The 113,680-nt window shown below is 59.5% G+C and carries 108 protein-coding genes, 2 pseudogenes and 1 other annotated feature (1 of these 111 cut by a window edge); of the genes and pseudogenes, 43 read left to right on the top strand and 67 right to left on the bottom strand.

Annotated features, from left to right (window positions below; genetic code table 11):
- Positions 1–168: 168 nt before the first annotated feature.
- From ACS5Q1_RS01015 to dctP, 5 genes are all read right to left on the bottom strand, one after another.
- Positions 169–1,017: a shikimate dehydrogenase gene (locus ACS5Q1_RS01015; RefSeq protein ID WP_473096632.1), complete on the bottom strand. Its 849-nt coding sequence runs from the start codon at positions 1,015–1,017 to the stop codon at positions 169–171.
- Between the two features lie 57 nt (positions 1,018–1,074).
- Positions 1,075–1,521 (bottom strand): type II 3-dehydroquinate dehydratase, encoded by a 447-nt coding sequence (locus ACS5Q1_RS01020; RefSeq protein ID WP_473096448.1) that lies wholly within the window; start codon positions 1,519–1,521, stop codon positions 1,075–1,077.
- Positions 1,522–1,549: 28 nt separating this feature from the next.
- Entirely contained in the window at positions 1,550–2,851 is a 1,302-nt protein-coding gene (locus ACS5Q1_RS01025; protein ID WP_473096449.1) for a TRAP transporter large permease, read from the bottom strand.
- Entirely contained in the window at positions 2,848–3,366 is a 519-nt protein-coding gene (locus ACS5Q1_RS01030; RefSeq protein ID WP_473096450.1) for a TRAP transporter small permease, read from the bottom strand. Before ACS5Q1_RS01030 ends, ACS5Q1_RS01025 begins: the two co-directional genes overlap by 4 nt.
- Positions 3,367–3,449: 83 nt before the next feature.
- A complete protein-coding gene (gene dctP / locus ACS5Q1_RS01035) occupies positions 3,450–4,442 on the bottom strand; it encodes a TRAP transporter substrate-binding protein DctP (protein ID WP_473096451.1) in 993 nt (330 codons plus the stop codon).
- Positions 4,443–4,640: 198 nt separating this feature from the next.
- On the opposite strand from dctP, the gene ACS5Q1_RS01040 reads away from it, so the two are divergent.
- The 3 genes from ACS5Q1_RS01040 to ACS5Q1_RS01050 are packed head-to-tail and all read left to right on the top strand — an operon-like array spanning position 4,641 to position 7,933.
- Positions 4,641–5,309: a GntR family transcriptional regulator gene (locus ACS5Q1_RS01040; protein ID WP_473096452.1), complete on the top strand. Its 669-nt coding sequence runs from the start codon at positions 4,641–4,643 to the stop codon at positions 5,307–5,309.
- On the top strand, positions 5,306–5,986 hold the full coding sequence (locus tag ACS5Q1_RS01045; RefSeq protein ID WP_473096453.1) for a GntR family transcriptional regulator: 681 nt from the start codon (positions 5,306–5,308) through the stop codon (positions 5,984–5,986). Before ACS5Q1_RS01040 ends, ACS5Q1_RS01045 begins: the two co-directional genes overlap by 4 nt.
- Positions 5,987–6,046: 60 nt before the next feature.
- Positions 6,047–7,933 carry a bifunctional sugar phosphate isomerase/epimerase/4-hydroxyphenylpyruvate dioxygenase family protein gene (locus ACS5Q1_RS01050; RefSeq protein ID WP_473096454.1) on the top strand — a complete coding sequence of 629 codons (1,887 nt, stop codon included), beginning with the start codon at positions 6,047–6,049 and terminating at the stop codon, positions 7,931–7,933.
- Positions 7,934–7,959: 26 nt separating this feature from the next.
- Here ACS5Q1_RS01050 and ACS5Q1_RS01055 read toward each other — a convergent pair whose 3' ends face one another.
- The 6 genes from ACS5Q1_RS01055 to ACS5Q1_RS01080 form a co-directional block, all read right to left on the bottom strand.
- On the bottom strand, positions 7,960–8,739 hold the full coding sequence (locus tag ACS5Q1_RS01055) for an HpcH/HpaI aldolase family protein (RefSeq protein WP_473096455.1): 780 nt from the start codon (positions 8,737–8,739) through the stop codon (positions 7,960–7,962).
- A gap of 109 nt (positions 8,740–8,848) precedes the next feature.
- On the bottom strand, positions 8,849–9,568 hold the full coding sequence (locus tag ACS5Q1_RS01060; protein ID WP_473096456.1) for a ribonuclease activity regulator RraA: 720 nt from the start codon (positions 9,566–9,568) through the stop codon (positions 8,849–8,851).
- A gap of 15 nt (positions 9,569–9,583) precedes the next feature.
- The gene (araD, locus tag ACS5Q1_RS01065) at positions 9,584–11,320 is read right to left on the bottom strand and encodes an L-arabinonate dehydratase (protein ID WP_473096457.1); all 1,737 of its coding nucleotides are present in this window, start codon (positions 11,318–11,320) and stop codon (positions 9,584–9,586) included.
- A gap of 52 nt (positions 11,321–11,372) precedes the next feature.
- Positions 11,373–12,236 (bottom strand): ABC transporter permease, encoded by an 864-nt coding sequence (locus tag ACS5Q1_RS01070; protein ID WP_473096458.1) that lies wholly within the window; start codon positions 12,234–12,236, stop codon positions 11,373–11,375.
- Between the two features lie 11 nt (positions 12,237–12,247).
- A complete protein-coding gene (locus ACS5Q1_RS01075; RefSeq protein WP_473096459.1) occupies positions 12,248–13,009 on the bottom strand; it encodes an ABC transporter ATP-binding protein in 762 nt (253 codons plus the stop codon).
- 65 nt (positions 13,010–13,074) lie between these two features.
- Positions 13,075–14,082 (bottom strand): ABC transporter substrate-binding protein, encoded by a 1,008-nt coding sequence (locus ACS5Q1_RS01080; RefSeq protein ID WP_473096633.1) that lies wholly within the window; start codon positions 14,080–14,082, stop codon positions 13,075–13,077.
- Between the two features lie 158 nt (positions 14,083–14,240).
- Between ACS5Q1_RS01080 and ACS5Q1_RS01085 the strand changes: the two genes are divergently transcribed.
- The gene (locus ACS5Q1_RS01085) at positions 14,241–14,963 is read left to right on the top strand and encodes a GntR family transcriptional regulator (RefSeq protein WP_473096460.1); all 723 of its coding nucleotides are present in this window, start codon (positions 14,241–14,243) and stop codon (positions 14,961–14,963) included.
- A 128-nt stretch (positions 14,964–15,091) separates the two neighbouring features.
- Here the strand turns inward: ACS5Q1_RS01085 and ACS5Q1_RS01090 are convergent, their stop codons facing one another.
- The 5 genes from ACS5Q1_RS01090 to ACS5Q1_RS01110 all read right to left on the bottom strand — a co-directional run bounded on the left by ACS5Q1_RS01090 (position 15,092) and on the right by ACS5Q1_RS01110 (position 18,255).
- Positions 15,092–15,829 carry a LuxR C-terminal-related transcriptional regulator gene (locus ACS5Q1_RS01090; RefSeq protein ID WP_473096461.1) on the bottom strand — a complete coding sequence of 246 codons (738 nt, stop codon included), beginning with the start codon at positions 15,827–15,829 and terminating at the stop codon, positions 15,092–15,094.
- Positions 15,830–15,889: 60 nt separating this feature from the next.
- On the bottom strand, positions 15,890–16,243 hold the full coding sequence (locus ACS5Q1_RS01095) for a DUF1236 domain-containing protein (protein WP_473096462.1): 354 nt from the start codon (positions 16,241–16,243) through the stop codon (positions 15,890–15,892).
- A gap of 124 nt (positions 16,244–16,367) precedes the next feature.
- The gene (locus tag ACS5Q1_RS01100; RefSeq protein ID WP_473096463.1) at positions 16,368–17,123 is read right to left on the bottom strand and encodes a hypothetical protein; all 756 of its coding nucleotides are present in this window, start codon (positions 17,121–17,123) and stop codon (positions 16,368–16,370) included.
- 34 nt (positions 17,124–17,157) lie between these two features.
- Entirely contained in the window at positions 17,158–17,649 is a 492-nt protein-coding gene (locus ACS5Q1_RS01105) for an RNA polymerase sigma factor (protein ID WP_473096464.1), read from the bottom strand.
- A gap of 198 nt (positions 17,650–17,847) precedes the next feature.
- Positions 17,848–18,255, bottom strand: coding sequence for a DUF1236 domain-containing protein (locus ACS5Q1_RS01110; RefSeq protein ID WP_473096465.1), 408 nt, complete (start codon positions 18,253–18,255; stop codon positions 17,848–17,850).
- Between the two features lie 572 nt (positions 18,256–18,827).
- Between ACS5Q1_RS01110 and ACS5Q1_RS01115 the strand changes: the two genes are divergently transcribed.
- From ACS5Q1_RS01115 to ACS5Q1_RS01125, 3 genes are all read left to right on the top strand, one after another.
- The gene (locus tag ACS5Q1_RS01115; RefSeq protein WP_473096466.1) at positions 18,828–19,232 is read left to right on the top strand and encodes a hypothetical protein; all 405 of its coding nucleotides are present in this window, start codon (positions 18,828–18,830) and stop codon (positions 19,230–19,232) included.
- Between the two features lie 389 nt (positions 19,233–19,621).
- Positions 19,622–20,665, top strand: a complete 1,044-nt coding sequence (locus tag ACS5Q1_RS01120) for a S8 family serine peptidase (protein ID WP_473096467.1) — start codon at positions 19,622–19,624, stop codon at positions 20,663–20,665.
- A gap of 121 nt (positions 20,666–20,786) precedes the next feature.
- The gene (locus ACS5Q1_RS01125) at positions 20,787–21,824 is read left to right on the top strand and encodes an NAD(P)-dependent alcohol dehydrogenase (protein WP_473096468.1); all 1,038 of its coding nucleotides are present in this window, start codon (positions 20,787–20,789) and stop codon (positions 21,822–21,824) included.
- Between the two features lie 6 nt (positions 21,825–21,830).
- Here ACS5Q1_RS01125 and ACS5Q1_RS01130 read toward each other — a convergent pair whose 3' ends face one another.
- The 6 genes from ACS5Q1_RS01130 to ACS5Q1_RS01155 form a co-directional block, all read right to left on the bottom strand.
- Positions 21,831–23,312 carry a mannitol dehydrogenase family protein gene (locus tag ACS5Q1_RS01130; RefSeq protein WP_473096469.1) on the bottom strand — a complete coding sequence of 494 codons (1,482 nt, stop codon included), beginning with the start codon at positions 23,310–23,312 and terminating at the stop codon, positions 21,831–21,833.
- Positions 23,309–24,991, bottom strand: a complete 1,683-nt coding sequence (locus ACS5Q1_RS01135) for a GMC family oxidoreductase (protein WP_473096470.1) — start codon at positions 24,989–24,991, stop codon at positions 23,309–23,311. Before ACS5Q1_RS01135 ends, ACS5Q1_RS01130 begins: the two co-directional genes overlap by 4 nt.
- A 20-nt stretch (positions 24,992–25,011) precedes the next feature.
- Positions 25,012–26,145 carry an ABC transporter ATP-binding protein gene (locus ACS5Q1_RS01140; protein WP_473096471.1) on the bottom strand — a complete coding sequence of 378 codons (1,134 nt, stop codon included), beginning with the start codon at positions 26,143–26,145 and terminating at the stop codon, positions 25,012–25,014.
- A 14-nt stretch (positions 26,146–26,159) separates the two neighbouring features.
- Complete coding sequence (locus tag ACS5Q1_RS01145; protein WP_473096472.1) at positions 26,160–26,981, bottom strand: carbohydrate ABC transporter permease; 822 nt, start codon at positions 26,979–26,981, stop codon at positions 26,160–26,162.
- A gap of 9 nt (positions 26,982–26,990) precedes the next feature.
- Positions 26,991–27,914, bottom strand: a complete 924-nt coding sequence (locus tag ACS5Q1_RS01150) for a carbohydrate ABC transporter permease (protein WP_473096473.1) — start codon at positions 27,912–27,914, stop codon at positions 26,991–26,993.
- Between the two features lie 67 nt (positions 27,915–27,981).
- Positions 27,982–29,298, bottom strand: coding sequence for an ABC transporter substrate-binding protein (locus ACS5Q1_RS01155; protein ID WP_203442458.1), 1,317 nt, complete (start codon positions 29,296–29,298; stop codon positions 27,982–27,984).
- A gap of 461 nt (positions 29,299–29,759) precedes the next feature.
- On the opposite strand from ACS5Q1_RS01155, the gene ACS5Q1_RS01160 reads away from it, so the two are divergent.
- The 6 genes from ACS5Q1_RS01160 (at position 29,760) to ACS5Q1_RS01185 (ending at position 37,891) form a co-directional block, all read left to right on the top strand.
- On the top strand, positions 29,760–30,860 hold the full coding sequence (locus tag ACS5Q1_RS01160) for a branched-chain amino acid ABC transporter substrate-binding protein (RefSeq protein WP_473096474.1): 1,101 nt from the start codon (positions 29,760–29,762) through the stop codon (positions 30,858–30,860).
- A gap of 24 nt (positions 30,861–30,884) precedes the next feature.
- Positions 30,885–34,073, top strand: coding sequence for a response regulator (locus ACS5Q1_RS01165; RefSeq protein WP_473096475.1), 3,189 nt, complete (start codon positions 30,885–30,887; stop codon positions 34,071–34,073).
- Positions 34,070–34,447 (top strand): response regulator, encoded by a 378-nt coding sequence (locus ACS5Q1_RS01170; RefSeq protein WP_473096476.1) that lies wholly within the window; start codon positions 34,070–34,072, stop codon positions 34,445–34,447. Before ACS5Q1_RS01165 ends, ACS5Q1_RS01170 begins: the two co-directional genes overlap by 4 nt.
- Entirely contained in the window at positions 34,444–35,490 is a 1,047-nt protein-coding gene (locus ACS5Q1_RS01175; protein WP_473096477.1) for an adenylate/guanylate cyclase domain-containing protein, read from the top strand. Before ACS5Q1_RS01170 ends, ACS5Q1_RS01175 begins: the two co-directional genes overlap by 4 nt.
- A 206-nt stretch (positions 35,491–35,696) precedes the next feature.
- A complete protein-coding gene (locus tag ACS5Q1_RS01180) occupies positions 35,697–37,046 on the top strand; it encodes an NfeD family protein (RefSeq protein WP_473096634.1) in 1,350 nt (449 codons plus the stop codon).
- 2 nt (positions 37,047–37,048) lie between these two features.
- Complete coding sequence (locus tag ACS5Q1_RS01185; protein ID WP_473096478.1) at positions 37,049–37,891, top strand: slipin family protein; 843 nt, start codon at positions 37,049–37,051, stop codon at positions 37,889–37,891.
- A gap of 21 nt (positions 37,892–37,912) precedes the next feature.
- On the opposite strand, the gene lpdA is transcribed toward ACS5Q1_RS01185, so the two are convergent.
- The 7 genes from lpdA to ACS5Q1_RS01220 all read right to left on the bottom strand — a co-directional run bounded on the left by lpdA (position 37,913) and on the right by ACS5Q1_RS01220 (position 44,700).
- The gene (lpdA, locus tag ACS5Q1_RS01190) at positions 37,913–39,307 is read right to left on the bottom strand and encodes a dihydrolipoyl dehydrogenase (protein WP_473096479.1); all 1,395 of its coding nucleotides are present in this window, start codon (positions 39,305–39,307) and stop codon (positions 37,913–37,915) included.
- A 5-nt stretch (positions 39,308–39,312) separates the two neighbouring features.
- The gene (locus ACS5Q1_RS01195) at positions 39,313–40,638 is read right to left on the bottom strand and encodes a dihydrolipoamide acetyltransferase family protein (RefSeq protein WP_473096480.1); all 1,326 of its coding nucleotides are present in this window, start codon (positions 40,636–40,638) and stop codon (positions 39,313–39,315) included.
- A gap of 1 nt (position 40,639) precedes the next feature.
- Entirely contained in the window at positions 40,640–41,653 is a 1,014-nt protein-coding gene (locus tag ACS5Q1_RS01200) for an alpha-ketoacid dehydrogenase subunit beta (RefSeq protein WP_473096481.1), read from the bottom strand.
- A 3-nt stretch (positions 41,654–41,656) separates the two neighbouring features.
- Positions 41,657–42,889: a thiamine pyrophosphate-dependent enzyme gene (locus tag ACS5Q1_RS01205; protein ID WP_473096482.1), complete on the bottom strand. Its 1,233-nt coding sequence runs from the start codon at positions 42,887–42,889 to the stop codon at positions 41,657–41,659.
- A 119-nt stretch (positions 42,890–43,008) separates the two neighbouring features.
- The gene (locus ACS5Q1_RS01210; RefSeq protein WP_473096483.1) at positions 43,009–43,299 is read right to left on the bottom strand and encodes a hypothetical protein; all 291 of its coding nucleotides are present in this window, start codon (positions 43,297–43,299) and stop codon (positions 43,009–43,011) included.
- 124 nt (positions 43,300–43,423) lie between these two features.
- The gene (locus ACS5Q1_RS01215) at positions 43,424–43,801 is read right to left on the bottom strand and encodes an SPW repeat protein (RefSeq protein ID WP_473096484.1); all 378 of its coding nucleotides are present in this window, start codon (positions 43,799–43,801) and stop codon (positions 43,424–43,426) included.
- Between the two features lie 65 nt (positions 43,802–43,866).
- Positions 43,867–44,700, bottom strand: coding sequence for a universal stress protein (locus tag ACS5Q1_RS01220; RefSeq protein WP_473096485.1), 834 nt, complete (start codon positions 44,698–44,700; stop codon positions 43,867–43,869).
- A gap of 219 nt (positions 44,701–44,919) precedes the next feature.
- Between ACS5Q1_RS01220 and ACS5Q1_RS01225 the strand changes: the two genes are divergently transcribed.
- A complete protein-coding gene (locus ACS5Q1_RS01225; protein WP_203442445.1) occupies positions 44,920–45,246 on the top strand; it encodes a cytosolic protein in 327 nt (108 codons plus the stop codon).
- 20 nt (positions 45,247–45,266) lie between these two features.
- Here the strand turns inward: ACS5Q1_RS01225 and ACS5Q1_RS01230 are convergent, their stop codons facing one another.
- From ACS5Q1_RS01230 to ACS5Q1_RS01250, 5 genes are all read right to left on the bottom strand, one after another.
- Positions 45,267–45,992, bottom strand: a complete 726-nt coding sequence (locus tag ACS5Q1_RS01230) for a DUF2270 domain-containing protein (protein WP_473096486.1) — start codon at positions 45,990–45,992, stop codon at positions 45,267–45,269.
- A gap of 155 nt (positions 45,993–46,147) precedes the next feature.
- On the bottom strand, positions 46,148–47,179 hold the full coding sequence (locus tag ACS5Q1_RS01235) for a cysteine synthase A (protein WP_473096487.1): 1,032 nt from the start codon (positions 47,177–47,179) through the stop codon (positions 46,148–46,150).
- A 36-nt stretch (positions 47,180–47,215) separates the two neighbouring features.
- Positions 47,216–48,136, bottom strand: a complete 921-nt coding sequence (locus ACS5Q1_RS01240; RefSeq protein ID WP_473096488.1) for an MBL fold metallo-hydrolase — start codon at positions 48,134–48,136, stop codon at positions 47,216–47,218.
- Between the two features lie 104 nt (positions 48,137–48,240).
- Positions 48,241–48,903 carry a peroxiredoxin gene (locus ACS5Q1_RS01245; RefSeq protein ID WP_473096489.1) on the bottom strand — a complete coding sequence of 221 codons (663 nt, stop codon included), beginning with the start codon at positions 48,901–48,903 and terminating at the stop codon, positions 48,241–48,243.
- Between the two features lie 163 nt (positions 48,904–49,066).
- Positions 49,067–49,783 carry a GntR family transcriptional regulator gene (locus ACS5Q1_RS01250; protein WP_473096490.1) on the bottom strand — a complete coding sequence of 239 codons (717 nt, stop codon included), beginning with the start codon at positions 49,781–49,783 and terminating at the stop codon, positions 49,067–49,069.
- Between the two features lie 125 nt (positions 49,784–49,908).
- On the opposite strand from ACS5Q1_RS01250, the gene ACS5Q1_RS01255 reads away from it, so the two are divergent.
- From ACS5Q1_RS01255 to ACS5Q1_RS01285, 7 genes are all read left to right on the top strand, one after another.
- Entirely contained in the window at positions 49,909–50,904 is a 996-nt protein-coding gene (locus ACS5Q1_RS01255) for a sialic acid TRAP transporter substrate-binding protein SiaP (RefSeq protein WP_473096491.1), read from the top strand.
- 126 nt (positions 50,905–51,030) lie between these two features.
- Positions 51,031–51,615 carry a TRAP transporter small permease gene (locus tag ACS5Q1_RS01260; protein WP_203442438.1) on the top strand — a complete coding sequence of 195 codons (585 nt, stop codon included), beginning with the start codon at positions 51,031–51,033 and terminating at the stop codon, positions 51,613–51,615.
- Positions 51,615–53,021, top strand: coding sequence for a TRAP transporter large permease (locus tag ACS5Q1_RS01265; RefSeq protein ID WP_473096492.1), 1,407 nt, complete (start codon positions 51,615–51,617; stop codon positions 53,019–53,021). The genes ACS5Q1_RS01260 and ACS5Q1_RS01265 overlap by 1 nt, the downstream gene beginning before the upstream one ends.
- Positions 53,022–53,061: 40 nt before the next feature.
- The gene (locus ACS5Q1_RS01270; RefSeq protein WP_473096493.1) at positions 53,062–54,579 is read left to right on the top strand and encodes a UxaA family hydrolase; all 1,518 of its coding nucleotides are present in this window, start codon (positions 53,062–53,064) and stop codon (positions 54,577–54,579) included.
- Positions 54,580–55,170: 591 nt separating this feature from the next.
- Positions 55,171–55,356: a hypothetical protein gene (locus ACS5Q1_RS01275; RefSeq protein ID WP_473096494.1), complete on the top strand. Its 186-nt coding sequence runs from the start codon at positions 55,171–55,173 to the stop codon at positions 55,354–55,356.
- A gap of 24 nt (positions 55,357–55,380) precedes the next feature.
- A complete protein-coding gene (folE, locus tag ACS5Q1_RS01280) occupies positions 55,381–56,058 on the top strand; it encodes a GTP cyclohydrolase I (RefSeq protein WP_473096495.1) in 678 nt (225 codons plus the stop codon).
- Between the two features lie 54 nt (positions 56,059–56,112).
- Entirely contained in the window at positions 56,113–56,610 is a 498-nt protein-coding gene (locus tag ACS5Q1_RS01285) for a PACE efflux transporter (protein WP_473096496.1), read from the top strand.
- Positions 56,611–56,656: 46 nt separating this feature from the next.
- Here ACS5Q1_RS01285 and ACS5Q1_RS01290 read toward each other — a convergent pair whose 3' ends face one another.
- The 3 genes from ACS5Q1_RS01290 to ACS5Q1_RS01300 form a co-directional block, all read right to left on the bottom strand.
- The gene (locus ACS5Q1_RS01290; RefSeq protein ID WP_473096497.1) at positions 56,657–57,043 is read right to left on the bottom strand and encodes a 6-carboxytetrahydropterin synthase; all 387 of its coding nucleotides are present in this window, start codon (positions 57,041–57,043) and stop codon (positions 56,657–56,659) included.
- A gap of 423 nt (positions 57,044–57,466) precedes the next feature.
- Complete coding sequence (locus ACS5Q1_RS01295) at positions 57,467–57,628, bottom strand: hypothetical protein (RefSeq protein ID WP_473096498.1); 162 nt, start codon at positions 57,626–57,628, stop codon at positions 57,467–57,469.
- Between the two features lie 77 nt (positions 57,629–57,705).
- Positions 57,706–57,885 (bottom strand): WGR domain-containing protein, encoded by a 180-nt coding sequence (locus ACS5Q1_RS01300; RefSeq protein WP_473096635.1) that lies wholly within the window; start codon positions 57,883–57,885, stop codon positions 57,706–57,708.
- Between the two features lie 932 nt (positions 57,886–58,817).
- On the opposite strand from ACS5Q1_RS01300, the gene ACS5Q1_RS01305 reads away from it, so the two are divergent.
- From ACS5Q1_RS01305 to ACS5Q1_RS01315, 3 genes are all read left to right on the top strand, one after another.
- Positions 58,818–59,222 (top strand): PilZ domain-containing protein, encoded by a 405-nt coding sequence (locus ACS5Q1_RS01305; RefSeq protein ID WP_473096499.1) that lies wholly within the window; start codon positions 58,818–58,820, stop codon positions 59,220–59,222.
- Between the two features lie 566 nt (positions 59,223–59,788).
- Entirely contained in the window at positions 59,789–60,013 is a 225-nt protein-coding gene (locus ACS5Q1_RS01310; RefSeq protein ID WP_473096500.1) for a DUF6429 family protein, read from the top strand.
- 807 nt (positions 60,014–60,820) lie between these two features.
- Positions 60,821–62,050: a glycosyltransferase gene (locus tag ACS5Q1_RS01315; RefSeq protein WP_473096501.1), complete on the top strand. Its 1,230-nt coding sequence runs from the start codon at positions 60,821–60,823 to the stop codon at positions 62,048–62,050.
- Between the two features lie 35 nt (positions 62,051–62,085).
- On the opposite strand, the gene ACS5Q1_RS01320 is transcribed toward ACS5Q1_RS01315, so the two are convergent.
- The 15 genes and pseudogenes from ACS5Q1_RS01320 to ACS5Q1_RS01390 all read right to left on the bottom strand — a co-directional run bounded on the left by ACS5Q1_RS01320 (position 62,086) and on the right by ACS5Q1_RS01390 (position 82,792).
- Positions 62,086–62,361 carry a hypothetical protein gene (locus ACS5Q1_RS01320; protein WP_203447695.1) on the bottom strand — a complete coding sequence of 92 codons (276 nt, stop codon included), beginning with the start codon at positions 62,359–62,361 and terminating at the stop codon, positions 62,086–62,088.
- A 9-nt stretch (positions 62,362–62,370) separates the two neighbouring features.
- Positions 62,371–63,696 carry an HlyD family type I secretion periplasmic adaptor subunit gene (locus ACS5Q1_RS01325; protein WP_473096502.1) on the bottom strand — a complete coding sequence of 442 codons (1,326 nt, stop codon included), beginning with the start codon at positions 63,694–63,696 and terminating at the stop codon, positions 62,371–62,373.
- The gene (locus ACS5Q1_RS01330; protein WP_473096503.1) at positions 63,689–65,410 is read right to left on the bottom strand and encodes a type I secretion system permease/ATPase; all 1,722 of its coding nucleotides are present in this window, start codon (positions 65,408–65,410) and stop codon (positions 63,689–63,691) included. The genes ACS5Q1_RS01325 and ACS5Q1_RS01330 overlap by 8 nt, the downstream gene beginning before the upstream one ends.
- Positions 65,411–65,450: 40 nt before the next feature.
- On the bottom strand, positions 65,451–67,451 hold the full coding sequence (locus tag ACS5Q1_RS01335) for a hypothetical protein (protein ID WP_473096504.1): 2,001 nt from the start codon (positions 67,449–67,451) through the stop codon (positions 65,451–65,453).
- Positions 67,451–68,458 carry a calcium-binding protein gene (locus ACS5Q1_RS01340; RefSeq protein WP_473096505.1) on the bottom strand — a complete coding sequence of 336 codons (1,008 nt, stop codon included), beginning with the start codon at positions 68,456–68,458 and terminating at the stop codon, positions 67,451–67,453. Before ACS5Q1_RS01340 ends, ACS5Q1_RS01335 begins: the two co-directional genes overlap by 1 nt.
- Positions 68,459–68,794: 336 nt before the next feature.
- Positions 68,795–69,676: a glucose-1-phosphate thymidylyltransferase RfbA gene (rfbA, locus tag ACS5Q1_RS01345; protein WP_473096506.1), complete on the bottom strand. Its 882-nt coding sequence runs from the start codon at positions 69,674–69,676 to the stop codon at positions 68,795–68,797.
- 28 nt (positions 69,677–69,704) lie between these two features.
- Positions 69,705–70,592, bottom strand: a complete 888-nt coding sequence (gene rfbD / locus ACS5Q1_RS01350; protein ID WP_473096507.1) for a dTDP-4-dehydrorhamnose reductase — start codon at positions 70,590–70,592, stop codon at positions 69,705–69,707.
- Positions 70,589–71,665: a dTDP-glucose 4,6-dehydratase gene (rfbB, locus tag ACS5Q1_RS01355; RefSeq protein ID WP_473096508.1), complete on the bottom strand. Its 1,077-nt coding sequence runs from the start codon at positions 71,663–71,665 to the stop codon at positions 70,589–70,591. The genes rfbD and rfbB overlap by 4 nt, the downstream gene beginning before the upstream one ends.
- 20 nt (positions 71,666–71,685) lie before the next feature.
- Positions 71,686–72,276 carry a dTDP-4-dehydrorhamnose 3,5-epimerase gene (gene rfbC / locus ACS5Q1_RS01360; RefSeq protein ID WP_473096509.1) on the bottom strand — a complete coding sequence of 197 codons (591 nt, stop codon included), beginning with the start codon at positions 72,274–72,276 and terminating at the stop codon, positions 71,686–71,688.
- A gap of 30 nt (positions 72,277–72,306) precedes the next feature.
- Entirely contained in the window at positions 72,307–73,644 is a 1,338-nt protein-coding gene (locus ACS5Q1_RS01365; RefSeq protein ID WP_473096510.1) for a glycosyltransferase, read from the bottom strand.
- 9 nt (positions 73,645–73,653) lie between these two features.
- Positions 73,654–75,555 carry a glycosyltransferase family 2 protein gene (locus ACS5Q1_RS01370; protein WP_473096511.1) on the bottom strand — a complete coding sequence of 634 codons (1,902 nt, stop codon included), beginning with the start codon at positions 75,553–75,555 and terminating at the stop codon, positions 73,654–73,656.
- Positions 75,556–76,290: 735 nt separating this feature from the next.
- Entirely contained in the window at positions 76,291–79,419 is a 3,129-nt protein-coding gene (locus ACS5Q1_RS01375) for a glycosyltransferase (RefSeq protein ID WP_473096512.1), read from the bottom strand.
- 17 nt (positions 79,420–79,436) lie between these two features.
- Complete coding sequence (locus tag ACS5Q1_RS01380; RefSeq protein WP_473096513.1) at positions 79,437–79,898, bottom strand: hypothetical protein; 462 nt, start codon at positions 79,896–79,898, stop codon at positions 79,437–79,439.
- Positions 79,899–80,593: 695 nt separating this feature from the next.
- Positions 80,594–81,916, bottom strand: coding sequence for an alginate O-acetyltransferase AlgX-related protein (locus tag ACS5Q1_RS01385; RefSeq protein ID WP_473096514.1), 1,323 nt, complete (start codon positions 81,914–81,916; stop codon positions 80,594–80,596).
- Positions 81,917–82,040: 124 nt separating this feature from the next.
- Positions 82,041–82,792: pseudogene (locus ACS5Q1_RS01390) on the bottom strand (IS5 family transposase).
- A gap of 217 nt (positions 82,793–83,009) precedes the next feature.
- Here ACS5Q1_RS01390 and ACS5Q1_RS01395 point away from each other — a divergent pair.
- Entirely contained in the window at positions 83,010–85,193 is a 2,184-nt protein-coding gene (locus tag ACS5Q1_RS01395; protein ID WP_473096515.1) for a tetratricopeptide repeat protein, read from the top strand.
- Between the two features lie 239 nt (positions 85,194–85,432).
- A pseudogene (locus ACS5Q1_RS01400) lies at positions 85,433–86,349 on the top strand (IS3 family transposase); the annotation flags it as partial.
- Positions 85,714–85,830: a sequence feature (AL1L pseudoknot), on the top strand. It overlaps the preceding pseudogene by 117 nt.
- A 596-nt stretch (positions 86,350–86,945) precedes the next feature.
- Here the strand turns inward: ACS5Q1_RS01400 and ACS5Q1_RS01405 are convergent.
- The 3 genes from ACS5Q1_RS01405 to ACS5Q1_RS01415 all read right to left on the bottom strand — a co-directional run bounded on the left by ACS5Q1_RS01405 (position 86,946) and on the right by ACS5Q1_RS01415 (position 90,556).
- Positions 86,946–88,286 carry a flagellin N-terminal helical domain-containing protein gene (locus ACS5Q1_RS01405; protein WP_473096516.1) on the bottom strand — a complete coding sequence of 447 codons (1,341 nt, stop codon included), beginning with the start codon at positions 88,284–88,286 and terminating at the stop codon, positions 86,946–86,948.
- A gap of 713 nt (positions 88,287–88,999) precedes the next feature.
- Positions 89,000–89,866: a UTP--glucose-1-phosphate uridylyltransferase gene (locus ACS5Q1_RS01410; RefSeq protein ID WP_473096517.1), complete on the bottom strand. Its 867-nt coding sequence runs from the start codon at positions 89,864–89,866 to the stop codon at positions 89,000–89,002.
- Between the two features lie 315 nt (positions 89,867–90,181).
- Positions 90,182–90,556, bottom strand: a complete 375-nt coding sequence (locus tag ACS5Q1_RS01415) for an HNH endonuclease (protein ID WP_473096518.1) — start codon at positions 90,554–90,556, stop codon at positions 90,182–90,184.
- A gap of 796 nt (positions 90,557–91,352) precedes the next feature.
- Between ACS5Q1_RS01415 and ACS5Q1_RS01420 the strand changes: the two genes are divergently transcribed.
- Entirely contained in the window at positions 91,353–91,625 is a 273-nt protein-coding gene (locus ACS5Q1_RS01420; protein ID WP_473096519.1) for a helix-turn-helix domain-containing protein, read from the top strand.
- Positions 91,626–91,665: 40 nt separating this feature from the next.
- Here the strand turns inward: ACS5Q1_RS01420 and ACS5Q1_RS01425 are convergent, their stop codons facing one another.
- A complete protein-coding gene (locus tag ACS5Q1_RS01425; protein WP_473096520.1) occupies positions 91,666–93,018 on the bottom strand; it encodes an IS701 family transposase in 1,353 nt (450 codons plus the stop codon).
- Positions 93,019–94,026: 1,008 nt separating this feature from the next.
- On the opposite strand from ACS5Q1_RS01425, the gene ACS5Q1_RS01430 reads away from it, so the two are divergent.
- From ACS5Q1_RS01430 to ACS5Q1_RS01445, 4 genes are all read left to right on the top strand, one after another.
- Positions 94,027–94,644, top strand: coding sequence for a hypothetical protein (locus ACS5Q1_RS01430; RefSeq protein ID WP_473096521.1), 618 nt, complete (start codon positions 94,027–94,029; stop codon positions 94,642–94,644).
- Positions 94,625–95,311: a hypothetical protein gene (locus tag ACS5Q1_RS01435; protein ID WP_473096522.1), complete on the top strand. Its 687-nt coding sequence runs from the start codon at positions 94,625–94,627 to the stop codon at positions 95,309–95,311. The genes ACS5Q1_RS01430 and ACS5Q1_RS01435 overlap by 20 nt, the downstream gene beginning before the upstream one ends.
- Before the next feature lie 77 nt (positions 95,312–95,388).
- Entirely contained in the window at positions 95,389–95,682 is a 294-nt protein-coding gene (locus ACS5Q1_RS01440) for a BrnT family toxin (RefSeq protein WP_473096523.1), read from the top strand.
- A complete protein-coding gene (locus ACS5Q1_RS01445; RefSeq protein WP_473096524.1) occupies positions 95,657–95,923 on the top strand; it encodes a hypothetical protein in 267 nt (88 codons plus the stop codon). The genes ACS5Q1_RS01440 and ACS5Q1_RS01445 overlap by 26 nt, the downstream gene beginning before the upstream one ends.
- A 494-nt stretch (positions 95,924–96,417) precedes the next feature.
- Here the strand turns inward: ACS5Q1_RS01445 and ACS5Q1_RS01450 are convergent, their stop codons facing one another.
- From ACS5Q1_RS01450 to ACS5Q1_RS01465, 4 genes are all read right to left on the bottom strand, one after another.
- Positions 96,418–96,567, bottom strand: coding sequence for a hypothetical protein (locus tag ACS5Q1_RS01450; RefSeq protein WP_473096525.1), 150 nt, complete (start codon positions 96,565–96,567; stop codon positions 96,418–96,420).
- A gap of 382 nt (positions 96,568–96,949) precedes the next feature.
- Entirely contained in the window at positions 96,950–97,090 is a 141-nt protein-coding gene (locus ACS5Q1_RS01455) for a hypothetical protein (protein WP_473096526.1), read from the bottom strand.
- A gap of 273 nt (positions 97,091–97,363) precedes the next feature.
- Positions 97,364–97,759, bottom strand: coding sequence for a type II toxin-antitoxin system VapC family toxin (locus tag ACS5Q1_RS01460; protein ID WP_473096527.1), 396 nt, complete (start codon positions 97,757–97,759; stop codon positions 97,364–97,366).
- Positions 97,756–98,022, bottom strand: coding sequence for a type II toxin-antitoxin system Phd/YefM family antitoxin (locus ACS5Q1_RS01465; RefSeq protein ID WP_473096528.1), 267 nt, complete (start codon positions 98,020–98,022; stop codon positions 97,756–97,758). The genes ACS5Q1_RS01460 and ACS5Q1_RS01465 overlap by 4 nt, the downstream gene beginning before the upstream one ends.
- Before the next feature lie 847 nt (positions 98,023–98,869).
- Here ACS5Q1_RS01465 and ACS5Q1_RS01470 point away from each other — a divergent pair.
- Together ACS5Q1_RS01470 and ACS5Q1_RS01475 are read left to right on the top strand one after the other, a co-directional pair.
- On the top strand, positions 98,870–99,124 hold the full coding sequence (locus ACS5Q1_RS01470) for a ribbon-helix-helix domain-containing protein (protein WP_203447737.1): 255 nt from the start codon (positions 98,870–98,872) through the stop codon (positions 99,122–99,124).
- A 6-nt stretch (positions 99,125–99,130) separates the two neighbouring features.
- The gene (locus tag ACS5Q1_RS01475) at positions 99,131–99,445 is read left to right on the top strand and encodes a type II toxin-antitoxin system RelE/ParE family toxin (protein WP_473096529.1); all 315 of its coding nucleotides are present in this window, start codon (positions 99,131–99,133) and stop codon (positions 99,443–99,445) included.
- A 30-nt stretch (positions 99,446–99,475) separates the two neighbouring features.
- On the opposite strand, the gene ACS5Q1_RS01480 is transcribed toward ACS5Q1_RS01475, so the two are convergent.
- Together ACS5Q1_RS01480 and ACS5Q1_RS01485 are read right to left on the bottom strand one after the other, a co-directional pair.
- A complete protein-coding gene (locus ACS5Q1_RS01480; RefSeq protein WP_473096530.1) occupies positions 99,476–99,742 on the bottom strand; it encodes an HGGxSTG domain-containing protein in 267 nt (88 codons plus the stop codon).
- A complete protein-coding gene (locus tag ACS5Q1_RS01485) occupies positions 99,735–100,199 on the bottom strand; it encodes a hypothetical protein (RefSeq protein ID WP_473096531.1) in 465 nt (154 codons plus the stop codon). The genes ACS5Q1_RS01480 and ACS5Q1_RS01485 overlap by 8 nt, the downstream gene beginning before the upstream one ends.
- Before the next feature lie 594 nt (positions 100,200–100,793).
- On the opposite strand from ACS5Q1_RS01485, the gene ACS5Q1_RS01490 reads away from it, so the two are divergent.
- From ACS5Q1_RS01490 to ACS5Q1_RS01500, 3 genes are all read left to right on the top strand, one after another.
- Positions 100,794–100,919, top strand: coding sequence for a hypothetical protein (locus ACS5Q1_RS01490; RefSeq protein ID WP_473096639.1), 126 nt, complete (start codon positions 100,794–100,796; stop codon positions 100,917–100,919).
- Between the two features lie 454 nt (positions 100,920–101,373).
- Complete coding sequence (locus ACS5Q1_RS01495; protein ID WP_473096532.1) at positions 101,374–101,676, top strand: hypothetical protein; 303 nt, start codon at positions 101,374–101,376, stop codon at positions 101,674–101,676.
- Complete coding sequence (locus ACS5Q1_RS01500; RefSeq protein WP_473096533.1) at positions 101,666–102,223, top strand: type II toxin-antitoxin system VapC family toxin; 558 nt, start codon at positions 101,666–101,668, stop codon at positions 102,221–102,223. Before ACS5Q1_RS01495 ends, ACS5Q1_RS01500 begins: the two co-directional genes overlap by 11 nt.
- A gap of 184 nt (positions 102,224–102,407) precedes the next feature.
- Here the strand turns inward: ACS5Q1_RS01500 and ACS5Q1_RS01505 are convergent, their stop codons facing one another.
- From ACS5Q1_RS01505 to ACS5Q1_RS01515, 3 genes are all read right to left on the bottom strand, one after another.
- Positions 102,408–102,860: an HGGxSTG domain-containing protein gene (locus ACS5Q1_RS01505; RefSeq protein ID WP_473096534.1), complete on the bottom strand. Its 453-nt coding sequence runs from the start codon at positions 102,858–102,860 to the stop codon at positions 102,408–102,410.
- Positions 102,817–103,104: a hypothetical protein gene (locus ACS5Q1_RS01510; RefSeq protein WP_473096535.1), complete on the bottom strand. Its 288-nt coding sequence runs from the start codon at positions 103,102–103,104 to the stop codon at positions 102,817–102,819. Before ACS5Q1_RS01510 ends, ACS5Q1_RS01505 begins: the two co-directional genes overlap by 44 nt.
- A 179-nt stretch (positions 103,105–103,283) precedes the next feature.
- Complete coding sequence (locus tag ACS5Q1_RS01515) at positions 103,284–103,424, bottom strand: hypothetical protein (RefSeq protein ID WP_473096536.1); 141 nt, start codon at positions 103,422–103,424, stop codon at positions 103,284–103,286.
- An 83-nt stretch (positions 103,425–103,507) separates the two neighbouring features.
- Between ACS5Q1_RS01515 and ACS5Q1_RS01520 the strand changes: the two genes are divergently transcribed.
- Entirely contained in the window at positions 103,508–103,762 is a 255-nt protein-coding gene (locus ACS5Q1_RS01520; RefSeq protein ID WP_473096537.1) for a hypothetical protein, read from the top strand.
- A 107-nt stretch (positions 103,763–103,869) separates the two neighbouring features.
- Positions 103,870–104,577 (top strand): YecA/YgfB family protein, encoded by a 708-nt coding sequence (locus ACS5Q1_RS01525; protein ID WP_473096538.1) that lies wholly within the window; start codon positions 103,870–103,872, stop codon positions 104,575–104,577.
- A 633-nt stretch (positions 104,578–105,210) separates the two neighbouring features.
- Here ACS5Q1_RS01525 and ACS5Q1_RS01530 read toward each other — a convergent pair.
- On the bottom strand, positions 105,211–106,635 hold the full coding sequence (locus tag ACS5Q1_RS01530) for a M10 family metallopeptidase (RefSeq protein ID WP_473096539.1): 1,425 nt from the start codon (positions 106,633–106,635) through the stop codon (positions 105,211–105,213).
- A 748-nt stretch (positions 106,636–107,383) separates the two neighbouring features.
- On the opposite strand from ACS5Q1_RS01530, the gene ACS5Q1_RS01535 reads away from it, so the two are divergent.
- Both ACS5Q1_RS01535 and ACS5Q1_RS01540 read left to right on the top strand, forming a co-directional pair.
- Positions 107,384–107,977 (top strand): NUDIX domain-containing protein, encoded by a 594-nt coding sequence (locus ACS5Q1_RS01535; protein ID WP_473096540.1) that lies wholly within the window; start codon positions 107,384–107,386, stop codon positions 107,975–107,977.
- Positions 107,978–108,327: 350 nt separating this feature from the next.
- On the top strand, positions 108,328–109,074 hold the full coding sequence (locus tag ACS5Q1_RS01540; RefSeq protein ID WP_473096541.1) for a LuxR C-terminal-related transcriptional regulator: 747 nt from the start codon (positions 108,328–108,330) through the stop codon (positions 109,072–109,074).
- Positions 109,075–109,447: 373 nt separating this feature from the next.
- On the opposite strand, the gene ACS5Q1_RS01545 is transcribed toward ACS5Q1_RS01540, so the two are convergent.
- Positions 109,448–109,876, bottom strand: a complete 429-nt coding sequence (locus ACS5Q1_RS01545) for a hypothetical protein (RefSeq protein WP_473096542.1) — start codon at positions 109,874–109,876, stop codon at positions 109,448–109,450.
- 628 nt (positions 109,877–110,504) lie between these two features.
- Between ACS5Q1_RS01545 and ACS5Q1_RS01550 the strand changes: the two genes are divergently transcribed.
- From ACS5Q1_RS01550 to ACS5Q1_RS01560, 3 genes are all read left to right on the top strand, one after another.
- Positions 110,505–111,443, top strand: a complete 939-nt coding sequence (locus ACS5Q1_RS01550) for a Hint domain-containing protein (RefSeq protein ID WP_473096543.1) — start codon at positions 110,505–110,507, stop codon at positions 111,441–111,443.
- Positions 111,444–111,817: 374 nt separating this feature from the next.
- Positions 111,818–112,252, top strand: coding sequence for a hypothetical protein (locus tag ACS5Q1_RS01555; protein ID WP_473096545.1), 435 nt, complete (start codon positions 111,818–111,820; stop codon positions 112,250–112,252).
- 161 nt (positions 112,253–112,413) lie between these two features.
- A protein-coding gene (locus tag ACS5Q1_RS01560; protein WP_473096546.1) for a putative bifunctional diguanylate cyclase/phosphodiesterase crosses the window boundary here: on the top strand, positions 112,414–113,680 show its 5' portion. Its footprint extends 488 nt past the window's final position; only the first 1,267 of its 1,755 coding nucleotides appear in the window; it begins with the start codon at positions 112,414–112,416; its stop codon lies beyond the right edge, outside the window.

Genomic DNA, 113,680 nt, shown 5'->3' on the forward strand with positions numbered 1-113,680 from the left:
GTCAAGAACACGTTCGCGCAAATCGGGAGAATAGGGCTGGGGCATGGCTCGCCTCCCGGGCCATATCCCAATCAACGCACAGACCACCCGAAGGGATTCAAGCCCAGATCAAAAGCGCTTTAGTCAATCGGCCTCGTTGAGGATGAGAAGGCCGGAAGGATAGCAGGCTCACATCCCGTTGAAATGTTGCAGCATGCGGTCCGCGTTCGGTTCCAGTCCTGCGAAGAGATGAAAGGCACCAACGGCTTGGAAGACAGCCATGCCGCCGCCAGACATGGTTCGGCAGCCGTGCGCCCGTGCCTGACGCAACAGTTCCGTCTCCAGCGGAAAATAGACGATGTCGGCCACCCATAGATCGGGCCGCAGCAGATCGATGGAAACGACCATGCCAGGATATTTGGCCATACCGAGCGGAGTGGTATTGATCATGCCATCGGCTTTAGCCAATGCGTCCGCCGGCGAGGAACTGAAGCACGCACGGTCTTGACCGAACCGCTCACACAAGGAAGTGGCGAGTCTCTGGGCACGAGATTCATCGGTATCGATAACGATGATTCTGCTCGCCCCCAAAGTTAGAAGAGCATGGGCGACAGCGGTGCCAGCTCCGCCTGCACCGAACTGCACCACACAATCGCGGCGCACATCCGATAATTCCCGCCGGAAGCTCTCGGCAAACCCCCACCAATCGGTGTTATGCCCTACACGTCGGCCATCCTTTAGAACCACGGTATTCACCGCACCGAGGGCCGCGGCATCGGGTGCTAACTCATCCAGGAGCGGGATCACGGCCTGCTTGCAGGGATGCGTGATGTTGAGACCGGCAAAGCCGAGGCGCTGGGCGGCGGTCAAAAGCTCCGGAAGGTCGTTCACATCGAGCCCAAGCACCTCGAGGTCGATCAGCTTGTAGACATAACGCAAGCCCTGCTCGGCCCCTTCCCGCTCGTGCAAGGCAGGCGTCCGGGAGGCCTGGATGCCTGCCCCTACCAATCCAACGAGAACGGACGGATAAGGCCCTATCCCTACGGCTGCTTCTGTCCAAGTTCCCGGTTTAGACAGCTGGCCACTCGCCATGACTCACGCCCTTGCCGATTGGCGGATCATGTCGAGGATGGCGCGAACCGCAACCGGGTAGCCATTCGTGCCGAGACCCGCAATCACGGCTGTCGCCACGGGCGAAACGTACGACTTATGATAGATCGGCTCGCGTCGATGAATGTTCGAGATGTGCAGCTCGATGAGGGGACCTGGAAACATCTTCAAGGCATCCATGATCGCCATGGACGTGAACGTGAAGGCGGCCGGATTGATGATAATGCCGCTACCCTCATCAATCGCCTCATGCACCCAATCGATGATCTCGTATTCCCGGTTTGATTGCCGGAATACGATCGGATGATCGGACGCAACCTCCCGACAAAGAGCTTCGACCTCGGCCAGTGTCGTGCGGCCATAGATCTCCGGCTCGCGGGTTCCCAGATGGTTGAGATTGGGCCCATTGAGAATGTAGATCGGTTTGCTCATTGGCAGTCTTCTCTCGAATGGAATTGTTTCATCCCTGGTACCCGAACAGACGAGGCAACCAGAGCACGGTCTCGGGCACGAAGGTCATGATCGCGAGAGAAACGATCATGGCGAAGAGGAAAGGCAGAGAATCTCGCACGATGTCGCGCAGAGGCTCCCCTGAGATGTTCGCCATGATGAACAGGAGCAGCCCGTAGGGAGGCGTGATCAGGCCGATCATGATGTTGACGACCACCACGACGCCGAAATGCACGAGGTCGATGCCGAGTGCCTGCGCTGTAGGAATGAAGACCGGAACGACGATCAGCAGGATCGCCGTTCCTTCCAGCACGCAGCCGAGAAGCAGCAGCAGGACATTGACGAAGATCAGGAAGCCGATCGGCGTGAGGTCCCATCCCTCAAGCAGGACCGTCACGCCCTCCGGAATATTCTCGACGGTGATGACATAATTGAACACGAGAGCGCCTGCGATCAGCATGCCGATGGAGGCGGTCGTCCTCGCGCTGACGGCGAGAGCATTGTAGAAGTCGCGCCAGCTCACGCTGCGATAGAGACCGGCGGAGATGAGAAGCGCGTAGCCCGCTGCGACGGCGGCTGCCTCGGTCGGAGTCATTATGCCGCTATAGATGCCGCCGAGCAGGACGACCGGCATCATCAGAGATGGAAAGGCCTCCCAGGTGATGCGCGGCAGCTTGCGCAGAGGAACAGGCTTTTCGACGGGGAAGTTCTTGCGACGGGCCGTGATGGCCACGATGATCATCTGACTCAAGGCCATCAGCAGGCCCGGAATGACGCCCCCGAGAAAGAGAAAGCCGATGGAGGCGTCGGACACGAGGGCATAGAGCACCATCGGGATCGATGGCGGGATAATCGGGCCGATCACGGAGGAAACCGCCGTGAGAGCTGCCGCATAGCTTCCCGTGTAGCGTCCGTCGCGGGTCATCATGGCCTGCATCATACGCCCCGTGCCGGCAGCATCAGCGATGGCCGAGCCGGACATGCCGGCGAAGATGATGCTCTGCAGAATATTGACTTGCGCAAGGCCGCCGCGGAAGCGGCCCACCAGTGCATTGCAGAAATTCATGAGTCGGTCGGTCATGCTGCCGATGTTCATGAACTCCGCAGCCAGGATGAACAAAGGCACCGAGAGAATGACGTAGTTGGAATACATGCCATTGAGCAGCTGCTCGGCGGCCGTTCCCATGTCCAGCCCCGCCAAGAACAGATACAGGATCGAGCCTGCGATCATCGAATGGCCGATCGGCAGGCCAAGAAAGGCGAGGACCGTGATCGCAACGAGCGAGATGGAGAAGGGACTGGTCAGGTTCATACGCCGGAGCTCGCTTTCGTGGGATCGAATTCATCGGGCGCCACGCCCCGCAGAGCCTGCCAGGCAATCCAGATATAGCGAATGATGGTGGCGACCGCGAAGACGATATAGATCGAGAACAGCCAGTCGAACCTGATCTTGAGATAACTTGTCCGCTCCACCTTCATGAAGGTGACGTAGTCGACGACAGCCGGGAGCGAGATGGTGTAAAGCGCGATCAACGCAAACGCGCTGACGAGCGCCATCACACGGCGAGATCCAGGGCCGACGGCACCGTAGATGATGTCGAAGCGGATCTCCTCACGCTCGCTGACGACGAAGGCAGCACCCCACTGGACGAGCCAGAGCCAAAGCACGACGCTGATCTCGTGCGTCCATCCGATGGGAAGCCCTAAGACATACCGGAAGGCGATCTGCAGGAGGAAAGCTGCAAACATCGCAGCCAGCATGGCAGCGGCAATGTTCTCGGCGCGGCGTGCCAGCCAGGAGCCGATCGCCTGTAACGATGAGGTCATGAGGGCCGTTCCTTCCTGAGAAGGCACTGAGCGAAATAAAGGCAGCTGCCGGAGCGTGACGCTCCAGCGGCCGCAGGTTCGCCTCACATCGCGTTGATCTTGTCGATCATCCCCGCAGGCCAGCTCTTCGCCAGATCAGAAGCCAGATACTTCTTCTGAGCGAATTCGCGGAACGCCTTCAGATCGGGCGTATAGATATCGAGCCCCTTTTCCTTGAAGAAGGTCGCGAGCTGCGACTCCTGCTTCAGGTGTTCCTGCGTGCTCCACTCGATCGCCTTGTCGGCAGCGGCCTGGAACGCAGCTTTCTTCTCCGGCGACAGGGTGTCCCAGACCTTGTTGGACACGGCCAGAACGTCGAAGCCAACGAGGTGCGACGTGAGCGCGATCTGCGACATGACCTCGTAGAATTTCATGTTCTGAACATTCGGCAGCGGGTTATCCTGCCCATCGATGGCGCCTGTCTGGAGGCCGGTATACACCTCCGCATAGGCCATCGGCGTGGGGTTCGCGCCCAGTGACTGGCCGAGGAACTGCCAGGCATCGCCGCCGGGCATGCGCAGCTTGATGCCAGCAAGATCCTCGGGCTTGTTGATCTTCTTGTTGGGCTTCAGGCCCACATGCCGGGCACCGAAATAGGTCGGCCCGAGAATATGAATGCCGAGCTTTTCCGAGGCCATTTTCTTCAGCTGCTGGCCGACATCGCCGGCAAAGACCTTCTTCAGATGGTCGGCGTCGCGGAAGAGATAGGCTGACGTGACAATCGACCATTCCGGGATCTGGTTCGAGATGTCCTGCGGCGCGATATTGCCCATCTCGAGGTTGCCGCGCTGCATGGCGACAAGCTCAGTCCCCTGCTTGAACAGGGTGCCGCCGTAATAGGGCTGGAGGTTGAAGCCCTGAGCCTTCAGGTCCTCGCCGAGGCGCTTCATCATATTGGCCCGGATGTCCTGCTCCGAGAAGACCGCCGAGAATCTCAAGTTTGTAGGCGCCTGAGCGCTGGCCGCTCCGCTCACGCCCCACGCCAGAAGGGCTGCACCCGCAGCCACTAGAAAGCGACGATTGATCCCGAATGCCATGGTTTCCCTCTCCTTCATATTGCCGCGCATTACTCTGCATCTTGGTCGACACTATCCGCTCTGAGAATTTCAGAATCAATAGTGATTTTTAAAAATATCTGATATTTTGGATTTCAGCCGGCATTCCAAATGCCGTGCCGTTGGGGACAGGATGGTCAGGAGTTTATTCGTAGTCAGACGTAGGTTAGTGAGGGCCGGATGAGCGTCGAGCTGCTGGCGACGTCCATTGCCGATCGGGCTTATGACCGGATCCGGGCCGATATCGTCTTCGGCCGCCTCTCCCCTGGGGCAAGGCTGCGGCTGGATCGGCTGGCGAGCCAGTATGGGGCGGGTGTCAGCACCTTACGGGAGATCCTGAGCCGCCTCTCGTCGGAAGGATTGGTCATCGCGGAAGGGCAGCGCGGTTTCGGGGTTGCCCCGGTTTCTCCTGCTGGCTTCGAGGATGTCGCGGCGATGCGGCTGCTCCTCGAAACCTATGCGCTGCCATTGTCCTTTGCGGCCGGTGACCTGGAATGGGAAAGCCGCGTCGTCGCCGCCCATCACAAGCTCGCCTTCATGGAACGGCGGATGTTGGCCGGGGACCAAGAGGGAACCGAGACCTGGAAACGCTACGACCGGGAGTTTCACCAGACCCTCATCGAGGCTTGCGGCTCCCAGACGCTACTCGATCTCTATGGTGGCGTCTTCGACCAGTATCTGCGGTATCAGATGGTGGCAGTCGTGTTCCGGGGCGGGATCGCAGCGAACGAACATCGGGAGTTGTTGAACTGTGCCCTCACGCGCAATGCCGACAAAGCATGCGCGGTGCTGACTCAGCATGTGAACGGATGCGTGGCCTATACTCTGGAGAGCGGAGCGTTGAAATGATCGACGATGTGCAGATGGTCCCGCAGCCATCCACAGTCGGGGAAAGCGCCTATCAGAGGATTCGATCCGACATCGTGTTCGGTCGCCTGCTCCCCGGCAAGAAATTGAAGCTCGACCGGCTGAAGGCCGATTATGGCGCCAGCGTCAGCACCCTGCGGGAAACCTTGAATCGCCTCCATTCCGAGCGGCTGGTGGTCGCCGAGGGTCAGAAGGGCTTCGAGGTCGCTCCCGTATCAATCGCGAATCTGAGAGAGATTGCCGCTTTGCGCCAACTCCTTGAATGTCGGGCGTTGGAGCAATCGTTCCGGGCAGGAGACATGGAATGGGAAGGCCGGGTCGTCGCTGCCCATCACAGACTCGCGCGCATGGAAGAGCGAATGGCCGATGGGGACAGGGCTCATACCGAGGAATGGAAGCGATACGACTGGCAATTTCATCAGGCGCTCATCTCGGCCTGTGGCTCGAAGATGCTGATCGACAACCATGCTGCCGTCTTCGACAAATATCTCCGCTATCAGATGATTGCCTTGAGCTACCGCGGCGAGATCGCAGCACGGGAGCACGCTCTTCTTCTGGAATGCGCTCTGGAGCGCGACGCAAAGCGAGCCTGCGAGGTGCTGACGCGCCATGTTGCCGGGGGTGTCGAGCACGCGCTGGCGACCGGCACCATCAGCTAACGACAGAAGGAGCGGCCATGCGCACGCTCCCAAGATCGAGAGAAGAAATGGACGAGGAGCATGCGCAAAGCCATTGCCACCGTTTGCCTGAGCGGCACGCTGACCGAGAAGATCGAGGCCATTGCGGCAGCCCAGTTCAAAGGCGTCGAAATTTTCGAGAACGATCTTCTCTCGTTCAATGGCACACCGGCCGAAGCACGGCGGATGATCGAGGGGCTCGGGCTCGAGACGATCACATTCCAGCCGTTCCGCGATTTCGAAGGCATGCCGGAGCCGCAGCGTTCCAAAGTGTTCGCCCGCGCCGAGCGCAAATTTGATGTCATGGAAGAACTCGGCTGCGATCTCCTGATGGTATGCAGCAACGTCTCTCCGGATTCGCTTGGTGGGATCGAGCGAGCTGCGGTCGATTTTCATGAACTCGGCGAGCGCGCCGCAAAGCGAGGCATGCGCGTGGCCTTCGAAGCACTCGCCTGGGGACGACACATCCACGATTACCGGGATGCCTGGGAAGTCGTGCGGAGAGCAAACCATCCAGCGGTTGGGCTCGTGCTCGATTCCTTCCATGTGCTTGCGCGCGGAACGGATCTGTCGGCAATCCGCTCCATTCCGTCAGACAAAATCTTCCTCGTGCAGATGGCGGATGCGCCCAAGCTCGACATGGATTACCTGTCGTGGAGTCGGCATTATCGGTGCTTCTCCGGACAGGGCGACCTGCCCATCGAGGATTTTATGCTCGCGCTGAACGCGACCGGATTCGACGGGCTCCTGTCCCTGGAAATCTTCAACGACCGTTTCCGGGCGGGCTCGGCGCGCAGCGTCGCCGTCGACGGGCACCGGTCTCTGATTGCCATGCTCGACGACCTGCGTCGGCGGACAGAAATATCATCACCCGACCTTGCGGCCCTGCCGCCCAAGGCCATGTGTTCCGGTGTCGAGTTCGTGGAATTCGCTGTCGATGAGCGAAGCGCCGTCGACCTCCAGCGGACCTTGAGCGGGCTCGGATTCCAGAAGGCCGGCATTCACCGCTCCAAGGCCGTGACCCGCTGGCGGCAGGGCGACATCAACATCGTCGTCAATGCTGACAAGGAAGGCTTCGCTCATTCCTTCAACATCACTCATGGAACCGCCGTCTGCGCTCTGGCTCTGCGCGTCGATGATGCGCCGGGAACGGTTGATCGGGCAGTTATGCTGCTGGACCAGCCCTTTCAGCAACCTGTCGGCCCCGGAGAGATGAACATCCCGGCCGTTCGCGGCCTAGGCGGGAGCCTCCTCTATTTCGTCGACCATAAGACTGGCCTGGACCGACTCTGGGATGTGGACTTTCAGACCACGGAGGCTGACGACTTCACCGGAGCCGGTTTGGGATCGGTCGACCACGTTTCCCAGTCGATGCATTACGAGGAAATGCTGACATGGCTTTTGTTCTACACGTCTCTCCTCGACGTGCGGAAGACGCCGGCTCAGACGGTGATCGACCCGGGCGGTGTGGTTCAAAGCCAAGCCATCGAGACCCATGACGGCTCATTGCGGCTGATCCTCAATGCATCCCAGAGCCAGCGTACCTTGTCGTCCCGCTTCCTGAACGATCTCTTCGGATCGGGCGTCCAGCATATTGCTCTCACGACTGGCGACATCTTCGCGACGGTCGAACGCCTCAGGGCAACCGGCGTCGACCTCCTGCCAATCCCGGAAAACTATTATGACGATCTTGAGGTGAGAACCGACCTCTCCGCGGAAGATGTGGAACGACTGCGCGCGAACAACATTCTCTATGATCGGGAAGGCACCGCCGAGTACTTCCAGATCTACACCAAAACCATGGAAGGCGGGTTCTTCTTCGAGATCGTGGAGCGGCGCAGCTACCAGGGCTATGGCGCAGTGAATGCGCCGATCCGGCTTGCGTCGCAGACGCTTCTCACCTCCATGGCTGCGCCGCCAGAGATATAGCGCTTGAAAAGCGAGGCGCGCCGACCTCAAGTGCCCATGAGCTTGCGAGTCTCCGCAACACTGGCGCTCGCCGCACCGGCGAGAAGGCGAACATCGTTGGGCAGGGTGACGAGGTCGAAGCCCCAGCCTGTCGCCTTGGCTGCATAACTCGGTGAGCCGCAATGGAGCGCGGCGCGGATTCCGGCTTGATGCGCTTTTGCCAGGATCGTCTGAATAGCTTCGAGCATCTCTGGCTCCTCCCGATCAAAGCCGACGGGATAGCGCTTTCCGGTCAATCCGAGCGTCAAATCGGCAGGACCGATATAGACACCGTCCAATCCAGGCGTCGAGATGATCTCCTCCAGATTCCGGAAGGCTTCCGCCGTCTCGATCATCGCAAAGCACAGGATGTTGTCGTCGGCTTCCATCGCATAGTTCGACCCTGCCGAGAAGTTGGCGCGCGTTGGACCGAGGCTGCGGGTGCCGCCCGGCGGATAGCGGACGTAAGAAACGAGTTCCGCCGCCTCCGCACGATTGTTGATCATGGGGCAGATCACGCCGTAGGCACCCGCATCGAGCGCCTTCATGATGGCGGCAGGATCGAGCCACGGAACGCGTACGAGTGGCGTGACCTCGCTGGCACGCATGGCCTGCAGCATGCCTACGGCCGCCTGATAATCAACGACGCCGTGCTGCAGATCGATGGTGATCGAATCATAGCCCTGCTCTGCCAGGATCTCGGCCGTGAAGGCGCTCGCGATCGACAGCCATCCGTTCAGGATAGGCTTGCCGTCCGCCCAGAGCGCTTTGATCTTGTTCGGCTTCATCACGCCTCCTGGCAACCTGACATCGCATGAATCTGATTTTGTATCCCGTGGGGAAGGCCATCGTCAAAGGAGACCGACACGGCAGATCGCATGCCAGTCTCCACTGGCCTCAGCGCCCCTTGGCCTTGCGCCAGGCGGCGAAGTCGGCAGGAGTCTGCGGGTCGGTCGGTGGATAGAGGCCCAGGATGGAGCGGCCCTTCAGAACCTCCTCCTGCACGAAATCCTCGAACGCGGTCATCTCGACGGCCTCGCTGGCGATCTCATCCGCCAGATGAGCCGGGATGACCACCACGCCCTCGCCATCGCCGACAACGACATCGCCCGGCCATACCGGCACGTCGCCGCAGCCAATGGGAACGTTGATGTCGAGCGCCTGATGATGGGTGAGGTTTGTCGGTGCCGATGGGCGGTTGTGATAGGCGGGGATGCCAAGCTGTGCGATCTCAGGAGAATCCCGGAATCCGCCGTCGGTCACGACGCCGGCGACGCCGCGCTTCATCAGGCGGGAGACCAGGATGCCACCGGCCGAAGCTGCGCGGGCATCCTTGCGGCTGTCGATCACCATGACAGCGCCGGGTGGGCACTCCTCGACGGCCTTGCGCTGGGGATGGGCGCGATCCTGGAACACGCTGATCGGGTTCAGATCCTCGCGCGCCGGAATATAGCGAAGGGTGAAAGCTTCGCCCACCATGTTGCCGAGATTGGGATTGAGCGGGCGCACATCCTGGATGAACTGGTTGCGCAAACCGCGCTTGTAGAGCGCCGTGCACAAAGTCGCCGTGCTGACGGTCTTGAGCTTCTCGCGGGTTTCCGGTTTCAGCATGGTCATGATCCTCTCCCAATCTCAATAAATCGCAGGTTCGCCAGTCGGCGCACCGAAGCTCGTTTCCAGGAAGTCGAAGTCGCAGCCCTCGTGAGCCTGCTTGATGTGCCGGGTAAACATCCAGCCATAACCGCGCTCAAAGCGAGGCTCGGGCGGAGTCCAGGCGGCACGGCGCCGTTCGAGCTCCTCATCGGAGACGTCGAGGCTGATTTTGCGCGCTGCCACATCCACCGAGATCATGTCGCCATTCTTCACCAAGGCCAGCGGCCCTCCGATATAGGCCTCCGGCGAGACATGCAGGATGCAGGCGCCATAGCTCGTGCCACTCATACGGGCATCCGACAGACGCAGCATGTCGCGCACGCCCTGCTTCACCAGCTTCTTCGGGATCGGCAGCATACCCCATTCCGGCATGCCAGGACCGCCCTGAGGACCAGCATTGCGCAGGATGAGGATATGGTCGGCGGTCACATCCAGATTTTCGTCGTCGATGGCAGCTTTCATGGATGGGTAATCATCGAAGACGAGAGCCGGTCCGGTATGCTTCAGATAACGCGGATCACAGGCACTCGGCTTGATGACACAACCATCGGGAGCGAGATTGCCTTTGAGGACCGCGAGCGCGCCCTCGGCATAGATCGGATTGTCGACGCTACGAATGACGTCGTCATTATAGACCTCCGCCTCAGCGATATTCTCGCCCAGGGTCTGGCCACTGACGGTCATGGCATCAAGATGAAGGTGATCCTTGATGCGGGTCATCAGCGCCGGCAGACCACCAGCATAATAGAAGTCCTCCATCAGGTATTTATCGCCGCTCGGCCGCACATTGGCAATGACCGGTACCTTACGGCTCGCCACCTCGAAATCGTCAAGGCCGATCTCCTGCCCTGCCCTTCTCGCCTGAGCGATCAGGTGAATGATAGCGTTGGTCGAGCAGCCCATCGCCATGGCAACGGCAATGCCATTCAGGAAGGCTTCACGGGTCTGGATGCGGCTCAGCGTCAGATCCTCCCACACCATCTCCACAATGCGCCGCCCGCATTCGGCACTCATGCGGACATGATTGGCGTCAGGGGCCGGAATCGAGGACGCACCCGGCAAGGTCATACCGATGGCCTCTGCGATCGCCGTCATCGTCGAGGCCGTTCCCATGGTCATACAGGAGCCATGGCTGCGGGCGATCCCTGCCTCCATGTTGAGCCAGTCCGCATCCGTGATCGTGCCGGCGCGACGCTCGTCCCAGTATTTCCAGGCATCCGATCCGGAGCCCAGGATCTTGCCCTTCCAGTTGCCGCGTAGCATCGGCCCCGCGGGCAAGTAGATCGCCGGAAGTCCGGCACTCGTAGCGCCTAGAAGCAGCGCCGGCGTGGTTTTGTCGCAGCCACCCATCAGGACCACGCCGTCGACAGGATGGGAGCGCAGCAACTCCTCGACATCCATGGCCAGCATGTTGCGGTAGAGCATGGTCGTCGGCTTGACATATTGTTCTGCCAACGAAATTCCCGGCAGCTCGACCGGAAAGCCTCCGGCTTGCAGGACACCTCGCTTCACGTCGTCAACGCGTAGCTTGAAATGGGCGTGGCACGGGTTGATGTCGGACCAGGTGTTGAGGATGGCAATGACAGGTCGGCCCACCCAATCCTTGGGAGCATAACCCATCTGCATCATACGGGAGCGATGGCCGAAACCCCGCAGGTCGTCGGGCGCGAACCACCGCGCACTCCTGAGCGACTCAGGCGTCTTTTTAGCAGTCATGGTGCGGACACTCGTCAGAATGAAGGAAAGTTAGGAAGAGCCGGGCGAAGGCTCAGCTCTGGAGACCCCACTTCCGGATGGTCTTGCGCTCGATGGTCCTGAAGATCAGGTTCTCGACGACGAGACCGATGATGATGACGGTGAGAAGGCCTGCAAAGACGGAGGGGATGTCGAGCAGATTGCGATTCTCGAAGATGAACCAGCCCAGACCGCCCTGCCCCGAGGACACGCCGAAGACGAGTTCCGCTGCGATCAACGTACGCCACGCGAAAGCCCATCCGATCTTCAAGCCTGTCAGGATCGACGGGAAGGCGGCGGGCGCCAGGATCTTGAAGACGTAGGAAAGGCCTTTCAGGCCATAGTTGCGTCCAACCATCCGCAGGGTCTGCGACACGCCGAGGAATCCCGAATGGGTGTTGAGAGCCACTGCCCAGAGAACCGAATGGATGAGGATGAAAACGAGGCTGCCATTGCCAAGCCCGAACCAGATCAGCGCCAGAGGCAGCAATGCGATGGCCGGCAGGGGATTGAACATGGCCGTCATCGTCTCGAGAAAGTCGGTGCCGATGCGGGTGTTGATGGCGAGGATCGTGAGGACCGCCGCGATCGTGACACCTGACGCATAGCCCATCAGGAGAACCTTGAGCGATGTCCAAGCCCGGAGCGGGAGCGTTCCGTCCTTCACCCGATCAACCATCGTGGAAAGGGTGTCGCTGAGCGTGGGGAAGAGTAGCGGATTATCGAGGTAACGGCCGTAAATCTCCCAAACGATTCCGAGAAAGATGATGATCGCCGTCTTGCGGACGAAGCCGTTGCCCCAGGCCAGCTCCAGGGTGCTGAGCTTGCGCTCGATCTCACCTGTATGCGTCTGCGCCGCTCCCGTGTCGGCGCGCATCACAATCTGTGCATTGCTCATGAGCGTCATCCCTAATGTGCGGCTTCGTCGGCGAATAGAAGCTCGTGGATATGCTTCTCAAGCTGCCCCGCGCTGCCATCCGTGGGCGAGACGCGATCCACGTCGTTCACCTCGGCTTTCACGCGCCCTGGATGGGGAGACAGGAGCAGAATGCGATTGCCGATCTTGATGGCCTCGGCGATGGAGTGGGTTACGAACATCACGGTGAATTTCGTGTCTTCCCACAGTTGTAGAAGTTCGTCCTGGCAGGTTCTCCGGGTGAGCGCATCGAGCGCTGCGAAAGGTTCGTCCATGAGCAGGATGTCCGGCTCCATCGCCATGCCGCGGGCAATTGCGACACGCTGCTTCATGCCCCCGGACAGGGTATGTGGATAGGAATGGATGGCGCGAGTGAGGTTGACCTTCTCGATATAGGCGCTCGCCCGGTCCTCGGCCGCCTTGCGCGGCAGCTTGCGGGCTACGAGCAGGGGAAACATCACGTTTTCCAGAACCGTCTTCCAGGGCAATAGTTGATCGAATTCCTGAAAGACCATCATCCGATCCGCACCGGGCTCGGTGACGTCGCGGCCCTTGATACGGATCCTGCCTTCGCTTGGACTCAGATACCCCCCGACAGCTTTGAGCAGCGTGGACTTGCCGCATCCGGACGGACCAAGCAGAACGAAGCGGTCCGATTGATTGACTTGAAAGCTGACCCTGTCGGTCGCCGTCACGAGAACACTAGGCGTTTTGTAGCGCAGCGTCACGCCACTGACATCAAGAAGAGCGGACATGAATGAATACCTGAAATGAAAGGCGGATGATGCGCCCTGCCCTTTCGCAGGGCACATCCATTGTCTCAGCTGCCTTTGAGGTCGTGCGCGATCGGAAGGTAGAAGTCCGTCCAGGATTTCGGCATCGTCTTCAGGGTGCCGATCTTGTAGAGGTGTTCGGCAAACTTCATTGTGCCCTGAGGCTCAAGGTTCCATTCCATCATGCCGGGCTGCTTCAGCCACTCGAGAAGATCTTCGGGGCTGGTCTTGTCGCCGGTGATTTCCTTGTAGATGTTAACGGCCGCCTTGGTGTCGCTGCGGATGAAATCCTGCGCCTCCTTCGACGCGGCGCGAACCGCCTCGATGACCTTCGGATTGGCCTCGGCGAATTTCGTCGTCGTAAAGAACTGACCCTGTGTGAGCGGCCCGCCAATGATATCGGGTGATTGCAGGATGATACGTGCGTTGGGCACGGTTTTCATCTCGATGTATTGGAAGGGCGGAGCGGCAAAGTGGTTCTTCACCTCGTGCTGCGGATTGGTCATGGCGACGACGGCGTCCGGATGGCCGAGCTGAACCGTGTTCGCATCGAGCTTCGCCCATTGATCGGCCCCGAACTCCTTGGCGCTGGCCATCTGAAGAAGGATAGCCTGGGTTGAAACCTTCACGGTCGGCACGGCAATCTTGTCGCCTGATCCGAAGTCCTTCAGGGATTTGATCTTGGGATCGTGCGTAACGAAAGCCAGCGGCAGTGCCGAGGATGCCACGATGCCCTTTACGCCGCCCTTGGTGCGGTCCCAGAGCAGGAGCAGGTTGCCGACGCCGGTATTGACCATGTCGACGCCGCCGGAGAGCAGCGCATCCGTCTGCGCGCCGCCACCGCTGAAGGTGATCCACTTGGTCTTCAGCTCAGGCAGACCAAGCCGGGCAGCATGCTTCTCGATGAGCTGCTGCTTTTCGATGACGTGGGTCGGCAAATAGATGATGCCGGGTTGGCGCGTGATGGAAACTTCGCTTTTCTGCTGCGCCGAGGCGGTGTTTGCGAGAGCAAATAACCCAACGGCAGCCGTCACACCGGCGCATAGACGCCTCATCTGCTTATTCATGGTGCTTCCTCGAGATGGGCTCCTCTTGTCGGGAGCCTTGATGGCCAAGATCGGCTTATTTGTCCGATGCCTCATACACTAATGCATTAGTGCATCCGAGACAAGTGTGGTATAGAAGGGGTCGACAAAAGTTCAGGTTCTTCCGAATGGCGCCACCTCGCACAGTCCTTAGCCAGCCGATCCCGACCGCACCCTCCGATCGCCTTGAGCGGGGCCGCCAAGCTGCGCCCCAGGTCTTCGAGCGTCTGAGGGAGATGATCATTTCCCTCACCTTGGCTCCCGGGACTGTGCTGAACCGACTTACCCTCCAGAAGGAATTTGGTCTCAGCTCGACTCCGATCCGTGATGCCCTCTTAAGGCTCCAGGAGGACGGTCTTGTCGATATTTTCCCGCAGCATGCGACCGTGGTCAGCCCCATCGACCTCACGCTTGCGCATCAGGCGCACTTCCTGCGGCGCTCGCTGGAACTTGAGATCGTGCGGGGCTTGGCGCTCGCTCCGGATCCTCGGCTGATTGCCAGGCTTCAGGGCTTTCTTGCGCAACAGCAGGCCCTTATGGAGGCGGAAGACTTTGAAGCTTTTTCCGCAGCCGACCAAGCCTTTCACCAGCATCTCTACGAAGCGGCCAGAATGAATGACCTATGGGTTCTCGTGCGCAGCCGCAGCGGGCATATCGATCGACTGCGCCGCCTCCATCTTCCGACTCCGGGCAAGGCGCAGGACATCGTGCAGCATCACAGGTTGATCGTGCAGGCGATTGCGGATGGACAGCCGGAAGAAGCCCAAAAGCACTTGCGTCATCACCTCTCCGGCACTTTGTCTCATGTGGATGAGATCAGAGCGAAGTATCCCGGTTATGTGAGAGGCTAGAGCTGTTTCCATTTGGGTGGAATCATCTCTCTTCTTGGCTTGCCGCATTTTTTGACGGCAAACCCGATCCACTTCGCCGAAAGCGCGCTAGAGTCTTTAGAGCCTAGCGAGGCGCTGAAGATGCGCCTTTACAATGGCTTCGGGCCTATCGAGACATATCTTCTAGCCCAAAGCGCAGCCTGAGTGCGATTGCAGGCGCCGATCTTCTTCAGAATGGCCTTGACATGGACCTTCACAGTAGCCTCGGACAGATTAAGCTTGCGTGCAATGACCTTGTTGGGTGCGCCCTCAGTCAAGCAAGTCAAAATTTCCGTCTCTCTGCAGGACAATTTCCGACTTTGATGGCTGTTGACGCTCTCTACCATCGAGACCCCAGCAGGTTCATGATGGGTGTTATGTGCGTCTACTCCTGCAATCGGGAGAACAATCGTTGCGGGAAGCACGGGTTCCCCTAGCATCACCAGTTCGAGTGACTTAACGAGCACATCCTGGTTATGGGTCGAGAGACAGAACCCGTGAACTCCCGCGCCCCAGGCTGCGGACACGGTGCCGGGATCAAAGGCATCCGCCAGTATGACAAACCGTGCCGCGGGAGCATGAGCTTTCAATCGTCGAACCAGATCGACGGCTCCGCTGGTGAAGCTGCTTGCATCAATGATGAAAAGTGCAGAGAACTCATTCTCGATAGCGGGCAGGCTCGAGAATCCGTCGACGATGTCATGCCACACGACAAAATCTGCATTGGGAAGGATGCTCTCCAGTCCAAGTCGAAGCAATGGATTGGTGCAGACGGGAAAAACGATTGCCGGGGAGCTACCTTTATCGTCAAGCACCAAATGTGTCCCGTTCGCGCTTTGCAGTGACATGATTTGGTCGCCTTTTCTTCGAGCGGAAATGTTTTTCTTCTTTACCTAGGCTCTGGGCATTCATTGTATGACGTAGACGATTTTTCGGGATGTCGCATCGACGATCAGACGATAACCGTCGACGACCGCATAACGATAGGTTTCATGCTTCGGGATAGGGTATAGTTCGATCGTCTCGGACAGGCTTTCTCCGGGAGATATCCCCCGGTCGAGAGTTGCGACCGGGAAATTCTCCTGTCCCGCATTCAGGCGAGCCGAAAGGTCCGCCGCAATGTTACGAACGGTATCAGGAATAGGGTGCGACTGAATTGACGATGTCGCAGTGGCCGGATCTGGTGCGTTCGGCACCGTTGTGGGTGCCGCAACGGTGCCCACAGAGAATACGGCGAAGGCCAGATGATACGCGGCTCTCATACCCATCCTCTATCACTCGCCAAGTTGGACAGAGAACGGCGCGGCTCGCGGGTTTATTCCACCTTTCTTAGAAAAATTCTCAAAACTGGCAGGCAAGTCCTTCACGAGGTCTTAGACCAACAGCTTAACGGTGAGCCTCAGCGAGAGCCCTAGCTTCCGCCTCATCGACAAGAGGCCGGTCGGCACCAATGCTTTCCAGGTACGCCGCCATCGGGTCCCCTCCTCCGCTGGGCGTGAATTCAGCATCGTTGATGGCTTTTGCCAGGGCGATGGTCGCGTTCCATTCACCGTTGCGGCAAGCAACGGCTTCTGCTGCCGCAGTGAACGATTGAAGCCGGAATTCACGGCACAGGGAGCCGTTTGCAAGACGATAGGTCGAAATCACCCGCAAGCGGCCAAACGGCAGTTCCACGTCCTTTCCAGACGCAATCCTACTCAATTCACGATGAACCAGCGGACTCTCCAGATGCCCCATCAAACTGTCCGTCCCTGGTCTACCTTGCCAACCAGCGAAATAGCCCAAAGCAAGCGCCACGGCAGCAATGGACGCCGCCAGAGCCATCGGCATGAACGAACCCTTTCGCGCAAGCCGCTCGTGCCGCGGCGCCTTGAGAGCAGGCTCTGCATCCAGCCTATTGGCATCCTCATAGGCGTTAACCTGAGCCGATACAGCCGCCCGCAATTCGGGCGGCACATCAGGCATCAAGGCGACAGAGAGTGCGGAACGGGTCAACCGGCGGCTCTGCTGAAAATCCATGATCCGCTTGGCCACAATGGGATCCTCTGCCATCGCTTTGGCAACGGCAGCGGCCGTAGGCTCTTCGAGTTCGCCGTCGGCAAAGGCCATCAGGATCTCATCACTGAGATGCAACCGGGACATCACTATTGCTCCGCTCTTGCTTTTCTTCAGCCCCCTAGGCGGCGGCTGTCATCTCCATCAGCCGCTTGCGCGCGCGCGCAAGGCGACTCATGACAGTCCCGATGGGGACACCCAAGACCTCGGCCGCCTCCCGATAACTGAGATCCTCGGCGCATACGAGGACGAGGACCTCCCGGTGCTCCTGAGGCAGATCATCGATGGCTCGTTGGACCTCAGATAGAACCAGCCTGTTCAGGATTGTCCCCTCCCCTGGATCTCCGACAAGCTGTGTTTGCAGTGTCACATCTTCCATCATGCCTTCAGTTCTCATCCGTCGCAGGTGATCGATCCAGTAATTGCGGAGAATACGAAACATCCATGCATCGAACTTTGTCCCCGGCGTCCAGCTATCCGAATTAGCAAGCGCACGCTCGCAAGCCCCCTGGACGAGATCGTCCGCAAGCGGCTGTGAGCGACAAAGCACCAGTGCAAAGCGCCTCAGCCGCGGCAGGAGCGCCACCAATTCCTGTCCTATGGCTGCCGGCATTCCTCCTCCGCATAGTCTCTTTGCATCATAACGGAGAACCTAGCCGCTTTATTCCAATCTCAAGTGGGAGAACTTTCGAATGACGAACGAAGCGGGCGGCACCGGCATAAATATGTCGTCGGGAATCCGCCGGCTCTGCCAATGCAAAAAGGGCGGCCGGATCGGCCGCCCATAGCTGAATTCAAGAGGTGGCGCGCTTTAGCGGATCACCTGCACGATCTTGCGGCTGCTCGGCTCCACCAGTACCGGAGTATTGTTCACAACCGTGTACCGGTAGCCTTTCACCTTGTACTCGGCAGGGACCTCGTGATAGGTCACGCCACTTTCCGGGAGAACCGCGCCGACGCGAACCTCTTCCCTGTAGGTATAAGAAGGCACGCGCTGCGTCGTCACATACTGACGGAACTGCGGCTGCTGCTGATCGGCGATACCACCCACGATGGCTCCCGTGACACCACCCACGGCCGCTCCAACCGGACCGCCGACGATCGCACCGCCAACCGCGCCCGTGGCAGCGCCGGCGGCAGCACCGCCCGACTGCGCGAAGGCAGCAGCAGGCACAAGAGCGGCGAGAGCAGCGGCTGCATGAAGGAACTTCTTCGACATGATCATACTCCTGAATGAACATTCGGGCTTTGCACCCGGCAACCGATAACGCGTCATTCTTAAAGTAGTTTCAAAGCAATTCTCGGCCCATGTGGCCAAACTCAAGTTACTGATAAGCATGAACAGAGGCTGAGCACCATCTACCATGATTATACACTTCGCCGTTATTCATCTTCTGTTCATCTGAGCCTTCGATCCAGCATTGCTTTCGGAGCCGCGCCGACAGAAACTCTGAACAGAGCGTCGCCGTTCGCTAAGCCCATTCTGCTATCCATCAAGTCTCCGGCCATCACTTGAAACAAACCCTGTGCCTTAGCCGTTATTGTCGTTTGGAGGCGCTTCCCGAAATCGATTGCAGAATGTCTCGCTGGATATCCGACTGCAAAGGTGAACCGTTTCGATGAAACCACGTCAGCGCACTCTTCTGATTGCGGTATCGTGCCTTGCCCTTGCGTGCCCGGTGAAGGTCCAGATCGATATCGCCGAGAGCGGTGGCTTAGCCTTGGAGAACGCACTCGCGACAGCTAAGGAAGGCAATAATTCCGGCGGAAAAGACGGAGGCAACGGAAACGGTGATTCAGGCAGCACTGGTAACGCCGGGAACAATGGAAGTTCCGATAATAGTGGGAACGCTGGGAGCAAAGGGAGCACAGGTGGCAACGGCACCTCGAGAAATAGCGGAGCTGCAAGTGCTGCCGGGAGCAATGGGAACGGCAAGGGAAACAGCAACGCAAGTGAAGGGGGAAGCCAAAGTGGTCGAAGCAACGGCAACACGAATGCGGGGCAAAGCAATTCCGGCAACCGCGGAAGCGCCTCAAATCAAGGAGGCACTTCGAATTCCGGAAAGTCATCAAGTCAGGGAAGTTCCTCCAGCCAAGGCAATGCATCTGGACAAGGAAAGTCCTCAGATAAGGGAAAGACACCGAATCGGAATGCTGGCGCTCCAGTTGGAATTGGTAGTTCCACATCGACCGTAACCAGGGGATTGTCGGCTCTTTTCGGAGCTATCTCTGACAGCCTTCGCCCCCGCACGGGGGCACCGGTAAGATCCGTTGAGAAAGCCAAAACTCGCAAGAGCGCCGCGAAAGCAAAATCGACATCAAGCAGTGCCGGATCGAAGAAAACTGAATCCTCGCGCGTGGACAAAGCAGGCAAAGTGCAAGCGGCGGTCGGCAAGGGGAACGCAAGACAGGCGAGCACGACGGAGCTCAATGCAGGCAAGGCATTGCCTTCCCGGCCTGCCATGCCTGCAGCAGCGGTTGATCGCCCTCTCCCTAAACCCGCTCGTGCCATGCGTTCGATCGTAGCGCTTGGCGTGACGTCGGCTGACCTGGCTCGGCTGAGCGCACAAGGATTCCGCGCTGAGATGCAGACGAAAGGAACCCTTGCGAGCGTTGTCAGGCTCGTCCCACCACGCGGAATGTCTCTTGGCGAGGCGCAGCGCCGGGTGCGTATGGTCGACGCAGATACGGCGACCGATTTCGATCATTACTATTACACGGATGAAGGTTCCGGCTGCACGGGACCAAGCTGTGAGGCTATTTCACTTGTGGGCTGGAGCGGATCCGCCTCCGAACAATGCGGCCCCCTCCCGACCATCGGCCTCATCGATACAGGCATCAATCGCGATCATGAATCTCTGAAGGGACAATCGATCGAAGTCCTGTCCGGGCTTGAGCTCCGCGGCAACCCGTCTCAGCCCGATCATGGGACGGCCATGGCCGCCATCCTTGTCGGGCGGAACGACAGCGGCACGCCTGGGCTTCTTCCTGGCGCACATCTTCTCGCCGTGGATGCGTTCTATCGCAATGGTGGAACGGCGGACCGAACGGACGTGATTACCCTCGTCCGGGCCTTGGAGATTCTGGCTGAACGCAATGTACGTGTTGTCAACATGAGCCTGTCCGGCTCGCCCAATGAAGTCCTGAAGCGGGCGATTGCCTCCGCCCAAGCGAAAGGCATGATTATCGTGGCCGCGGCAGGCAACAACGGTGCGGGTGCAGAACCATCTTATCCTGCTGCCTACCCGGGCGTGATCGCCGTCACAGCCGTTGACAGGAATCTCACCATCTACTCCCGGGCAACCCAAGGCGAATATATCGACATGGCCGCGCCCGGAGTGGATCTGTGGGTCGCCTCTGCTGGGGGTGGCGGGACCATCAAGAGCGGGACATCCTATGCTGTGCCGTTCATATCGGCCGCAGCAGCGATCCTCACTGCGTCCAGCAGCACAGTGAATGCAACAGACCTTCAGGCGGCGCTTGAGAGCAGCACTCTCGATCTGGGCGCGCCAGGGCGCGACAAAACTTATGGTTACGGGCTGCTGCAAGCAGCCAATCTTTGTTCGCCTCGCCAGGACGAGACACCTGTTGCACACTCGGCGGCTGAGAAAAGCTCTGAACTTCCCTGATCGGCTTTTACGGTCAATCGCTCCCTTCATTCAAGAAGAATGAACCAGGCAATGGCTCGGAAGTGCTATGCACTTCTATCGCGATAGGGCAAAATAAGACTCTCGAAGAGGAGAGTGAGTCATGAAAGCGCTGGTGCTCGAGCGCAAGGACGAACTCAGCTTGCGCGATATCCCGGTTGATGAAAAGCTTGGACCTCGAGATGTCAGGATTGCTCTTCGAACGGTCGGCGTCTGTGGGAGTGACGTGCATTACTACACGCACGGCGCTATTGGGCCCTTCGCGGTCAAGGAGCCGATGATCCTCGGGCATGAGGCCGCGGGCCAGATTGTCGAGGTCGGCCCGGCCGTGACGGAATTTAAACCCGGCGACCGCGTCTGCATGGAACCAGGGATTCCGGATCCGGCGAGTCGCGCAACACGTCTGGGAAAGTACAATCTCGATCCAGCCGTGCGGTTCTGGGCAACCCCGCCGGTACACGGCGTGCTCCGCCCGACGGTCGTCCATCCGGCCGACTTCACCTTCAAGCTTCCGGATCATGTCTCATACGCCGAAGGTGCCATGGTCGAGCCTCTCGCCGTTGGCATGCATGCCGCCACTAAGGTTCAAGTTCAGCCCGGCGACCTCGCTGTCGTCATCGGCGCAGGGCCAATCGGGATGGTCACGATCCTGGCCGCTTTGGCGGCCGGTTGCTCGCGGGTCATCGTGAGCGACATCCACGAGCCGAAACTTGCATTGGCACGCTCCCTCGGCCCCGTCGTGCCGGTCAATGTCCGGAACCAAAATCTTCTGGACGTTGTCAAACGCGAGAGCGCCGATTGGGGCGCGGATATCATTTTCGAATGCTCAGGCTATCTGCCTGCCATGGCGGAGATGTTCGATCTCGTCTGTCCTGGCGGAAAGGTTGCGCTGGTCGGCATTCCCCTTGAACCATTCCCCTTCGACGTCAGCAAGGCTCAGGTGAAGGAGGCCAGGGTCGAAAGCATCTTCCGCTATGCCCATGTCTATCCGCGGGCGGTAGCGATGATCGCATCGGGGAGGATCGACGTGAAGCCGCTGATCACTGATCGCTTCGCTTTCAAGGACAGCGTCGAGGCCTTCGACTTTGCCAAGGCGATGCCTCCGGCTTCCGTGAAGGTGCAGATCGACATGCCTGCCTGACCGGCCTCAAAGGCTTCCGTTCAAGTAGCGCTGCAGGGTGGCGCGGGTTCCATCACGCCACAGGCTGTTCAGGGCCGTCTCGAATCGGGAGCGAAACTGTGGAGCATCCGCGACATCGCCGAAGATATCTCGTAGGTCGAGGAAAGACGCTGGATCATCCTTCGCGGCCAAAGCGGCCGGTGTCAGGCGGCTCGCATTGGGATCGTCGAGCTTGAAAGGCTCACCGGCATCGGTTGCTCCCGCACAATACCGACACCACAGGGCGGATTCGAGAGCCAGCCCCGTGACATCAGCGCCCGCCTTCAGCCGATCCCGCGTTGAGGGCAGGATGAATTTGGGCTGCCGGTTGGAACCGTCTTGGGCGAGCCGCGGAATCGTATCGCCCACATCCGGATTGGCGAAGCGTCGGGCGATCAGCTGATAATAGTCGTGCAAATCGACACCTGGCACGGGCGGCACGCAAGGAATGATATCGTCGGTCTCGAGCTTATCGAGGAAGCCCCGCACCAATGGATCTGCCATGGCGTCGTGCACGAAGTGAAACCCTAAGAGACCTGCCGGATAAGCGATGGTGGCATGGCCGCCGTTGAGGATGCGCAGCTTCATCAGCTCAAAGGCCGCCACATGTGGCGTGAACGTGACGCCGACATCCTCAAGTGCTGGTCGGCCCGTCGGGAAATTGTCTTCCAGCACCCATTGGCGGAACGGTTCGCAGAAAACAGGCCAGTTATCCTTGATGCCGAAGCGCTCCGCCAGAATGGCGCGCTCCCGGTCCGTCGTCGCCGGCGTGATGCGATCGACCATGCTGTTGGGAAAGGCCACCTGCTCTCGCACGTAAGCCGCCAGAACAGGATCCACGAGATCGGCAAGACCTGCCACCGCATCCTTCGCCACCTGCCCGTTATGGGGAATGTTGTCGCACGACATCACCGTGAAGGGTGCAACTCCTTGATCACCGCGGCGCTTTAATGCGGCAAGGAGAACACCGAACACGCCTTTGGGCGCATCCATATGCGCGGCGTCATAGACGATGTCGGGATGCTCGGGATTGAAAGCCCCCGTTGCCGGATCGATGCAATAGCCGCCTTCCGTGACGGTCAGGGATACGATCCGCAAAGCCGGATCGTCGAGAGCATCGACGATGGCGCGTCCATCCTCGTTGACAGGCACGAAGCCCGCCATGGCTCCAGTCACCCGAGCGACATTGGCGCCGGGCTCGAGTTCCACCACCGTGGTCAGCCAATCCTGAGGCTCCAGTGCCTGGCGCATCGCTCTATCGCCCGCACGGATGCCCGCGCCGATCAGAGCCCAATCGCGGTTCTTTCCGGCATTGAAGAGGTCGTCCAGATACACGGCCTGATGGGCGCGGTGAAAATTGCCGACGCCAATGTGGAGGATGCCGGCCTTGAGCTCCTCGCGGGCATAGCGAGGCTTGGCGACACTGCCGGGTAGGTTCGCGAGATTGGCAAGGTTCAAGCTCTGGCTCATAGCGGTTGGACCTGATCGGGCATGGAGGAAACGCGGTTCGATGGAGCGGCTTCCGGCGCAGGAATCATGCGCGTAGAACCCGTGATGATGTCAACCGCCTTGTCGGCGATGGCCAGCACCGGTGCATTCGTGTTGCCGCTGGTGATCGTCGGCATGATTGAGGCATCGACGATCCTCAGGCCTGCAATGCCATGCACTGCCAGATCCGGCGAGACCACAGCAAGCGGATCATCGTCGCGACCCATGCGACAGGTGCCGACCGGATGGTAGTTGGTCTTCACCGTTCTGCGGCAGTGCTCGGCCAGATCTTCATCCGAACTGATCGCCTGCCCGGGGAAGAGTTCCTGTTCGATCATGTCCCGGATGGGACTCGTCGCGAGAACCTCCCGCGCATAGCGCAGCCCGGCCATGGTCAAGCGAAGATCGTCCGGATCGGCAAAGGTCTGCGGATCCACCAGCGGCAATGCTTTTGGATCGGCGGATGCGAGGCGCACGGATCCGCGCGCCTTCGGACGCAGCAGACACGGGTTCAACGTCACTCCGTGCGTCGGCTCTACACCAGAGACGTCGCGGTCGAGATAGACCGTCGGAACGCAATAGAGCTGAATCGCTGGCCGCTCACTACCATCGGGATCGATGAAGGCGCAGGCCTCTACGCCGGTCGTCGTGACCGCTCCCGATTTGAACAGCATGTATTGCAACCCATTTCGCAGCTTCGCCAGGCCGCGATCCTGGCCGAAATAGCCGAAGGCTCCGGATGACGCAGCGATGATGGGAACCTCATGGTGATCCTGCAGATTCTGGCCGACGCCGGGCAGATCGGCAACAACCTTGAGTCCGAGCCTGGAAAGTTCGTCGGCAGGACCGATGCCGGAGAGCATCAGAAGCTTCGGCGTCAGATAGGTTCCGGCCGCAATGATCACCTCCGCATCGGCGAAGACTCTCTCCGATCCGGAAGGTCCGACAAGGTCTATGCCTGTTGTGCGGTCCCGCTCTATATGGATATGAGTGACCGTCGTCTCCGTGAGCAGGGTCAACTTCGGATCGGCGAGAACGGGCCGGAGGAACGCATTGACCGCACTGCACCGACGGCGTGTGGCCCAGTCGATCGTGTGCTGCATAAAACCAACACCGTTTTGCCGGGCTCCATTGAAATCGGCCGTATATGGGACACCCAATGTCTGCATTGCCTGCACAAAGACGCGGCTCATGGCGGAGTGCTGTCCCAGATGGGAAACTTTTAAGGGACCGCTGACACCGTGATAAGGTGCGCCCAGGTGATCGTTCCCTTCCTGCCTGATGAAATGGGGCAGAAGATCCCTATAGCTCCACTCGGCACCGCCCAGGGCCACGTCCCACCCATCGTAGTCCTCCGCCTGGCCGCGGATATAGACCATGGCGTTGACTGCGCTGCCTCCACCGAGCACCTTGGCCTGCGGCACGATGGGCGCGCGACCGCCAAGCTGCTCCTGAGGGAGAACGTGGTGCATCGTGAGATAAGTGTCGCGGGCGAGAAACTTCATATAACCCGCCGGCATCGCAAGGATCGGACTTACCCGGCGAGGCCCTGCCTCGACGAGCAGCACCCTGGCGCCATTCTCGGCCACGAGACGGCTCGCGACGACGCATCCTGCACTGCCGCCGCCAACAATGATATAGTCAAATCGTTTCGAGGCCATAATCCGCCTCTGGAAAGGCCTCAACTTGCCTTGCGGGTTGGCAACCGACGCAGATTGGCCAACGGATGCCGCTGCACGCGCTCGATCGCGACACCGTCGCCATCGAACAGATGACAGGTCGCCGGATCGAGCCTGATGGCGATGCGCTCATGCACGCCGGTCGGGATCTCTCCGTCTGCCTGTACGATCAGCATCGTGCCGTCCTTGAGCTGGGTATAGAGGAATGTTTCGCCGCCAAGGCGCTCGACCACCATCACCTCGCCGGCGATCTCCCCCTCTCCGGCCAGCCGCATATGCTCGGGCCGCACACCGAGCGTTACTGCATCCCCAACCTTCTGGCGACCGGGGCGAACAGGAACACTCAGGCTTGCGCCACCGGCAAGCTGGATGGTGGTTGCCGCATCTGTTACCGCTGTGACTGTTGCGGGAAGGAAGTTCATCTTGGGGCTGCCGATGAAGCCCGCTACGAACAGGTTCCGTGGATGATGGTAGAGTTCGAGCGGAGTTCCGGCCTGCTCGACAATGCCTCCTTGCAGCACCACGATCTTGTCCGCCATTGTCATGGCCTCGACCTGATCGTGGGTGACATAGATCATGGTTGCGGCAAGCTCATCGTGCAGGCGGGCTAGCTCGATCCGCATCTGGACGCGCAGCGCCGCATCGAGGTTGGACAATGGTTCGTCAAAGAGAAAGACCTTGGGCTTGCGCACGATGGCCCGGCCAATGGCCACACGCTGCCGCTGACCGCCGGATAACTCCTTCGGCTTGCGATCCAAGAGCTTGTCCAGATGCAGGATCCGCGCGGCCTCCGCCACCTTGACACGCCGCTCCTCCTTGGGCACACCGGCGAGGCGCAACGAGAAGCCCATATTGTCCGCGACAGACATATGTGGGTAGAGAGCATAGGATTGGAACACCATAGCGAGGCCGCGCTCCGAGGGTGGCACGTCATTGACGCGCTGGCCGTCGATCATGAGATCACCCTCCGTGATTTCCTCAAGCCCGGCTATCATTCGCAGCAACGTCGACTTTCCGCACCCAGAAGGACCGACGAAAACACAAAACTCACGGTCGTCGATGGACAGATCGACTCCCTTAATCACCTGCACCGCACCGTAGCTTTTCTCAATGCCTTTGAGGACAATCGTCGACATAGCAAATTTCCCGTTTACTTGACCGCACCGAAGGTCAGGCCACGCACGAGCTGGCGCTGGCTCATCCAGCCGAAGACTAGGATGGGTGCGATGGCGATGGTCGACGCTGCAGAAAGCTTGGCCCAGAACAACCCTTCCGGTGCGGAGAACGAGGCGATGAAGGTGGTCAGAGGTGCCGCCTCCGACGTGGTAAGGTTCAAGCTCCAGAATGCCTCGTTCCAGCACAGGATGATGGAGAGAAGTGCCGTCGACGCGATACCGGGCAGCGACAGGGGCAGGAGCAGCATCCACACTTCCTGCTTCGGCTTAGCTCCATCCATGCGGCCGGCCTCAAGAATATCCTTCGGCACCTCCTTGAAGAACGTGTAGAGCATCCACACCACGATCGGTAGATTCATCAGCGTGTAGACGACAATCAGGCCCCAGCGCGTATCGATCGCACCGGTATCCCGGAAGAGCAGATAGATCGGAATCAGGACACCAACCGCCGGCATCATCTTGGTCGACAGCATCCAGAGCAGCAGGTCCTTCGTGCGTTTCCCTGGGAAGAACGCCATGGCATAGGCAGCCGGCACGGCGATGAGCGTCGCCAGCAAGGTTGCCCCCACCGAAATAACGATACTGTTGATGGCGAAGTGAATGTAATCGGCCCGCTCGCGCACCGTTACGTAGTTTTCCAGCGTCGGGCTGAAGAAGAGTTTGGGCGGCGTTGCAATCGCCTCCACTTCCGTCTTGAAGCTGGTGAGGATCATCCAGAAGATCGGGAAGAAGATCAGCCCGGCGGCGAACCATCCGACCAGAGTGAGAATGAGCTTTTCGCGGGTTTTGGGATGCATGGCTCAACCTCAATCGGCAATGTTCTTGGCAATCGAGCGGACGAGGAAGATCGCCACGATGTTGGCGAGGATCACGGCGATCACGCCTGCTGCCGACGCGCCACCCACGTCGTACTCACGCAAGGCCCGCAGATAGATCAGGAAAGCCAGATTTGTCGAGGCAAGGCCGGGGCCACCGGAGGTAGTGACGTAGATCTCGGCGAAGACCGACAGCAGGAAGATCGTCTCGATCATGATGACGACGCTGATGGCGCGGCCAAGATGGGGCAGGATGATGAAGAAGAACATTGAGAAGGGGCCCGCGCCGTCCATACGGGCGGCCTCCTTCTGCTCGCTGTCGAGCGACTGGATCGCCGTGAGCAGGATCAGCAGGGCGAAGGGCAGCCATTGCCACGCCACGATGATGATGACGGAGGTCAACGGGAAGCTGCCGAAAAAATCGATGGCTGGCAAGCCGAGGGAGCGCGCGAAGAATGCAAAGAGCCCGTTGACCGGGTGCATCAGCATGTTCTTCCAGATCAGCGCACTGACCGTGGGCATGACGAAAAACGGGGCAATGGCGAGAAGGCGGGCAATGCCCCGGCCGTAAAAATCCTGGTCGAACAGGACGGCGAGCAGAGTGCCCAATCCAACCGTGATCACCAGCACCCAGAAAACGAGGAAAAGCGTGTTCGCCATCGCCGTCCAGAGCGAGGGATCGGTGAGCAGGAAGGTGTAGTTCTCAAAGCCTGCGAACCCGCTGACCGATGGATCGAGCAGGTTGTAGTATTGAAATGAGAACCAGAGCGTCATCACCAGCGGCACGATCATCCAGAGAAACAGGAGGATCACGGATGGCGCGATCAACGGCAGCGTTCTGACATTGCGCTGGCTGCGCTTCCCAGCAGATGTTGTGGCGCTGGGAACGGGAACGGTTGTGGTGGTGCTCGCCATCTCGGTTGCTCGCAGCTGGGAGAGCAATCGGCGGACCTGAACGCCCGCCGACTGCATGGCGATTGGCTTATTTCGGATAGCCTGCCTGCTTCATCGTGCGCTCGGTCGAGCGTTGCGCCGTTTCCAGAGCCTGCTCCACGCTCGTCTGACCGGCCAACGCGGCCGCGATCTGCTGTCCAACCGCCGTACCGATGCCTTGGAATTCGGGAATGGCGACATACTGGATGCCGATATAGGGCACGGGATCCTTCGTCGGCTTGGTGATGTCCGCATTGGCGACCGACTCGTAGACCACCTTCGCGAAGGGCGCCGCCTTCTGGTACTCGGGATTGTCATAGGTCGACTTGCGTGTGCCGGGAGGCGCAGCGACCCAACCGGCCTCGGTGCCGACCAGCGTGATATAATCCTTCGAAGTGGCCCATTTCACGAAGGACTTGGCGGCATCGACCTTCTTTGAGGAGGCGGGAATGCCGAGCGACCACGCCCAGAACCAGCCCGAGCCGTTGCTCGTGACCTCGACCGGCGCTGCCGTGAAAGCGGTCTTGTCCGCAACCTGGCTTTCCTTCGGGTTGTAGATGTAGCCCGCCGCCGACGTGGCATCGACCCACATGGCGCAATGTCCTGTCGCGAACAAAGCGCGGTTCTCGTTGTGCCCGTTTGCCGTCGCGCCCGGGGGCCCGTATTCCCGCATGTTCTTGACGTAGTAATTGATCGCGTTCTTCCACGGTTCTGTCGTGAGCTGCGGCTCCCATTTCTCGTTGAACCAGCGTCCGCCGAAGGCATTCACCATGGGACCGACGAAGGCCATGTTCTCACCCCAACCCGGCTTGCCGCGCTGGCAGAAGCCGTATTGCTCCTTCGACTTGTCGGTCAGCTTGGCCGCGTATTCGGCAATCTGATCGTAAGTGGGCTTGTCAGGCATCTTGATGCCGGCCTGATCAAACAGGTCCTTGCGATAGAACGTGAACGAGCTTTCGGCGTAGAACGGCACGGCATAGAGCTTGCCGTTGTAGGACAATCCATTCTTCACGGATGGAATGATGTCGGCATAGTCATAATCGGCGCCGAGATCGTCCAGAGTCACGAGCCAGTTCTGCTTGCCCCAAATCGGAGCCTCGTAGGAACCGATCGTGATAATGTCGAACTGCCCGCCCTTGGTGGCGATATCGGTGGTCGCGCGTTGGCGCAGGACGTTTTCCTCGAGCACCACCCAGTTCAACTTGTTGCCGGTCGCCTGCTCCCACTTGGGTGACAGTCGCTGCATGATGATCATGTCAGCATTGTTGACCGTGGCGATGGTCAGAGTCTGACCTTGCGCCAGAGCCAAACCCGTGCCTGCAATCCAACCCGCTGCAGACAATAGCGTAAGCTGCCTCAACTGCATTGTTCCCTCCCAAAGGAAGTTACTTTGGATTATTTTACTTGTAATAATGAATGCTCTCACGACCAGTTATGGCCGTCAATTACTTAGACAAACCCTGAACTACTAGAACATCTATCAATATTCATTATCAGTTTTGCTAAACTGTTTCTATTATGTGATTTACCTCCTGAGAGGAATTGCCACAATCCTCGTCATGCCTAGATAGAGCCACCACACTGCGGGTCAGCCTTCTGTTCTCTGTTTTGGAGCAGAAGCGAACGGCATCGACCCTCGCGCTCAGATCGTTTAGTATGCGAGCTGGAGCGTAGCTTATACTGTCGACGGAAGGCTTTCGTTGTTGGTGGAAGGTCCTCGGCGCCAGATGACACTCTAAAAACCGAGCCCTGCCTTGCTGTAACGTTTGATCCTTCCCAGCAGCAGCTGACACTCCATTGACGCACCCGGATCTCGGGAGGCTCGCCATGAGACAGCTGCCGTGGAGTCTTGCCGTCGTCATCGCTTGGGCAATAAATGCCGCTTCAGCCAACGCGGAAATCCTGATCGGCATGGCGGGAGCTCTGACGGGTCCCAATGCGTATCAGGGCGAGCAACAGCAACAGGGCGTCGAAATGGCCGTCGCTGATCTCAACGCTGCCGGTGGGATCCTCGGTCAACAATTGAGGCTCATTTCCGTCGACGATGCCTGCGACAGTGGCCAAGCGATTGCTGCCGCGCAACGACTCGTCGCCGCCAAGGTGTCGTTCGTCGTCGGGCACCAGTGCTCAGGAGCATCCATTCCGGCCGCTGCGGTCTATACGAGAGCGGGTATCATCCAGATGACGCCGGCATCGACCAATCCGCGCCTCACGGAAGAGGGCCGCGCCAATGTCTTCCGCATCTGCGGGCGCGACGACCAGCAGGGCGCCATCGCCGGCGACTTCCTCGTCGTGCGATGGCGCAATGCCAAGATCGCCATCGTCCACGACAACTCCGTCTACGGCAAAGGCCTCGCGGAAGAGACCCAGCAGCAGCTCCATAAGCATGGAGTCACCGAGACACTGTATGAGGACCTCGTACCGGGGCAGAGCGATTATGCCCCTCTGATTGCGAAACTGCGAGCCGCTGGGATCGAGGTTACCTATTTCGGTGGCTATTACCGGGAAGCGGCGTTGCTGATCCGCGGCGCCCGCGAGGACGGCTATCAATTACAGCTGGTGTCCGGGGACGGAATTGCCAGCGAAGCCTTCGTGCAGGTCACCGGAGAGGCCGGCAAAGGTACCCTCTTCACCTCCTTCCGCGACCCGCGCCGGAGCCCTGTGGCGGCAAGCGTCGTCGAGCGCTTCCGCCAGCAGGGCTTCGAACCTGAAGGCTATACGCTCTACAGTTACGGGGCCATCCAGGCCTGGGCCCAGGCGGCCGCGAAGGCCGGATCGACGGAATCCAAAGCCGTCATCGATGCTCTGCGGAGCAATGAGTTCGATACGATCCTCGGCCGGATCAGTTTCGATGGCAAAGGCGATGTGAAACAGCCTGGTTTTGAGTGGTTCGTGTGGCGGAGTGACCGGTATGTTCCCCTGGAGTGAGGGAGGGGCAATGCCCTTACCATCATGCCCGTCCGGTTGAGCGTTCGTTGGCGCCTGCTCCTTGCGTTCCTCGGCATCAGCGCTTTCGCGGTGCTCGCGGCTGCGGCAGGCACCTACGCCTTCCGCCAGATGGCCTATGTCATCGAGCGGATCACGGAGCAGCGCGTTCCTTCGGCGCTCACCGCTCTCGATCTGTCCCGGCAAGCCGAGCGCATCGTCGCCGCCGCCCCTACTCTGCTGAGTGCGCGCTCGCAGGCACAATACCAGGAGATCTCGGCGACGATCACGGCGGAGGTCGACCGTCTTGAGGCCCTGCTTGCACAGATCAAGGGCGACGTCGATCCGGCGACAGGAACGGCCATGGAACCTGCCGTCGAAAGGCTTCGACGCAATCTCACAGCCCTCGCTGGCCTCGTCGCCGGTCGGCTTGCGGTCTCCGCCCATAAGGACGCTCTCCTGCGACGGCTCTCGAATGCCACCGTGGCGGCACAGCGCCTGGTTGCCCCTGCCCTCGTGGTTTTGGACTCTAAGTTTGCAGCCTCGCGCCGGGAGCAGCCGACTCAAGGAGCTCCTCAGCCTCCCGCCGTGATCATCCAGGAGATCGCCGAGGACCTGCTGATGCAGAAGGCGCAACTCGAATTCGCGGCCATCGGTGACGGTCTGCTCAAAGCCTCGTTGACCGAAAACGTGGCGGACCTTGCCGTTCTGAGCTTCCCATTGAACCGATCGCTCGCTGCCTTGCGTCAAATCTCGTCCGATCTGACCGATCCACGCCTGCGCTCCCGTTTCGATCAGCGCATCACTGATTTCGCCAAACTGGTCGAGGGGCAGGATAGCCTCCTGTCCGCACGGAGGACGGAGCTTGGACTGATAGAGGATGCCGAGCGCCTCTTGCAGGAAAATGCCGGTCTGTCATCGCAACTCACGAAAGCCGTCGACGGACTCGTCACCGCGGCCCGGCATGACATTCAGGCTGCCAGCGGAGAAGCGCTGATGGCGCAGCGTGTCGGCAACAATGTGCTCCTCGGCGTTGTCGCGTTGAGCCTCCTCAGCTCGCTCCTCATCGTCTGGCTCTATGTCGACGGCAACCTCGTCGCGCGCCTGCGCAATCTGAGTGACAGTATGCTGGCCATTGCCGGCGGGAACCTGCGGGCGCCCCTGCCCGCGGATAGCGGCGATGAGATCGGGCAGATGGCGAAAGCACTCGCGGTTTTCAGGGATACGGCGATTGAAGTCGAGGAAAAGAATCTGCGCGAAGTCGCCAACGCCCGGCAACGTCTGATCGACGCCATTGAGAGCATCAACGAGGGATTTGCGCTTTACGACTCCGATGACCGACTCGTCCTTTGTAACAGTCGCTACGAAGAACTGCTTTATCCCGAAACCGATGTGCCCATGACTCCCGGCACACCATTTGAGACGGTGATCCGGCGCGCAGCAGAACTCGGTCTCATTCAAGAGGCAAAAGGACGAATCGACGCCTGGGTTGCCGAGAGGTTGGCCCGCCACAGAAATCCGGTTGCGTCCGAAGCCCAGCACCGTGACGGCGATCGCTGGATCCAAGTGAGCGAGCGCAGGATCGCCGGCGGCGGAACCGTTGCCGTCTATACCGACATCACCGAGATCAAGCGCCACGCAACGCAGCTCGAGCTTGCCCGCGATCAGGCCATGGCGGCGACCCGGGCGAAGAGCCAATTCCTCACCAATATGAGCCATGAGCTACGGACACCATTGAATGCCATCATCGGGATCACCGAAATGCTGAAGGAGGAGGCCCAGGAAACGGGCGAAGACCCGTTGATCGAACCGCTCGACCGGATCCATCATGCCGGAACCCACCTCCTGGCCCTCATCAATGAGATCCTCGATCTTGCCAAGATCGAATCCGGCAAGCTTGAACTGCATCCTGAAGAAATCGATCTCGGATCCTTGATGGAGGATGTTGCGCGGACAGCCGAGCCACTCGCGGCGAAGAACGGCAATCGCCTCGATATCAGAATCGCATCGGATCTCGGCTGCATCCAGGCTGATCCCGTTCGAATCCGTCAGGTGGTGCTCAATCTCCTGAGCAACGCCTGCAAGTTCACCAGAAACGGCACCGTCACTCTTCGCGCCAATCGAGAAATCGGTTCAGGTGGGGACCGCGTGCGCATTTCCGTTGAAGACACAGGAATTGGCCTGACCGCGGATCAATGCGCCAAGCTCTTTCAAGAATTTACTCAGGCCGATAGTTCGACAACGCGAAAATATGGAGGAACCGGCCTTGGTCTCGCCATCAGTCGCCGGCTCTGCCGTATCATGGGCGGAAATATCGACGTTCAAAGTATCGTGGGGGCGGGGAGTACTTTCACCGTTACGCTGCCTGCCGGACGAGGGCACCCAAGCAAACTCGGCTTGCACTCCGACTTGATCCGGCCTCCGATCCATACGCAACCGATCGGACAGGGACGGCGTGCATTGGTCATCGACGATGAGGACACGTCGCGGGATATCCTGCAGCAGATCCTGACGCGTGAGGGCTTCGACGTCATGACGGCTGAAAGCGGCCGTCAGGGAATTCAGATGGCTCGCGACTTTCAGCCTTCTGTCATCACGCTTGATGTTCTGATGCCCGATCCCGATGGCTGGAGTACGTTGCAGGAATTGAAGCGCGATGTTGAGCTGAGGGATATTCCCGTCATCATGATAACCATCGTCGACGAGGAGAACCGCGGTTATGCCCTAGGAGCTGCGGCCTACCTGACGAAACCGGTCAATCGGGAGTGTCTCCTGAAGGCTCTCGCCACCTGCCGCCCCGATCATGCGAGCCCGCGGGTTCTGGTTATCGAGGATGACGCACATACCCGTGGATGGCTGACACGCATCCTTCGGGAAGATGGATGGGAGGCCGCAGAGGCGGAGAATGGGCGCGTTGCCCTGGAGCGCTTTTCTCTCATCAATCCTGACATCGTTCTCCTCGATCTGATGATGCCGGAGATGGATGGTTTCGAGTTCATCGATGAGATCCGGCGGGATGAGAAGACCCGCCATATCCCCGTGATTGTTTTGACGGCGGCGGACCTCAGCGACGAGGATCATCGCCGTCTAAGTGGCGGCATCCGGAAAATCCTACGCAAACGGCTTGGCGGGAAAGACGAGGTGCTGTCCACCCTGCGGGAAGTGATCGCCGACTGCCTGCGGCTCGGCCGCATCGATTACCAGGAGCACCTATGATCCGGATTCTGTATGTCGAGGACAACGAGGACAATGTGTATATGCTGTCTCAACGCCTGAGAAAGCATGGCTTTGAGGTCATCGTTGCGTCCGACGGTGAGCAGGGTGTGGAAATGGCTCGCCAGGAAAAACCCGATCTGATCCTGATGGATCTTGGCTTGCCTTCCCTCGATGGCTGGAGCGCGACACGTCAGCTGAAGGACGCTCCCGATACCAAGTCGATTCCGGTCATCGCTCTTTCCGCACATACAATGCCCGGAGACCGGGAACGGGCATTGGACGCAGGTTGCGATGAGTACGATGCCAAGCCGGTCGTTTTCGAGAGACTTTTGGCAAAGATCGATCGCCTTTTGCAGGAACGGATGCGCCCATGATCTATACCGGGGTTCGCATCCTCGTCGTGGATGACAACGAGGACAACCGGTACACTCTGACGCGGAGGTTGCAGCGTGAGGGCTGGGCGGACGTGGTCACGGCCGAGAATGGGCGCGAGGCATTGGACAGGATCACACAGGAGAGATTTGACCTCATTCTCCTCGATATCATGATGCCCGAGGTGAATGGATACGAGGTTTTGAAGCAGCTGAAGTCTGACCCGGCAACGCGCGATATACCGGTGCTCATGATCTCGGCGCTTTCCGAGTTCGAAAGTGTCGTCCGCTGCATCGAACTCGGTGCGGAAGACTACCTGCCCAAACCCTTCAATCCGGCGCTACTGCGGGCCCGGGTCGGCGCATGCCTGGAGAAGAAGCGGCTGCACGATCAGGAATTGAGCTATCTTGAGGAGATCGAGCGGCAGCGATCCCGCGCCGAGGCGCTTCTCTATGCCATTCTCCCCGCCCAGGCGGTGGACGAACTCGAAAGCTCCCAGAGCGTCACACCCCGTCGGCACGAGAATGTCGTCGTGCTCTTTGCGGACGTGGTCGGCTTCACGGCCTATTGCGATCTTCTGGCGCCTGAGGAGATCGTCGCCAACCTTCATGTCTTCGCCACGGCCTTTGAGGACAATGCAACGGAGCATGGACTCGAGAAGATCAAGACGATCGGCGATGGGCTTCTCGCCACTGCCGGCCTTCTCCTGCCCAATGCAGACCCGGTGATGTCCAGTATCGCATGCGCGGCCTCGACGATTGCCTCGGCCCGACGGCTGCCGATTCCTTGGGATGTCCGGGTCGGTATTCATATCGGACCTGTGGTCGCCGGCGTCGTCGGCCGGCAGAAATTCAGCTTTGATATCTGGGGCGACACGGTCAATGTCGCCGCCCGCCTTGCTGCCTATGGCACCAGCGCCAGCATTAACGTCAGCGCAGCCGCTTGGGAGCAGGTGAAAACCCGCAGAAAGGCTGTGCCGTTGGGCTCGATCCCGATCAAGGGCAAGGGCGATCTTGAGGCCTATAAGATCATCCTCGGCGACTAGAGTTCACTGCGGTCCAACCTTGACCGGAAATTGGGATTTCATCTATCCAATCTCAGCCCTTGTCCTTTGCAGAGGCACACTTTTCAACCTCAAGCGGACCTATCGATGCTATAATACATCCAGGGACACAAAGACCTCATTGTTGAGGAGATTGGTCCGTGTGCCTGCGGCGTCTCATCTTGAGCGTAATCGCCATCGCTCTGCCGATGGCATCGGCCATCTTGAGTGTTTCCGGAGCAGAACGGGAAACGAGCGCGGATCGGCATGTGGCGTCAATTGCCATTACCGGCGCCATCGGCCCGGCAACCGCCCAATATGTCAAGGACACGCTTCTCTCCGCAGACCCGCAACGGGTCGAAGCCGTCATCCTGCGCATCAATACACCCGGTGGATTGGCCACCAGCATGCGCGAGATCATTGCCGACATTCTCGCCTCGCCTGTGCCGGTCATCGGCTTCGTCGCGCCAGCCGGGGCCCACGCCGCCAGCGCCGGGACCTATATCCTCTATGCCACTCATGTGGCTGCCATGGCGCCCGGCACCAATCTGGGAGCAGCCACCCCCGTCCAGATCGGCAACCCGATTTCACCCTCGCCTCAGGAACCCGAAAAGAAAGACAAAGAGAGTGGCGGACAGGCTGCATCGGGCACGAAGGATGCCTTGACGGCAAAGGCTACCAATGATGCCGTCGCCTTCATCCGCAGCCTCGCCGAACTCCGCCATCGGAATGCCGACTGGGCGGAAGAGGCCGTCCGACAGGCGGCGAGCCTCTCGTCTCAGGCGGCTCTCGACAAGGGCGTCATCGATCTTGTCGCCCAGACTCCCGAGGAACTTCTGAGCCGCATCGATGGACGCGATGTCCAGGTCATCGGCGAGCAAAGACGCCTCGCCACCAGGAACCTGCCTATCCGAACGAGCGAGCCGAGCTGGCTCATTCGGCTACTCGCGGTGCTCACCGATCCCAACGTGGCCTTCATTCTTATGATTGTCGGCTTGTACGGCCTGATCTTCGAATTCAGCAGCCCGGGAGCCGTCGCGCCCGGTGTGATTGGCGCCATCTGCCTCGTCCTTGGTTTGTATGCCTTGAACATGCTGCCGGTGGATTACACGGGCCTGGCGCTTATGCTTCTTGGGATCGCGTTCCTCGTGGCGGAAGCCTTCAATCCGACCATGGTGCTCGGGCTGGGCGGACTTATCGCCTTCCTCCTCGGTGCGATGATGCTGATCGACACGGACGCGCCCGAGTTCCAGCTCTCCTGGACCGTGATCGGCGCCGCCATGATCGCCAGCATCGGTCTCCTGTCGCTGACGCTCGGCTATGTCTGGCAGGCACGGCACAAACCTGTCCGCACCGGCACCCCCGCCATGCTCGGGCAGCCCGCGGAGGTGCTCGACTGGTCGGGCCAGGAAGGCCATGTGCTCGCTCTCGGGGAACGCTGGCAGGCGCGGGCTCCTCGCACCCTTGCGCCGGGCGAGCACGTCCAGATCACGGGAGTCGAGGGATTGGTTCTCGAGGTGCGCCACAGGCCTGACCTGGCAGTGAACTCAGGAGGATAGCCATGATCTTCGATTATGTCGCCTACCTAGTCTTGGCGCTGCTCGTCGCCGGCTTCCTGGCCTCTGCCATCCGCATTCTCAGGGAATACGAGCGTGGCGTCGTCTTCACCCTCGGCCGCTTCACGGGCGTGAAGGGGCCGGGGCTGATCATCCTCATCCCGTTCGTGCAGCAGATGGTCCGGGTGGATCTGCGTGTCATCGTCCAGGACGTGCCGACCCAGGACGTGATCTCGCGGGACAATGTTTCGGTCAAGGTCAATGCGGTGATCTATTTCCGCATCGTCGATCCCGAACGGGCGATCATCAAGGTTGAGCATTTCATGGCCGCGACGAGCCAGCTCGCCCAGACCACCCTCCGCTCGGTCCTCGGCAAGCATGAACTCGACGAAATGCTGGCGGAACGCGACAGACTCAACGCCGACATCCAGCAGATCCTCGACCAGCAGACGGACGCGTGGGGCATCAAGGTGGCGAATGTCGAGATCAAGCATGTCGATCTCAACGAGAGCATGGTGCGCGCCATCGCCAAGCAGGCGGAAGCCGAGCGGTTGCGGCGCGCCAAGGTGATCAATGCCGCCGGCGAGCAGCAGGCGGCGGAGAAGCTCGTGGAAGCGGGAAAGCTGCTCGCGGCGGAGCCCCGCGCGATGCAGCTGCGCTATTTCGCAGCTCTGCACGACATCGCCAGCGAGCGCTCCTCGACCATCGTCTTTCCGCTGCCGGTCGACTTGCTCTCCTGGTTCGGCGAAGTGGTCGAACGCCAGACCGTCACGCCGCCCTCCGCAGGTGGCGCACAGGACGACATCCACGCCGCAGAGATATCCAGCTTTGGCGCCAAGCGCGCCTGATGGTCATTCGTCCCAGTCGCATCAGATATGGAGCTCCTGCCCCAGGGCCTTGAGCGCCGCTTCCTGGAAGCCCTCGCCCTGCGTCGGATGGGCATGGATTGTGCCGGCGATGTCTTCGAGGCGCGCGCCCATCTCGAGCGCCAGCCCGAAGGAGGCTGCCAGTTCGGAGACGCCCTGGCCGACGGCCTGGATGCCGAGCACTAGATGATTGTCAGCACGGGCAACGACGCGCACGAAACCATCCTCGCCCTGCTTGGTCATCGCCCGGCCGTTGGCCGAGAATGGAAACTGACCGGTCTTGATATCGACATCCGTGCGACGCGCTTCCTCCGGCGACAGGCCGACGGTGACGATTTCGGGATCAGTGAAGCAGACGGCCGGAATGCTGCGCTTATCCCAGACACGTTTGTGGCCAGCGACGATTTCGGCCACCATCTCGCCCTGCGCCATGGCGCGATGGGCCAGCATCGGCTCGCCGGTCACGTCGCCGATGGCATAGATCCCGCGCATGGATGTCTGGCACCGCTCATCGATGCGGATGAAAGGGCCGTCCATGTCGAGGACGAGTTCGTCAAGCCCCCATCCTTGCGTGACCGGCCTCCGTCCGACCGTGACGAGGATCTTGTCCGCCGCAAGCGATGTCTCCGATCCGCCCTCCGCCTCGACCAGCAGAGTACCTCCGGCCTTCAGGCCTTTCGCCTTGGCCCCGGTCATCACCTCGATGCCGAGGGCCTGCAGCCTCTTGGACACGGGACGCGTCAATTCGGCATCGTATTGCGGCAGGATGCGCGGCTGCGCCTCGACGACCGTCACCTTCGCTCCCATCTTCGCGAAGGCCGTGCCGAGTTCGAGCCCAATATAGCCGCCTCCGACCACCACGAGCCGCTCCGGAACAGAGGTGAGCGCCAGCGCCTCGGTCGAGGAAATCACGGGACCGCCAAACGGCAGGCTCAGTAATTCGACGGGAGCCGATCCGGTTGCGATCACCACGTTCTCAGCGCGGATGATCTGCCGGCCGGTTTCCGTTTCGACCTCGACCGTCTTGCCATCGCGAAAGCGCGCACGGCCCTGGACGATCTTCACCTTCGCCTTCTTGAGCAGGCCCGACACGCCGCTGTTGAGGCGCCCGACGATGCCGTCCTTCCAGGCGATCGTCTGGGAGAGATCGAGTTCCGGCTTCGTCGTTTTGATTCCGAGGGAATTCCGGCCATTCGAAAGATGAACGATCCGGTCATATTCCTCCGCCGCATGAATGAGCGCCTTGGAGGGAATGCAGCCGACATTGAGGCATGTTCCGCCGGGCTTGCCCGCCTCGACGATAACCGTATCGATCCCCAGTTGCCCCGCACGGATGGCGCAGACATAGCCCCCGGGCCCGGCTCCGATGACGAGGAGCTTGCAGGAAATATCCTTCATCGATCTTAAGCCTCCACGAAGATCATGGCGGGTGTCTCGAGAAGCGCCTTGATGCGCTGCACGAACACCGCCGCGTCCCAGCCGTCGATGATCCGGTGATCAAAGCTGGAGGACAGGTTCATCATTTTGCGGGGAATGAAGGTCGAGCCGTCCCAGACCGGACGCACCATCATCTTGTTGACGCCGATGATGGCGACTTCGGGATAATTGATCACCGGCGTGGTGACGATGCCTCCCATGGCGCCGAGCGACGTGATGGTGATCGTCGACCCGCTCAACTCCTCCCGGCTGGCAAGGCCGGACTTCGCCACCTCGGCAAGCCGGTTCAGCTCCGCCGCACACTCCCAGAGATCGCGCGCCTCCGTATGCTTTACCACCGGCACCATGAGGCCCGAACCCGTCTGGGTCGCGATACCGATGTGCACGCCGCCATGCTGATGCACGACGCCCGCGTCATCATCATAGATGGCATTCAGATGCGGCTGCTCGGCAATGGCCTTTACCATTGCACGCATCAGGAAGGGCAGCAGTGTCAGCTTCGGCCGGTCGGCCCGCTTGTTCGCGTTGAGCGAAGACCGCAAATCCTCGAGAGCCGTCACATCGACTTCCTCGACATAGGTGATGTGGGGGATGCGCGATTTCGCAAGCGCCATCTTCTCCGCAATCTTGCGGCGCAGACCGATGACCTTGATATGCTCGACCGATGTGTTCTGGGCAAGCCCCGGCGCCTTGGCGATCTGGCGGCCATGGGTGAAGAAGGCATCCAGATCCTCATGGGTGATCCGGCCCGCGGGACCAGAGCCCGGAACCTGCCGGAGATCGACCCCGGCCTCGCGCGCTCTCAACCGAACGGCGGGCGAAGCAACGGGCTTCTCGCCTTCGGCGCGCGTCACCGGCGCGCGGTGTATCCTCACGGGCGGAGGAGCCTGCGGCTTCTCAATCGGTTGTGGCGATGTGCTCTTTGCTTGCCGCTCGACAATGGCTTCGGGAACTTTGACTGCACCATCAGCCTGGGCCTCGATCTCCCCAGTCCGGGCAGGCGGCTCGGCCGCCTTCTCATCCTGACTGCCGGGAGCGACGTTGTCTTCTCCTTCCACCTTCAGGCGGATCAGAGGTGAGCCGATGGCCACTACATCGCCGATCTCCGCGCCAAGCCACAGAACCTCGCCGTCGACGGGAGAGGGAATTTCCACGGTGGCCTTGTCGGTCATCACCGCGGCCAATACCGCATCCTCTCGGACGAGGTCGCCGACCTGGACATGCCACTCGACGAGTTCGGCCTCGGCAATGCCTTCGCCGACATCGGGCATTTTGATCAAGTGCTCGCCCATGTCAGGCCTCCATCGTCTCGACAAGGGCGCGGCCGACACGGGCCGGTCCCGGGAAGTAATCCCATTCCTGAGCATGCGGATAAGGCGTGTCCCACCCGGTCACACGGGCAACGGGCGCTTCCAACTGGAAGAAGCACGCTTCCTGAACGAGCGCCGCCAGCTCCGCCCCGAAGCCCGATGTGAGGGTGGCCTCATGCACGACCACGCAGCGACCCGTCTTCCGGACAGATGCCGCAATGGTGTCCATGTCGAGCGGCAGCAGCGTTCGCAGGTCGATGATCTCCGCATCGATACCGGTCTCCGCGGCAGCCGCCTGCGCGACATAGACCATCGTGCCATAGGCCAACACGGTCACGGCAGCGCCTTCCCGCACGATGGACGCCTTGCCGAGGGGGAGGCTGAAATGACCGCTCGGGACTTCGCTCAGCTCGTGCTTCGACCATGGCGTCACCGGGCGGTCGTGATGTCCGTCGAAGGGGCCGTTATAGAGCCGCTTCGGTTCTAGGAAGATCACGGGATCCGGATCCTCGATGGCCGCGATCAGAAGGCCCTTGGCGTCATATGGGTTCGACGGCACGACCGTCTTCAAACCCGATACGTGCGTGAACAAAGCCTCGGGACTCTGGCTATGCGTCTGCCCGCCGAAGATGCCGCCGCCGGTCGGCATGCGAATGACCATCGGGCAGGTGAATTCGCCGTTGGAGCGGTAGCGCAGCCGGGCCGCCTCCGACACGATCTGATCGTAGGCCGGATACATGTAATCGGCGAACTGAATCTCGATGCACGGATGAAGTCCATAGGTCGCCATGCCGATCGCCGTTCCGACGATGCCGGCTTCGCTGATCGGCGCATCGAAGCAGCGCGTCTTGCCGTATTTCTGCTGAAGACCTGCCGTGCAGCGGAAGACGCCGCCGAAATAACCGACATCCTCGCCGAACACTACGACGCGCTCGTCGCGCGCCATCATCACATCCATCGCGTCGCGGATGGCTTCGATCATCGTCATGCGCGGCATGGCTCAGACCCCCGCCTGCTGACGCTGACGACGCAGATGCGGTGGCATCTCGGCATAGACACCGTCGAACATCTCGCGCGCGGACGGCTTCGCACCGGCATGGAGCGTGCCATAGCTCTCGGCCTCCTTCTGCGCCGCGATCACCGTATCAAGGATCTCGGCCTCCGCCTGCTTGTGCCGCTCCTCCGACCATGTACCGCGCAGGATGAGATGGTTTTTCAGGCGAATGATGGGATCGCCGAGCGGCCAGGCGTCGGACTCGGTTTTCGGTCGATAGGCCGACGGATCGTCGGAAGTCGAATGGGCACCGACTCGATAGGTGACGTATTCGACGAGCGTCGGACCGAGATTGCGCCGCGCCCGCTCGGCTGCCCACTTCGCGACCGCATAGACGGCGAGATAGTCATTGCCGTCGACCCGCAGCGAGGGAATGCCGAAGCCCAATCCGCGGGCGGCAAACGTTCCGGCCCCGCCCCGTGCGATGCCCTGGAACGTGGAGATCGCCCATTGATTATTGACGATGTTGAGAATGACCGGCGCCTTGTAGGTTGATGCAAAAACAAGCGCCGCATGGAAATCCGATTCCGCCGTCGATCCGTCGCCGATCCAGGCTGCCGCGATCTTGGTATCGTTCCGGATGGCCGAGGCCATCGCCCAGCCCACCGCCTGGACATATTGCGTGGCAAGGTTGCCCGAGATCGTGAAGAAACCATGCTCCTTGGAAGAGTACATGACGGGAAGCTGGCGGCCCTTCAACGGATCGCGGGAATTCGAATAGACCTGACACATCATGTCGACCATCGAATAGCCGCCGGCGATCAGGAGGCCGGCCTGCCGGTAGGTCGGAAAGTTCATGTCGCCCGGCTGCAATGCTTTGCGAAAGGCGGAGCTGATGGCCTCTTCGCCCAGGTGCTGCATGTAGAAGGAGGTCTTGCCTTGTCGCTGCGCGATCAGCATGCGTGCATCGAAGGTGCGCAGCGTCATCATATTGCGCATGCCCTCGACAAGTTCCTCATCGCTCAACAATCCGGCCCACGGTCCGACCGCCTCGCCCGCCCGGTTGAGAACGCGGATGATGGAGAAAGCGAGATCGCGGATGGATTCCGGATCCACATCGACATCCGGACGGGGAACGGCGCCGGCTTTGGGTATTTTTACATTCGAGAAATCGGGCGTTCCCCCCGGTCGGACGGCCGGTTCGGGAACATGAAGGGTCAACGGTCCATAATCGGTCATGGTCTTTCGTTCTCCTCCCGAGAGAACTAGGAACGAAACACCATTCGGCCATAGGCTGAGCCGTTTCTAAAGGGCGTAAAGCCAGTTATCGACAGGTTCCGACAACCGGCGTAGCGGCTTCAAGGTTTTACAGACGCCAGAACCTCACCCGCCGTGATTTCAGGTTCTCCCTGAATCAGATCGGCCAAACTGGCGCGGATCCAGGACAAAGCCTTCTCGTTCGCCGCAAGCGCAGCCTCACGGCTGTCGAACAGAGTGACGGAGCCACCAACGCCGTTGCCGCAATCGAAGACATGATAACCCTGGAATCCCGGAGATTGCCGCAGGATCTGGCCGAGTCCGCTCTCGGCCCGCCGTGCCGCCTCAGGCACGGAGCGCATATTGCTGAATTTTCGAATGACGACATACATGGATGCCTCCACCTGCTGCAGACGAACGCAACCCCCAAGCAACGTTAGAACGACCACAAGCGTGCGCGAACCGGGATCCGAAACGACTGACGCCGCGACCCCGCCTCCGTCGGGCGTGCAACGACTATCTCGATCGCCCGCGGGGAGAGATCATGTCATCCCGTTCGGAATAGAGCCGGTAGAGCTCGAAGGCTGCCATGGCCACAATGCAGAGTCCGATAACCACATGGGTCCAGCGCGCGGAGAGCACATTCTCGAACCAGAGGAGCCAGGGTGCCCCTGCGATCCAGAGACCTGCCATCACATTGAGCCACTCCTCCCAGTCATGCGTCCGGATCAACGCCAGGAGTGCCAGCAGGACCACGATTCCTCCACTGAGCCTGGCATTCAAGGCCGCCCAGGTCTCCTGACTGAAGCCGAGAAGCCATGGGGAGAGAAACAGGATGCCGCCGAGCACGGCATTAGTGAGATTGACGGTCATGTCGGTACGGTTGTTGATCATGCTCCATGCCCTCCTCTTCCATTGGGCATTATTACAACCCCCGTGGCACCGTCATGCGCCATTCCCTAATGGGCCATCAGGACCGGTATGCCCGCATGGGTGATGATGTGGCTCGTGGCCCCGCCGAAAATCATCTGCCGCAAACGGCTCTGGGTATAGGCTCCCTTGACGAGCAGATCTGCATGGGACGAGGCCGCCTCTTCCAGGATGGCTTCGCCCGGGGAGCGCGTGTTCAGCCTGCGTGCCGCGGTCTCGGCTCGGATGCCGTTTCGCTGCAGGCGAAGAGTGAGTTCCGCACCGGTCGGCCCGTCAACGCCCCACCCCTCCAACGACAAAACGATGACCCGACTGGCCTTCTCCAGAATGGGCATCGCTAGCGCCACAGTCCGGGCCGTTTCCGTGCTGCCGTTCCAGGCAATCACGACGGTCTCGCCGATCGATGCCGGCGAGGATGGAGGGACCATCAGCACAGGCCGCCCGCCTTCGAACAGAGCGGCCTCGAGAGTCGCCAATCGCGGCGGCTCATCGCGCGATCCGGGACGGCCGAGCACGATCAGGTCAAAGACCCGGCCGAAGCTGCCGATATAGCTGTCACCGAACAATTGCTGGCCGAGCCATCCGCAGGAAACCTCGTCCGGCGCTTCGGTCTTTCGCGGCACCGCGCAGGAGAGCATGAATTCCTCGAAGAGCTGCCGCGACCGCTCCACGAGTTCACGCTGCTCCTTTTCGCTCAAAATGGTCCAGCCGACCGGAACATCGAAGGCGATGACATCGGGAATGTCGGGACCGAGCGCCAAGCCCTCCACATGGCTCCCGAACCGGCCCGCAACCAGAAGGGCCGCGTCCAGAACCGAGCGGATGAAGCTATGCTGCTCAACCGGAACCAGAATGGCCTTCATGGCAAACACCTCGGTCAGCCTGCTAGCCGCTACTTAGAGCTTTATTATACTCCCGGTTCCGCCGTTCGACATACGATTCTTTTCATGGTTCGTTTGTCGCCGTCCGGCCACGGGTGTATCATACGCCACAGTACCGGCAGACCCGCGAGACCTCGGTTCTCGGTGGATGAAGCCACTCCCCATAAAGCCGAGGCCATCGTGAGCTGGGGGAGAATGACCATGAAAGCAGCTCTTATCTTTGCAGGTAGCGGGCCGATCGTCATCCTGACATCCTATCCGTCGCTTTCGGATCCGGGCCTGCTGCAGGCCCTCAAGGAGCATGGCGTCGGCAAGTTCATTGCCTATGAACTGCCGCTCGAGACCGTAGCAGCCCGATATGGCGGCCATTTCCAGGTCGTGATGAACGATGCCAGCGACAGCGACGACTTACGGGTCCTCGACGTCAATGGCGACCGCGCCTTCCGGCTCTTCCGGTTTTCTGAACTCGGCCCGCCGTTGATGTACGACGAAGGTCGTCTGGTGGAGAGGTCGGAGGCGGCAGCCTGAAGGACGGACCACACCGGATTTCAGACATGCACGTTGCCAAAGGCCAGTTCGCCCTCACCCTTCGGCTTGCGCAGCGTGGCATATAGAATCCAGCCATAGAAGATCGTCAGCGCAACAATGACAGCCCATCCAGGGATGGGGCCGACAGAAGCATTCTCGACCCACTCTCCGAGCGACGTGACGAGGTGAGCCTCGACGGCATTCTCCTGCATCCTGATGAAGGTTGTCTTTATTATCCAGGCGAGCAGCAGGATCAGAAACATCCAACAATAATTGCGCCGCAAACGACGCGTGAGGGCCTGGCTGGTGCTCGTCAGGAACAAGGGTTGCCTGAGATCCTCTCCCAGCTTTTGAATCCACTCGTCCGTTATCCCCTCCTCCGGGGCGAAAATCTGGGCGAAGTAATTGCGTTCCATCCGGCGCACGCGATTGCGGTAGACGTCGAAGAAACGATACCGACGCGCCTCGATCACCAGCAGCAGCAGAACCAGGACCATGGCGAAGATCAGCACACCATGGTGAGCGGTCGGCGTGGAGAGCGAGACCGACAGCATGGCAGCCACAACTGTGATAGCCCAGTTGGTCGTCCTGTCGATCCGATCACGCCACCCCGCCATGCGGGCGATCTCGGCGCGATGATAATGCGCCATGACGTTGATGAACTCAGTTGGCGTGCTAGGGAAGACCGGCGCCTTGATAGGCGGGCGCAGGGTCTGCACGATGCCTTGGTCGTTCTTCGGCAGCATAGCATTGCTCCCTCAGCCCCAACGGCATGTGAACATGACCGGCCAGCTCTGAAGGCTCGTCCTATTTAAGGTCTTACCGGGACAAACTGATTATAGCAGAAAGATGTCGTTCGAAGTTCCACGATGTGTGGAACGAACTGCCAAATCGCTGACTTTCAAACGAGGCACTTATCCAGGGTGCTTTCCTGCTCCAGCCAAGCTGGAACAGGCAGATTTTTGGAGCGCAGGAAATCCGGATTGAACAGCTTCGATTGATAGCGCGTGCCGTAATCGCACAGCACGGTCACGATCGTGTGGCCGGGCCCGAGATGCTGCGCAAGACGGATCGCGCCGGCCACATTGATGCCGGAAGAGCCACCCAGGCACAGACCTTCCTGCTCCAGCAGTTCGAAGACGAGCGGGATCCCCTCCTCGTCCGGGATCTGGAAGGCTACGTCGGGCTCGAATCCTTCTAGATTCTTGGTGATCCGGCCCTGGCCGATGCCCTCCGTGATCGATGATCCCTCGGCCTTCAGCTCACCTCGCGTATAATAGCTGTAAAGGGCAGCTCCCATCGGATCGGCGAGGCCGATGACAACCTTCGGATTACGCTCCTTGAGGGCGAGGCCGACCCCGGCCAGCGTGCCCCCTGTCCCGACCGCACATACGAAGCCATCCACCCGGCCATTCGTCTGAGCCCATATCTCCGGCCCAGTGGTCACGACGTGCCCGTCACGATTGGCGACATTATCGAACTGATTGGCCCAAATGGCTCCGTTCGCCTCGCTTTTCGCCAAGCTTTCGGCAATCCGGCCCGAGACCTTCACGTAATTGTTGGGATTCGCATATGGCACGGCCGGGACTTCGATGAGCTCCGCACCGCAGAGGTGCAGCATATCCTTCTTTTCCTGCGTCTGCGTTTCGGGGATGACGATGACCGTGCGGTATCCTAGCGCATTCCCGACCAGCGCCAGACCGATCCCCGTATTGCCGGCAGTCCCCTCGACGATCACACCTCCAGGTCGCAGAAGGCCCCGCTTCTCCGCATCCTGGATGATGAACAGGGCCGCTCGGTCCTTCACCGACTGGCCCGGATTCATGAACTCGGCCTTGCCGAGGATGGTGCACCCCGTCACTTCGGACGCGCGCTGAAGGCGGATCATCGGTGTGTTGCCGATCGCGTCGACGATTCCATGATGAATGGACATGTGTGGCCCTCCCGCTTCCGTATATGCGCTGCGGCGTCAGTCCCAAACGGCATAGGGCAGCGCATCGAGCGGTATCCTGAGATAACGTGTTCCATTGCTCTCCGGCACCGGTAATCGTCCACCCGCCACGTTCACCTGCAAGGCATGCAGGATCAGCTTTGGCATCGGCAGCTTGGCATCCCGTGCCTGACGCATCGCAACGAACTCATCCTCGGTGCGAGCTTGAACAAGGTGGATGTTCTCGGCCTTCTGGCTGGCAACGGTACTCTCCCAGGCTGGTGGCCTCCCGCCCGGCATGTAATCGTGACCTGAGAATAGCCGAGTATCGCTCGGAAGAGAGAGAATGCGCTGAATGGTGCGCCACAGAGCTCTCGCATCCCCGCCGGGAAAGTCACATCGAGCCGTGCCGAAATCTGGCATGAAGAGCGTGTCGTGAATGAAGGCGGCGTCTCCGACGACATAGGTGATGGATGCAAGGGTATGGCCTGGGGAGAAGAGGACCCGGACGTCCATGTCTCCGATCTGGAAGTCATCGCCATCGGCAAACAGGCAATCCCATTGCGATCCATCCGCCTGGACATCCGGAAGGTTATAAATCTCCTTCCAGAGCCGCTGAACCTCGACGATGCGTTCGCCGATGGCAGTCTTCGCACCTGTCTTGTCCTTCAGATAGCCGGATGCGGAGAAATGGTCGGCATGGGGATGCGTGTCAAGGATCCACTCGACCATCAAGCCCTGCTCCTTAACACGGACGAGCATGGCGTCGGCCGATGTCGTCGCGACCGAGCCCGATTTCTCGTCATAGTCGAGAACCGGATCGAGGAGAGCGCAGCGTCCGGTAGCAGGATCGGCGACGATATACTGGACGCTGCAGGTTCGTCTGTCGAAAAACGCGTCGACCTGTGGCCGGGCCGTGGAGCGCTCGGGCGCCGGTTGAGGGAAAGACGCTGTGCTCATCGCTTCTACTCCTTCAACCGCAAACACACGAAACCGCTACGATCCTTCGAACCGTCATGCAGGCGGTTTGGAACACGGATATCCGCCAATAGATCTGGCCCCTGTCAAGCGCCAGGGTACGGCACGATCCGGATATAGGGCTTTGGAGCTTTCCAGCCCTGAGGATAAATCTTCTTGGCCTCTTCGTCCGAGACCGAGCCCGCGATGATCACGTCCTCGCCCTGCTTCCAGTTCGCCGGTGTCGCGACCCGATGTTTGGCTGTCAATTGCAGGGAGTCGATGACGCGCAGCACCTCGTCGAAATTGCGACCTGTGGTCATCGGATAAACGAGAACCAACTTGATCTTCTTGTCAGGCCCAATGACGAAGACGTTACGCACGGTCTGGTTGTCCGCGGGCGTCCTGCCTTCCGAAGTGCCGCTGGTGCTGGCTGGCAGCATGCCGTAGAGCTTGGAAATCGTAAGATTGGAGTCGCCGATCATCGGGAAGTTGGGTGCGGCGCCTTGAGTTTCTCTGATGTCCTCGGCCCATCGCGCGTGATTGTCCACGGGGTCGACGCTGAGCCCGATGACCTTCACATTGCGTCGATCGAACTCCGGCTTAATCTTGGCCATGTATCCCAGTTCGGTCGTGCAGACCGGGGTGAAGTCCTTGGGGTGGGAGAAAAGCACGCACCAGGAATCGCCGATCCAATCGTGGAGGCGAATGCGTCCTTCGGTCGTCTCGGCTTCGAAATCCGGCGCGACATCGCCAATCTGGAGTGTCATGAAAACCTCCTGCTACAAGCGCGCCCCTCGCCGGCTGACATTTATATACCGCGGAGAGGCAACGGTGAAGTAGCGCTTGGCAAAGGACAAAATGCGCGTCGGCGGTAATTCTTGAGGCTCCAGAACAATGCTCCAAATTGCTGAGCCGACGTTTCCTTCCCTCTCATGCCTGCACAAAGACTTCGGCGTGCTCGACCGAGAACCGCTCCAATTCCTCCACGACTGCCTCGAGATGAGCTTCCATTGCCCTACGGGCAGCCTGAACATCTTGAGCTTCAAGAGCCCGAAAGATTTCCCGGTGCTCGGCGAGGGTTACGACATGACGCCGGGGAGAAGAGAGAAGACGGCGCACACGGTCGATATTGGAGCGCGAAGCTTCGATCACCGCGGCCACACGGGGCAACTCCAATCCTTCAACCAGGATTGTATGGAATTCCAGATCCAGGGCGTGGAAACCAGAGCGATCTCCTCTTGAGACCGCCTCCTGCTGTGCTTCCAGGTTGCTGCGAAGTGCCTCGATGGCCATGGGAGCAAGGTGCTTTGCCGCAGTCTCAGCCACCACGCCTTCCAGGGCCTGACGGATCAGCATCGATTCCCTGATTTCCGAGAGGCGGATGCGCGCGGCGCGGGAGCCGCGCTGGGGCAGGATTTCGACGAGGCCCTCCGCCGCGAGCCGCGACAAGGCTTCAGAAACCGGGAAGCGGGACACGCCGAGCGCCGTGCAGACAGCCGCTTTATCGATGAACTCGCCAGGAGCAAAATCGAGAGCCACGATGGCAGCTCTCAGCGACCGCTCCACCTGCTCGGTCGTGTGCCCGCGCGCTCCCCGCTCGAGGGGAGCAAGGAATTCATATCTTTTTCTCTTGTCGATCGCGTCCATTTGCCTAACATGTTAGCCGAACCGGTGGGCGAACGCCACTAGGCCTACCGGGGTCTATGCGAGCAGAACGCTCGTAGAAACTGAGAATCCGGCCGCAGAGCCAAGGCCTTGGGAGGAATGTTGATATGATACGCTGTTCACGCCGTTTGCTGCTCGGACTTTCTGCGGCGGCCGCCCTTGTTCTACCGGCGCTTCCGGCCCAAGCGCAAACGAAGCTCAAATGGGCGCACGTTTACGAGACCTCCGAGCCGTTCCATACCCAATCCGTCTGGGCCGCGCAGGAAATCGCCAAGCGAACCAACAATCGCTACCAGATCGACGTCTATCCGGCATCTCAGCTCGGCAAGGAGAGCGACATCAATCAGGGGCTGTCCCTGGGCACGGTCGACATGATCATCTCAGGGCCGAGCTTCGCAGCCCGCAGCTACCCACCGATCGGGATTGGCTATTACCCCTACATCTTCCGCGATGCGGCCCATCTGCTCGCCTTCGCCAAGAGCGATGTCTTCAAGGATCTCAGCGCGGGCTATACCGAGAAGACTGGACACCAGATGGTCGCCCTCACCTATTACGGCATCCGGCACAGCTCGACGAACAAGCCCTTCAAGACCTGCGCCGAGATGAAGGGTCTCAAGATCCGCGTTCCCGACGCCCCGGCATATCTGGCCATGCCGCGCTCCTGCGGTGCCAACACCTCGCCGATCGCCTTCGCCGAAGTCTATTTGGCGCTCCAGAACGGCACCGTCGATGCGCAGGAAAACCCGCTGACCACGATCGAGGCCAAGAAGTTCTACGAGGTCCAGAAGAACATCGTCCTCACCGGCCACATCGTCGATCATCTTGCGACGATCATCTCGAAGCAGCTCTGGGCCAAGCTCTCGGATGAGGACAAGAAGATCTTCGGCGCTGTTGCTCAGGAGGCCGCCACCCGCGCCTCGGCTGAAATCCAGGCGAAGGAGAAGGAACTTGTCGAGGTCTTCAAGCAGAAGGGGCTGACGATTTCCGAGGTCAACAAGGACGAGTTCAAGGATGCCGTGATGAAGAATGTTTCCCTGGAATCGCTCGGTTATCGCAAGGCCGACTATGAAAAGATCCAGGCTTTGAAAGCGGAAGGTCTCTAAGCCCAACGAGCGGGCCGCCCCCGGGGCGGCCCGCATGCTGTCTGCGGCGGGAGCGCCGTGTGCCTGCCGCTCAGGACCATCCTTCCGGATGCGCGTCCCAAGGTTCAAGGGTAACCGACATTGAATATGAAGACTGAAGTCCACACCCAGGTCAGCGCGGAGGAACTGGCGCAGACCTTCGACGAAAGCGAACACGCTCCTGTCGATCTCTCCGAGTACGCCTTTGAGGACTGGCTTTCCCTGGCTCTATTCTGGGCGATGGCACTGGCGGTTTTCGTCCAGTTCTTCTCTCGCTACGTGCTGAACGACTCCTTCGCATGGACCGAAGAGATCGCGACCAACCTCAACGTCGCCCTGGTCTTCGTCGGCTCCGCCATGTGCGTGCGCATGAGCCGGCACATTCAGGTCGATTTTCTCTACCGCTACCTCTCGCCCGGTCTCGGGCGCGCGCTGGCAACGTTCATCGACTTCGTTCGCATTGCCTTTTTCGCCTATGGGGCCGTTCTCATCTGGCGTTTCATGAGCATTGTCGGCGATGAAATGATGACCACTGTCGAGTTGCCGAAGAATCTCAGCTACGGATTTGTCTTCATCGGCTTCGTCCTGATGTGCTTCCGCTCCGTTCAGGTCGCGATCGCCAACTGGCAGCGCGGATATTCCGTGCTCGAGCGCCCTGAAGCTTTCGATGCACCCTTACCGGCAGAAACCTGATGCTCATCCTGATTGGCTCCTTTCTTGTCTTGATGATCCTCGGCCTGCCGGTGGCCATCTCGATGGCAGTCGCCTCCCTGCTCTACATCCTCGCCAGCGGCACGGTGCCCGATGTGATCGTGGCGCAACGCATGATTGCCGGTGTCGAGAGTTTCCCGCTTCTTGCCGTCCCATTCTTCATTCTCGCCGGAAATCTGATGAACATCGCCGGCGTGACCGGCCGCATCTACTCGTTCGCCGTCGCCCTCGTCGGCTGGATGAAGGGCGGCCTCGGCCAAGTGAACATCGTCGGCTCGGTGATCTTTTCGGGCATGTCCGGAACGGCCATCGCCGATGCCGCTGGCCTCGGGACGATCGAGATCAAGGCGATGAAGGACCATGGCTACTCGACCGAGTTCGCCGTGGGCGTGACAGCCGCATCCGCAACGCTGGGACCGATCATTCCGCCTTCGCTTCCCTTCGTCATCTATGGGATGATGGCCAATGTCTCCATCGGGGCCCTCTTCCTGGGAGGCCTCATCCCCGGCATCGTGATGACGCTCCTGATGATGGGGACCGTGGCCTATTTTGCCTATAAGAACGGCTGGGGGGCGGATACTCCCTTCTCATGGAATCAGCTTGGCAACGCCACCATTGAAGTTGTCATCGTCCTGGCATTTCCCGTCGCCGTTTGGCTGATGATCCAGGCAGGTCTTTCACCGAACGTCGCCATCGGTATCGCACTGGCTGTACTTCTCGCCCTCGACTGGTACTTCGACTTCTCGGCCGTGATGGCGCTGATGGCGCCCGTCATCCTGATCGGCGGCATGACGCTCGGCCTCTTTACACCGACCGAAGCCGCGGTCGCGGCCGTCATCTGGTCGCTGTTCTTGGGCCTCGTTCGTTATCGCTCCATGACGTTCAGGAGTCTCGCCAAGGCGACCTTCGACACTATCGAGACGACCGCATCGGTTCTCTTTATCGTGACCGCGGCGTCGATCTTCGCGTGGCTTCTCACGGTCAGCCAAGCAGCGCAGATCCTCTCAGACGCGATCCTCGGCTTCACACAGAACAAGTGGGTGTTCCTGCTGCTGGCAAACATTCTCATTCTGTTCGTCGGCTGCTTCATCGACACCATCGCGGCCATCACCATCCTGGTACCGATCCTCCTGCCGATCGTGCTGAAGCTTGGCATCGACCCGATCCATTTCGGGCTCATCATGACGCTGAACTTGATGATCGGACTGCTTCATCCGCCTCTCGGCATGGTGCTCTTCGTCCTGGCGAGAGTGTCCAAGCTTTCCGTCGAGCGCACCACGGTGGCGATCCTCCCTTGGCTCGTGCCCTTGATGCTTGCGCTGATTGCAATCACCTACATTCCGGAACTGACACTTTGGCTCCCGCAGAAGATGGGATTGGGACGGTAATGAGCCGTTCGACAGCCATCAATAGATTTATGAGACACCCATGAGCACGCCTCGTACCATCCGCCTCTCGCCCGATGACAACGTAGTCATCGCCATCGACCTCGTGAACCAGGGCACCGGTGCCGCAGGCCTAACGGCCCGAGAGCGCATTCTGCGCGGCCACAAGATGGCGGCAGAGACGATCCGGGAGGGAGAGCCGATCCGTAAGTTCGGCCAGATCATCGGCTTTGCCAAGACCCATATTGCACCTGGCGAATGGGTGCATGAGCACAACGTCGGTCTGCATGACTTCGAGCGTGATTACGCCTTCTGCGTCGATGCAAAGGACGATGATCTTCTCCCAGCTGAAATGCGCGCGACCTTCCAGGGGTATCGCCGTGCCTCCGGGCGGACGGGCACCCGCAACTACATCGGCATCCTGACATCGGTGAACTGCTCGGCGTCGGTCGCACGCTTCGCGGCAACGGAAGTGGAGCGTTCCGGAGTTCTGCGGGATTACCCGGGGATCGACGGCGTCGTCGCCATCGTCCACGGCACGGGCTGCGGTCATGCAGCCTATGGTGAAGGATTCAATATCCTGCGCCGCACCCAATGGGGCTATGCGAGCCACCCGAACTTCGCCGGCGTGATTATGGTCGGTCTCGGCTGCGAGGTGTTCCAGATCGGTCGGATGAAGCAGGAATACGGCCTAACGGAAAGCGAGACGTTCCGTACGCTTACCATTCAGGAAACGGGCGGCACGAAACGCACCGTGCAGGCCATCGTCGATGCGGTGAAGGACATGCTGCCGATTGCCGCCAAGGCTCAGCGCGAGACCCGTCCTGCATCGGAACTCGTGCTCGCTCTCCAATGCGGCGGCTCCGACGGCTACTCCGCGCTGACCGCCAACCCGGCACTCGGTGTCGCCTCCGATCTTCTGGTACGTCATGGCGGAACGTCGATCCTGTCCGAGACGCCCGAGATCTACGGAGCAGAACACCTGCTCACCCGGCGCGCCGCCACCAGGGAAATCGGTGAGAAACTCGTTTCGCGGATCAGATGGTGGGAGGATTACACGGCCCGCAACGGCGGCGAGATGAACAACAATCCGTCTCCTGGCAACAAGGCAGGCGGTCTGACGACGATTCTCGAGAAATCGTTAGGCGCGGCGGCGAAGGGCGGACGCTCCACGCTCCGTGCCGTCTACGAATATGCTGAGCCGGTGAAGGACTATGGTTTCGTCTACATGGATACGCCGGGCTACGACCCCGTCGCCGCGACGGGCCAAGTAGCCGGCGGTGCGAACCTGATCGCCTTTACCACCGGACGCGGCTCGGCTTTCGGCTGCAAGCCCGTACCGTCCCTGAAGCTCGCGACAAACTCCGATATCTATCGCCGCATGCTGGACGATATGGACACCAATTGCGGCGATATCCTCGACGGCGTTTCCCTTGAGGCGAAGGGCCAGGAGATCTTCGAGATCCTGCTGCGCGTCGCATCCGGGGAACATACGAAGTCGGAAGAACTCGGCTACGGCGATCTCGAGTTCGTTCCCTGGCAGGTTGGCGCGACTATGTGATTGTGCCTCGAGAGCGTCGATATTTTATTCCACAAGGAACTTGGGTACAGGCTTACGCGATAAACTACATTAGATGTTTGGTTTCGACATTTGGTGGAGCGGGTTGAGCCTGAAGCGTTAAGGCTCGGTCATCCAGATCTTGCAGACGTACTCGAAAGGGGTGAGACCGCGCAGGGTCTTGAGCTGGCAGACAAATTGTAAGTGGTCAGGAAGTCATCCAAGTGGCCCCGCAGCTACTCATGAGTGTCGTGGGAGTAGCGCCTGACGGTCGCATCCTTGAGGATCAGCGGATTCTAATCTGAAGTGCGTAAGCCGCTTCCCCTTGCTGCTGGTCGTCCTCCTGAATGTCGTGGCTCTCGCCTGGGTGGCTTTGTATCTTCTCGATCTGAGCTCGATGCCGCAGGAGCTCAACTGGCAACTCAAGGGGCACGCTTTTGGCCTAGTGAATAGACCAGCCAAGGTGCGAGGACGATCCAACCGATACTCATTCCATGGATAATACGCAATTTGCCGCGCTCTGCGGACGATCTTCCCATGCGGGATTGAAGCTGGTAAAACACCGACCAATAAAAACTTCGCCTAGGGGTATGAATGAAAGCCTATGACCATCCTGAGAAGGCTAAGCATGAGCTGGCGAAGCAGCGAAGCCTGGAAGCCATCGACGCCCGGCTAATGCGTCATGAGAAAGTTACCCGGATCATCCTAGTACTGGTCGTGATCTTGGCCGGGCTATCGCTTGCCTTGTTGGTTACTCAAATCATTAACCATTCAAATTAATCGCAGAATAACTGCGCCGGGGGCATGATGAACTTCCATCCGCATGATCTGAAATTTGCACGCCTGTGCAACGAGGTGCTTGACCAGCCGCTCACAGAGGCCGAGCGCGAAGCTATGATGATGGCCGCCGCCCAGAAGGTGGAGGAGTTGTTCGACATCCTGCGCATTGACCATACCAACGATCACAACACCCGCGAGACGCCGCAACGGGTGGCCAAAATGTTCGTTGATGAGCTTTTGGAAGGTCGCTATACCGCGCCGCCCACGATCACCGAGTTCGACAATGCGCAGGCCTATGATCAGCTCATCGTCACGGGGCCACTTGAGCTGCGCTCCATGTGCGCGCATCACATGATGCCGATCTATGGCGCCGCTTACATAGGCATCCTGCCAGCTGCTGATGGCAGGATCATTGGCCTGTCCAAGTACGATCGAATTGTGGAGTACTTTGCCTCGCGTTTGCAGATCCAGGAGGAGTTGGTCAAGCAGATTGGCCAGTACATCATGGATATGACCGCGCCCCGCGGGTTAGCGGTGCGCATCAGCGCCGTGCACATGTGCAAGACCCAGCGCGGCGTGCGCGCCAGCCACCGCAGCCGCATGGTCAACACCTACTACTGGGGCGAAATGACAGAGAAAGTTGCCCTCAAGAGTGAGTTCCTGCAGGAATGCACCGCCCTCGACCGAGCCGGAGCCGCGTAGACCTGCCGCACCCAAGCGGCTCAGCCTGTCCCACTCCCTTGAGGTCTTTGGATCATGCGCTCGCCTTGGGATCGCATCCGTCACGCCATCAGCTTTGAACTCGGCGGCCTTGCTCTGGTGTCCCCGCTCGGCGCGTGGGCCTTTGACCTGCCGGTGGCAGAGATCACCGTGGTCAGGATGGCCAGTGCCCTCATCGCAACCCTGTGGACGTACGCCTATAATTTAGCTTTCGATACCATCCTGCAGCGTCTGAGCGGCGGGGCTGGGAAGAGCATCCCCATGCGCGTCTTGCAGGCTGTCATGTTTGAGGCTGGGCTCTTGGCCATGCTGACGCCTCTCATGGCGTGGTATCTCGGCATAAGCCTTCTCCATGCCTTCCTCATGGATGTCGCGTTCGCCTTGGTCTACGTGCTCTACGCATTCGTGTTTAACTGGGCCTACGATTGTGTGTTTGGGGCATCGACGTGGCAGGGGCCGGCAAGCTCAAAGCCGAGTTCCCCAACGAATGCGCCACGTTGGATTGCAGGATGGATGAAGGGCAAGCCTGCCTGAGGTAGCATGACCGAGGTCACGCCATCTGACGCGCCTTGACAATGCGCTAGGCTGCGAGGCTGGCTTTGCTCGCAGCTTCACCACGATAGATGCAGCCTTCCGTCGAGCCGGGCATGCCGCGCTTGAGCTCGACCTCTTCGAGGTTGGGAAACCGAGCCGTCACGAGTCTCCAGATATAGGGGGTGACGTTCTCGAGCGAGGCGATGCCGATCTCAGGGTTGAGATCGAGATTGCCGTGATCGAGGCCCGATCCGTGCTCGCCCTTGATTTCCTTGATGTAGTTCTCGACGTTGTAGAGATTGACCGGCCAGCCATAGATCTCGTCGACGGCTCCACCGAACGTGAGTTTGACGATGAAGGTGTGTCCATGCAGCCCGGAATAGGGAGCCACCGAGTGCGCGGCTTCGAACGTAAACTCGCAATAGGTCTTCATCGATCTTGCCCCAGGCAACCTGTTTTCGTTTTGACCGGCTTGGAAGGATGCTCCCGTGTCCCCAACCAAAGTCCAGTAATCTGTATTTTGTTTGGCCAAAATTTCCTATCATGGCCTGCGCCACCGAGCAAAGTAAGGGAAATCCCTGATCCGCTCGTCACGTTCCATACTGCGCCTTCCACGAAATTTGCATGTAGCGACAAGGAAACGCCCCGGCCAAGGGGAATCGCGATCCCTCAGCCAGGGCGTCCTCCACGCTTGGGGGCAATGGAGCGCGGTCGGGCTGATACGCAACGCGCCCGGTGCCCGCATCCTGGAATGGTCAAGGTAAATTTTCCGTAACCGCAGGCGCATCCCATACTGGAGGTTATGCGACCATGGTGCATGACCATCGCAAGTTCACGCACATAGGATTTGGGCGGCCTATGGGCGAACCTCGTTGGCCAGCTCTTCTAGGTGCTGGGCTGCCTCGAACAGGTGAAACTTGGCTTCGAGGAGCGAAACCTGCTCGGCAAGGATACGGATCGTCTCAGCCTGCTGGCGATACTCGGCCGCCTTGTCGGGGCGGTCGCATTCATGTCTCATGCCTCCGATGGGGTTCCTCGCCTACAACGGTTAAAAGAGGTCGTGGTTCGCTGTTTGATCAAGGGCCTTCTGTGAAGTTAGAGGACTCGGTAGCCCCGCCACCGCTTGAGTTGCGCGAGCCCCTCGAGCGCCTTGCCCCCGTCAGCGTGGATCTCCACCAGCTCCTGCCGCTTGGTGCCAATCCTTCCCCAGTTGCGCACCAGGCGCGCGATCCCAAACCGATCCCGCTCAATCGTCAGACTGTGATAGCGCCAGATACCTCACTCCAAGTCGATCTTATGCAGTACAAGAGGATGCTTAACGGGCGTGCGCTGTTCGTCAGGCACTAGAACTCGTTCGTGGATTTTGCTCTGGCCTAGGGAACGACTGTTAACCATACGTTAACCATGGCAATGCGATGATCTCTGTGTTGATCCGATCCCTGGATCAACACTCTCCCATAAGCGAACGGGGCGCGGATGTACCGCCTCGCTTCGCTTTGGGATGCAGGGTCCAAGCTCACGGCCACCCAGATCCGGCACGAAAACTGGACGCAGCGGATCTCAACTTCTTCTCAAGTGTCGGTGCCGTCATCCAAGCCATTGGAAAAGCAGATCGAACGCGGGCTAAGATCGCCCCCGTCCTTAGCTGAATACGTAAAAGGCTGCCCCAAGCGCTGCTATCGCTCCAACGAATGCATAAGGATACCAAGCGGGAAACGGCTTGTCGTGACCGTTGTAGCTCAAGGCAAATTCTCCCGAATGAAGAAAGGGCTTCCACCCCTGGTCACGCAAAATGGTATTTTCGTGAAATCTGTTTGAAGATTATTGCTGGCTGCACTCTAATCCCCAAGCCTTTCAAGAAGTCTCATCGCAATCGCAGGCTGCACAAATATATTAGCAAGCCCAGTGGAATTGCTTTGAAGATCTTCTAAAGAGGCTAATTTCATACTGATCTCAGTGCGGTAGCTCCCCTTTTAGAATATCTCTGATTTTCTCTCATCCCCTCATCTGAATCCTTGCATGTATCTCATCATGGCTGCCCACCAGGGATCTTCTGGTCTTGAGCATTCGGGTAATCTGCCGAAGTCACAACGGCTGTCAGATACGCCTCATCTTTTATGTGAATTCCTCTTTGGAGAGACTTGAGACGGCGGTTAACAAATGCTTAATGTTAAGCTTAATTGACTTCCTGACCCAAGGTCGGCTCCATGGCTCTCAGCACCGCCACCGACAATCGCCGGCAAGCCAGGCGCTTTTCGACACACCATCCGGCAAAGATTGTCTTGGGTCCCGAGGCAATGATTTCCTGCACGGTCAAGGACATCTCGATAGGCGGGGCGAGGATTGCGGTGAAGCCGGGCATGGATCTGCCCGAAACCTTCGAGCTGTTCATCGCAGCTCACGACCTACAGGCCCGCCGGGTGCGGGTGTGTTGGCGCGACGCTGGTTTTGCAGGTGTAGCCTTCGGCTCCGAAGAGAACTGTACAGCACCTGCCGTGCATGCGCCCCAATTGTCCCCGTTTGAGGTTTGCCTCGAACAGGCTGCAATGCCAGCCCATATTACTGCAGCCCCGGCACGTAAGCAGCTCAAACTCTATCGCACCACTGTTTGATCGAACCGATCATCCCATCAATCTGTTCACAGCGCCCTCCCGGCAATTCATGGGGGGCAATCCGCGAGCCCGTGCATCGGATCAAAAGCAGCGGAGCTGCGTCCCAATTCCGATGGCACTATCGGCGGAGTTGATCAGGCGGTGAGAGGCAATGGCAGAGAAGATTGCAGCGTGGCACGCCACCCCGCACGACGCATGATTGTGATTGCGCGGCAGATCCGGGCACCCGCCCAGCCGACTGCTGAAATGTGCCCCTACGCATCAGCTCCTTCATCAGCCAAGTCAGGCCTCGGGGCAAGCCACCGTTCCTCAGCCTCGGTACGCTCGTCCCCTGCTTGCTGATAGGCCACTATTACGGCTTCCTCAGTATGACCATGCGACGAGACCCGCTCGCCTTGAGCCTGTCTCCTCAGGCTGAAGGTCTCCAAGGTAGCATTCCTGGTAGGCGAGTGCAGCTTGTCCCGAGGGCATCGCGCGATCCCCTCGCCGTCAGGCGTGAGAGCCTTCCGGTTTAACATGCGTAGAAGACCGCAGAATCTTGGGCTGTAGCATGGTAAGCTGCCAGTATGGAGATTGATTTCGACAAGATCGATGAGGCGGTTCTCGCCCTGATGTGGCTGACGCTGCACGATGAGTGCCGGGCTTGGAAGGGCTTTGATTGGACGGTGACCGATCGGCTCTACCAGAAGGGTTTCATCTGCGATCCGGCCAACAAGGCCAAGTCCGTCGTGCTCACCGATGAAGGGCTACAGAAGGCTGAGGAACTGTTCAAGGCACTATTTACGCGCTAGCCCTGAACATACGGCAGATTCCTGTTCCTGCAGAGTCTCCAGTGCCATGACAATAGCTCCATCAAGGCGCTGGGCTGAATACTTGCAACCGCGCCGTTTAACGTGCGAGTTGGATACTGGTAACATGAGGCCATGTGGCGGCAGAGCGATCACGAGCAGCTAGGCACGTACGGGCCGAGAGGCGATGACGATGGAGCGCTCATTCAGCGCCGCCATGCGCGGCCGATGAGACGGCGCTCATAAGGGCGGGACAATGGTGACACGAAGGGATCGTCTCAATGACTTCATCACGAATGGAGATCCGGCCCCCGATGATCCGGTGCAAGTGTTGTGCGAGGATCATGTCGGCACCTACATGATCCCGTTTCCCTGCCTCCGTAGCGATGGGGCATGGCGAAACCAGGCAACGGGCGAGATTATTGCCGGAAAGGTTATTGGTTGGCGACCATTTAAGCCGAACAGCCGACGCGCAGCCCCAGGGCTTTGTTCCTGAATCCCAGCCCTTACACCAGGCGGACGGAACCTCGTTATTGCCCACCCGACCGATCTGGCCCCATAGATTCGACGGCGCCTTGGCGGAAGGCGGAGCCGCAGACGCGACTGGACGTTTCGGCGTGAAGCTGTAAAGAACTCGTGCCGACAAAGGGCAGAGGGACCGCTTTCCATCTGCGATGAAGTGGCCACTCCCGATCTTTTGTGGAGCAGAACCAGAGGGATCTTCAAGGGAGTGATAGAACGCGTTGAGCTGCGCCGCCATCACAGCACGAACGATGTTCAACGCGGCACCATACTTCTTAAGGGACGTCTATGACGTGCAACATTCTTTTTCTGCACCAGAACTTTCCGGGTCAGTACAAGCTTCTCTCGCGTGAACTCGGCAGCCACGACGGATTCAAGGCCGTTGCGCTCGGTCAGAAGTCCCCGTTCGGTGTCAATTTTGGCCCCGTGAGCTACGAGGGCTATCAGTCAGGCCCTGATCACTCGTCTGATCTCTTCCCTCCCCTCACCTTCTTTTCGGAGCAGGTCCGCCGGGGTGATATGGTTCGCGGGCGGTTACAGGACCTGAAGCGCCGCGGCTTCACGCCGGATGTGTGCTTTGCCCATCCCGGATGGGGTGAGGCGCTGTTCGTCAAAGAGGTATTCCCGGAGACGAAGCTGATCTCCTATCTCGAATATTACTACCGCAGCCAAGGCAGTGATCTGGATTTTGACCGCGAGTTCCAGTCGCCATCGGTGGATATGCAGTATGTCTCGCTGCGCAATCTGCCCACTCTGCAGGCGGCCGCATTGTCTGACGCTCTCGTGTCGCCGACCCGGTGGCAAGCCGGATCGTTTCCACCTCCCCTGTCAGAGCGGATCAACGTCATTCATGAAGGGATCGATACAGATGTGGCCAAGCCGGGACCGGCTCGTCCGTTGGCGGTTTCGCGTGGCACGATCCAGCCTGGGCAGACCCTGATCACCTATTCAGTTCGCTCTCTGGAACCGTACCGCGGCTTTCATTCGTTCATCCGCGCTCTTCCTCACCTTCAGGCGCTGCTGCCTGAGGCACACGTGGCGATCGTGGGGAAGGAGCCGACAAGCTATGGGCGCAGTCCCAGCCAAGGCCGGACCTGGAAGCAGGTAATGGTGGAGGAGGTCGGGTCACAGGTTGACTGGGAGCGTGTCCATTTTCTTGGAACGCTTCCCTATGACGGACTGATCAATCTGTTTCGTCTGTCGACGGTCCACGTCTATCTGACCTACCCATTTATTCTGTCCTGGTCTCTGTTGGACGCTATGGCCAGCGGCTGCGCCATTGTTGGATCGAGCACAGGTCCGGTCTTGGAAGTGATTCAGGATGGACACAACGGCGTTCTGGCAGAGTTTTTTGATGTGCAGGCGCTGGCCGAACGCATTGCCTTTGTGGCGAGCGACCGCGACTTACGCCAGCAGCTGTCGCAGAACGCACGCCAGACGGTGCTTGAGCGCTATGACTTCAAGACAGTCTGCTGGCCAGCCTACGAGCGCCTGATGAATGAGGCGCTCGCGCTGTAATGCAAAAGGCGCCAAGATGGCGCCTTCTTCCAGTCTTACCGAGTCTTGGCGCCTGCGGCGGGCGCTTCACCGCCTTCGGACGGAGCGCGATTGCCTTTGACGGCATCCAAGCAATCGGCATAGGCGTCCAAAAGCCACTCGCGGTCAAAGACAACGCCTGTCTCGCGCGCCTGCGCCTGTTCGAGCTGTGCAAGGTAGCGCAGGAGCGCGAAGGCCACGACCTCCGGGCTATCCCCCTGCAAGTTCACCGGACGGCCGCTCGCTTCACCACGCGACTGATCGGCCGCTTGTCCCATACGCCCCGTTGCCATTGCTGTCTCCTACTGTTCCTTGAGAGCAAAATCATAAATCTGGAGCACTGGATCCAGGAAGTAGGCCAGGATCGTGCGCTTGCCTGTCTCAATCGAGACCTGCGCCGGCATGCCGGGCGTCAACTCGACTTGAGCCTCCTCGATGTCCTTCGGATCAACTCTGACGACACCCTTGTAGTAGGTATGGTTGGTGATCTTATCGTCGAAGCGATCGGCGGATACTTTCTCCAGCGTGCCCGGAATCGCCTTATGGTAACGCTGGCGGTAAGGCAAGAGATGGATACTGGCGCTCTGCCCGGGGTGGACGCGATTGACATCCGTGGGGCTGATTTCGACAGCAAGGACCAGAGGATCGTCCTTGGGCACGATTTCGAGCGCCGTCTGTCCAGGCACCAGCGTCGCCCCCGGTCCGAAGACGGACAGACCATACACATAGCCGCTCTCCGGCGCCACCAGCACGGCTTGGCTCAGCCGCCACTGCGCCGATTGCAGGCGTGGCTCGATTTCGGCCAGGCGGGCGTCATTGTCGGCGCTGTCCCGCGCGATGGTCTCCAGCCGATCCTTGCTCAATTGCTGCATCTGGATCTCGGCCGCGCGGATCTTGTCTTCTTCCGCCGTGATCGAGCCGGAGATCGACGAAAGATCGCCCCTCAGGCCAGCGGCTGATCGCTCCAGGGTCAACACCCTGGGACGAGCGATGAGGCCCTTCTCGACAAGCGGCTGCAGCGAGGTCAGTTCATCCTCGATGCTCTTGAGCTGGACTTGCGACGCGCTGGCCCGTCCGCGCAGGGCGCTGATCTGGCGGCGACTGCCCTCGACCTGCTGCGTCAGGAGGCTGATCTGCCCCAGATAGGCGGCCCGGCGCGCTGCCAGGAGTGCGGCCTCCTGCTGAAACAGCAGCTGAATCTGGGGGTCGCTTTTCTGGTCGTGCAACGACGCAGGAAATGCCAACTCAGCCGCATCCGCGCGCTCGGCCTGAAGGCGCGCCGTCCGCAGCAGGGCTGCGGCGCGACTGCTGCTCAAGACTGTCGCCTCGGCCTTCGCGTCGGCGAGTTCGAGTTGCAGGAGCTTCTGCCCCTTCTCGACCAACTGTCCCTCACGCACGTAGACGACGCCGATCTCGCCCCCGGTCGGATGTTGGATCGCCTTGCGGTTGCCCTCGACCGCCACTTTTCCCGTCGCAATGGCTGCACTCGCCACTGACATGGTTGATGACCAGAGAGCGATTCCCGCCACCAGGGCGAGAGCCGCAACGCCGCCGAACAGCACGGGTCCGGATGCTGAGTCCTTGAGGGGTGAAACCGGGAGCGCGTTGCGCAAAACCTGATCAGTCACGGGCCTGTCCCACCTTCTTAACAATCGTTGGCCGACCGAGCTGCTTGAACACATCCGTCGTGGATCCGAAGCTGACCAGCGTTCCTTCCTTCAGCACGGCGGCATGGTCGAGATGCATCACCAGATTAGGGCGGTGCGTGATCAGGATCACGGTGGCGCCCCGCTCCTTCAGCTCATGCATACAGGCAATCAGCGCCTCTTCGCCGGGGCCGTCGAGATTGGAGTTGGGTTCGTCGAGCACCACGAGGGCCGGATTGCCGATGATGGCGCGGGCAAGGGCAATCAGCTGGCGCTGGCCTCCCGACAGAACAGAGCTGTCGTCCAGGGAAGTCTCATAGCCCTTCGGCAGGCGCAGGATCACATCGTGCACCCGCGCGCGCTTGGCCGCGTCGATGATCTCATCATCGGAGTACATGCCAAAGCGACCGATGTTTTCGGCGACAGTCCCGGGCAGAAGACTGATGCTCTGCGGCAGGTAACCGACGAAGCGCCCGAATTCGTGGTTGCTCCATTGGTCGAGTTCCGCGCCGTCGATGCGGACAGCACCCCCGGTCGGCCGCAGGCTGCCCGTCAAAATCCGGGCCAGCGTCGTCTTGCCCGATCCGTTCAACCCGACGAGACCCAGGCTTTCACCGGCCCGCACCCCGAAGCTGATCCGCTTCAGCACCGCCCGATCCGAACCCGGCGGCACGAACGTGACGTCCTGGCACGTGATGGTGCCGGTTGGACGCGGCAGGTGCAGGGTGGTCAACGGCTCAGGCGACTGCTTGAGGACCGTATCGATCCGCCGCATCGCGTCCTTGACCGGATGATAATCCTCCCAAGCCGAAATCAACTGGTCCACCGGCTTCATGGCGAACCCGAAGACGAAGATCGACGCGAACACGATTCCGAAGGGAATCTCGCCGTTGATGACCTGGATCACGCCGACCGCCATGAGGCCGCCCTGCATGAAAATGCGCGCAGATCCGAGGAAGGAGGAGAACACGATACCCCGACCGCTGGCAATCAGCTGCTCCTGGATCGCCTTGTTGCGCTCGTTGCGCCAGCGGCCAATCACGGCATTCAGCATGCCAAGGCCGACCACGGCCTCAGCCGAGCGGGTGGCGGCTTCGCTGAATTGCTGCGAGGCATTGCCCACCACGTTCGCTTTGATCAAGGCGCGCTTGGTGAGGATGGCATTGGCAACGGTCGCGCCCGCTGAAACCGCAATGCAGATCCCGGCCGTGATCCCGATTGCCGGATCGAGCAGAAAGAGGATGCCGAGGAAGAGAAAACCCCACGGCATGTCCAACGCCGCCATCGCGCCCTTGCCGGTCACAAATTGACGAAAGCTGTCCAGATCACGCAGGAGCTGCGCATTCGCGGGGCCCGTGCCGCTGGCCGATTTCCGGACCACAACCTTGAACACCCGGTCCGCCAGCCGGCGCTCAATCCGGGCGGAGGCCCGAATCAGAAGCGTGCCGCGCACCCACTGGAAAATACCCTTGGCCGCGATGGCGATCGTGAACCCGATTAGGAGCGCGACGAGCGTTTCCCAGCTCTTGGCGTTTATCACCCGATCGTAAACCTGGAACATGAAGATCGGGTAGGCCAACAGAAGAACGTTGACGCAGGATTCGAAGCAAAGCGCGAACAGGAAATGCTGCCGGCACGCTTTGAGCGCCGCGGCAACATCATGATCCTGATAGGAGTGCATGCGATGAGTGCTCATGATGTGATGTTTAAGCAAAACTGATTAAGTGTGCCTTGCCTCAGCCCGTCCCGCGTCCGGTGGCCTTACGCGGCCGACGTTGCGCAGCAGAAGATGATTTTCTCACCATTTGCAAGCTGAGCCGATCAAGCTTTGTCTCAAAGTCATCAGGACGATCCGACGTTCCGCTCGACACGAAATCACCATCGGATGCGTCCCGCAAAACGACCTCACTGCTTTGGCCGGCCATGGCCTGGGCCAGGAGAAGTCCTTCCAGAGTATAGAATTGCGGCATGCCCTCAACCTTCAGCTGATCGTCCGACGACAGAGCCGCAAGGACGATGCGCGCCGGCAGATCGGCCTGCACCGCATCGGCGAGTTGGGCCACCGTTGAGACGTCGTGCCGCGGCATGGCGGGATCGGCTGGGCCCTCCACGAGCAGGGTCGCCGTCTTGCCGTGCAGCGTCGAGAGAACCCGCGCGAGTCCGTCGCCGCGACGAGGCACAACGCCCGCACGACAGAACACCTGTGGCCGCGTGCCCGCCATCGCCTGCTGCGCCACTTGAGCCTCTGTGGTTCGGGTGCTGTAGCAGGACAGTCGGAGAGGCAACCCATAGCTGCTGCTCCAGACCTGCGCCTTGGCCTCGAGGACTGACCACAGGCGTGGATCGAAGAGGCAAAGATGGATGGCAAACGGTCTGTCACGTGACGTGAGTGACAGCGCCAGGACCGTGCGGTGCAGAGCCTCCAAATCCTGCTGGACGAACACAACGATGTCGGCACTGACCTGTTCGGGTTCAGAACCCAGGTCCAGACGCTGCAGGAGGCTAGGCGGCGCGTGACCATTGGCTGTTGCGAGGGGATGAAGGATCGTCGGGAGCGTCGCAGGATCCACCCATGCCAAGGGGGCAAAGTCATGCGCCAATGCCGCATTCCGGGGATCGGCGGCATCGATCTCGCGGATCCAGGCCGCATGTGACTGACCCGCATAACGCCATGACAGTTTCACGCAACCCAGGTCTTCCTGTGGCGCAGATGCTTTAACGATGACCTGCTGCTGCCACGTCCGGCCTTCACCATCCACCTCGCGCGCCACGATGTCGATGGCCAGCGGCTCCTTCGCTCCGAAGACTTCGAGGCGCAGATCCCTTGCGCCGACGATGGCGTCTGTGATGCGCAGGAAAATGGCGACTTCGCGTGACGGCAGGCGGACCGCTCGGATCACGTCAGCCCCGGCGGTTTCCGAGGGCATCGCAATGTTTTGGCGGCACAGGCTCGCGGCCCACGCTCGAAGCTCCGGCGAGGGTTGTTCTACGCCCGCGTGCAAGGCCTCGACCAGGTTGACTCCATTGGCTCCCGTATCGGCCAACGAGAGGGCATGCCGCGGCGAGCGCTCGTTGAGTTGAAGCCGAACCACGGTGTCGGCGAGTTCCAGATACAAGAGCGATCCGACTTCCCCGTCGAGCCACAGAACCAGCCGGCCGTCGCCATGATAGAGCACCTGCCCCGCCACACGCTGCAAACCATGTGCCGTCACGGCGTAGGCACTGATTTGGCCTCCGTCGTGCTCCGCGTGAACATCAAGGATGCTGCCTTCGGGGAAGGCTTTGACGAGGTGGCCCGGCGCCTGCCAGGCACTGATAAAGGCGAGATAGCGCTCCAGGACGGGGGCCGGTCCGTTTGCGTGAGTGAACCGACTGGCCACCAAGCCGAGGGCGCGCCGGGTCTCAGGGTTATCCCAGCGTGCAAGCCGCGCGACGGCCCTGACGACGGCACCCTCCCCCTCTTTGGAGGTCACGTGCAACTTGCATTCGGCGCCGTCACGCAGGTTCACGCTATCGAGCAGCAGAACTTCGAGGTGCTGGCCAGGCCGAAGCAGTTTCTTGCGCTCAAGGACAGAGGCGGCGACCCCAGCCACCCGAACATCAGCGATCGCGGCGTTCTCGAGCTGAGAACACCACGCGAAGGCCGCACTGCCCGACCATGGGATCACAAAAAGCGGAAGAGCTCCCGGCTCTTGCGAGACCGGAAGCTCCCCCTTGTCGTTAGGAATGACAGACATCAGAAGTGGAAGAAGGAACCGTCAATGTCATTCGGATCGTAACCCACCAGCTTGAACTTGGTGCCGTCGCTCTTCACGGTGACGATCGTGTTGCCATTGCCATCGCCCTTGAACGACAGGCTACTGAGCTTGGTCGCCGCCGTGCCGGACAGGTCGATCACGTCCTCGCCGACCTTGAAGTCGGAGATCGTGTCGATGTCGTTCTTCGCACCGTTGTCGATCTCGAAGGTGTCATGACCCGCGCCGCCCAGAAGACGATCGGACCCCAAGCCGCCAAACAGCGTATCGTCGCCGTCGAGGCCAAACAGCGTATCGTTGCCAGAACCACCGAAGAGCTGGTCGTCGCCGACCATGCCGCTCAGGGAGTCATTGCCGTCCTCGCCGTAGAGACGATCGTTGCCGGCATCACCGTAGAGGCGATCGCCGTCCTTGCCGCCATACAGCCGGTCAGCATCATCGCCGCCGTAGAGGGTGTCACGCCCCGCATCGCCCTTCAGCAGGTCGTTGCCCGAGCCACCCTTCAGCAGATCGGCATCATCGCCACCATACAGGGAGTCGTTGCCAGCATCGCCAAAGAGGCTGTCGCGACCATCATCGCCAAAGATCGAGTCACGTCCTTCGCCGCCCGCCGCAACGTCATTGCCGCGACCCGCTTTGATGGAGTTGTTGCCATCATTGCCGGAAATCACGTCGCCCAAGGTACTGCCCGTGACCTTGGCATTGGCCTCGCCCGTCAGCACCACGCCACGGAAGCCCGTGCCGCTGATGTTGATCGAGCTGCTGGTTTCGACCGTATCAAAGCCCTTAGGTGCGCCCTTCAGCTGCGCGAGCTTGTCGCCGCTGCCGAGAATCACGTAGTCGGACGCACTGGTTCCCTTGACGATCGACTTGGACGGGTCACTGAAATCCCGCTCTCGCACCGTGTCGTCGCGAAGATTGCGCGGAATAGCTTTTAGAAAATAACTATACGCATCCGGCGAGACGTTGCCGTCCCACACGCTTCCCATACTTGCCATCAATACCCCCAAAGTGAGCGGTTCTCGCCCGTTCTGGCCGTTTCCCCGAAGAGCACCCTTATATCTCGTAAGGTACCTTCGCTATATTCCGTAAGGTAAACAGAGTCTGTAACAGATTCATCACAAGTCAGATTTATTTTCCTCGGGCGGGTTAATTATTTCTGGTCCGGAGGTTCTATCCCCAGGCACAGATCCCCTTTCGCCCCGGGTCCAGCCGCAGCGCTCACGCCAGCTGAGGTCAATCAGCCGACGGCGAGAGTCAGCTGCCAGGCCATCGGATGTGCGGGTGCCGCGATGATGGCCTGGTCGCCGTCATGAGCGCCCCTGTCAGAGTTCGTGCGACTGAAGTTGCGCCAGCAGCATCCGTCCGTATTTCGTTTTGGACAACTTGGTCGCCACCTCTTCGAAACTCCAGCGGTCGATCCAGCCCTGCCGGTAGGCAATCTCCTCGGGCGAGGCAATCAACTGGCCCTGACGGGACTGCAGCACGCGCACGAATTCTCCAGCCTCGAGGAGCGACTCGTGGGTGCCCGCATCAAGCCACGTGTAACCACGTCCGAGGCGCTCGACATAGAGGTTACCCTGGTTGAGATAGACATTGTTGAGGTCGGTGATTTCCAGCTCGCCACGGAGTGAGGGCTTGATGCTCTTGGCGATCTCGACTGCCTGCTCGTCGTAGAAGTACAGTCCGATTACCGCCCAGTGCGATTGCGGGACCGCTGGCTTCTCCTCGATGGAGGTGGCCCGGCCGTCCTGGTCGAAGGCGACGATGCCATAGCGCTCCGGATCCTCGACGCGGTAACCGAAGACGGTGGCGCCTTCCCGCCGTTGGTCGGCCTGCTGCAGGACCTCCGTCAGGCCATGGCCGTAGATGAGGTTGTCGCCGAGAACCAGGCACGACGGATGGCCGCGCACGAAATCTTCGCCGATGATGAAGGCCTGTGCCAGACCATCCGGGCTCGGCTGCACCGCATATTCGAGGTGAACACCCCACTGGCGGCCGGTGCCCAGAAGCTTCTTGAACGACGCTTGGTCTTCAGGCGTCGTGATGATCAGGATGTCCTTGATCCCCGCCAGCATCAGCGAGGTCAGCGGGTAATAGATCATCGGCTTGTCGTAGATCGCCAACAGCTGCTTCGAGGTCGACAGCGTCAGCGGATGCAGGCGCGTGCCGGAGCCGCCTGCGAGAATAATGCCTTTTCGGTTCATGGTGAGTCCCTGTGATGTCTGCTTTGGATTAGGATGCCGTGTGGTTCTGCGACAGCAGTCCGGTAATGGTCGTGTCGACGGCGGTTTGCCATGGCCGCGCCGTATACCCGAAGGTCCGGCCGAACAGGCTTGAGTCGAGCTCCGAGTTGGCCGGCCGCTGGGCCGGCGTCGGGTATTCCTCTGTGCGGATGGGCACGACAGACGGGGATCGGCCGGTAAAGGGTCTCTGAGCCTCCACGATGCGGGAGGCAAAGCCATGCCACGTGGTCACGCCCGTGCCGGCAAAGTGATAGGTGCCGAACACCGCCCTGCCCTCGCCCAAGGCGTGAGCCGCCGTCAACAGTGCCTGGGCGAGATCGGCCGTGGACGTGGGGCAACCACTTTGATCAGCAACGATACGCAGCTCATCGCGTTCGCCAGCCAGGCGCAGGATGGTTTTCAGGAAGTTCGCGCCATAGACTCCATAAACCCATGATGTCCGCACGATCACATGCTGCGGCAGATGGCAACGGATCGCTTCCTCACCCGCCAACTTGCTGCGGCCATAGACTCCGAGGGGCGCGACAGGATCGCTCTCCCGGTACGCGCCGCTCTTCGAGCCGTCGAAGACGTAATCGGTCGAGACATGGATCAGGGGACGGCCGGCGGCCGCGCAGGTCCTGGCCAGGATCTCCGGCCCCAAGGCGTTGCCCTGAAAGGCCGCCTCCTCTTCGGTCTCCGCGCGATCCACCTTGGTGTAGGCGCTGGCATTGAGAACGAGGCTGGGGCGGATGTCGGCCAAGGCCCTCTCCACCTGTGCCGGATCGGCAATGTCGGCCTGCGCCCGCGTCAGGCCCACCAACGGAATGTCGGTCACGCGCGCAAGCCCGATCAGTTCCTGCCCCAGCTGACCACCGCTGCCGAATACCAGGATCATGCCACTTGCCCCAGCCGCTCGCCGCGGTACACGCCGGAGCGGATGCGCTCCCACCAGGGCCGGTTGTCGAGATACCAGCGCACTGTCTTGGCGAGACCCGTCTCGAAGGTCTCCTGCGGCACCCAGCCGAGGTCCCGGCCAATCTTGGTCGGATCGATGGCATAGCGCTGGTCGTGCCCGGGCCGGTCGCGCACGAAGGTGATCAGGTTCTGACGCGGGCCGATCCGCTCATCCGGCGTGATCTCGTCGAGGATCGTGCAGATCGCCTGCACCACCTCCAGGTTGGTCTTCTCGTTGTGGCCGCCCACATTGTAGCTTTCGCCAACCTCGCCTTCGAGGGCGATCAGGGCGAGCGCCCGGGCGTGGTCCTCCACATAGAGCCAGTCGCGCACATTCGAGCCGTCGCCGTAGACGGGCAGAGGCTTGCCTTCGAGCGCGTTGAGGATGACAAGCGGGATCAGCTTCTCCGGGAAGTGATAGGGCCCATAATTGTTCGAGCAGTTGCTCACCACCGTCGGCAGGCCGAAGGTATGATGCCAGGCCCGCACCAAGTGATCGGAGGCTGCCTTGGAGGCAGAGTACGGCGAGCGCGGATCGTAAGCGGTGGTTTCCGTGAAGTAGCCCTCAGCGCCGAGGGAGCCGAACACCTCGTCGGTGGAGATGTGGTGAAAGCGGAAGGCGTCCTTGTCCGCATCCGACAGGCTCTGCCAATGGGCCAGGGCCGCCTGCAGCAGGGTGTAGGTGCCGACCACATTGGTCTGGATGAACTCGCCCGGGCCGTCGATGGAACGATCGACATGGCTCTCGGCGGCCAGATGCATGACGATGTCAGGGCGGAACGAGGCGAAGACCTCCCGCATCTTGGGCGCATCGAGGATGTCGGCCTGGACGAAGCTGTAGCGGGGATTGTTGGCAACTGGCTGCAGCGAGTCCAGGTTGCCGGCATAGGTCAGCTTGTCGAGGACGAGCACCTGATGCTCGGTCTCATTAATCAGATGACGGGCGACGGCCGATCCGATGAAGCCGGCACCTCCTGTGACGAGGATACGCTTGGAGATTGAGTCGAGAGACATGAGGAATCCTTGGCGTTGGGCTACACCGGCGCCTGAGCCGTCTGGGAGCGGAAGGGCGATATGAAGTCGGCGAAGCCCGGCAGCCTCATGTCCTTATCGGAGAGGATCGCCTCCCCTGGCGCAATCGGCCAGGTGATCCCGATCATCGGATCATTCCAGGCGAGACCCGCGTCACATTCCGGCGCGTAGAAGCCGTCCACCTTGTAGGCGACCTCTGTGTCCGGCTCCAGGGTGCAGTAGCCATGGGCGAAGCCGCGCGGCACGAAGAGCTGCTCGCCGCCCTCAGCGGTGAGTGTCTCGCCAACCCAGTGACCGTAGGTGGGCGAGCCAACGCGCAGGTCGACGGCCACGTCGAAGATACTGCCGCGGAGAACCCGGATCAGTTTGGCCTGAGGCTCCGGTGGGCGCTGAAAGTGCAGACCGCGCAGAGTGCCTCTCTGGGCCGAGAAGGCCTGGTTGTCCTGCACAAACACCGTCCCACCGAGCAGGTCCGAGAAGGCGCGCGTGCTGTAGGTCTCGGTGAACCAGCCCCGTGCGTCGCCGAAGCGCCGCGGGACAAAACAGATCACGTCAGGGATTTCAGTTCTGCTAATCGTTAAATTCGACATCATGAACTCGCTCAATAGGTTTTTGTCATCTCATCAGACCTGAGGCATTGGTGTGCTCAGGGCCCTGATATCTGGGGCGAAACCCCAGGTGTCCGATTGGTGACGGAGGCCGTCGTAAAGGGCCTGGTGGTGTGCAAGATGGCTCTCGTCCGCATCAAGCCGCGTCTGGGCCAGATCGCTGAGGAGTTGAGCGCTTGGCTTGATATTCTGGCGAATAATCTTGGTGATCAGGTCAGCCAGCGCGCCAGGGCTGCGCGCCGGAAACAGCAGGTCCGTGCGGCGGTCGATTTTCTCCGCCATGCCGCCAATGTTGGCGCAAATCAGCGGGCGTCCGGCGATGCGGGCTTCCTGCATCACGACCGGGGAGTTCTCCCACCAGATCGATGGAACGACGATCCAGTCGCAGGCCGCCATCAGTTCAAGAACGTCCTCCCCGCGATAGCCTCCGAGCAGAGAGACAACATCCTTGACCTCCTCCAGAAGAGCTTGGGTCCGCGCATGGAATGGGGTGTCACGGTAATGCCGGTTGTCGCCATGGATCCGGAATGCGACCTGCCGGCGAACATCCTCGGGCAAGAGCGACACCGCCTCGAGCAGAACATCAAATCCCTTGAACGGATTGATCTGGGCGAAGAAGCCGAACACCACCTTGGTTCCGTCGGTTGTCCTATCGGTGGCGCTCAGCCCTTGGGCTGCCGCCCGCCGGGCCCCAGCCGCAATCGACTGATCGAGCAGATTTTCGATCACGGCGATTCGGTCCTGCGCGATTCCCCAGGCGACATAGCGTTCCTTCAGAAACTCACTCGGCGCAATAAACTGGTCAACGGACCCCAGAAGTGATTTCAGAATGGTGGTGCGGACGAAGAATTTCCCCGCGCTGACGGACGGGAAACACAGGCCGCACTCGCCGGGGGACGCCATATGGCACAGTCGGCCGTCCGTCTTCACCATCTGGCCGAATTGAGCGCAGATCGCGGCAAACTCATGCAGAGTGAAGACACCCCGGACACCGGCCTGCCGGAACAGTTCGAAGACCTCGATACCCCAAAAGATGAAGTGGTGAATATGAACAATGTCAGGCCGCACGGACTGGATGAGGTCGCTCACGATCCGCTTGAGCACATCATAGCCGAGGCTCTGAAACGTGAACCCATCGACCGGTGGCGTGGCCACCAGGATTTCGTCAGGCCGGCCTCGGAAGCTCCCGAACAAGGCATCATGTCCGATGGTCTGAGGGCTGGCATAGGCCGCAAAGACGGCTTTGGTGACCTCGGGGCTCTGCTTGAGACGCTGGAACAGCGAATACGCTGCCCGTTCGCCGCCGCCGGGACTCAGATCAGGATGACCGTGAGCGAGAACGAGAATGCGCATACGCCGACCTCACTCCGCTCGCGCCGGTGCGGGCGGAAGAGGCGCCGCCTGCAGGGTATGACGCTTGCGCACGCTGATCGGCCGGCGCCCAGTGGTGGACCGTGCCGGCGCATCGGAACGGCCCAGCGCCCCTTCGGACAGGTGAGCGTCCCACCGGGCGTTGAACGTGAGGCAGTTCAGATAGGTGATCGTCTCCCGCAGATGATTATCCCCCATCGTTCGAATGGATTGCCGTTCGAGATGGTAGAGACCCGGCGCAACATGGACCCAGACCTCGGCCCCGATCTGTTGGGCTCTCAGGCACAGATCAGCATCCTCGAAGTCCCCGCGCTCGTAAGCGACGTCAAACCCTCCGAGCGTCTGATAGAGAGCGGATGAGAGCGCCATCAGCGCCCCCGTCACGGCCGGAACGCGGCGCACCGCTTCTTCCTGGTACAGAGCCGATGGCATGCCCTTCAGGGGATGCTCGGCCAGTCTCATGTCGCCGACGAGCGGCGAGCGCGGAAATTCCATGCCGATGTGTTGAAGGGTATCGTCCTCAAACCGAAGCGAGAACCCGATGATCGCTTCGGGTTCCCGCGCCTGGCGCCTGGCCCGAATGATTGCCGCCGCCTGCTCCAGAGCCGCGGCGTCCAGGATCAGGATGTCGGAGTTCATGAGGAAGACGACGTCGCCCCGTGCCGCCATGAACCCCAGGTTGTTGGCCCGGGCATAGCCATAATTGGCCTCGCACTCGAGAAGAATTGTCGGAACCGTGATTGACGATCGGCGTGCACTCAAGTGACCGTACACGGTTGGCCAGATCCACGGATCATCCACCACGAGGATCAACTCGAATCCGGGCCCCAGAACCCGCTGCAGATGGGACACGCAGTTGAGAAAGAACGCGTCGCCGTAAAATGGAATGATGATGGACGCCAGAGGCGCGGCCTCATCAATGGGCGGTCCAAAGGTGAAGCGGCGCGCGCGCGCGCTTGTCTTGGGCCGGGCGAGGATCGGCCGATAGATTTGCTGAACCAGTGCCTTCGGCAACGACTGAATCGGCCCGAAGGCGTCGTTGACCAACCGCAGCGCCTGCTGCTCGCGTCCCGACGCTGTGACTGCCACGGGACCATAAAAAACGGTCTCCGCACCTGAGGGATCGACCTCCACAAAGTAAATCGCACTGATGCGTTGCCCGTCCGGAGCACTGAGGACCGCCGTAAAGTCAAGGCCATTGGGGGATCGGGTACCACCTTCGACCGTCGTGTCGGGTGCTCCCTCGTCGGCATTCCGTGTGTGGAAGGCGATCAGAGGCGGTGGCACCCAGGCGCGGAGATCCGCGCTGACGATGTGAATGTCACGGCGGGCAAACTCCCCAATCCGCCCGGTTAGAACCAGACCCGTATTGGCGAAGATCGCGCCCTTGATCTGAACTTGATCGAGTTGTTCAGGGGCCTCGATTTTAATTGACGCGTTCAGGGCAGCGGCCACTGCTGGTGCCCCGGAACCCTGAACCGCCCTACAGAGGGCCGCCTTGAACTCAGGATCCGCCAAACTGGCAACAGTGAGGGCGCTCACGGCCAGTGATCGCTGGCCTATGCCGGCCCCATCTGCCTCCACAGTGGCGGTAACAGGATTGTCTTGGCTGAATTGGAGACGCGCCTCGTCCGCAAACGCCACCAGATAGGCTGCTTCCCGCTGTTGCGCTCGGCGCACCATGATCGCCCGGCGACGGGTAGGATAACTCGGTTCTGAGGCTGAGGTCGCAGACGGAATTTCAAACCATCTGCGGCGGTCAGCCGAGAGGATGATCCCATTCTGCTCAAGACGGCAGCACCACGTCGAATCGTCGGACAATGACGCTGCAACGCGGATCCGTGCAAGGAGAATGCTGGCAAATTCAACCAGTCCGTCGATCTGAGCGTGCATGGGGTGTCAGGCAAGTTGATGGCGCTCATCGCGCTGACCGAGGGCTAATCTGGCGCCCCTTTCGAAGGCGCCACCAGTCCCGTCGAGCTCCCGGTTAGCCTTGCAGCTTTCCTTAAGCAGCCGAGCAGGCTTGGCGGCTCCAGGCACAGAGGCACTACCAGGCCGCTCTGAAGAGGCGCATGGGAGGCAGCCTTGCGTGAGCAGGCAGGATTCATTGCCGAAACGGCGAAGGATCAAGGAAAACCGCGCCAGCACGAACGGCCGGCCGCACCATCAGGTTCGACATCAGGAATGCCCCACTAAGTTCACTTCTCAGGCGAGTGATTCGTCTATTTATGCGTTTAACACTACTTCGATATGAAGCAAATAAATTACGGCACACACCGTTGAGCACGTAAAGTTTTTACCAAGTGAAGTAGGCGTTTTGACAGATAAGCTTAGCATTGCCTTGCCTCTTATACCTGTGCCGAGCTGAGATAGCGACACCCGGCGGCACGGCCCCTAGCTGCTGAAAAGGCCATTTGTCTTAAACAAACTTGACGTCTCCCAGAGGCTTCAAGAACGCGTGGTACTAAAGGTCTCGGAGAACCCGCCCCTGTCAGCGCCAAAGCCTTGAGGTGTCATAAGCACAACGCCAAGGATAAAGGTTGATTTTGTGGTCGAAGTCACTGTTGAACTCCGAAGTTTCGATGCATTTGCACGAGAGTTATCAAGGTGTGTTGCAGTGAACTCATTTTAAGCGACCACTCGCCGCCGAACTCGCACCCGCGGAGTTGGGGCAGCATCTGCTGTAAGACCTATAGCCTCTGCGATTTCGTGCGGCTGCCGATAATCCATGAAGGCAATCGGTGTACAAGAGCTATCATCCAATGCCTTATTTGCTTTGAGGTTAGCCAGCGTCTCCAGCACTGTCTCTGGACTTATTGGGAAACTAAAGATCGCTCCGAATCCTGTCGCTCGGACGCGTTCTGCTGGCGCGCCGATATCTGGCACCACAGGATAAAGGCCTAACCCTACAGCTTCACTCAACGTATAGGAGAAAGTCTCAGGCCAGTTGTGTAGAAACAATGCAATCCGGCCGCCAGTAGCCTCGATTAACGAGTCTAACTCCTTTGGCTTGTACGGCCCAGTTATAGTAACGTTTCCGATAGCTTCCAACGCTTCATCAATATCGGTATAACCGACAACATGGAAGCGCATCTCGGGATGGCTGAGCCACGCCTGTTGCGCCAGCTTTAGGAGCTGACCAGAGCCCTTGTGGGGACCAATCGCGCCCAATATTATAATGTCGTCGTAACTGCCATTTCTTCCGGAGCGGATTGCTTGGGGCAGCACTTGGCCAATGTCCAGGTGTGGCACAGCCTTGACGTGCAGCCCTGGAAATACGTGGTTTATATAGGATACAGTATCTGAAGAAGGTGCGATAACCTTGTCTGCAGCAGCTAAAAACTTGGTCATGAGAGCTCGATGCTCAGCAGGATGCAATTCACCTGTTTGAGACGCTTCATGGACTCCGCCAAGCTTGACGCATCGGCTGCACCGATCATCACTACCGACGCGGCAAAACTGCCCCACAGCATCAATCATAGTCACGCGTGGGCATATTGCATAGAAGTCGTGCAAATAGACGATCGACCGGCGGGTGCGAATGTAGTCTTTGAGGATGTTAATCGTTGAAGCTGAGAAACCTAGCACCTGATGCACAATGACTAGATCAACTTGCGCTGCGTCGAGAAGCTCTAACAGTGCGTCAGCCTCATTGTGCAAAAAGAAGGCGCGCAGCATAAGGTTCTTACATTCCAACGTCATACCGGACGCGTCAGCGGAGAGGCGGAGGACAGCTTTTGTGCCGTACCCGATAGCCGTCTCAAGGTCATCAAGAGCCTTCTTTGTCCCCCCTCCGAGAGAATTCGCGACTACAAGCGCAAAGGCTTGCTGGCCGCCATTAGCGTTGCTGAATCGCCTAAGGCGCACGCTATCAAGCGCCCATCGAGCACGCCGCAGATCATCACGCTTCTGGAATTCAATTATGGTGCCGGTATACTCGGGATACATTCGCTCGAGGACCGGAAGATTAGCTTTGAGTTGCGCAATCCGTACGTCATCTCCAAAAGAAACGCTCTCGCGGTGCTCTACGAGGACTCCTGCTGCAGCCACATGCCGAAAGCCTAAATCTTCAGCCTTTAAACAGAAAGCATTTTCTTCGCCGTATCCGCGACCGAACTGCTCATCAAGACCAGGCACACAATCAAGCACCTTGCGCTTGACCAACATACAAAAGCCATGTCCTGTCGGCACCTCGAACGCACGACCTGCATTCTGCTGTAGTGCGGCATCGGCTAACTCGTCCCAACTGATATCAGCTAGTTCAGAACTGGCTAGTAATGAATGAGGATATGAGAAAATAGTGGCGTTGTTCGACATCGCGGTGACTGTACCGATGTCGTTGCTGGAGTGCGCTACATTGTATAGCTCATCTAACCCTCCAGCAAACACGCGTGTGTCTGAGTTCAACAAAACTACGTCACCCGCCAAACAGAAGTTCAGCGCCCGATTCACTGACTTCACGAATCCTAAATTTTCTGGATTGTTAAGCAGGTATAGATTTTTGGCGCCCACATACTCAAGTAGCATCGGCTCCATGTCTGCCTCAGGGGAGCGGTCATTCACAAGAACCACTACGTCCTGTTCGGGATCCCTATGGGTCAGAACACTTTCAATGCAGGCCCGTGTTACTTCAACACCTTTATAGATCGGGATAATGATGTTCAGACGAAGCTTAGATACAGGCACGAAACCCTCTTCGTTCGCTGCGTCATCTTTGAAAGGAAGCCAGATGTAGTCGCTGCCAGAACGGAGCCCCAAGTTGTAATGAACAAGGGCAGCCTGTAATGCGGCACGCTGGGTCAAGTCCAAGTCGACGTCTGCGGAGTGGATCAAGCGCGCAACACGTCGGGTTCCTGAGATAAACGCAGCGCGGCGCCCCACGACAAACGGACCTCCGAAAAGCTCCCGCTTTGTGCCAGCCAGTCGGATAGATAATGTGGAAGTTTCAGTTACCTTGTTGTCAGTCTCCAAAAGCGGAATATCGAAGCCTACCTCCCAAGCACTCGGGAAGTGCTCGCGCAAGTCCTGTCGTGGAACGTTGCAGGTTCCACTTCCTATCACTCGACCATCACGGAGCACTTCGATTTCGAAACGCTTGCTGGGCAAATCCGGCGACATTAACCACCCGACACACCGATCTGGCCATATTCCGTCTAGGTATCCGTTCGTACTTAAAGCACAGTGCGCAGCAGCGAACTCTCTTCCGTCTATGGAAGCATGTAACGCAAGCTCCGGCGTACCGTAACAATCATTGGGTAGAGAAAAACCAAACCGCGCCGGCCTAAAGTGTTTATCCGCTGATTCTACATCATATGCCGCCGGCTCCTCATGGACGACTCGGCCACTCTGGTCGACTACGCGAATTATAGGAAGATCGGACGATGGTTGACGCTCCGTTACCCATCCGGAGACAAAGCCATTCTCAATAGCTATCCGCCCGTCATACTCTCCAGGCCCGACATAAATAGGCGATCCTGGGAGTTCAAACCCATCAGCAAAGACACGAAGAGGAGAATTTGAGGCCGCACCGTCAATCAAGATTCGAAATGCGAAGTTGGTGCGGCCAAAACCTAGTTTAGCCAAGTCCGGCCGAACCTTCGAAGCGCGACTAGAAGCAACTATATTACCCGATTCATCGATCACTTCGATCATACAGTTTCTAGTCGCAAGGGAAGATAAGGCCCACCCAACTAGGTAAGAACCTTCAAATCCATCTACGATGCCGTAGATGGATTGATGAGCCGCCGTTGCTGTCATACTCAGAATCCTACCGGTCAGACTTTCGCCCGATTGTTATTGAGTGAAATCAATGACCACTGGTCAGACGGCCTGCGCCCTTCCTGAAAACCCCTAGTCATGAAATGGTGGCGACCCGAATAAATGCGTCCCGCAGCAACTGCTTCTGCTACATCTGGGTATTCATTAAGATACCATTGCTCATCAACAGATACAGCGCGAGGCAAACGATCCTCGTAATAGCCAGAAATCCTGTAATGGTCGCGAGCAGAACTCACTTTGCCCGAGGAGATGGCAGCGGCAACATCTGGATACTGTGAGCAATACCAGCTCTCATCAACGTGTATCAGCTCGATCAAGGGCGCCAGCAGGGCGCGCAAGCGCTCCTCAGAGATCTCGATAACCCGATCGGTCGCAGGCTGATTTAGACCTGCAAGATATGCAAACGGAAACATTCGCCCCTCATCAAAATTACTGGCTTTTGCCAGCGGTTTATTCAACTAGGTACCGATAAACGCAAAGTCTTGCTTGGCACAATAGTCACTACTTGTCGCAAATTGCGCTTGCTATACAAGTGGAAGGCGTAGTGTTTCAATAGCGCGATACATACCACACGCTACGCAGCCACGTTGCACAGCTTTTTTGACATTTGAACGGGCCGACCACGCGCTCGGTCAGCGATCCAGTAATAATCGACCCAACCAAAGACAGGATCCTAGACGTCGCCACAAGGCCGTACTCGGGCATTACAATATTTATTCAGCATCCATTTCCTTCAGCCCCTCAGCAGTCGCGCTCTAATGCTTACTCCCAAAGTATAACAAAGGTCGTATCAAAACTATACAAATTTGCCCCCACGACGCCAAAATGTTCATGGCTTCTTGATATAAATGCAGAGTGTGTCTGCGTAGACACACTTACGTTCGTCCTGACTGTATCATGTAACTCTGGCCAGCGTGGAAGCTCTGCAATTTCTGAGAGCGATCCCAAGCGGCAGACGAGGAGCGCGACAGAAGCGGCTGTGGCCTTTTGGAACATGGCCCAACTCGAGCTCAGATGTTCAGGCTCCTGTTTTCAACGACGCGAGCACACAGCTCATATACGAATGCTGGCACGCAGGCTCGCAAAACCCTGAAATCAAATCCGTCCTTCTGAGTCAGGCTCTAAATGGACTCTAATGTACCATAATATAAATTTAGGTGAACTCGTTTAACATCTCAGATTGCGTGCGTTCTATATAAAAGCGGACACTTAGCCAATCTGCTGGCGACAGGTATGTCATTGACTTATGATCTTTTCCTTGGCCATCGAGTTGCATTTTGTTCTTAATTTCCTTGAAGGTGCTTACGTTCAAGCTGGGCGGCCTAACCAAAAATCGCTGATTCGTCTGAAAGATCACGTATTTCGCTTTCTCTTGTGAGATTATCTCCTTATCTATTGCTCCGCCTGTATAGACGAATACCGTTCTTTGAAAAACGTCCATCAAGAATTTACACATATAGGTTGCAGAACTGCCGCCGAGAATCAAAGCTGCATCCTTTATGGGCGCTGACAAATTGTGAAATATCTTGATATTCCCGTGGTTCACTACACCGTTATCGTAGATTAATTTGGCTTGTGAGTGCCAATTTTTGTTGAGCCTTCTAACGGGACGCCACGGCTTCAGTTTATCCGCAAGATCTCCGCCTTGCCGACACACGATGTACTCGTAAGGAATGTTGAGGGATGAAGGGCCGATGCCCAGATTTTCGAGTACTTTCTCAGAAGCAAGACGAGCTCCGTAGTCAGTCCAGTGCGTTTCAGCCTTGTCGTAGGATAGCTCTCTTTGTTCTGAAAGATCTTCAAGCGGCCAGACAAAATTCGGTTGGACCGAAAAGGAGTCAACTATTTGATCTATCGCTCTATTCGGCGCTTTCCTAAAAGGGTAATACTCGGGAAATATCTCTTCTTTGGATGGGGCAATAACGAATGAATGAAAAAAACCATATGATTGAGATAGATTTGTAATCTCGTTGAAATAACTGCCCCATTGGTTCAGCCAATGCTGTCCTAAGAAATAATTTCCGATATATTGGCTCACGCTGCGGTTTGAATCTCCTCCAAGAAATAGCCATTGGTTCTTGCCAATGATTACATTCGGGGTAGTGATAGAAAATGAACCCAGCCATGTCTGCATACCATTGGATTGGAAGCCAATTTTGACTTCTCCCTCCTCTAGTGGAGCGTCAAACTCAAACCCGCAACGAAGTTGTCCATTGTTGCCAGATCCAAGTAGCCTACCAATCACATCTGATCGATGTACATTGACCAGGGCCTGAACATTCCTGCCACTGTTATATCGTAGCATAACATGCTCTATTGCATCCGCCGTACGCGCCAATACCCAGCCGCGAATTTTAAGGGAGCCCGAACTCGCCTCCACCTCGTGCTCTGGAGTGGGCGTCTCAAGGTTCCAACAATGCACAATCCCCTGCGGGTCGCTAGTCTCGCTCGGATGTACTTGGATCGTGAATGTCATGATGGTCTTCTAACTATCCGGCTCAATAGAGGTGTTGTTTTGAACCAAAACACAATCAGGCTCAAGTAGGTCAATTGTGCCGTTCTTGTTTCCGAAGTTTCTACCGTTCAAGGCGTGTGGACATTCATTTGAGGGCCATGAAGCTGACGGCGAGATGGATCATGGCTGAGAAGCTCTGATCGGTCTTGTCGTAGCGGGTGATGCCGCGGCGGAACTGCTTCATGCTGTAAAAGAAGTTTTCGATGAGGTGACGCCAGCGATACATCGCAAAGTCACATGCAATCTGCTGCGCACGATTGGCTTTGGGTGGGATGACGGCGGTGGCGCCGCGGGCATCAAGCTCCCGGCACAGCGCATCATCGTCGAAGCCCTTGACGGCGATCAGAGCCCCGATCTCGATGCCTTCCAACAGGAGCTCAGCCCAGACCCTGTCATGCCGCTGGCCTGGAAGCAGTTGGAAGCGCACCAGATTGCCAAGTCCATCCGCCAGGGCGATGATCTTGGTGGTCAGGCCGCCGCGCGAGCGTCCAATCGCCTGACCAAAAGTCCCCCTGTGGCGCCCGTGCCATGCTAATGGACGCGGATGATCGTGCCGTCGATGAGCGCGTACTCGCAATCAGGATCGCCTGAGAGAGCGTGGAAGAAGTGCTCGAACATATTGGTCTGAGCCCACCGGCGGAAGCGGCGAAACACGCTATTCCAGTTCCCGAACATCTCGGGAAGGTCCCGCCAGGGCCCTCCGGGGCGTACCATCCACAGGACCGCCTCAAGGAAGAGCCGATTATCCGCTCCCGAGCGGCCGGGATCACCGACCTTGCCGGGCTGCAACGGCGCGACGCGGGCCCACTGTTCATCCTTCAGGACCAAACGATTCAAGGCTGACCTCCAGTTTAGCAGTCTTGAATCAAATTTCAGCCAAACCAGGAATCCCTCAGGTCATCTGAATGTCCACACGCGTTAGTTCACTTAATGTCGGAAGATTGCAGCTGAACGAGAGCAGCAAGGCAGACGTTGCCGACCGATTCTCCGTCATCGCTGTTGACGCGTACCATATCGATGATACGTAGCGGTGAACTCCCGAGAATAACCGCAAATGTATGCCGAACTTAAAACCCAGCTGGATTTAGCCCGGCAGGCCCGAAGCCGTGGGGATCGAGCTGCGTCCCTTGAATACTTCCGGGCTGCTCTGACTGCCGATCCAGATCAAGTCTCCCCCAAAGTGGAGATGGCGCTGGAACTGCGCGAACTCGGGCGGCTTGATGAGGCGGAAGCCGTGCTGCAGGAAGTTCTCACACAGGCTCCGCAGCACTTCAGCGCACAGGTTGGCCTGGGTCACGTGGCCCGCAAGCGCGGGGATCGCACCAGTGCCCTCACCCACTTCCAAGCTGCCGCCGCCGCGGATCCTAACCATCTGCCGGTGAAGCTGGAGATCGCAACTGAGCTCAGAGATCGTGGTCTTTATGAGGAGGCCAAGAGAGTCATCGACGCGGCAATTCAGCTTGAACCGGGTAACGTCCACGCCAGGATGCAACGAGGTTATATGGAGCGTCATGTCGGTGATCGAGAGTCCGCGCGCGCTGAATTCCGCCGTATCTCAGAGACTGACCCTGATTGTTTGCAGGCCTTCGTTGAGCTCGCAATCGAAGAACGGGCGCTTGGCAAGCCTGACACAGCCGAGGAGATTTTGGAGCAAGTCCTCAAGACAGAGCCGGATCATCCGTCGGCACTAATGCAACTCGCTGAATCTGCGCGTCTCGCGGGAGACTCGGAGCAGTGTCTCTCAATCTATCAGCGTGCAGTCCAGCTGCATCCCAAAAACATGTGGCTCTACATCCAAACGAGTCAAGCTCTTAACGACTGCGGAGAACGCGTCGCTGCCTTTGAGCTCCTCGACACAGGAACCGCCCTTTTTGGCGAGCGATGGGAAATCGTTCGCAAACGAGTTGAGTTGCTAAAACAGGCTGGGCACCTGAATGCAGCTCGGAAGTTGGCTGAAGATGCTTTGAGAAAGGATCCACACAGTTTTTGGGCATGGTCGCATTGTATTCAGTACGATCTTCATTGCGGTGATCTTGAAGCAGCTACAGCAAAACTGCAGGCGTTTTCATCTGAGATCGCCTCGGAACGTGCCCGGATCAATGTGTTCCATGGCCAGCTCGCCGAGGCCCAATACAAGTTTGACGAGGCGAGAGAGCACTATCATACGGCAGTCATGCTGAACCCGCGGGATGGTTGGGCTCACGCGGAGATGTTTCGAGTTTGCATGTTGCTCCTCAGAATCGACGATGCTCGCAGCCACCTTGAGGCATGGACCCGCCTAAATACACCTGCACTCATCGCCCAGGGCAAGTCTACGAATAGTTCCCAGAGCCACATGGGCCAATTGTATGGTGAGTTCGCTCTCGATAAAACTCTCACGGATCAACTCGCCAACATTAGGATGCTACTCCCCAAAGATCGAGTCGCGCCCCTACAAGCGCTGCTGCGCTTGAATGCGGATCATACTGCCTCCGCTATACAGTTGATCGTTGCGATGCGCCAAGCTCAACTCTTCAACCACTTTCAGGCTGAGAGCAATCAGGAAGGCTATGCCCCCATTCCAAAGGTAATCGTTCAATATTGGGACGATGCTACTCCGCCTGAGGACGTTACATGTCTGATGGAGTCCTGGCGTTTGACCAACGAGGACTATCGCTATCGGCTATTTGATGACACTGCGGCCCGAGAGTTCCTCACGCAAACCTATGCGCCACATGTCCTGAGAGCCTATCGGAGAGCGGAAAACCCAGCTGAAAAGGCAGATCTGTTTCGCCTTGCTTATCTCTATGCCCATGGCGGTGTCTACGTTGATGCAGATGACCGTTGCCTTGCACCCATCAGTTCGGTTCTCCCGTCTCACGCCGCTCTGGCTGTCTATCAAGAGGATTACGCTCTCGGCGGGTTGGCCGTTGGCACTCTGGGCAACAACTTTTTAGCGGCTGCTCCCAACAACACCGTAATCGGGCGTGCCCTTGAGCTAGCAAGCAATGCCTTGAACCGAGGGGATAATGATGTTGTGTGGTTGAAAACAGGTCCCGCTCTGATTACGCGTGCCTTCGCCGAAATCGCTTCCAAGACGCCCCTCACGTTATCGGCTTGGCTCAAAGACATAGCTGTCTTGGAGAGGCGCCAACTCTCGCATTTTGCTGCGATCCACTGCTTTACGACTTATAAAAGGACGAACCGACATTGGTCCAATACTGTTAATCGCACCCGATTTATGCCATCGCGCGGCTAACGTTACGCTCGACGGACTCTCCAACGCGCGATCGCGGCGCCCTCGGAGACCGCCCAGGCGAGGGCAGCCAAGGCGTCTGCTGACGGTTTGAGTTTACGTCGAAGACCCCGCACCGATCTTCCCCCGATTGTGTGGCTCTTCCGCACTTTGCGTGGATTACGCTGGCAAGAGCAATCTCCGGCGCAGGAGTGAACCGCGCCGGGATTCCCGGAGGCTCCAACTCCTGACAGGATGGAGCCATGACCAAGCGAACACCCCCATATTCACCAGAGGTCCGCGAGCGAGCGGTCCGGATGGTTTTCGAGCACCGCGACGAGTACGCCTCGCAGTATGAGGCGATCCTGTCGATTGCGGCCAAGATCGGCTGCTCGCGCGAGACGCTGCGGCACTGGGTGCGCCAGGCCGAGCGCGACCAGGGCCTGCGCCCCGGGCCGACGAGCGCGGAGCAGGAGAAGGTCAAGGCGCTCGAACGGGAGGGGCGGGAGCTGCGCCAGGCCAACGAGATCCTGCGCAAGGCCAGCGCGTATTTTGCCCAGGCGGAGCTCGACCGCCGCTTCAAGCCATGAAGGCGTTTATCGACGAGCGTCGTAAGGTCTACGGGGTCGAGCCGATCTGCCGTGTGCTGCCGATCGCCCCGTCGACCGACTATGAGCACGCCGCCCGCAAGGCTAATCCCGACCGCAGACCGGCCCGCGAGCGCCGGGACGCCGACCTCAGTCAGGAGATCCGCCGGGTCTTTGCGGAAAACTTCGGCGTCTATGGGGTTCGCAAGGTCTGGCGCCAGATGCAGCGTGAGGGGATCGATGCTGCGCGCTGCACGGTCGCCCGGCTGAGGCGGCAGATGGGCCTGAAGGGTGTGGTTCGCGGCAAGAGCATCAGGACGACCGTCAGCGACGGCGCCGCGCCATGCCCGCGTGACCGGGTCAACCGGCAGTTCACGGCGCCGCGGCCGAATGCCCTGTGGGTGAGCGACTTCACGTACGTGGCGACCTGGTCGGGCTTCGTCCATGTGGCCTTCGTGATCGACGCCTTCGCTCGCCGGATCGTGGGCTGGTGTGCGTCGCGCTCGGCCCGGGCCGAGTTCGTGCTCGATGCCCTGGAGCAGGCTCTGCATGATCGACAGCCCTGGCGAGCCAACCTCATCCACCACAGCGACAGTCAATGAATGGTAGCCAGTTCCCGGACGGCCTGACTCTCACAGCGATGGACCGTTTGGTAGGCTGGCGCCGCAAGGCACCCCGGTGTGGCCTGACCCACATTCCGATCGACCCTTCGTGTCTTTCCTCGGACCTGTCGGCTGGCGGTCCGGTAGACCGGAATGCAATGACGGGAGCGCAGCGCCGTTGGCAAGCGAACCGGCAAGGGTAATGGCTGGCCCGGGCGCGGGTGCAATCCCTCCGTAACAACCACGATATCCCGCCATACCATGACGGCGAACGCACAGAGCGGGGTGAATCGGCGCTTGAGGAGGCGGCAACGGTTCTGAACGGCACGAAGCAACGGTTCGACGATTGATCCTGGAGAAAGTCTTGCCAGCCCATCAGCTCTGCGTCGGCGCCTCCTGGGCTATTCGGCGAACCGATCATGAGGATCAGGCGCTCAGACGCGCAGCAGATGCGCGGCGGTTGCTGAGTCCACCGTCTGATGATCCGCGCCAGAATATCCTGGAATTATAAGGGAGGTTGCGAGATGAGCATTAAAAAGCAGCCTCGGACGAGCTCAGGAAGTGCACCGGCTCGCAGCAGGCAATGCTTACGGAAAGAGCTTCAGGAGAATTTGGCTGTTCTGGTTTGCAATCGCCAATGCTTGAATACCAAGTTGTTGCTGCGTCGTTAGAGCCTGCAGGCGAACTGAAGCCTCATTCATGTCTGCGTCAACATAAGCCCCAGCCCCTGTTGTTAAGGCGTCGGATAGTACACTGATAAACTCTTCCTGCGTTTCCAAGACAGCCTTGGTCGCGCCCATCCTAGCTGACCCTGTGATAACGCCATCGATAGCTTTGTCGACCGCCTTCAATGCATTTGCGTAAAGTTCAGGGACCGTGTTCTCGGCGATTAGGTCATGGACACCACGAATGTCGATCTTGAAGTCGGCTTGTCCATCCCCACTCACATCGCCCACAACATAGGTATTGCCGTTGTCGTGAAAGTATTTGACCTGACCTGGCTTGACCGCGTTGCTCACCGAGCCCTGCCCGACAAACACCAGGCTCTGGTACCCAGCCTGCCCAGTGCTTGCATCAATAGCGCTCAAGTCGATTCGATCCACACTAGCCCAGTCGGTGATCACATCACGTTCCAGTATATGCAGAGGGGAGTCCGCCGCGGTGATGAACACGAAGGTGTCAGCTCCCGCTCCGCCGGACAACAAGTCTCTCCCAAGAGACCCGGTGAGCGTGTCATTCCCAGCGCCACCCTGCAGAGTGTCAGCACCTGTGGTGCCGGTCAGAACCAGCGGTATGCCTGAGCCGCCGCCGCTGGAGACAGAACCGATGGTGTTTAAACCTGTCAGACGCAGGGGGGGAATCCCTTTGGCAATGTCAATTGCCGCAACCTGGCCGAGGAGACCGCCCACACCGGCTTTGGCATCCGCAAATAAAAGGGTCTGGCTCGAATCGAAGGCCAGCGTATTCACTTTGTGGCCCACTCCATCATAGGACACCACCAGATGGATCGTTTCCCCCGCACCAGAGAGCCAGTTCTGGCCGTTAATCGCCGCTGACCCGGCGATATTCTTGAGACCTTCGATTTGCGCTTGGATCTCGACCTGAATAGCCGCAACATCAGCCCCTGGCTGAAGCGCGGAGACGAGCCCTTGCTTTATCTTGTTGAGGGAGACCAAGGTTTTGTCGAGAGCCGACGTAAAGGTCTCAAGCATCGCCTTGCTTTGCCTGATGGAGTCTCTGACGGCACCTAGTGCGCCGATGTCGGACCTCATCTTGACGCCGATCGACCAGTATGACGCGTTGTGCGACGCCTCGCTGACCCGCAGACCAGTTGAGATCTGCGCCTGAGTTTTGGTGAGAGAGCTCTGGGTGAGTCGGAGCGACTGAAGCGCTGTGAGAGCGGAGAGGTTCGACCTGATCGACAACATGTTTTTTCTTCTCGATCGTCAGGTTTAGCCTCGCTAATCCTAGTGAAACTTAGCGACCTTGGTTAGAAGAACAGCGATATTTTCGGACGGAATGAGGCCTTATTTCTGCGCCATCTGCTCTGGTGGGGACCACCGACTGAGGGAGCCGTAAGCATGTTAGAGAATGATGCCTAGATATTGTTAACAAAGAGCTAAAACGATCTTTCCGCTCGGTGATATGGTCGTGTTTCCACCTTTTATATGAGGTGGCGGGCTTCATCACAGCTGAGGGCATCCGAACAGATGTGCCTCCCCGGGTGTGCCACAGATCAAATTTGAATCGGACGCAACTTCGAGACCCAGGCGCCATGACGCTCTAAGATCCTGGCCTCGCGAGTGCTGGGCGAGCCTCCCCCATTAATAGCAGATATCCTCTCGATCCTATCAAGGAATCCCAGGCACATCGCAGGTCGAATCGTGCTTGGGCTGGGCACCGCGGCCAAGGACCCCGCAAGCGGGACCTTCAGGATCGTAAGCCCCACGGTGAACCGCGACTCCGGTATCATGCACGGTCACAGAGCTATTGCCGGATGGCATGCCGCGGACAGAAGTGGCTGAAGGCTTATTTAGGAACAGATTTACCGCGATGTGGCACAGAAGGTCACTGGTGGCGACAACCACGTCGCCCGGCTCACTGACTTACTGCGCAAGCGGGTTCTCCGTCTCTCCGTTTCTCACCTCTGCCGCAGCAGGGCTTCGAGCTCCCGGCGGAAATCGGCGGACAGCCCCTCGCGCTCCAGGGCATAGGCGACGTTGGCCATGAGGAAGCCGATCTTGGAGCCCGTGTCGTAGGTCTTACCCTGGTACTTCATGCCGAAGAAGGGGTGGTCCTTCATCAGGCGGATCATGGAATCCGTGAGCTGGATCTCGTTGCCGGCGCCGCGCTCCTGGGTGGAGAGCAGGTCGAAGATCTCGGGCTGCAGGATGTAGCGGCCGGAAATGATGTAATTCGAGGGCGCGGTGCCCTTCGGCGGCTTTTCCACCATGCCGATGATCTCGAAGGTCTGGCCGAATTCCTGGCCGACCGAGACGATGCCGTATTGGTGCGTCTGATCCTCCGGCACCTCCTCGACGGCGATGATGTTGCCGCCATGCTTGTCGTAGGCCGCGATCATCTGCTCCATGGAACCGCGGCTGAGCATATCGGGCAGGATCACGGCGAAGGGCTCGTCGCCCACCAGTTCGCGGGCACACCAGACCGCGTGGCCGAGACCGAGCGGCTCCTGCTGGCGGGTGAAGCTCGTCTGGCCGGCCTGCGGCTGATCCTTGGCGAGAAGCTCCAGCTCCTTGGTCTTGTTGCGGCTCTCCAGCGTACGGTTGAGCTCATAGGCGATATCGAAATGGTCCTCGATCACCGCCTTGTTGCGGCCGGTAACGAAGATGAAATGCTCGATGCCGGCGGCACGCGCCTCATCGACCACATGCTGCACGACTGGACGGTCGACGACGCAGAGCATCTCCTTGGGAACGGCCTTGGTGGCCGGCAGGAACCGGGTGCCGAGACCAGCGACGGGAAGGACTGCTTTGCGGATACGCTTCATTGATTGGGCCATGATGAAAAGAAATTATCAAAAAAGGTAATGTGCGCCTTGACAAACTTTGGTTATCCAGATTTGTCAAGGCGAGCCCCCTCTGCCGCGTCTGAGTACTCCACAGACACTGCGTCGATCCCTGGAAAAGGGATTAGTGCGCCGGCCGTTCGTTCGCCAGAGAGTCAACAACCGAGAGCGGCTCAGGATACTCGTTGATCATTTTCGTTGCGGAGGCACTCGCGGCTGGGCGTTCCGAGGTGAGCGCCCCGCGAGTTGGAGTTTAATCCAGTCTGCTCTGGAGGCTTCTGTATGAGCGGCCAATGTTCATCGCGGCACAACTCTACCAGACAGTGTTCGTTTCCAGGGACTTGTCTTTCCGAATGGTAGCGGTCGCTTGGAACTGTCGACGCCGATGTGCCGAATTTTCTGCCGTTTCGCCCGCGCTGCCCGACGATGATCGTCACGGGTCTTATCCACGGCGCACGTTTCATGCGCTGGTCCCATGTTGCCGAAATCATCGGGACCACCAAGTTCAAGAGCGCGAATGTGCTCGATGATCCAGCGCTCGCGCACACCATCAATCTTGCGATCGCACAGCACGCACACACCACTCGTCTTCTCCCACACCTGAAGCCGCCGGTGCGGAGTCAGCTTCCGGCGTGCTGTTGTCCGGACATCCTCGATTTCAACGAAGGCCATCAACCGTCTCTATCAAGATAGGATGGACGGGAAGGACGCTCCCTCTCCTGCTCTCGCAGAGCGTCCTCATTGATCAGATCGGCAATCTGCTGAAACAAACACTCGCAGTCAGCGCGCAAGGTTTCACAGGCGGCCGTAAGATTGGCAAGCTGGCGCTCCCGCTCAGGATCTGCAGGCACGAGACGTACGCGTATTCCGAGTGAGGCGATCGTTGGAGTTCCTGCATAAGCACGGGCTCGATCAGAGGTAATACCTGCCCCGTGGCTGCTTCGATTTGATCCTTCGGTCATCACCAATGTCCTCTATCGAGAACAGAAAAGCATAATCTTTTGAGCGCGCGCCGACCTATCCAGGTTGACGTAGACTTCAGGTGGTGTTGTGCCGTCATCACGAACCGCCGTGGCACATGCTGGGCCAAGGCGAGACTCGACCCAACATGCAATGTCCCGGTGCCACTCCTGAGTTCGACCTGCTCCTGCTGGACAATGGTGAACAAGTGCTGTGTCCGTAGCCCAGCTATGATTGGTTGCAGTGGTGCCGGCTCTAGCCTGCGCAGGGATAAACACATCTCAGAGCTTGGCGGCCGTAAAGGAATAAGCCACAAGAGAAGCTGCACCGCGCATGATCCGCTTGCATGGCGAAAGACTTGCAGAGTGGCAAACTGAATAATTCGAGACACAAAAGCCATGTTCTTGGACTCCGATTCAAAATCTGCATCTAGAATACAGCTTTTTGTCTTGTTTGTCGAGAAACCTGTATCTCAAATGCAGCTTTTCTTCTTGGGTGAGCAAGCGACATGACTGTGCGTCTCACACCGCGCCTCTGCCGCGCGGCAAGGGCGCTGGTAGGCATGGAGCAGAAAGATCTCGCTTCTGCATCTGGTGTTTCGAAATCGACGATCGGTGCGTTCGAAATCAAAGATGAAAGCGCGCGGCTCTTCACAGTGAACAACCAAGCCTTGATTGAAGCTTTTGAGCGCGCAGGACTTCAGTTCATCCCTGAGAATGGGGGCGGGCCGGGCGTCCGCCTCCGCCATCCCATCGGCCGTGGCACTCGACCTTCAGATTAGTCTCGGGTTGAGAAGGATGTCTAAGCTCGAGTTTGGCCGATCACGCGGCATGACAGAGTGCGTAGATCAAGCATCGCTGAAGGGCCCGTGTGGGTTTCGGCGTTTTGTGCCGGCACTGGGACGTGAGTAAACCCGTTTCGCGCCAGATCTGGCGTCGCACGGCTGCTCGAGCATCCGCAAACCTCGGATGAGACTTGCGGTACCAGCTTTCGGTCCAAACAGCCGTGCGGGCCTGATGATGGAGTTGGCCTGCCAACAGGGTCACAATCGAGAACAGTCCGAACAGACATGGGGTGGAGCGAGCCACAGCGCGATCGGACCATTGCCGCTGCGTCTCCACGCCCAGATGGGCGCGCGCCTCCTGGAAGGTGACCTCGACCTGCCAGCGCAAGATGAACCAGCGGATGATCTGCACAGGATCGCGCGCGGGATCGGTGCACAGCAGGGCCTGGGGCGAGAACCGGCCGAGGGGATCGCGCACCAGCACCCAGCGGATCGGCACGACGGGCTTTCCGCTATGGCACCACACCGCGGTCGCGGAGCAGAATTCGATCACACGGTCCCCTTCGCCATACCAGCCGGGCACCGTGACGCGGCGCCAGCGTGTGCTCGTCCGGATCAGCACATCGGATAGGGTCAGCAGGCGAGTTCCTTTGGTGCGCGGACGGCCCTTCGTTCCAGGCCGGCGCCGTGGGACCGGCTCGTGGAGGGCGGCATCGAGCCGAAGCCGCGTGATACAGATCACGCTCCGGCGAGACAGCGCCGCCAGCAGGTCCAGGGCGGCAAAACCCATATCGGTGACCAGCACCAGCTCGCGCTCGGGCAGCCAGCGCCGGATCGGCAGCATCCTCTGACGCGCCCAGTCGGTCAGCCTTTTGTGCCGCTGTCCACACTCACGGCAATATCGCTCGGAGGGCGCCAGAGTGGTCAGGACCGGCAGAGCCCAGGTACGGGCGGCCCACGGAATGGGCGCCAGCAGCCTGAGGCTGATCCAGCGCAGGCCTGAGGCCTTGACGAAATGAGCATCGGAGGAGCGGACCGGATCGCGGTAGATGCCCTTGGCTGCAATGCACTTGCCGCGGCGGCGCTCGATGGTGTCATCCACGCCGAGGATCACCGGACCGGTCGGGGCGAAGGCGCGGATCAGCAGGCCCAGCACCAACCGGGCGGCTTCGCGTGTGCTCCACCGGGCGCGATTGAGCACGCGATGAAAGTTGACGAAGTGGCGCTCACGGCTGAGGCCGGTGATGCGCAGGAGGCTGGTCACGGTACGCTTGCCGGGCGCCAGAAGAGCCCCGGCGAGCAGGATTTCGGCATGGCGCCAGGTCCGGTGGCGAAAGAGTGGGGCAAAGGCTACAATGATCGCGGCGAAGCGGGCGGGCAGGTGCAGCATGGCGGCGTCTCTTGGCGGAAACGCTGCCAGTCTACCGCATCGTTCGCTTCGCCCCCCTCCGCCCCCAAATACCCATCAGAAATGGCCAAACTCGAGCTAAGATCGACCTGACACCTACGATCAGATGACGATTGGGTTCCTTGCAGGCTGGCTCGATCGCATTGCCGCGTTTCGTGCGTCACCAACGGCTCCTCCGCTAAGCGCACCTTGCTGCTAACGGACGACCTCCTATGGCACTCATCTCGATCTGATAACCTTCCTGGATTCCGTGCGCGCACGCGCAATCCCCAAGAAGGGTTCTCTGACAATTCTCAGCCCCACGCCGTTTGCTGTCCTCGTGTGGCACCCCTCCATCCCTGTCTCAATCGAGATCGATAATGCCGTCGCAGCGCCCTGTGCCACTTATGGAGCGAGGCCACGGCCGGGTGGACAACAAAAGCCCTCGGCCGATTTGGTCCGCTGACTTACTCAAGGCCCTCCAGCACCTGACACGAGCACTTCAACAAGTCCCTGACCGCCTGACGCTCCTCGGTCATCTTCAGAGTGTATAGCCCGTCCTGAAGCCATTCCAGTTTCTCTTGGGCGCTCTGTACCGGCCGCTCTGCCATGGATCCGGCAATGCCTCTTTCCCTGACCGCCGGCGCTTGGTAGGCATAGCCAGAGCGGGTCGTGGCCCTCATTGCGGACTGCTTTGCATCGGACCGGTGTTGCGCACATGGTCGCCTAGGGCACGTCCTCTGGTCCATCCACCTAGCACCACCCGGCGTCCACTTGATCCACTTATTGCGACGGGGCAGCCTCAAGCTGTCAATCTCAGCAGGTTACCTGCAGATCAGGATCATCAGTGCCGTTCACGCGTCAGCCGAGATACAGTTCTCCATGATCCTGCCTTTTTTGTTCGCTATATGTTCTCATAGACACGAACCGAACGAGCAGGGCACCTCAACGCTTCTGCTTGGCAGACAGCTCGCGTGACGGCCCCTTATCGATGTAGGACAATTGTCTTTCATGCCTCGCCACGCTCAATCCCTTTCCCCTTCTCCCAGTCATGACCTCGCCCTGACGCCGTCTGACTTGCGTGTGCTGCCCAGCGATCTGGGCTCTCTGTTCGCACAGCGCCCCCTCATCCAGGGCGAACGTGAGGAGGAGTATGATGAGCTCCTGTCACGAGTGACGAGTGCCGTTGGCCCCACCGACATCATTGAGGCGATCTGGGTGAAGGACATCGTCGACCTCGTCTGGGAGGCGCAGCGCCTGCGGCGCCTGAAGGCCAGCCTTCTCATGCTGGCCCGGAAACAGGCCGTGATGCGCCTGCTCGAGCTAAGTGACGGTCACATCCGCAGGCCCATGGGAGACACACACACGGTGCTCGTGAAGCAGTGGCTTGCGGGCGATAAAGCTGCCGCACAGGCGTTCGCCGACGTTCTGGCCGAGCAGGGCCTCACCCTGGAGTCGATCATGGCGCAGGCTCTGTTCGACAAGAGCCGTCAGGTGGAGCGCATCGATCAGATGATCGCCAGCGCCGAAGCCCGCCGCAACCGGGCGCTGGTGGAGATGGAGCGCCGCCGCGAGGCCATGGCGCGCCGGCTTCGGACTGTGGCAACTGATGTCACCGACATCTCCTGACGAACCCGGCGAGGCGCGGGGTGTGATCATGCCGTCCCTCAGGAAACAGGAAGCCAATCAACGCAACGCGCAGCGCAGCACCGGCCCCCGCACCAGCCTGGGCAAGGTCCGTTCCCGACTGAATGCCCTCAAGCATGGCTTGGCCGTTCCGGCGGCAGCCTTGCCTGACCTCGCTGCGGACTTGGCGTCCCTGACGGAAGCGATCGCAGGGGAAATGATGCATGATGCAGCCGTTCGGACGGCGGCCGCCTGCGTCGCAGCGGCGACGCTGGATGTGCTCCGGGCCCGCCAAGCCAAGCGGGCTCTGCTTGAACGCTTGGTGGCGGATCCCCCGGAGCTCGCCTCAGGGGAAGCCCCCCTTTCCCCAAGGCGGATCACCTATTCCCGAGCCGCCCACGCGCAAGCCATTCGCGATGGCACAGAAGAACAGTGGCTCGAGGCATATTTTGCGGCGCGGCACAGGCCTGCGCAGCCCAGCACCTCCGACTGGGATAAGCTCGGCAAGCTTGACCGTTATGAGCGGCGGGCCCTATCGCGTCGGAACGCAGCCGTGAACGACCTCGATGAGGCACTGGCCGCCATGGCCGGCTCATTTTGCTCCTCAACAACCGAGACAGGCGGTTCCGTTTTGGCAGAACGAACCCAATATCGTGAGCCCGAAGCTTGAGACAGTCGGCTTGGAGGCATAGCTTCCCTATACGGGATACCCGTTGCCACCGTACGGGATACCCGCATAATTACTCTGTGGACGCGCCGGCCGAATTCGAATGGGACGATGCCAAGGCGTCAGCCCATGAAGCCAAGCACTGCGTCCGCTTTGACTATGCGGCAGCTGTATTTTTGGACGATCATCGGCTCGATCTCGACACCAGCCGCGCAGACAACGGTGAGGAACGCCGCAAGGCCATCGGGCTCATCGACGGCACGCTCGATCCGGTCGTCGACACCCTGCGCGGCTCCGTCTGCCGCCTCATCTCAGCTCGTCGTTCGAATGCCAAGGAGAGCAGGAGCTATGGCCATTACTCGCAAGACGCTTGAGGATCTCCGGTCTAACCCGCCTCGCCTCAACGCAGCCGAACGCGCCCGCCTGGATGCGATGACGCAAGAGGAGATCGAGCGCAATGCCCTCGAGGACCGAGACAACCCGCCCGCCTCCGAGGAGGAACTGGCGCGCGCCGTCGCAGCTCGTGCTGTCCGCCGGGCGCGTCAGCGCACAGGTCTCAGTCAGGCCAAATTCGCCGAACGTTTTCAGATTAACCTCGCTCGTCTGAAGGATTAGGAGCGGGGTCGGTTCATGCCGGATACGGTTGCTTCGCCTACCTTAGAGTGATCGAAAGGGACCCCGAGGCAGTGGCTCGGGCGCTTGATGCTGCTTAGTCATCGAGCCGGCGAGGGACAGCGACCCCAAGCGTGGGAGGTACAAGCAGGTTCAGACCGGGATCTCATACGCTCTCTGGCCAAATGGCCGGCCGAGGCTGAACAGAGCTACCGCACGGCTCTGGTGATCGCCCGTGAGCAGAAAGCTCGCATGTGGGAGCTGAAATCTGCATGTGGCCTCGCCGACATGTTACGCGAGCAAAGCCGGGTGGCCGAGGCACACGATCTCCTAGCACCGATCTATGGCTGGTTCAGCGAAGGCTTCAGTACACGGGAACGACAGATGGCGCGGACACTGTTGGATACGCTATCGATGTCCCCCAAGGCGGTTTAAAAACAGTCCCTCGATCTGTGCCTCATGCCTCATGAGTCCACGGGTCAGTGGCGCCCGCAGGCTCACTTTAAATCATCGAGCATCTGGCGTGAGCGCCGCAACAGGGCGCTCACCGCCTGACGCTGTTCGATCATCTCCTTGGTGTGCAGCCCTGTCTTGAGCGCATGGCGGTTGCCGTTCAGTGCTCCCGAGCCACCCGCCCCGCCGGGCATCCGACACCGTTTCTTCCCCTGCACCGCCAGCGCCTGACAGGCCAACCCTGAGCGGGGCGCGACCCACACCGGGACTGTTCCGCACAGGCCGGGATTACGCCCATGGTCACCCGTGGTGCTGTCGTGGGTCCAATCGAGGGCACGGCCGATCTCACGTGCCAGAATTCCGACGGGGCGGTCGTCATCGGCCTATACGACGCGGGCCGGCCCCGGACGGCGTGATCGACGCCCCGGCGCACGATCTGAAGCGGGCAGGCTCCAGCATGATGGGAGGGCAGTTTCGTGCCTGAACCGACGCGAGGTGGTTTTGCCCGAGCGCCAAAGGGCCAAGGGGCAAGGAAACGCCGCACCACACGGCGCCTTCGGGCGCCGTCTTTTCCCATCAAGTCGCCTTCTTATGGCGAGGATCATACTTCACAAGCTCGCCTGTCAGCTTCTTTCCTTCGCTGATGAGCCTCTTGGCCTTCTCGCGCAGCTTGTTCTTTTTCGCGCTGGTGCGCACCTTCTCACTGCCTTTGCCCATCGCTTGCCTCCCCGGACCGTGAAGTATCATTGAAACGATGGCTTGCTTCCGCAGTTCCAATCGCCAGCCTGCTGATCAGATTTCTGGTTCTGGTCCGACGCTGCCGGTTGCAACTGCCGTTCTGCGTTGCGCAGACGGCATTGCGGGCATTCGCTCGGCCCAAGGTGAATTTTGCAGCAGAGTGAATATCCAAATCGCGACCGCGGCGGCCGATGAAGCAGAAACTCTCGCGGCGTGAGCCCGGGAAGCCCCATCGTTCACGGTGGGGAGCCATCACGGACCCTTGTCGGTGCAGGTGACATGGGCCACTGGATACGCCGAAACATGCCGGTCCTCCGACAGGAGAGTGAGGCCTTCAGCGATGGCCTGGGCGATCAGCAGGTGATCGAAGGGGTCCCGGTGGTGCATCGGGAGACGGACGAGGTCCTCAAGATGCTCGGGGCGGATCTCGAGTGTTTCGAAGCCTTGAGCGTTGATGGCGGCACCGATGTCATGGATGTCGGCCTCCAGCTTTCCAACGCGCACCTTCACCACGATCTCCCACAATGAGGCGATGCTAACCAAAATGTCGTTCGCAGGGTCGGCGATGAGGTCCTGGGCCTGGCGCTCGATCCGCGGATCACCCTCAAGCCACCAGAGAAGAGCGTGAGTATCGAGAAGGATCCTCAACCGCCGTTACCCTCCATGGCGGACAGAACGTCGTCGGGCAGCAGGTCGAAATCCTCCGCCATGCGGATCTTGCCTTTCAACATGCCTGGGACCCGACGGGGACGCTCCGCACCAGAGGGGGGCCGGATCTCGGCGATGACCACGTTGCGCGACATGACAAGGAACGAGGTGCCCTGGCGGGCCTGCCGGAGCAGTCCGCTGAGGTTCGCCCGCAGTTCACGGACGCCGACCCGAACCTGCTTGTCCTTCTGCGGTTGAACCATGACAATCCCTTTGTGTACTCTTATGTGTACACAACTGTTGTGCCATGAGCAAGCCTGCCCATTCGGATCCTCATCCGTGTACCCAGCTTGCTCGGAAAATCGTCCCCGGCGCTCAGTCGATTGCCCGTTCCGCGTCAGTTGATCCAGCGGCGACAGGGTTCACCACCCTTACGCCCCAACCTATCTCCATGAACATCGTCCGAGACTGCCGCAGCAGGGCATTCACAGCCTTGCTCTGCGCGTGGTCAGCTCGTGTTTGAGGGCACTGCAATTGCCGGGCGAGGCCACGGATTGAACCGTGCTACTCCTCCCGGGCGCAGCCCGAACCCAGAGGGCTCACGAACCAGCGCTGGCGTGATGCGACCGACAAGCCCAGTGCAGAAGACACATTGACGTGCGCTTTCGGCATTGGGCCTTTTGTCTCCCCCTCGGACGGGAAAGGCTCTGATGGGTGATGATCGAACCCTCTCGGTGCATTCAAGGACCGGCGCGATTGCGTCACGTCTCCGCCAGGGGCTGTCCCACGTGCCCGAGGGAGGACAGGATGTCCTTCTTCGAGAACGCCATACGGATCGAACAGCGCCGACCCGCCGGCCTATGATTCAGCAGGGGATAAGCGTGCCGAGACCGAGAAGCGATGGCTCTCCCGGAGGGCCCCTTGGCCTACGAGGAGCTGATGCGAGAGAACACGCTTCCGCGTAGTCGGCTGAACAGGAATTCGGGCGCAACCATCACCAGACCTACTCCCCAACTGCTAAAGCTGGACGGTTGCAGCAGTAGGTTCAAGCCTTGTTCTGTATTCATTTTTGATTATATTGAAGACACATCAATCTAAGGAGGCATCATAATGTCCCGCACCACGACGATGACGGTCCGGCTCAGCGGTGCACTGAGCGACTTTGTCGCCGCCAATGTCAGCGAGACTGGATCCTACGAGAATGTCAGCGAGTACGTCCGCGATCTGATCCGCCGCGACAAGGAGCGGGTAGAGCAGGAAGCGTTCGAGCGGCTTAAAGCGGAGCTAGCACGAGCCTTCGCAGCTCCCGAGGCCTCCTACCAACCGCTCACGGCCGCCGAAGTCATCACGCGCAACAAGGCGTAGTGCGGCATGGCCTCTGTCCGCGTCCAGGAGGCAGCGTCTCATCGCCTAGACGAAATCTACCGCTACACACGCCACCAATGGGGTGTCGAACAGGCCGAGCGGTATATCACCGGGCTGTTCGACGCCTTTGGCAAGATTGACACGCACGAGGTGATGTCTCGTCCGATTCCGGCCGAGTTTGGGGTTGATGGTTACTTCTTCCGATATGAGCGGCACTTCGTCTACTGGCGGAAGCTCAGCAATGGCGACATCGGCATCGTGACGATCCTGCATGAGCGCATGCATCAGATCGATCGATTTCAGGACGACTTTGGATATTGACGTCCTCCCCCGTGAACGGAGGGGAGGATGTCAATTCAGGCCATCCAGCAATCGGCGCGAGCATCGTAACAAGGCGCTCACGGCCTGACGCTGCTCGATCATCTCACGGGTGTGCAGCCCGGTCTTGAGCGCATGGCGGTTGCCGCGGGGTGCACCGGATCCGGCGGCCCCGCCATGCATGCGGCAGCGCTGCTTCCCTTGGACCGCGGGCGCTTGACAGGCGCCTCCCGCTCGGGTTTGCGCCCCGCAGCGCGGGCTCGCCCGCATCGGCCCGGTGTTGCGGGCATGATCATCCAAGGCGGATGCCCCGCTCGTCGCGCTCGACCTCACCGGCAGAGGCAGAACCTGGACCTTTCCCACGGGTCTCCAGGCGAGGGCGCCCAGCCGGTTGACTCCCCACCTCGGCCCGGCCCACCTGCACGCCAACCACCGCCTGCCCGCCCGGCTCGACATTCAAGCCAACGGTGACATTCGCCGGCCCTTTGCCCTGGCGCCGCTCGAGCGCCTCAAGCAGCCGGAGGCCGGTGGCCATCGGCTTTTCGGCATGGCGCAGGTTCATGTCTCGAACCGCGGGCGAGGCGCCCGCAGATGCGGCTCGCTTAAAGCAGTCCATGCTCGAGCAATGCACCGCCACGAACTGCCCTGCGAGCATTCCTTCGACCGTATCCTGCGGTCCCATCTCCCTCAGGGCAACAATGGCTGCCTCGCTGAGGCTCGCATCACTTGTTGCATTTGCCCAAGGTGAGGCCGGCATGGTGTCCTGGACTTGGCGAACGAGCACCTCTTGCAGACCAGGGTCCTTGGTGCCGGTCGCCGCCTTCAGGCGACGCCCGTGGGCGTCTCATCGCCCCATGGGCTGGTTTGTGGCAAGGTCGACATGCGGAAGATCCTTCTTGATCCAAAGACGATTTACCCTCTCCGCTTGGTAGAGCGCCAGACTCCTTTCGCCAGTGATTGGAAATTCTATTGTGGATTACTGATCGCACACAGATAGTGTAAGTAGACATTGCCGTTCGCTGCGAGAGCAATGCTGACGCTGACCTCGTGATGCCCCGTCGTTACTTTGCATTGGGTTGAATTCGACTTTTGACGCCAGACTGCTATTCTGCGAGCAGTGCGCCTCTATGCCGTCGCCAACGGAGGTGGAGTTTAACGACGCTGTCCCGCGATGACGGCCAACCCGCGAGTGGGCACACCTTCAGCCGCTCGATCATCCACTTCGTTGCGGGCGGTGACTCTGCTCTTATGGGTATGGTGTCCGCATCAGGCGGCCCACCCATCTTAAGTGAAGCGGTTGGCAAACGGAGCCTCTGGCGGTCTTACTGGAGGGGCTTCAGGAGGCCTGACGATGTTGTTTATGGTGAGCAACCCGCACTTCACGATAGGCTTTTGGGCCGCGTCACAACCCTTCCGGGACGAGGCGATGCGGGAACATTTCGTGGATGGATACCGGAAGGCGGGACTGCCGGAGTAACGGTCAGGTGCTACGGATTGCCCCTAATGCGGACATTACCGGATCAGGTCGCGGAAATTTGGTGGCGTTTGCTACCGAATGTCGGATGTTGGCGGCCTTCCAGAATTTTGTGGACGGATTGAACGCCGCACCAACCGCTTGACGCAGGATGGTTGTGCCGCCGCATCCTTGATCCAGCCGGAGGCATCGTGCGCCTTCGCCTATCCAGAACGCCGCCTGTGTAAGCGTGCCGGTCTGACCCACCCTTTTGAAGGTCTCGCCTGCGCTCACGCCCTGCCCGTCCTGTCCCCGCCACTCCTCACAGACCTGCAATGAGCCTCCACGGATGCTCTCAGGTCCGGACGGACTTGTCTCGTCCTCAGCCATCCAGCCTCAATCCAAACACCTTAATCAATCCATGCCCTTGATGTTGTTCAACAGAATGCCAAATTTGTTTAACAAAGAGGAAAACCCGATGAGCAGAGCCCGCAAACCCATACACCAGCCCCACCCGCCCGCCGACGAAGTCCCGCACCGTCGCCATCAGGTCGTCATTGAGACAGCGGAGCGGGCCGGCCTCCTCAAGGGCGACAATGGCCGCATTGCGGGCCGGGTTCGGGCCGAGCTGATCCGATCGGCGAAGGAGCGCTCGGGCCTCACCTCCGACACCCAGCTGCTTGAGTACGCCCTCGCGAAGGTGGCCCTGGAGGACGACTTCGGTCCAAAAATCCTGGCACGCAAGGGACGGGTCTCCAAGGACATCGACCTTGAGTTTTGATCTTGCGGCCGCGTTGCGGCGGGTCAAGGCGCAGCGTCCGTCCAAGGCGGTCCCCCGCCCGCGGGATCTGCCCTTCGTGCCGGATCAGGTTGAGGCTGGGCCCGAGCTGATGCTCGACACCTGTGTCTACATCGATGTCTTGCAGGGCAAGCTCCCGCAGAGCGTTGCGGATCTGCTGGTGGCCCGCATCGCCAACCATTCGGCGATCTGCTTGGCCGAGCTGACCTATCTGTTCGGGCGCCTCGATCCGAAGCACCCAGAGACGGCCAACACCTTAAAGGAGTTGCGCGGTGTGATTGAGGAGGATATCCCACGCCATCGCCTGACCGCGCCGTCCACGCGGGCGTTGGCTGAGGCCGGCATGCTGGCCGGGCTGGCGCTGCGCCTCACCAGCCGTCCCAAAGATCAGACCCTTCTCAACGATGCCATCCTCTACCTTCACGCGCTGGAGCGGGGATGCGTCGTGCTCACCCGCAACTGGGCCGACTTTGGCCTGTTTCATCAGCTGATGCCGACGGGCAACGTGCTTTTCTACCGTCATGCCTAGCTTGGATGCTGGCATCAGCACAATCCAAGCTAGGCATGACAGTGAGTTGTGGCAGGGTGAACAGGCAATGAGGGGGGCAGGTTGCTGCAGTCGCTCCCTGCCATCGTCCACGTCATGGCACAACAACGGGCTTGTCCGGGCCGCGAAGCCCTAGGGAGAAGTCTGATCTGTCGATTGGACCCGCTCAGGTCAGGTCGTCCAGCATCTCACACGCTCGCCGCAACAGAGCTCTCACAGCCCTACGCTGCGCCTTCGCCTCCGCCGTGTGCAGCCTATGCTTGAAGGCGTTCCGATTGCCCTGCGGGGCCCCAGAGCCAACCGCCCCGCCGTGCATCCGGCAGCACCTCTTGCCGCTCACGGCGCGCGCCCGGCATGGCGTGCCGGCGCGGGTCCGGGCCCCGCAGCGCGGGCTGGCCCGCATGGGACCCGTGTTACGCAGGTGTCCGCTCATCGCAGGGCCTTCTTGTATTGCTCCCCGATTTTGGATCGTTGCCTCATCTGATTTGCTCCCGAGCTCGGGCGAGCTGCGGGGGCGATGATGAGGCAGGTGAGCATGACGGTGAGGCAACGGCTGTCCGTGTCGGGAGCATTCTTCAGTGAGGCAATACGAACTTCCACCCTGATCGACGCGCGGCATTCTTGCGACGCCCGGCGGAGGATGGCTCTGGCTCACCCGGCGGTACGGCCCGATGCGCCACCGCCGCCGGTGGATGCGAGGCGTTTGGCTCTGCCGGCAGGGCGCCAACGACCGCCTGCACGTCCGCTGCCACGTGGACGAATTTGACGGTCACCGCCTGGCTGCCCTTGCCGCGATGCTTGTCCAAAGCCTCAAGTTGGCGGAGGTAGGTCGCCGTCAGCTTCGCGGCATGCCCGAGATTCATCTCACGAGCTTCGAGGTCTGCGCCGGTTGGGCAGCTCGCCGGAAGCACCCCATCGCGGCTTGATGGGTGGCCACCATTTGCACGGCCAGCATGCCCTCGACCCCGTCCTGTGGCCTGATCTCGGCAAGGGCCGCGAGAGCGGCCTGAGCCCAGCTGCTGCACTCGGCTGGGCCAAGACCTTAGGGTAGCCACAGGGCCGCGAGAACTTGCTTAGCCAGCTGCTGCAGCAGGTCGCCGGACGCGGCCTCAGTGGCCGCCCTTAGCGTCTGTTCGTCGAGCTCCACAGGCACAATCGAAACGTTGTTTGAGGCATCGGCCATGGCGCATCTCTCCGGTCAAGGCAGGAGTACGAAACACGAACATAGCACAGATCCCCAAGCGCGCAGTGTGGCGGATTGGTACGGTGCATGAGGTTGATTTCCGGTTTCGGCGGTCGCCCACCGACGAGCTCTCATATGAAGCCGAGGTCGAGCGGCGCCAGAAGCGCCGCGCCCAAGCGCAGGAGAGCCGACGACGTCACGCGGCCGATTGGGACCAGCTCTGCAAGCTCGATCGCTACGAACGACGGGCGCTCTCCCGCCAGCATCGCGCCATCCGGGACCTTAATGTGGCCAGACCTGGTCCGCCGGCTGATCCTGAAGCACGCCCTGCTCAGTGATGATGACCAGCAACCCGAGCTCTTGAGCGCTCGCATCGGCATGCTAGAGATTGACCAGAGTCGGTCTTAGCAGAGCTTTCCCCTGGCGAGCACATGAGAGGCCCCCTATGACTACAAAACCCCTGACAGACGCCGAATACGACCGCGTGTCGTCTGTTCTCAACCGGTTCCGCGATGAGAACGCGATGAATTTGGAAGAGCTTGATGGCTTCTTCGCTGCCCTCATCTGCGGCCCCACCCATGTTCATCCGAGCGACTACCTGCCCGAGATTTGGGGAGGCGAGATGGCTGACGAGGAGGCCTTCTCAAGCCAACAGGAACTCAAAGATTTCCTCGATCTCCTCATGCGCCATTGGACCTTGATCTCCGAGACCTTGCAATCCGGTGATGTGTTTTTGCCGTTGCTGCTCGAGGACGATCACGGCATCGCCCACGCGAACGCCTGGGCACAAGGGTTCATGCGCGGCATGGATCTGCGCAGAGAGGATTGGGCCGAACTCCTGGATGACGAAGATCATGGTGGCTGGCTTATCCCGATCTTGGCATTGGCCTATGAGCACGACCCCGATCCGACCATGCGCCCTTATCAGGAGCCCGTGGATGCGGACCGGCGCGAGCAACTCATCGCTGGCGCCGCCGCCGGGGTCACGGCGATCTATCGCTACTTTGCGCCGCTCCGACGGATGTTCTCAGAGCTCAGGGGTGGCCAAGCCACCTACCGCCGCACCGTCCCCAAAATCGGGCGCAATGATCCGTGCCCCTGCGGGTCCGGGAAAAAATACAAGCGGTGCTGCGGCAAACCCACACTGCACTGATGAGGATCGCCCTTCCTGCCGATCCGCACAGATGAACCGGGATCGCACCGTTGGCGTCGGGACACGAGAGCCGAATGGCAAAAGCAACGCAACAGGAACGCTCACTGCAGAGAGTCAGCGAACATCTTTGGGCTCACATGCTGCAGCTCCAAGGTCAGATGGTGACGCGGCACCTCGATCCGCTATCAGCGCAATGGTGCAAGGCTCTGTTGGGCCAATCTTTCGAACGCGTGGATTTATGCCGCTGACCGGGGACTCTTCAGATCGTGAGGAGTCAGTTTCCCCGCACTCCTCTGCTTTTTGGCAGAACAAACCCAGTGACGGGTCCAGACTTCGCAGATATATCCCTTGGTCCGACCGGCGGCCGTCGACGCAGCATATGTTTATGGAGTCATCCGCAGTGATCTTGCGGCTCACGGTGATCTCATCGGCAACAACGATCGCTGGATTGCCGCCCTTGCCAAGAGCCTCGGGTTGACGGTTGTCACCAGCAGCAAGCGTGCGTTCTCACTCGCGCCTTTGCATGGGCTCGCACTGGCCGCAGCAACCGCTGGGCGCTATGAAATGAATACCCATCCCACGGGAGGCGGAAACCACCTGCATTGGGATCGTTTGAAGAGCGCACCAGGATCCTCAGACTACAAAGATATCGTGGCTGGTGATCTTCAGTTCTTTGGAGAAGGTAACGATCGGCACAGCATTGCTTGGCCCCGATCCATCGCGATCGTAAAGCAGAACCTTGTTTTCCTTGTTATAGACAATGAAGTCATTGTGATCTCGAGCTTCTTCCCCAGTGACAAAAAACGCCTTCTTCAGTTTCTGAGGATGATGGGCAGAGCCTGCACCGAGGGACCTGAAAACAGCATTGTCGAGATAGAGACTGTCATCCCTGACGTCGAAATCGGGAATGGCGTCCCGATTCCGTTTTGCGCTTGGCGTCGTGTTGAAGATGAAGACATCTCTGCCCTCTCCACCGCGAAGAATATCATGATCGTGCCCTCCGTTGAGGGTATCCGCTCCATCAAGCCCAAACAGCCTGTCCTTGCCTTGCCGGCCGATCAGATGATTGCCTGCGCTGTTTCCGTAAATTCGATCATCGCCGCTCCCGCCAATGGCATTTTCTATGAGTGATCGAGGATCATTCTGATAGAGCAAAGCGTTTGCGACGTTGCCACGGGCCCAGCGGAATCCCCCCAGGTAAGCGAGTTGCCCGATTGACAGTGTCGACCAGTATCCAGGACGGAGATCGACAGACAGATCGGTCCGATAATTCGCAAAATCATAGGTGTCGATCCCGCTGCCATCCCACACCGTACAGAAAATCCTGTTCCCGCCGGGAAGGCCCTGGCCCACGCCGTCAATGAATGCCTGCCCGGTCTTGGCATCCCACCGGTAAGTGGTGGAATCTGCACGGGTCGAAAAATTGGCCCCGTACATGTGTTGCAGGGCGGCGATATCACCAATCATCAATGACTGGGCATAGCCCCACGGCTCATTCTCCATTCGCGCGCCGGCTGCCCCAACATGGGATCGGTAGGTTGTGACGGAGAACTCCATGGAGTCGAGTTCAACCGGAGCCCGTCCGAAGACTCCATCCTCATGAGCATGCTTCAGGCCAAAGGTGTGCGCAATTTCGTGAAGGAAGGTCCAGAACGCGAAGTTGCCGATGACCGGTGCATGGTACCGACCGCTTAAACTATTGAACCAGGCATCCCCTCCCGCCCCCGCCTCATCGAGGGTGTAGGCCCAACCGGTCTCTGCGAATCCAGACATGGCAAGGCGAATGTCCGCATGTATGGACGCAGTTTCCTCAATTTCGGTGAGGGTAAGATTTGTCGTGGCTGAGATCATGCGGAAGATCGAGCGGGCAACCGCGATCTGAAGCTCGTTCAGGGGTTCAAAGTTTTTTTGTGGCTCTCCCGATCCGTACCCTAGTCCATAAAAATCGGCCCAGGCCGGGAAGCTGTAAGTCACCTCCGGACCGTTCCACTGCAGACCAGACAAAGCACCGTCAGTCAACGGACTGTTCGCTCGACCTGCGACGACTGCAGTAGCCATAATCTCACCGGGAGAAGACGGGCCCCAGAAAGTATTGACCCGAACCAAATCCTTCTCATCGGCTCATGGGGATTACGTCATATCCAGTTGTGATTAAGTACAGGGGCCACAGTATTACCGATTCGGAGAAATATCCTCGCGGAAATACAGAGATATTTGTTCGGTCGGACATTGGTGGGACCGGGTGCACTGGGCAAATGGCGAGCAGGTTGGCGCGTTGATGGCTCGCAGCGCCCATTCCAGTGGATGATCTGATCTTGCCCGTCTCCACGCCCGCACACCCGAGCCGCTCGTCGGAAACACTTGGTGCGGGAGTTGCGCTCGATCGCTGGCCGACCATAAGACTGGCAACGAGCTGGGGTCAGGCAGGCAGTCGAGTTCGCTCACCGACGAAAGGTCTTGCGCTGAAGTACGACGCCCTCTTCGTCATCTAGAATTGTCACGGATGGAGGCGCTCCCTCCCCTCCCACCGACAGCCAACTCATGAGCCGCGCCGCAGCCTTGAGGAGTTGCTCATCGAGGATCTCCTTGCCGACATCTTAAAAGGTCATCCATCGATCATGGATCGCCCACCGCCCTTCGGCTTGGGCAGGAGATCCCCTCATCTGGGCCTCTTTGACTCTGAGCGAGCCTTACTTTCGCCTAGGTATGCTAAGCCGATCCCGTGACATTCAACCTTCGATAAGCTTTGGGGATAGACAACCTGAGCTTACGTCGATACGCAATCCATCGCTTCGAATGGTGACCCATGCCCAACCAGAGCAATCCGTGGGAGACCCTTTCCTCTCAGCGCTTCTATGAGAGCCGCTATGTTGACGTGGACCAAGACGAGGTCAGGCACTGGTCGGGCAAGGTCCATTCCTACACGGCGCTTCGGTTCCGCATTTATGGCATTGCGGTGCTTCCCGTCTTCGACGACGGCAGTACCTGCCTTATCGGCCAGTATCGCTATGTTTCCCAGCGCTACACCTGGGAACTACCCCGAGGATCTGGGCCGAAAACTACGGAGCCGCTTGAGACCGCCAAACGGGAACTTCAGGAGGAAACCGGCGCTCGTGCAGGCCAGTGGCTTGAAGTTTTGCGCTTACTGGTCTCACCTGGAATTACGGACGAACTCGCCCCCTGCTTCGTTGCCTGGGATCTGGAGCATGGAACGGCTGCCCCAGATCCTCAGGAGGATTTGTCTGTCCGGAGGGTGTCGTTTCAGGAGGCTGTAGCCGAGTGCCTGAACGGCACAATCTGCGATGCCGCGAGCGTGGCCACGATCCTTGCGGTGAACACCAGAGCTATCGGAGGCAACCTGCCTGCATCCCTGCTTCAGCGCTTGTTAGGAGGGAACTGACGCATCGCCGCGACCAGCTCCTTAACGATATATCAGATGCTCTGCTTAGCGGCAGCCCACGTCCGACTGGTTCTCGGGTCCAAACCGCTGCGTCCAAGCCGCGTCAGCTGAGTAGAACTCTCAGCCAGGGACTTCCCGTTGGGTGATGAAACGCCCCGAACGAATGCGTTGAGCCCCAAAAGCAAGGCGGCTGAACGCACCCTTGGCTCACCTGCTGCGCCCGTTAAGCACAATCATAAATCAACTTGAACACCGGCGCCTATCCTCAAGCCAGTAGGAACTCTGTCTTGCTATTTTCAGCGGAGCGGTTAAGAGTCCCTTAGTTCCGTTTCGTCCATTGAGACTAAATAATGTACTTAGTCGACCAGAATGACGCGCAGGGCGCGGGCGCCCCCCATGGCAATAACAGTATCGCCACTGTCATTGCCTGCAAAAGCTCCGTCTTTCGCGCGGGCGTCCGGCAGATGCTGTCGGGGTCGCGCTTCATGGTGCTGGACGACGCGTTTGATGGCAGGTCCGGCCTGCCCTGCCCTCCGGAAACCATGCCCGTGCTGGCCGTGGTCGACGCGGATTGTTACTCCGCCACCCTTCCTGAGATTGTCACCCAGTTGAAGGCGCAATGCCCGCGCGCGCGGATTGCAGTGCTGGCGGACCGGTTTGAGCCAGCTTCTGTCCTGCAGGCCCACGGTACCGGCGCGGATGGCTTCCTGTCGACGACTGTTGGCACTGATGTGCTCGTCATGTCGCTCCAGTTGCTCATGTTGGGGGAACCGGTTTTCCCGGCCGACATGGTCGTTGCAATGATGAGCGCCCTCGGGCAGGACGCAAAGCCCCAAGACAGCGAACAGACTGCAAGCCCGAAGGCGCGAGCTCTCAACATAGCCAGCGAATTCTCTCATCGCGAACTGGAGATCCTCCGCGGCCTGAGAGACGGCGCGCCCAACAAAGCGATCGCGCGCAAACTCGATGTTGCCGAAGTGACCGTCAAATTGCACGTCAAATCACTTCTGAAGAAGATCGGGGCGGAGAATCGGACTCGCGCTGCGATTTGGGCGTCAGAGTACCTCAGCCAACACGGCGAAAGCACATCGTTGTAGACGCATCTCACGCGTGCTGAGCAAGGTTGCCATTCCAGAACTCGGCAGCTTTGGGAAATGCTCTGAACACCTCAGATGGCACACTTCTGTAGCAATGCTCGGGACTACTCGACCCTGCCCAGACGTCAACTGCGCGACTCTGCAAGACGTAAGACACACAACGGCTCGCTTCGACAGCCGAACGGTTGCCATTGTCCCGCCGTTCTCACTACGCAATCAGGCCAGCCGTGACCCGCGTGCGATCCGGCAGCACATGCGCGCTTCAGCAAGCCGCCAGCCTTTGCAAATTCCCAAACTCCAACTGTGCGGAGTGCAGTGATCCTCAAGCCCTCGAGCAAGAGGCCAGACGACAACACGCGCGGTGCCGCGGACGTCACGTCGCGGATTCGACTTTTGCTGAATCTACGGGTGCAGCGCTGTCGATGGCCACCCACCCCACATCAGGCCGAGGGCACGGCACCAAGTAGACGCGACCGTCTTCGATCTGCGTGACCTGGCAGGAGATTGCCCGTTGGTCGCCCGGGGGCCGGTAAACAACAATGGCTCCAATCTCAAGTTTGTCTGAGGAGAGAGATCCGGTCTCCTCAGAGGTGATCTCACCAGATCCCGTATGGATCGACGCCTCAGACGTGTCCTTGCCGGCCCGCAGTCGGTCAAGAGCAGCAATCGCTACCCGAGCCCGATCCCGATAGCGCTCGCCCACATTCCTCAAAAGGCCTCCCGAAGTGCGCCCTGGGTACCAGGATACGCCACCAACTTTCGCCATCTCTTGAGCAACGAACTCAACTTCCTCCTCAGTCATTCCTTACCCCTCCAGTGTTCAGGCTTCTATTGCTCAACTGCCGTTAGGATACAAGAGTTATACCTGAGAATACAAAGCACCAGTTGCGCTTGTGTGCGGCGAAAAGTGGAGGGGCCCGAAACCTTAAGGTACAATCGTACCAGTTCCTAGATTGCCTCGGTCACGCGCAAGATGGGATCACGCGCTTCCTTCGTAGGCCCCTGGACGCTCGCAGAGCAATCCCACCCGGCTACCTCGCCCATCAAAGTCGTTGCCAGCCCTGCGTGCAAGCGCGGTTCTCCTGGCAGGTTTCGATGGACCGCACGCTACTCGACGCCGACTGCTCGTCTGCCTTCACCAGTAACTGTGCTCCCTGCCTTATCGACTGATCAGCAACATCATCTGCCGTCGGGCTGTGCGCTTGTTGTCTTGAGACTGGCTCACCCGCAATCGGCGCGGTGCGCTGTTCTCACCTCATTCTTATTCGCGGGGATATAGCGCATATCTATCGGGATAGATTCAATATCCCTGAAGACTGAGAGTCTATCCCTACGCTGGCGCCAGACTCGGTCGCCCGAGTGGTATTCGTCCTCAAGCACCGCAAGACAGCGGCAGATGATCCATCTGAGAAATGGCAGAGGGGGCGACGATGGCTGAAACGACGTTCAAGTATGTTTATCAGGTCCAAGTCACGGGCACACAAGGCACTACAGTAACTCAAGTTACGACTAGCAAGAAAAATCTCTTCAACACAGATGGAACTTCTGCCACAATCACCGAAGTTAGCAGTTATTCCGGTGACGACCTTAACGAACTAAAAGGCACTTCCGATACGTTCACTTACCATCAAGGCTCCCAGACATACGATGGTACATACGTCGGCAAGGCTTCAGGTGGATTTGTTGCCAAAATCGGCGATTCATATTACTTGTTCACGGGCAGTGAAATAAAGTCCGCAAGTGACCAGCCGTTTGCTATTAGTGACAGCCGACAAGTCATCTGCTTCCTGCCGGGTACGCAGATCGCAACTCCTGCCGGTGAAGTCTCTGTTGAGATTCTGCAGCGTGGCGACTTGGTCAAGACGGCCGACGGTCGGACAATTCCCGTGCGCTGGATTGGCCGTCAGACCATCTCAACTCTCTTCGCTGATCCCGTGCGCGTTCTGCCGATCTGCATCAAGGCCGGAGCTCTGGCCGAGAACGTTCCCTCGCGCGATCTCTACGTCTCGCCCGACCATGCCATCCTGGTTGATGACATCCTGGTTCATGCCAGTGCGCTGGTGAACGGCACCTCGATCGTGCGCGCTCCCGCACCTGCTGAGACGTTCACTTATTATCACGTCGAGGTCGCCGATCACTCGCTGCTGCTCGCCGACAACGTCCCAGCTGAAAGCTTCATCGACAACGTCGACCGGCTCGCCTTCGACAACTGGGACGAGCACGAGGGCCTGGGTGACGAGACCGCGCCGCTGGTCGAGATGGCCTATCCGCGCGCCAAGGCAGCCCGGCAGGTCCCTGTGGCAATCCGGGAGCGCCTTGCCGCACGAGGCCAAGCCCTGTTCGGTACTGTGGCAACGAAAGCCGCGTAATCGCTGCGCGCACCATAAACAGCACGGGAGTGGATCGGTTAGCGGACCCACTCCCCGCAACCCAGCAGGTCTGTCTTTCCGCCAGTCATGGTTGCCTGCTCCACGCCCACAGGCATGCCGCGGAGGCAACTGACGAGGTGCAACCCCGCTTCAGCCGTGCAACGTGCTCCAATCGATCCTGTAGCGTCCGTTTGGCGGAACGAAGCCAACACGAGTTTCGGCGAGAGCACAACCATCGCGAATCTGTCAGCCACCTCCTCTTCACGCTCGTGCAACGACTGCGTCCGATCGACTGCAGCAGCGGCGGCCACGAGCAACAATCGATCAAGTCAGTGAGTATTGGGACAACGCCGGCTATGAGCTTCGTAGGCCGAATGAATGGATGGCAGCAGCTATGGTTGCTTGTTAGTACTTTAAGCTTCGTGTCTCTTGGGTTGGTTTATCCGCTGACGATGGTTTATCGCAGCAACCCAGGGCAGGAAGCTTATAGACAAGTGCTTCTCAAGGAGCTTAGATCGGAGAAGTGCGAACCCTACATTAATCAGCCCATTGCTGAATTACGGGAGCCGCCAACTTCCCTCTATGGGGTGGATTGCAGTGCAATCTATTTCGGCAGGACGGCAGGCAGCCTGGATATTCGCCCGTATTCGATCGAGGCGTATGACGCTGAGCAATCCGCCCGAAAGTTGGACGATTTTTATCCACTGATGGCGATCTTTAGCTGTTCAATGTTGGCTGCATCAGCATTGCTGTATGCACTCGGCCTTGGCATTGCGTGGATCAGGAGCAGGTTCAACCAAACAGCATAGGCCCAAATGCCTTTTCGACTTTTGGCGGAAGGCTAGCTGGAGTCCAGCCTTGCCACTTAGGTGTTACAGGCTCTACCGATTGTGAGAGCGAAACTAATGACAGCTTATTTGCGCTCCATCGGTCCTTTGACCGAACCACGAGTCAGCGGTAGCTTAATGAGATGAGTGGGACAGCCATTGCCTCCCACGGGCTTACCGGTGAGCTGAAGGATCGACGGCCGGAGGACTTGAGCCCCCAGGCTCTAACTACCCTCATCAACAACGTGCCGGGCGTCATTTACACGGCCGATCCCACATCACCATGGTTGCCAACCCTGATCAGCGACGGCGCCAAGGACCTAACAGGCTACCCCGCCGACGAATTCACCAGCGGGCGGGTCGCCTGGGCCGGGATCATCCTCCCGGAGGATCTGGAAAAGCTGCAGCGTGCGGTCCTACGAGCTTGCGAGAGCCGCCATCTGTTCTCGGTCGACTACCGGATCATGACCCGCGACGGCAAGGTGCGATGGGTTCGGGACCGCGGCCGGTTCGTGTACGATCAGACGGGCGAACCTTTCACCCTGGAAGGCTTCATCAGCGATCTGACCGACCAAAGGCGGGCTGAGGCGTGCGCCGAATGGGTAATTTTCCACGACACCCTCACGCAGCTCCCCAACCGGGAGCTGTTTCAAAAGGTTCTCAACACAGCATTTGCGCAGTGCGATCAAGATGCAAACGTCGGATTACTGCTCCTGGATGTGGATCATCTCAAACAGGTTAACGACGCCCTAGGCCATGATGCCGGCGATCTAGTACTTCGAACGGCTGCACATCGGTTGCGATCCATCATTGGAAGCAACGATGCCGTGGCGCGCGTCGGTGGGGATGAGTTTGCAATCATCCTGCCCCATGTCACCTCCGACCAGGACCTGAGAACCGTCGCTCAAGATGTCCTTGACCAGCTCGCAGAGCCCTTCTCCTACAAATGCCATATGCTGGATTGCTGTGCTAGCATTGGGGCGAGTCGCCTACCGGCAAATGCGCGCGACACATCAGACCTCTTGCGACAAGCGGGCATTGCGCTTGATGTCGCAAAGGCTAAGGGGCGGTGCGCCACTGTTGTGTACGCACCCGCCATGTGTGCGGACGTGGAGCATCGCGCGAGGATGCTCAGCAATGCGCGCGGGGCCATCACCGAGCGGCGCATCACGCCGCATTATCAGCCGAAGGTTTGTCTCGGCTCCGGCCGGCTCACCGGCTTTGAGGCTCTGCTTCGCTGGCGCAACCTGCAGGGTCACATGGAAGCCCCAGTCACTCTCCAGGCCGCGTTCGAGGATGCCCGTCTGGCATCGGGGATCGGACGTCAGGTGCTGACAGCTGTGATCGAGGACATTCGGGACTGGTTGGATGCTGGTGTCGATTTCGGTCGTGTGGCGATCAATGCATCGG

Source organism: Microvirga sp. GN3 (assembly GCF_055792825.1).

Coding starts and splice junctions, on each gene's coding strand:
- ACS5Q1_RS01365 (WP_473096510.1), bottom strand. CDS start 73,644: ATGCGCATTCTCGTTCTCGCTCACGGTCATCCTGATCTGAGTCCCGGC.
- ACS5Q1_RS01150 (WP_473096473.1), bottom strand. CDS start 27,914: ATGGCGAGCACCACCACAACCGTTCCCGTTCCCAGCGCCACAACATCT.
- ACS5Q1_RS01485 (WP_473096531.1), bottom strand. CDS start 100,199: ATGCCGGCCTCACCTTGGGCAAATGCAACAAGTGATGCGAGCCTCAGC.
- ACS5Q1_RS01255 (WP_473096491.1), top strand. CDS start 49,909: ATGATACGCTGTTCACGCCGTTTGCTGCTCGGACTTTCTGCGGCGGCC.
- ACS5Q1_RS01070 (WP_473096458.1), bottom strand. CDS start 12,236: ATGAGCAATGCACAGATTGTGATGCGCGCCGACACGGGAGCGGCGCAG.
- ACS5Q1_RS01180 (WP_473096634.1), top strand. CDS start 35,697: ATGGCATCGGCCATCTTGAGTGTTTCCGGAGCAGAACGGGAAACGAGC.
- ACS5Q1_RS01445 (WP_473096524.1), top strand. CDS start 95,657: ATGGCCATTACTCGCAAGACGCTTGAGGATCTCCGGTCTAACCCGCCT.
- ACS5Q1_RS01080 (WP_473096633.1), bottom strand. CDS start 14,082: ATGAGGCGTCTATGCGCCGGTGTGACGGCTGCCGTTGGGTTATTTGCT.
- ACS5Q1_RS01100 (WP_473096463.1), bottom strand. CDS start 17,123: ATGTCCCGGTTGCATCTCAGTGATGAGATCCTGATGGCCTTTGCCGAC.
- ACS5Q1_RS01145 (WP_473096472.1), bottom strand. CDS start 26,981: ATGCATCCCAAAACCCGCGAAAAGCTCATTCTCACTCTGGTCGGATGG.
- folE (WP_473096495.1), top strand. CDS start 55,381: ATGATGAACTTCCATCCGCATGATCTGAAATTTGCACGCCTGTGCAAC.
- ACS5Q1_RS01215 (WP_473096484.1), bottom strand. CDS start 43,801: ATGATCAACAACCGTACCGACATGACCGTCAATCTCACTAATGCCGTG.
- ACS5Q1_RS01160 (WP_473096474.1), top strand. CDS start 29,760: ATGAGACAGCTGCCGTGGAGTCTTGCCGTCGTCATCGCTTGGGCAATA.
- ACS5Q1_RS01405 (WP_473096516.1), bottom strand. CDS start 88,286: ATGTTGTCGATCAGGTCGAACCTCTCCGCTCTCACAGCGCTTCAGTCG.
- ACS5Q1_RS01550 (WP_473096543.1), top strand. CDS start 110,505: ATGGCTGAAACGACGTTCAAGTATGTTTATCAGGTCCAAGTCACGGGC.
- rfbB (WP_473096508.1), bottom strand. CDS start 71,665: ATGTCTCTCGACTCAATCTCCAAGCGTATCCTCGTCACAGGAGGTGCC.
- ACS5Q1_RS01210 (WP_473096483.1), bottom strand. CDS start 43,299: ATGTATGTCGTCATTCGAAAATTCAGCAATATGCGCTCCGTGCCTGAG.
- lpdA (WP_473096479.1), bottom strand. CDS start 39,307: ATGAAGGATATTTCCTGCAAGCTCCTCGTCATCGGAGCCGGGCCCGGG.
- ACS5Q1_RS01455 (WP_473096526.1), bottom strand. CDS start 97,090: ATGGGCAAAGGCAGTGAGAAGGTGCGCACCAGCGCGAAAAAGAACAAG.
- ACS5Q1_RS01125 (WP_473096468.1), top strand. CDS start 20,787: ATGAAAGCGCTGGTGCTCGAGCGCAAGGACGAACTCAGCTTGCGCGAT.
- ACS5Q1_RS01430 (WP_473096521.1), top strand. CDS start 94,027: ATGCCTCGCCACGCTCAATCCCTTTCCCCTTCTCCCAGTCATGACCTC.
- ACS5Q1_RS01025 (WP_473096449.1), bottom strand. CDS start 2,851: ATGAACCTGACCAGTCCCTTCTCCATCTCGCTCGTTGCGATCACGGTC.
- araD (WP_473096457.1), bottom strand. CDS start 11,320: ATGACTGCTAAAAAGACGCCTGAGTCGCTCAGGAGTGCGCGGTGGTTC.
- ACS5Q1_RS01225 (WP_203442445.1), top strand. CDS start 44,920: ATGAAAGCAGCTCTTATCTTTGCAGGTAGCGGGCCGATCGTCATCCTG.
- ACS5Q1_RS01240 (WP_473096488.1), bottom strand. CDS start 48,136: ATGAGCACAGCGTCTTTCCCTCAACCGGCGCCCGAGCGCTCCACGGCC.
- ACS5Q1_RS01435 (WP_473096522.1), top strand. CDS start 94,625: ATGTCACCGACATCTCCTGACGAACCCGGCGAGGCGCGGGGTGTGATC.
- ACS5Q1_RS01525 (WP_473096538.1), top strand. CDS start 103,870: ATGACTACAAAACCCCTGACAGACGCCGAATACGACCGCGTGTCGTCT.
- ACS5Q1_RS01130 (WP_473096469.1), bottom strand. CDS start 23,312: ATGAGCCAGAGCTTGAACCTTGCCAATCTCGCGAACCTACCCGGCAGT.
- ACS5Q1_RS01310 (WP_473096500.1), top strand. CDS start 59,789: ATGGAGATTGATTTCGACAAGATCGATGAGGCGGTTCTCGCCCTGATG.
- ACS5Q1_RS01220 (WP_473096485.1), bottom strand. CDS start 44,700: ATGAAGGCCATTCTGGTTCCGGTTGAGCAGCATAGCTTCATCCGCTCG.
- ACS5Q1_RS01540 (WP_473096541.1), top strand. CDS start 108,328: ATGTACTTAGTCGACCAGAATGACGCGCAGGGCGCGGGCGCCCCCCAT.
- ACS5Q1_RS01155 (WP_203442458.1), bottom strand. CDS start 29,298: ATGCAGTTGAGGCAGCTTACGCTATTGTCTGCAGCGGGTTGGATTGCA.
- ACS5Q1_RS01370 (WP_473096511.1), bottom strand. CDS start 75,555: ATGCACGCTCAGATCGACGGACTGGTTGAATTTGCCAGCATTCTCCTT.
- ACS5Q1_RS01425 (WP_473096520.1), bottom strand. CDS start 93,018: ATGCTGCACCTGCCCGCCCGCTTCGCCGCGATCATTGTAGCCTTTGCC.
- ACS5Q1_RS01530 (WP_473096539.1), bottom strand. CDS start 106,635: ATGGCTACTGCAGTCGTCGCAGGTCGAGCGAACAGTCCGTTGACTGAC.
- ACS5Q1_RS01040 (WP_473096452.1), top strand. CDS start 4,641: ATGAGCGTCGAGCTGCTGGCGACGTCCATTGCCGATCGGGCTTATGAC.
- ACS5Q1_RS01200 (WP_473096481.1), bottom strand. CDS start 41,653: ATGCCGCGCATGACGATGATCGAAGCCATCCGCGACGCGATGGATGTG.
- ACS5Q1_RS01120 (WP_473096467.1), top strand. CDS start 19,622: ATGCAGACGAAAGGAACCCTTGCGAGCGTTGTCAGGCTCGTCCCACCA.
- ACS5Q1_RS01085 (WP_473096460.1), top strand. CDS start 14,241: ATGGCGCCACCTCGCACAGTCCTTAGCCAGCCGATCCCGACCGCACCC.
- ACS5Q1_RS01385 (WP_473096514.1), bottom strand. CDS start 81,916: ATGACATTCACGATCCAAGTACATCCGAGCGAGACTAGCGACCCGCAG.
- ACS5Q1_RS01270 (WP_473096493.1), top strand. CDS start 53,062: ATGAGCACGCCTCGTACCATCCGCCTCTCGCCCGATGACAACGTAGTC.
- ACS5Q1_RS01175 (WP_473096477.1), top strand. CDS start 34,444: ATGATCTATACCGGGGTTCGCATCCTCGTCGTGGATGACAACGAGGAC.
- ACS5Q1_RS01555 (WP_473096545.1), top strand. CDS start 111,818: ATGAATGGATGGCAGCAGCTATGGTTGCTTGTTAGTACTTTAAGCTTC.
- ACS5Q1_RS01265 (WP_473096492.1), top strand. CDS start 51,615: ATGCTCATCCTGATTGGCTCCTTTCTTGTCTTGATGATCCTCGGCCTG.
- ACS5Q1_RS01260 (WP_203442438.1), top strand. CDS start 51,031: ATGAAGACTGAAGTCCACACCCAGGTCAGCGCGGAGGAACTGGCGCAG.
- ACS5Q1_RS01315 (WP_473096501.1), top strand. CDS start 60,821: ATGACGTGCAACATTCTTTTTCTGCACCAGAACTTTCCGGGTCAGTAC.
- ACS5Q1_RS01465 (WP_473096528.1), bottom strand. CDS start 98,022: ATGGTTCAACCGCAGAAGGACAAGCAGGTTCGGGTCGGCGTCCGTGAA.
- ACS5Q1_RS01230 (WP_473096486.1), bottom strand. CDS start 45,992: ATGCTGCCGAAGAACGACCAAGGCATCGTGCAGACCCTGCGCCCGCCT.
- ACS5Q1_RS01285 (WP_473096496.1), top strand. CDS start 56,113: ATGCGCTCGCCTTGGGATCGCATCCGTCACGCCATCAGCTTTGAACTC.
- ACS5Q1_RS01250 (WP_473096490.1), bottom strand. CDS start 49,783: ATGGACGCGATCGACAAGAGAAAAAGATATGAATTCCTTGCTCCCCTC.
- ACS5Q1_RS01295 (WP_473096498.1), bottom strand. CDS start 57,628: ATGAGACATGAATGCGACCGCCCCGACAAGGCGGCCGAGTATCGCCAG.
- ACS5Q1_RS01105 (WP_473096464.1), bottom strand. CDS start 17,649: ATGCCGGCAGCCATAGGACAGGAATTGGTGGCGCTCCTGCCGCGGCTG.
- ACS5Q1_RS01045 (WP_473096453.1), top strand. CDS start 5,306: ATGATCGACGATGTGCAGATGGTCCCGCAGCCATCCACAGTCGGGGAA.
- ACS5Q1_RS01090 (WP_473096461.1), bottom strand. CDS start 15,829: ATGTCACTGCAAAGCGCGAACGGGACACATTTGGTGCTTGACGATAAA.
- ACS5Q1_RS01450 (WP_473096525.1), bottom strand. CDS start 96,567: ATGCCCGGCGGGGCGGGTGGCTCGGGAGCACTGAACGGCAACCGCCAT.
- ACS5Q1_RS01060 (WP_473096456.1), bottom strand. CDS start 9,568: ATGACCATGCTGAAACCGGAAACCCGCGAGAAGCTCAAGACCGTCAGC.
- ACS5Q1_RS01375 (WP_473096512.1), bottom strand. CDS start 79,419: ATGACAGCAACGGCGGCTCATCAATCCATCTACGGCATCGTAGATGGA.
- ACS5Q1_RS01420 (WP_473096519.1), top strand. CDS start 91,353: ATGACTGTGCGTCTCACACCGCGCCTCTGCCGCGCGGCAAGGGCGCTG.
- ACS5Q1_RS01050 (WP_473096454.1), top strand. CDS start 6,047: ATGCGCAAAGCCATTGCCACCGTTTGCCTGAGCGGCACGCTGACCGAG.
- dctP (WP_473096451.1), bottom strand. CDS start 4,442: ATGGCATTCGGGATCAATCGTCGCTTTCTAGTGGCTGCGGGTGCAGCC.
- ACS5Q1_RS01330 (WP_473096503.1), bottom strand. CDS start 65,410: ATGAGCACTCATCGCATGCACTCCTATCAGGATCATGATGTTGCCGCG.
- ACS5Q1_RS01470 (WP_203447737.1), top strand. CDS start 98,870: ATGTCCCGCACCACGACGATGACGGTCCGGCTCAGCGGTGCACTGAGC.
- ACS5Q1_RS01275 (WP_473096494.1), top strand. CDS start 55,171: ATGAAAGCCTATGACCATCCTGAGAAGGCTAAGCATGAGCTGGCGAAG.
- ACS5Q1_RS01415 (WP_473096518.1), bottom strand. CDS start 90,556: ATGGCCTTCGTTGAAATCGAGGATGTCCGGACAACAGCACGCCGGAAG.
- ACS5Q1_RS01095 (WP_473096462.1), bottom strand. CDS start 16,243: ATGAGAGCCGCGTATCATCTGGCCTTCGCCGTATTCTCTGTGGGCACC.
- ACS5Q1_RS01165 (WP_473096475.1), top strand. CDS start 30,885: ATGCCCGTCCGGTTGAGCGTTCGTTGGCGCCTGCTCCTTGCGTTCCTC.
- ACS5Q1_RS01340 (WP_473096505.1), bottom strand. CDS start 68,458: ATGGGAAGCGTGTGGGACGGCAACGTCTCGCCGGATGCGTATAGTTAT.
- ACS5Q1_RS01510 (WP_473096535.1), bottom strand. CDS start 103,104: ATGAATCTCGGGCATGCCGCGAAGCTGACGGCGACCTACCTCCGCCAA.
- ACS5Q1_RS01135 (WP_473096470.1), bottom strand. CDS start 24,991: ATGGCCTCGAAACGATTTGACTATATCATTGTTGGCGGCGGCAGTGCA.
- ACS5Q1_RS01170 (WP_473096476.1), top strand. CDS start 34,070: ATGATCCGGATTCTGTATGTCGAGGACAACGAGGACAATGTGTATATG.
- ACS5Q1_RS01195 (WP_473096480.1), bottom strand. CDS start 40,638: ATGGGCGAGCACTTGATCAAAATGCCCGATGTCGGCGAAGGCATTGCC.
- ACS5Q1_RS01515 (WP_473096536.1), bottom strand. CDS start 103,424: ATGGCCGATGCCTCAAACAACGTTTCGATTGTGCCTGTGGAGCTCGAC.
- ACS5Q1_RS01320 (WP_203447695.1), bottom strand. CDS start 62,361: ATGGCAACGGGGCGTATGGGACAAGCGGCCGATCAGTCGCGTGGTGAA.
- rfbD (WP_473096507.1), bottom strand. CDS start 70,592: ATGATCCTGGTATTCGGCAGCGGTGGTCAGCTGGGGCAGGAACTGATC.
- ACS5Q1_RS01490 (WP_473096639.1), top strand. CDS start 100,794: ATGTTGTTTATGGTGAGCAACCCGCACTTCACGATAGGCTTTTGGGCC.
- ACS5Q1_RS01335 (WP_473096504.1), bottom strand. CDS start 67,451: ATGTCTGTCATTCCTAACGACAAGGGGGAGCTTCCGGTCTCGCAAGAG.
- ACS5Q1_RS01495 (WP_473096532.1), top strand. CDS start 101,374: ATGAGCAGAGCCCGCAAACCCATACACCAGCCCCACCCGCCCGCCGAC.
- ACS5Q1_RS01075 (WP_473096459.1), bottom strand. CDS start 13,009: ATGTCCGCTCTTCTTGATGTCAGTGGCGTGACGCTGCGCTACAAAACG.
- ACS5Q1_RS01545 (WP_473096542.1), bottom strand. CDS start 109,876: ATGACTGAGGAGGAAGTTGAGTTCGTTGCTCAAGAGATGGCGAAAGTT.
- ACS5Q1_RS01030 (WP_473096450.1), bottom strand. CDS start 3,366: ATGACCTCATCGTTACAGGCGATCGGCTCCTGGCTGGCACGCCGCGCC.
- rfbC (WP_473096509.1), bottom strand. CDS start 72,276: ATGATGTCGAATTTAACGATTAGCAGAACTGAAATCCCTGACGTGATC.
- ACS5Q1_RS01395 (WP_473096515.1), top strand. CDS start 83,010: ATGTATGCCGAACTTAAAACCCAGCTGGATTTAGCCCGGCAGGCCCGA.
- ACS5Q1_RS01505 (WP_473096534.1), bottom strand. CDS start 102,860: ATGCCGCGCGTCGATCAGGGTGGAAGTTCGTATTGCCTCACTGAAGAA.
- ACS5Q1_RS01535 (WP_473096540.1), top strand. CDS start 107,384: ATGCCCAACCAGAGCAATCCGTGGGAGACCCTTTCCTCTCAGCGCTTC.
- ACS5Q1_RS01205 (WP_473096482.1), bottom strand. CDS start 42,889: ATGACCGATTATGGACCGTTGACCCTTCATGTTCCCGAACCGGCCGTC.
- ACS5Q1_RS01110 (WP_473096465.1), bottom strand. CDS start 18,255: ATGTCGAAGAAGTTCCTTCATGCAGCCGCTGCTCTCGCCGCTCTTGTG.
- ACS5Q1_RS01410 (WP_473096517.1), bottom strand. CDS start 89,866: ATGAAGCGTATCCGCAAAGCAGTCCTTCCCGTCGCTGGTCTCGGCACC.
- ACS5Q1_RS01290 (WP_473096497.1), bottom strand. CDS start 57,043: ATGAAGACCTATTGCGAGTTTACGTTCGAAGCCGCGCACTCGGTGGCT.
- ACS5Q1_RS01475 (WP_473096529.1), top strand. CDS start 99,131: ATGGCCTCTGTCCGCGTCCAGGAGGCAGCGTCTCATCGCCTAGACGAA.
- rfbA (WP_473096506.1), bottom strand. CDS start 69,676: ATGAACCGAAAAGGCATTATTCTCGCAGGCGGCTCCGGCACGCGCCTG.
- ACS5Q1_RS01245 (WP_473096489.1), bottom strand. CDS start 48,903: ATGACACTCCAGATTGGCGATGTCGCGCCGGATTTCGAAGCCGAGACG.
- ACS5Q1_RS01235 (WP_473096487.1), bottom strand. CDS start 47,179: ATGTCCATTCATCATGGAATCGTCGACGCGATCGGCAACACACCGATG.
- ACS5Q1_RS01055 (WP_473096455.1), bottom strand. CDS start 8,739: ATGAAGCCGAACAAGATCAAAGCGCTCTGGGCGGACGGCAAGCCTATC.
- ACS5Q1_RS01305 (WP_473096499.1), top strand. CDS start 58,818: ATGGCTCTCAGCACCGCCACCGACAATCGCCGGCAAGCCAGGCGCTTT.
- ACS5Q1_RS01185 (WP_473096478.1), top strand. CDS start 37,049: ATGATCTTCGATTATGTCGCCTACCTAGTCTTGGCGCTGCTCGTCGCC.
- ACS5Q1_RS01020 (WP_473096448.1), bottom strand. CDS start 1,521: ATGAGCAAACCGATCTACATTCTCAATGGGCCCAATCTCAACCATCTG.
- ACS5Q1_RS01140 (WP_473096471.1), bottom strand. CDS start 26,145: ATGTCGACGATTGTCCTCAAAGGCATTGAGAAAAGCTACGGTGCGGTG.